Source organism: Glaesserella sp. (assembly GCF_041817755.1).
GTDB lineage: Bacteria > Pseudomonadota > Gammaproteobacteria > Enterobacterales > Pasteurellaceae > Glaesserella.
Genome location: NZ_JBGYBX010000049.1, coordinates 1 through 90,670 on the forward strand (window position 1 = coordinate 1; position 90,670 = coordinate 90,670).

At 42.9% G+C, this 90,670-nt stretch carries 80 protein-coding genes, 2 pseudogenes and 1 CRISPR repeat array; of the genes and pseudogenes, 37 read left to right on the top strand and 45 right to left on the bottom strand.

Annotation, left to right across the window (positions count from 1 at the left end; genetic code table 11):
- Positions 1-138: 138 nt before the first annotated feature.
- The 3 genes from ACEYKX_RS07150 to ruvC all read left to right on the top strand — a co-directional run bounded on the left by ACEYKX_RS07150 (position 139) and on the right by ruvC (position 2,163).
- On the top strand, positions 139-879 hold the full coding sequence (locus tag ACEYKX_RS07150; protein ID WP_373767725.1) for a YebC/PmpR family DNA-binding transcriptional regulator: 741 nt from the start codon (positions 139-141) through the stop codon (positions 877-879).
- Between the two features lie 113 nt (positions 880-992).
- The gene (locus ACEYKX_RS07155) at positions 993-1,514 is read left to right on the top strand and encodes a Holliday junction resolvase (RefSeq protein WP_373767726.1); all 522 of its coding nucleotides are present in this window, start codon (positions 993-995) and stop codon (positions 1,512-1,514) included.
- 73 nt (positions 1,515-1,587) lie between these two features.
- Positions 1,588-2,163, top strand: coding sequence for a crossover junction endodeoxyribonuclease RuvC (gene ruvC, locus ACEYKX_RS07160; RefSeq protein ID WP_373767727.1), 576 nt, complete (start codon positions 1,588-1,590; stop codon positions 2,161-2,163).
- Positions 2,164-2,194: 31 nt separating this feature from the next.
- Here the strand turns inward: ruvC and ACEYKX_RS07165 are convergent, their stop codons facing one another.
- The 3 genes and pseudogenes from ACEYKX_RS07165 to ACEYKX_RS07175 all read right to left on the bottom strand — a co-directional run.
- Positions 2,195-2,842: a hydrolase gene (locus ACEYKX_RS07165; RefSeq protein WP_373767728.1), complete on the bottom strand. Its 648-nt coding sequence runs from the start codon at positions 2,840-2,842 to the stop codon at positions 2,195-2,197.
- A gap of 52 nt (positions 2,843-2,894) precedes the next feature.
- Entirely contained in the window at positions 2,895-3,239 is a 345-nt protein-coding gene (locus tag ACEYKX_RS07170) for a RidA family protein (protein ID WP_373767914.1), read from the bottom strand.
- An 81-nt stretch (positions 3,240-3,320) separates the two neighbouring features.
- Positions 3,321-4,343 (bottom strand): annotated as a pseudogene (locus ACEYKX_RS07175) (branched-chain amino acid aminotransferase); the annotation flags it as partial.
- A 437-nt stretch (positions 4,344-4,780) separates the two neighbouring features.
- Here ACEYKX_RS07175 and ACEYKX_RS07180 point away from each other — a divergent pair.
- Positions 4,781-5,674 (top strand): transcriptional regulator GcvA, encoded by an 894-nt coding sequence (locus ACEYKX_RS07180; protein WP_373767729.1) that lies wholly within the window; start codon positions 4,781-4,783, stop codon positions 5,672-5,674.
- A 45-nt stretch (positions 5,675-5,719) separates the two neighbouring features.
- On the opposite strand, the gene ACEYKX_RS07185 is transcribed toward ACEYKX_RS07180, so the two are convergent.
- On the bottom strand, positions 5,720-6,979 hold the full coding sequence (locus tag ACEYKX_RS07185; RefSeq protein ID WP_373767730.1) for a hypothetical protein: 1,260 nt from the start codon (positions 6,977-6,979) through the stop codon (positions 5,720-5,722).
- Between the two features lie 184 nt (positions 6,980-7,163).
- The gene (locus tag ACEYKX_RS07190) at positions 7,164-8,213 is read right to left on the bottom strand and encodes a hypothetical protein (RefSeq protein ID WP_373767731.1); all 1,050 of its coding nucleotides are present in this window, start codon (positions 8,211-8,213) and stop codon (positions 7,164-7,166) included.
- 245 nt (positions 8,214-8,458) lie between these two features.
- Between ACEYKX_RS07190 and yjjG the strand changes: the two genes are divergently transcribed.
- The 3 genes from yjjG to ACEYKX_RS07205 are packed head-to-tail and all read left to right on the top strand — an operon-like array spanning position 8,459 to position 10,792.
- Positions 8,459-9,139 (top strand): pyrimidine 5'-nucleotidase, encoded by a 681-nt coding sequence (gene yjjG, locus ACEYKX_RS07195; protein ID WP_373767732.1) that lies wholly within the window; start codon positions 8,459-8,461, stop codon positions 9,137-9,139.
- Positions 9,140-9,167: 28 nt separating this feature from the next.
- On the top strand, positions 9,168-10,151 hold the full coding sequence (cysB, locus tag ACEYKX_RS07200) for an HTH-type transcriptional regulator CysB (protein WP_373767733.1): 984 nt from the start codon (positions 9,168-9,170) through the stop codon (positions 10,149-10,151).
- On the top strand, positions 10,151-10,792 hold the full coding sequence (locus ACEYKX_RS07205) for a hypothetical protein (RefSeq protein ID WP_373767734.1): 642 nt from the start codon (positions 10,151-10,153) through the stop codon (positions 10,790-10,792). The genes cysB and ACEYKX_RS07205 overlap by 1 nt, the downstream gene beginning before the upstream one ends.
- Positions 10,793-10,830: 38 nt before the next feature.
- Here the strand turns inward: ACEYKX_RS07205 and ACEYKX_RS07210 are convergent, their stop codons facing one another.
- The 3 genes from ACEYKX_RS07210 to pyk all read right to left on the bottom strand — a co-directional run bounded on the left by ACEYKX_RS07210 (position 10,831) and on the right by pyk (position 15,957).
- Positions 10,831-12,387, bottom strand: a complete 1,557-nt coding sequence (locus ACEYKX_RS07210) for a SulP family inorganic anion transporter (RefSeq protein ID WP_373767735.1) — start codon at positions 12,385-12,387, stop codon at positions 10,831-10,833.
- 82 nt (positions 12,388-12,469) lie between these two features.
- Positions 12,470-14,434: an exodeoxyribonuclease V subunit alpha gene (gene recD / locus ACEYKX_RS07215; RefSeq protein WP_373767736.1), complete on the bottom strand. Its 1,965-nt coding sequence runs from the start codon at positions 14,432-14,434 to the stop codon at positions 12,470-12,472.
- A gap of 83 nt (positions 14,435-14,517) precedes the next feature.
- Positions 14,518-15,957 (bottom strand): pyruvate kinase, encoded by a 1,440-nt coding sequence (pyk, locus tag ACEYKX_RS07220; RefSeq protein ID WP_373767737.1) that lies wholly within the window; start codon positions 15,955-15,957, stop codon positions 14,518-14,520.
- Positions 15,958-16,082: 125 nt separating this feature from the next.
- On the opposite strand from pyk, the gene sixA reads away from it, so the two are divergent.
- The 3 genes from sixA to ACEYKX_RS07235 all read left to right on the top strand — a co-directional run bounded on the left by sixA (position 16,083) and on the right by ACEYKX_RS07235 (position 19,576).
- Positions 16,083-16,571 carry a phosphohistidine phosphatase SixA gene (sixA, locus tag ACEYKX_RS07225; RefSeq protein WP_373767738.1) on the top strand — a complete coding sequence of 163 codons (489 nt, stop codon included), beginning with the start codon at positions 16,083-16,085 and terminating at the stop codon, positions 16,569-16,571.
- 164 nt (positions 16,572-16,735) lie between these two features.
- On the top strand, positions 16,736-17,641 hold the full coding sequence (locus tag ACEYKX_RS07230) for a pirin family protein (RefSeq protein ID WP_373767739.1): 906 nt from the start codon (positions 16,736-16,738) through the stop codon (positions 17,639-17,641).
- 84 nt (positions 17,642-17,725) lie between these two features.
- Positions 17,726-19,576 (top strand): monovalent cation:proton antiporter-2 (CPA2) family protein, encoded by a 1,851-nt coding sequence (locus ACEYKX_RS07235; RefSeq protein ID WP_373767740.1) that lies wholly within the window; start codon positions 17,726-17,728, stop codon positions 19,574-19,576.
- Positions 19,577-19,698: 122 nt separating this feature from the next.
- On the opposite strand, the gene ACEYKX_RS07240 is transcribed toward ACEYKX_RS07235, so the two are convergent.
- The 4 genes from ACEYKX_RS07240 to ACEYKX_RS07255 all read right to left on the bottom strand — a co-directional run bounded on the left by ACEYKX_RS07240 (position 19,699) and on the right by ACEYKX_RS07255 (position 24,775).
- Positions 19,699-20,496: a hypothetical protein gene (locus tag ACEYKX_RS07240; RefSeq protein WP_373767741.1), complete on the bottom strand. Its 798-nt coding sequence runs from the start codon at positions 20,494-20,496 to the stop codon at positions 19,699-19,701.
- Between the two features lie 231 nt (positions 20,497-20,727).
- A complete protein-coding gene (gene thrB / locus ACEYKX_RS07245) occupies positions 20,728-21,675 on the bottom strand; it encodes a homoserine kinase (protein ID WP_373767742.1) in 948 nt (315 codons plus the stop codon).
- 10 nt (positions 21,676-21,685) lie between these two features.
- Positions 21,686-24,130 (bottom strand): bifunctional aspartate kinase/homoserine dehydrogenase I, encoded by a 2,445-nt coding sequence (gene thrA, locus ACEYKX_RS07250; protein ID WP_373767743.1) that lies wholly within the window; start codon positions 24,128-24,130, stop codon positions 21,686-21,688.
- Between the two features lie 258 nt (positions 24,131-24,388).
- The gene (locus tag ACEYKX_RS07255; RefSeq protein ID WP_373767744.1) at positions 24,389-24,775 is read right to left on the bottom strand and encodes a helix-turn-helix domain-containing protein; all 387 of its coding nucleotides are present in this window, start codon (positions 24,773-24,775) and stop codon (positions 24,389-24,391) included.
- Positions 24,776-24,923: 148 nt separating this feature from the next.
- On the opposite strand from ACEYKX_RS07255, the gene ACEYKX_RS07260 reads away from it, so the two are divergent.
- Positions 24,924-26,228, top strand: coding sequence for a transferrin-binding protein-like solute binding protein (locus ACEYKX_RS07260; RefSeq protein WP_373767745.1), 1,305 nt, complete (start codon positions 24,924-24,926; stop codon positions 26,226-26,228).
- 34 nt (positions 26,229-26,262) lie between these two features.
- Here ACEYKX_RS07260 and ACEYKX_RS07265 read toward each other — a convergent pair whose 3' ends face one another.
- Positions 26,263-26,577 carry a helix-turn-helix domain-containing protein gene (locus ACEYKX_RS07265; RefSeq protein WP_373767746.1) on the bottom strand — a complete coding sequence of 105 codons (315 nt, stop codon included), beginning with the start codon at positions 26,575-26,577 and terminating at the stop codon, positions 26,263-26,265.
- Positions 26,525-26,941, bottom strand: a complete 417-nt coding sequence (locus ACEYKX_RS07270; RefSeq protein WP_075630487.1) for a type II toxin-antitoxin system RelE/ParE family toxin — start codon at positions 26,939-26,941, stop codon at positions 26,525-26,527. The genes ACEYKX_RS07265 and ACEYKX_RS07270 overlap by 53 nt, the downstream gene beginning before the upstream one ends.
- 71 nt (positions 26,942-27,012) lie before the next feature.
- Here ACEYKX_RS07270 and ACEYKX_RS07275 point away from each other — a divergent pair, with 71 nt between their 5' ends.
- Together ACEYKX_RS07275 and sodA are read left to right on the top strand one after the other, a co-directional pair.
- Entirely contained in the window at positions 27,013-28,413 is a 1,401-nt protein-coding gene (locus tag ACEYKX_RS07275; RefSeq protein WP_373767747.1) for a surface lipoprotein assembly modifier, read from the top strand.
- Between the two features lie 125 nt (positions 28,414-28,538).
- On the top strand, positions 28,539-29,180 hold the full coding sequence (gene sodA / locus ACEYKX_RS07280; RefSeq protein WP_373767748.1) for a superoxide dismutase [Mn]: 642 nt from the start codon (positions 28,539-28,541) through the stop codon (positions 29,178-29,180).
- A 92-nt stretch (positions 29,181-29,272) separates the two neighbouring features.
- Here sodA and yacG read toward each other — a convergent pair whose 3' ends face one another.
- Genes yacG through ACEYKX_RS07310 form a run of 6 tightly spaced genes read right to left on the bottom strand, consistent with a single transcriptional unit; the run spans position 29,273 to position 33,895 of the window.
- The gene (yacG, locus tag ACEYKX_RS07285; RefSeq protein ID WP_373767749.1) at positions 29,273-29,449 is read right to left on the bottom strand and encodes a DNA gyrase inhibitor YacG; all 177 of its coding nucleotides are present in this window, start codon (positions 29,447-29,449) and stop codon (positions 29,273-29,275) included.
- Positions 29,446-30,072 carry a dephospho-CoA kinase gene (coaE, locus tag ACEYKX_RS07290; protein WP_373767750.1) on the bottom strand — a complete coding sequence of 209 codons (627 nt, stop codon included), beginning with the start codon at positions 30,070-30,072 and terminating at the stop codon, positions 29,446-29,448. The genes yacG and coaE overlap by 4 nt, the downstream gene beginning before the upstream one ends.
- Positions 30,073-30,120: 48 nt before the next feature.
- Entirely contained in the window at positions 30,121-30,786 is a 666-nt protein-coding gene (locus ACEYKX_RS07295) for a peptidase (protein ID WP_373767751.1), read from the bottom strand.
- Positions 30,786-31,979 carry a type II secretion system F family protein gene (locus ACEYKX_RS07300; protein ID WP_373767752.1) on the bottom strand — a complete coding sequence of 398 codons (1,194 nt, stop codon included), beginning with the start codon at positions 31,977-31,979 and terminating at the stop codon, positions 30,786-30,788. The genes ACEYKX_RS07295 and ACEYKX_RS07300 overlap by 1 nt, the downstream gene beginning before the upstream one ends.
- A 5-nt stretch (positions 31,980-31,984) precedes the next feature.
- Positions 31,985-33,376 (bottom strand): GspE/PulE family protein, encoded by a 1,392-nt coding sequence (locus ACEYKX_RS07305; protein WP_373767753.1) that lies wholly within the window; start codon positions 33,374-33,376, stop codon positions 31,985-31,987.
- 51 nt (positions 33,377-33,427) lie between these two features.
- On the bottom strand, positions 33,428-33,895 hold the full coding sequence (locus ACEYKX_RS07310) for a prepilin-type N-terminal cleavage/methylation domain-containing protein (protein WP_373767754.1): 468 nt from the start codon (positions 33,893-33,895) through the stop codon (positions 33,428-33,430).
- 175 nt (positions 33,896-34,070) lie between these two features.
- Here ACEYKX_RS07310 and radA point away from each other — a divergent pair, with 175 nt between their 5' ends.
- Together radA and ACEYKX_RS07320 are read left to right on the top strand one after the other, a co-directional pair.
- Positions 34,071-35,450 carry a DNA repair protein RadA gene (gene radA, locus ACEYKX_RS07315; protein ID WP_373780675.1) on the top strand — a complete coding sequence of 460 codons (1,380 nt, stop codon included), beginning with the start codon at positions 34,071-34,073 and terminating at the stop codon, positions 35,448-35,450.
- A gap of 346 nt (positions 35,451-35,796) precedes the next feature.
- Positions 35,797-36,540, top strand: a complete 744-nt coding sequence (locus ACEYKX_RS07320) for a hypothetical protein (protein ID WP_373767756.1) — start codon at positions 35,797-35,799, stop codon at positions 36,538-36,540.
- A gap of 104 nt (positions 36,541-36,644) precedes the next feature.
- Here the strand turns inward: ACEYKX_RS07320 and ppc are convergent, their stop codons facing one another.
- Together ppc and prmB are read right to left on the bottom strand one after the other, a co-directional pair.
- Positions 36,645-39,284: a phosphoenolpyruvate carboxylase gene (ppc, locus tag ACEYKX_RS07325; protein WP_373767757.1), complete on the bottom strand. Its 2,640-nt coding sequence runs from the start codon at positions 39,282-39,284 to the stop codon at positions 36,645-36,647.
- 109 nt (positions 39,285-39,393) lie between these two features.
- The gene (prmB, locus tag ACEYKX_RS07330; protein ID WP_373767758.1) at positions 39,394-40,350 is read right to left on the bottom strand and encodes a 50S ribosomal protein L3 N(5)-glutamine methyltransferase; all 957 of its coding nucleotides are present in this window, start codon (positions 40,348-40,350) and stop codon (positions 39,394-39,396) included.
- Between the two features lie 91 nt (positions 40,351-40,441).
- On the opposite strand from prmB, the gene smrB reads away from it, so the two are divergent.
- The 3 genes from smrB (at position 40,442) to ACEYKX_RS07345 (ending at position 44,208) form a co-directional block, all read left to right on the top strand.
- A complete protein-coding gene (gene smrB / locus ACEYKX_RS07335; RefSeq protein WP_373767915.1) occupies positions 40,442-40,972 on the top strand; it encodes an endonuclease SmrB in 531 nt (176 codons plus the stop codon).
- Positions 40,973-41,075: 103 nt separating this feature from the next.
- A complete protein-coding gene (locus ACEYKX_RS07340) occupies positions 41,076-41,939 on the top strand; it encodes an EamA/RhaT family transporter (RefSeq protein ID WP_373767759.1) in 864 nt (287 codons plus the stop codon).
- Between the two features lie 40 nt (positions 41,940-41,979).
- On the top strand, positions 41,980-44,208 hold the full coding sequence (locus tag ACEYKX_RS07345; protein ID WP_373767760.1) for an ATP-binding protein: 2,229 nt from the start codon (positions 41,980-41,982) through the stop codon (positions 44,206-44,208).
- Between the two features lie 15 nt (positions 44,209-44,223).
- Here ACEYKX_RS07345 and ubiH read toward each other — a convergent pair whose 3' ends face one another.
- Both ubiH and selD read right to left on the bottom strand, forming a co-directional pair.
- On the bottom strand, positions 44,224-45,423 hold the full coding sequence (ubiH, locus tag ACEYKX_RS07350) for a 2-octaprenyl-6-methoxyphenyl hydroxylase (RefSeq protein ID WP_373767761.1): 1,200 nt from the start codon (positions 45,421-45,423) through the stop codon (positions 44,224-44,226).
- 52 nt (positions 45,424-45,475) lie between these two features.
- On the bottom strand, positions 45,476-46,519 hold the full coding sequence (gene selD, locus ACEYKX_RS07355) for a selenide, water dikinase SelD (RefSeq protein ID WP_373767762.1): 1,044 nt from the start codon (positions 46,517-46,519) through the stop codon (positions 45,476-45,478).
- A 133-nt stretch (positions 46,520-46,652) separates the two neighbouring features.
- On the opposite strand from selD, the gene ACEYKX_RS07360 reads away from it, so the two are divergent.
- The 3 genes from ACEYKX_RS07360 (at position 46,653) to ACEYKX_RS07370 (ending at position 48,376) form a co-directional block, all read left to right on the top strand.
- Positions 46,653-47,087, top strand: a complete 435-nt coding sequence (locus tag ACEYKX_RS07360) for a type II toxin-antitoxin system RatA family toxin (protein ID WP_373767763.1) — start codon at positions 46,653-46,655, stop codon at positions 47,085-47,087.
- On the top strand, positions 47,077-47,373 hold the full coding sequence (locus tag ACEYKX_RS07365; RefSeq protein WP_373767764.1) for an RnfH family protein: 297 nt from the start codon (positions 47,077-47,079) through the stop codon (positions 47,371-47,373). Before ACEYKX_RS07360 ends, ACEYKX_RS07365 begins: the two co-directional genes overlap by 11 nt.
- 142 nt (positions 47,374-47,515) lie before the next feature.
- Positions 47,516-48,376 (top strand): transferrin-binding protein-like solute binding protein, encoded by an 861-nt coding sequence (locus tag ACEYKX_RS07370; protein WP_373767765.1) that lies wholly within the window; start codon positions 47,516-47,518, stop codon positions 48,374-48,376.
- 278 nt (positions 48,377-48,654) lie between these two features.
- On the opposite strand, the gene prfB is transcribed toward ACEYKX_RS07370, so the two are convergent.
- A protein-coding gene (gene prfB, locus ACEYKX_RS07375) for a peptide chain release factor 2 (protein ID WP_373767766.1) occupies positions 48,655-49,753 on the bottom strand; the annotation gives its coding sequence in 2 pieces (ribosomal slippage) (positions 48,655-49,677 and positions 49,679-49,753; 1,098 coding nt in all).
- Positions 49,754-49,825: 72 nt separating this feature from the next.
- Positions 49,826-50,380 carry a 1,6-anhydro-N-acetylmuramyl-L-alanine amidase AmpD gene (gene ampD, locus ACEYKX_RS07380; RefSeq protein ID WP_373767767.1) on the bottom strand — a complete coding sequence of 185 codons (555 nt, stop codon included), beginning with the start codon at positions 50,378-50,380 and terminating at the stop codon, positions 49,826-49,828.
- 57 nt (positions 50,381-50,437) lie between these two features.
- Between ampD and ACEYKX_RS07385 the strand changes: the two genes are divergently transcribed.
- Positions 50,438-51,277, top strand: a complete 840-nt coding sequence (locus tag ACEYKX_RS07385) for a 23S rRNA (adenine(2030)-N(6))-methyltransferase RlmJ (RefSeq protein WP_373767768.1) — start codon at positions 50,438-50,440, stop codon at positions 51,275-51,277.
- Between the two features lie 102 nt (positions 51,278-51,379).
- Complete coding sequence (pyrE, locus tag ACEYKX_RS07390; protein ID WP_373767769.1) at positions 51,380-52,021, top strand: orotate phosphoribosyltransferase; 642 nt, start codon at positions 51,380-51,382, stop codon at positions 52,019-52,021.
- Positions 52,022-52,077: 56 nt separating this feature from the next.
- On the opposite strand, the gene mnmA is transcribed toward pyrE, so the two are convergent.
- The 9 genes from mnmA to ACEYKX_RS07435 form a co-directional block, all read right to left on the bottom strand.
- Positions 52,078-53,229: a tRNA 2-thiouridine(34) synthase MnmA gene (gene mnmA, locus ACEYKX_RS07395; protein ID WP_373767916.1), complete on the bottom strand. Its 1,152-nt coding sequence runs from the start codon at positions 53,227-53,229 to the stop codon at positions 52,078-52,080.
- Between the two features lie 3 nt (positions 53,230-53,232).
- Positions 53,233-53,487: a (Na+)-NQR maturation NqrM gene (gene nqrM, locus ACEYKX_RS07400; protein ID WP_373767770.1), complete on the bottom strand. Its 255-nt coding sequence runs from the start codon at positions 53,485-53,487 to the stop codon at positions 53,233-53,235.
- A gap of 12 nt (positions 53,488-53,499) precedes the next feature.
- On the bottom strand, positions 53,500-54,549 hold the full coding sequence (locus ACEYKX_RS07405) for an FAD:protein FMN transferase (protein WP_373767917.1): 1,050 nt from the start codon (positions 54,547-54,549) through the stop codon (positions 53,500-53,502).
- A gap of 178 nt (positions 54,550-54,727) precedes the next feature.
- Complete coding sequence (gene nqrF / locus ACEYKX_RS07410; protein ID WP_373767771.1) at positions 54,728-55,954, bottom strand: NADH:ubiquinone reductase (Na(+)-transporting) subunit F; 1,227 nt, start codon at positions 55,952-55,954, stop codon at positions 54,728-54,730.
- A 12-nt stretch (positions 55,955-55,966) separates the two neighbouring features.
- Positions 55,967-56,563 (bottom strand): NADH:ubiquinone reductase (Na(+)-transporting) subunit E, encoded by a 597-nt coding sequence (gene nqrE / locus ACEYKX_RS07415; protein WP_373767772.1) that lies wholly within the window; start codon positions 56,561-56,563, stop codon positions 55,967-55,969.
- A gap of 1 nt (position 56,564) precedes the next feature.
- The gene (locus ACEYKX_RS07420; protein WP_373767773.1) at positions 56,565-57,188 is read right to left on the bottom strand and encodes an NADH:ubiquinone reductase (Na(+)-transporting) subunit D; all 624 of its coding nucleotides are present in this window, start codon (positions 57,186-57,188) and stop codon (positions 56,565-56,567) included.
- Positions 57,188-57,964, bottom strand: coding sequence for a Na(+)-translocating NADH-quinone reductase subunit C (locus tag ACEYKX_RS07425; protein WP_373767774.1), 777 nt, complete (start codon positions 57,962-57,964; stop codon positions 57,188-57,190). The genes ACEYKX_RS07420 and ACEYKX_RS07425 overlap by 1 nt, the downstream gene beginning before the upstream one ends.
- On the bottom strand, positions 57,957-59,195 hold the full coding sequence (locus ACEYKX_RS07430) for an NADH:ubiquinone reductase (Na(+)-transporting) subunit B (protein ID WP_373767775.1): 1,239 nt from the start codon (positions 59,193-59,195) through the stop codon (positions 57,957-57,959). Before ACEYKX_RS07430 ends, ACEYKX_RS07425 begins: the two co-directional genes overlap by 8 nt.
- A 4-nt stretch (positions 59,196-59,199) precedes the next feature.
- Positions 59,200-60,546, bottom strand: coding sequence for a Na(+)-translocating NADH-quinone reductase subunit A (locus ACEYKX_RS07435; protein ID WP_373767776.1), 1,347 nt, complete (start codon positions 60,544-60,546; stop codon positions 59,200-59,202).
- A gap of 436 nt (positions 60,547-60,982) precedes the next feature.
- Here ACEYKX_RS07435 and nfuA point away from each other — a divergent pair, with 436 nt between their 5' ends.
- Both nfuA and dusA read left to right on the top strand, forming a co-directional pair.
- Positions 60,983-61,564, top strand: a complete 582-nt coding sequence (gene nfuA / locus ACEYKX_RS07440; protein ID WP_373767777.1) for a Fe-S biogenesis protein NfuA — start codon at positions 60,983-60,985, stop codon at positions 61,562-61,564.
- An 89-nt stretch (positions 61,565-61,653) separates the two neighbouring features.
- Positions 61,654-62,628, top strand: coding sequence for a tRNA dihydrouridine(20/20a) synthase DusA (gene dusA, locus ACEYKX_RS07445; protein ID WP_373767778.1), 975 nt, complete (start codon positions 61,654-61,656; stop codon positions 62,626-62,628).
- A gap of 103 nt (positions 62,629-62,731) precedes the next feature.
- Here dusA and ACEYKX_RS07450 read toward each other — a convergent pair whose 3' ends face one another.
- From ACEYKX_RS07450 to ACEYKX_RS07475, 6 genes are all read right to left on the bottom strand, one after another.
- Positions 62,732-63,745 (bottom strand): ABC transporter ATP-binding protein, encoded by a 1,014-nt coding sequence (locus ACEYKX_RS07450; RefSeq protein ID WP_373767779.1) that lies wholly within the window; start codon positions 63,743-63,745, stop codon positions 62,732-62,734.
- A gap of 1 nt (position 63,746) precedes the next feature.
- Positions 63,747-65,399, bottom strand: coding sequence for an ABC transporter permease (locus tag ACEYKX_RS07455; protein ID WP_373767780.1), 1,653 nt, complete (start codon positions 65,397-65,399; stop codon positions 63,747-63,749).
- A gap of 91 nt (positions 65,400-65,490) precedes the next feature.
- Positions 65,491-66,513 (bottom strand): Fe(3+) ABC transporter substrate-binding protein, encoded by a 1,023-nt coding sequence (locus ACEYKX_RS07460; RefSeq protein WP_373767781.1) that lies wholly within the window; start codon positions 66,511-66,513, stop codon positions 65,491-65,493.
- Between the two features lie 153 nt (positions 66,514-66,666).
- Positions 66,667-67,305, bottom strand: coding sequence for a cation diffusion facilitator family transporter (locus tag ACEYKX_RS07465; RefSeq protein ID WP_373767782.1), 639 nt, complete (start codon positions 67,303-67,305; stop codon positions 66,667-66,669).
- Between the two features lie 87 nt (positions 67,306-67,392).
- Positions 67,393-68,373, bottom strand: coding sequence for an o-succinylbenzoate synthase (gene menC / locus ACEYKX_RS07470; protein ID WP_373767783.1), 981 nt, complete (start codon positions 68,371-68,373; stop codon positions 67,393-67,395).
- Positions 68,374-68,380: 7 nt separating this feature from the next.
- Positions 68,381-70,294, bottom strand: coding sequence for an ABC transporter ATP-binding protein (locus ACEYKX_RS07475; protein WP_373767784.1), 1,914 nt, complete (start codon positions 70,292-70,294; stop codon positions 68,381-68,383).
- Between the two features lie 80 nt (positions 70,295-70,374).
- Between ACEYKX_RS07475 and ACEYKX_RS07480 the strand changes: the two genes are divergently transcribed.
- The 3 genes from ACEYKX_RS07480 to moeB all read left to right on the top strand — a co-directional run bounded on the left by ACEYKX_RS07480 (position 70,375) and on the right by moeB (position 73,147).
- Positions 70,375-70,998: a MarC family protein gene (locus ACEYKX_RS07480; RefSeq protein ID WP_373767785.1), complete on the top strand. Its 624-nt coding sequence runs from the start codon at positions 70,375-70,377 to the stop codon at positions 70,996-70,998.
- Between the two features lie 159 nt (positions 70,999-71,157).
- A complete protein-coding gene (gene moeA / locus ACEYKX_RS07485; protein ID WP_373767786.1) occupies positions 71,158-72,390 on the top strand; it encodes a molybdopterin molybdotransferase MoeA in 1,233 nt (410 codons plus the stop codon).
- A 1-nt stretch (position 72,391) separates the two neighbouring features.
- The gene (moeB, locus tag ACEYKX_RS07490; RefSeq protein ID WP_373767787.1) at positions 72,392-73,147 is read left to right on the top strand and encodes a molybdopterin-synthase adenylyltransferase MoeB; all 756 of its coding nucleotides are present in this window, start codon (positions 72,392-72,394) and stop codon (positions 73,145-73,147) included.
- A 363-nt stretch (positions 73,148-73,510) separates the two neighbouring features.
- Here the strand turns inward: moeB and argE are convergent, their stop codons facing one another.
- Positions 73,511-74,650: an acetylornithine deacetylase gene (gene argE, locus ACEYKX_RS07495; RefSeq protein ID WP_373767788.1), complete on the bottom strand. Its 1,140-nt coding sequence runs from the start codon at positions 74,648-74,650 to the stop codon at positions 73,511-73,513.
- Between the two features lie 42 nt (positions 74,651-74,692).
- Positions 74,693-75,604, bottom strand: a complete 912-nt coding sequence (locus tag ACEYKX_RS07500; RefSeq protein ID WP_373767789.1) for a DUF5672 family protein — start codon at positions 75,602-75,604, stop codon at positions 74,693-74,695.
- A 222-nt stretch (positions 75,605-75,826) separates the two neighbouring features.
- Here ACEYKX_RS07500 and metK point away from each other — a divergent pair, with 222 nt between their 5' ends.
- Complete coding sequence (gene metK, locus ACEYKX_RS07505; protein WP_373780676.1) at positions 75,827-76,975, top strand: methionine adenosyltransferase; 1,149 nt, start codon at positions 75,827-75,829, stop codon at positions 76,973-76,975.
- A 47-nt stretch (positions 76,976-77,022) separates the two neighbouring features.
- A pseudogene (locus ACEYKX_RS07510) lies at positions 77,023-77,409 on the top strand (TatD family hydrolase); the annotation flags it as partial.
- A 45-nt stretch (positions 77,410-77,454) separates the two neighbouring features.
- Here ACEYKX_RS07510 and pntB read toward each other — a convergent pair.
- Positions 77,455-78,828: a Re/Si-specific NAD(P)(+) transhydrogenase subunit beta gene (gene pntB / locus ACEYKX_RS07515; protein WP_373767791.1), complete on the bottom strand. Its 1,374-nt coding sequence runs from the start codon at positions 78,826-78,828 to the stop codon at positions 77,455-77,457.
- Positions 78,829-78,838: 10 nt separating this feature from the next.
- Positions 78,839-80,371: a Re/Si-specific NAD(P)(+) transhydrogenase subunit alpha gene (gene pntA / locus ACEYKX_RS07520; RefSeq protein ID WP_373767792.1), complete on the bottom strand. Its 1,533-nt coding sequence runs from the start codon at positions 80,369-80,371 to the stop codon at positions 78,839-78,841.
- Positions 80,372-80,643: 272 nt separating this feature from the next.
- Between pntA and ACEYKX_RS07525 the strand changes: the two genes are divergently transcribed.
- From ACEYKX_RS07525 to cas2, 7 genes are all read left to right on the top strand, one after another.
- On the top strand, positions 80,644-81,696 hold the full coding sequence (locus ACEYKX_RS07525; RefSeq protein WP_373767793.1) for a rod shape-determining protein: 1,053 nt from the start codon (positions 80,644-80,646) through the stop codon (positions 81,694-81,696).
- A 96-nt stretch (positions 81,697-81,792) separates the two neighbouring features.
- Positions 81,793-82,845 (top strand): rod shape-determining protein MreC, encoded by a 1,053-nt coding sequence (mreC, locus tag ACEYKX_RS07530; RefSeq protein ID WP_373767794.1) that lies wholly within the window; start codon positions 81,793-81,795, stop codon positions 82,843-82,845.
- A complete protein-coding gene (gene mreD / locus ACEYKX_RS07535; RefSeq protein WP_373767795.1) occupies positions 82,845-83,333 on the top strand; it encodes a rod shape-determining protein MreD in 489 nt (162 codons plus the stop codon). The genes mreC and mreD overlap by 1 nt, the downstream gene beginning before the upstream one ends.
- Entirely contained in the window at positions 83,333-84,670 is a 1,338-nt protein-coding gene (locus ACEYKX_RS07540; RefSeq protein ID WP_373767796.1) for a replication-associated recombination protein A, read from the top strand. Before mreD ends, ACEYKX_RS07540 begins: the two co-directional genes overlap by 1 nt.
- Before the next feature lie 301 nt (positions 84,671-84,971).
- Positions 84,972-88,145 (top strand): type II CRISPR RNA-guided endonuclease Cas9, encoded by a 3,174-nt coding sequence (cas9, locus tag ACEYKX_RS07545; RefSeq protein WP_373767797.1) that lies wholly within the window; start codon positions 84,972-84,974, stop codon positions 88,143-88,145.
- Between the two features lie 57 nt (positions 88,146-88,202).
- The gene (gene cas1, locus ACEYKX_RS07550) at positions 88,203-89,117 is read left to right on the top strand and encodes a type II CRISPR-associated endonuclease Cas1 (RefSeq protein WP_373767798.1); all 915 of its coding nucleotides are present in this window, start codon (positions 88,203-88,205) and stop codon (positions 89,115-89,117) included.
- A complete protein-coding gene (gene cas2, locus ACEYKX_RS07555; protein WP_373767799.1) occupies positions 89,110-89,436 on the top strand; it encodes a CRISPR-associated endonuclease Cas2 in 327 nt (108 codons plus the stop codon). Before cas1 ends, cas2 begins: the two co-directional genes overlap by 8 nt.
- A 267-nt stretch (positions 89,437-89,703) precedes the next feature.
- A CRISPR array of direct repeats spans positions 89,704-90,663; the repeat unit is 36 nt; unit sequence ATTGTAGCACTGCGAAATGAGAAAGGGAGCTACAAC.
- The last annotated feature ends 7 nt before the right edge of the window (positions 90,664-90,670 follow it).

The window sequence follows — 90,670 nt, forward strand, 5'->3', positions numbered from 1 at the left end:
AAAAGAGGGGTAGGGGGAGATTTGATAGCAATGTCAAATTCTCTTATGAGCGAGAAGCAGTTCTGCCAAATCTCCCCTAACTCCTCTTTGCTAAAGAGGGGGATTTTTTCAAAACATAATAAAGAAGGAAACAAGAGAATGGCAGGTCATAGTAAGTGGGCTAACATTAAACACCGCAAAGCAGCACAAGATGCACAACGCGGTAAGATTTTTACCAAATTAATTCGTGAATTAGTGACTGCAGCAAAATTAGGCGGTGGTGACGTCAGTTCAAATCCGCGCTTGCGTGCTGCTGTAGATAAAGCATTATCTAGCAATATGACTCGTGACACTATCAACCGTGCAATCGATCGTGGTGTAGGTGGTGGTGACGATACCAATATGGAAACCAAAATTTATGAAGGTTACGGTCCGGGTGGTACAGCGGTCATGGTTGAATGTTTAAGTGATAACGCAAACCGCACAATCTCACAAGTACGTCCAAGTTTTACTAAATGTGGTGGTAACTTAGGGACTGAAGGCTCGGTCGGCTATTTGTTTAGCAAAAAAGGGTTAATTTTAATCGCAAGTGCGGATGAAGACGCATTAACTGAAGCAGCGATTGAAGCGGGTGCCGATGACATTCAACCGCAAGAAGACGGTTCATTCGAGATCTATACGGCATGGGAAGATTTAGGCACGGTTCGTGACGGTATTGAAGCCGCCGGTTTCAACGTTGAAAATGCAGAAGTGACGATGATCCCATCAACAACGGTAGATTTAGATGCAGAAACCGCACCGAAATTGTTAAAATTAATCGATATGCTTGAGGATTGCGATGACGTACAAAACGTTTATCACAACGGTGAAATCAGCGATGAGGTTGCTGCATTGCTTTAGTTAAATGAATAAAAAATAATCTCAAGTATTTTGCTTGAGATTATTTTTTTGAACTTTCCTGTTTTTTTTCTTTTCTAAAGAGTAGATTTTTTTAATCAACAAAAGGAAAAACAATGAAATTAATTAAATTACTTCCAACATTTGCAGCGGCTACTGTGCTTGCAGCTTGTTCAACGGTTTCTGATGTTGCATCTTCAACAGCAAATGCTGTGGGTAATGCGGGTAGTGTGGTTGTTGATGGCGCAAAAGCGGCTGGCGGAGCGGTTGCTGATGGTGCTTCAGCGGTCGGAACAGCCGTATCTAATGGTGCGACAGCAGCAAAGGATATGGTAACAGGTTCAAAAACTATCGCTTATACTTGTAGTGTAAACGGCAAAACAAACCAACCTGTTTCAGCAGTTTATACTTTTAACAACGGTGAAGCTTCAACGGCAACTGTAACGATCAATAAAAAAGTCGTTGGTAAAAATCTGAAAGTAGATGCTACCTATAAAGACGGTGTGAAATTTATTTCAGGTACAAATGTATGGAGTTTAGATACCGGCTTTAATGCTAAAACAGCAGAAACAACCGTACCTGTAATGTTTACCGCAAATAATCAGATTCTTGCTAAAAACTGTACTGTTGCAAAATAATTTGATTATCTGATTAAGATTGACTATAAAGTGGGTTTGTGAATGGCAAATCCACTTTCTTTTTGGACATAAAATGGCAATTATCTTAGGCATTGACCCCGGTTCTCGTGTCACCGGCTATGGCGTTATTCGTCAAACCGGGCGACAGCTGGAATATCTTGGCAGCGGCGCTATTCGGACTGCCGTGGAGGATCTGCCGACCCGTTTAAAACGTATTTATGCGGGTATTACTGAAATCATTACTCAATTTCAGCCTGACATGTTTGCGATTGAGCAGGTGTTTATGGCAAAAAATGCGGATTCGGCGTTAAAACTGGGGCAGGCAAGGGGAACGGCGATTGTTGCGGCGGTGAATCACGATTTGCCCGTATTTGAATATGCGGCACGTTTAGTGAAACAAACGGTGGTCGGTATTGGCTCGGCGGATAAAGTTCAAGTACAAGAGATGGTAACCCGTATTTTACAGCTTTCGGACAAGCCGCAAGCCGATGCGGCGGATGCTTTAGCCATTGCGATTACCCACGCCCATTCCGTTCAGCATTCGTTAACCGTAGCAAAACAGAGCAGCCAAGCAGTATCGAGTGAAAAAGAGCAGATTCTTGCCTTGATGAAAACCCGCTACAGCCGAGGGCGGTTCAGATTGAAATAAAGGCACGGGTTACGCTGATCGGCTTCTTATATTATGCGCTGACAAGCGGTAAGTTTTGCTTTAAATTTTGCAAAATATAATCCATGGCAGATAATCCCGTCGAAAGCTTCTGGCGAAACAGATGTAACGCATTGGCATGGGCGGTGTAAATGACCTCATTAAGGTCGGGACCTTGTTTGATCGTCCATTGTTGTCCTGCGCGGGCGACGACATCCGAAATCGTCAGACGTTTGATTTCCGCACGAATATTGATCCAAAAATCAGCGTGGGGTTCCGATTGCGGATGGCGATGAATATTGGAGCCGAGCCAAACCAATGTGCCTTCGCCGACCGGATCTAACGTCACTAATATTCTCACCCGAAAGCCGTTATCGCGCAGTATGCGGGATAGATGTGCCGCATTCCAACCGCCCAAGCTGTGTCCGATGAGATAAATGTAATCTGTCGGTTTGAGTTTGGCGATGACATTTTTTTCAATATCTTCCGGTCGATAAATTCGGTTATAGCCGTAAGTATGGATAAAAATCCGCTCGGTAGAACCGAATTCTTTTTGTAGCGACAGCAAAAATTTCTGGCGGGCAAGATTGATATGGCGGAGCGGACCGATCAGGTAATAAGGTTCTTGGTCAGCGGCTCCGCCAATAAAAAAAATGTGGGCGTTCGGGGAAGTGAGAGACATATATCCTCCTCAATCAGGGGCGTCAACGCCCCGTTACCAACTTGGTTACAGGTTAAATGGCTGCGGTGACGACAATTTCCACTTTCCAATTCGGGTTAGCCAGTTTGGCTTCAATTGCCGCCCGTGGCGGTGAATTACCTACGGCAACCCATTCATCCCAAGCCCGATTCATTTCGTCAAATTCGATCATATTCGCCACGAACACTTGTGCCATGAGAATTCGGCTTTTGTCCGTTCCCGCCTCCGCCAGCCATTTGTCTATTTCGGCAAGCACTTGTTTGGTTTGCCCGTACATATCTTGTGAATCGTCTTCGGGGACTTGCCCGGCTAAGTAAGCGATACCGTTGTAAACCGCCATTTCAGACAGACGTTTACCGACTTGAAAGCGTTGAATCATCATATTCTCCTCTTAACAAGCGGTCGGTTATATCGGGAATTTTGCAAATTTCACCGCAAAACGGACCGCTTGTATGGTCGTTTAGTCTACTTTTACAATCCATCCGGCCGGTGCTTCAATATCACCGAACTGGATGCCGATCAATTCGTTATATAAGCGTTTGGTGATCGGACCGACTTCCGTTTCCGAATAGAAAACGTGGAAGTCGTCGCCGTTCTGAATTCCGCCGATTGGGGTAATCACCGCGGCCGTTCCGCATGCTCCCGCTTCGGCAAATTGAGCAAGTTGGTCAATATAAACATCACCTTCAATCGCTTCCATCCCTAAGCGCTCTTTCGCCAAATGGAGCAATGAATACTTGGTGATACTCGGTAGAATAGAAGGAGATGCCGGGGTAATGAATTTATTGTCTTTGGTAATACCGAAGAAGTTTGCTGCCCCCACTTCCTCAATTTTACTGTGGGTTTTCGGATCAAGATAAATGGCGTCGGCGAATTTACGCTCAACGGCTAATTCATGAGGTAGCAAGCTTGCCGCATAGTTTCCGCCGACCTTCACGCCGCCGGTGCCGTTTGGTGCGGCACGATCGTATTCTGAGACTAAAAAGTTCGCCGGCGATAAACCGCCTTTAAAGTAAGCTCCCACCGGTACGCAGAAGACGGAGAAAATATATTCGGGTGCAGGGCGGACTCCGATATTTTCACCTACGCCAATGACAAACGGACGTAAATAAAGTGTTGCGCCCGTACCGTAAGGGGCAAGCCATTCTTCATTCGCTTTAACCACCTCTTTACAGGCGCGGATAAACAATTCGGTCGGTACTTGTGGCATTAATAGACGGGAACAAGTCGTTTGCATGCGCTGTGCATTTTGATCCGGGCGGAATAAATTAATGGAACCGTCTTTACAGCGGTAAGCTTTTAGCCCCTCAAAACATTGCTGACCATAATGGAGTGCGGTGGAACCTTCGTTAATATGAAGGGTGTTGTCTGTCGTTAATTCACCGTTATCCCAAGCACCGTTTTTCCAGCGGGCAATAAAGCGGTAGTCGGTTTTTATGTAGGAAAATCCAAGATTTTGCCAATCGATATTTTTTGTCATTGTTGTGTTCCTTTTATAAAGCTTAAGGGATGATGTGCTTCTATTCTAAAGGAAATTGAGCGTGTTCGGCGGAAAAAATCATAATTTTTTAGAAAAAGCAGGCTTTTGGTAGGCAGGATTTTCAGATTCTGTTAGAATAGTGTGAATTTTAGAAATAAAAAAACCGCCCAAATCGGGCGGCAATTAAACCAAGATGGTTCAAAATATACAGGAAGTGAAACGAGTAACTTTCGTTACTCCAGCCTAGTTTCCTAGACCAATATGCAAACACAACATCATACTTAAAATTCAAAATAGCGTTAGACACTATTACTATCCATCTAAGTATGCGAAAATTTTAAAGATGTTAGACCAGTTAAGCAAACGAGATTTTTTTATTTTATTTATAAAAAAAAGTAATTAAATTACATTTTGCGCTTTATAACTCATTGTAAAATAAGATGAATAACAAGAAACTTCCCCCGCTAAATGCGCTGAAAGCGTTTGAATCAGCCGCTCGCCACTTAAATTTTACAAAAGCGGCGGATGAACTATTTGTGACTCAAGCGGCAGTCAGTCACCAAATTAAATTGCTTGAAGATTTTTTAGGCATTCAGTTATTCCACCGGCGTAATCGTCTTTTGGAATTAACGGAACTGGGTTTGCAGTATTTTGACGACATTCACCCGCTTTTAGCGCAAATTGTTAAAGCAACGGATAAAATTCGAGCGAAAAACAGCCGTCAAATTCTAACGATCAGCGTACCGCAAACCTTTGGTATGCATTGGCTTGTGCCGCGTTTAAATGATTTCCATGAAAAGTTTCCGGATATTGAAGTGCGGATTAAAGGTGTTGATCAAGATGAAGGGCAGCTGGGTAAAGAAATCGATGTTGCCATTTATTATGGTTCCGGCAAGTGGGAAAACGTAGAGTTCATTCGGTTGGTTGACGCGCCGTTAGTAGTGTTGGCTTCCCCGCGCTTTTTGGAAATAAACCCGCTCAATAGTTCGGAGGATCTAATCGGAAAAACGTTGTTACATGTGTTTAGCCGTAATAAATGGAGCAGAACGATTGAACATTTCGGCTTAAGTGACGCAATTAATGTTGAGGAAGGCGGGGTCATGTTTAGCCATACGTTTATGGCATTGCAGGCGGCGATGCATCATCAAGGCATTGCCATTGCCAATAAAACGTTAGCACAGCATGAACTGGAACAAGGTAATTTAATTGAACCCTTCCCGACGGGATTAAATGACGAAAAAGCATTTTATGTCGTCTTCCCGCCTCAAATGGCAGAAGTGGAAAAAGTGCGGCATTTTGTGGATTGGATTATTAAAGAAATTCGTTCCGTATAATATGAAAACGGCGTTTAAATATCTTTTAAACGCCGTTTTTTTAGATTATTTTTCTAGCGCTTTGGCGCCTATAACTCCTTTCCACTCTTCTTCTTTGTTATTTTCATTTTCAAATTTGGTTTTTCCTGTGAGGACTTCGCCGTTTCTTCCGTATAATCCGCCGTCAAATTCACCGGCAGGAACCTTACCGTTAAATAGTTTACCGAAGACTTTACCGTCCCAACCGACCGCGGTCGGGGCAAGCTCCCAATGTTTTCCTCTCTCTTTGCCATCGGCAGAAATCTGTAGGGACAGTGTTTTGTTTGTGTTGCTATAGATGCCTGAAACATCGGCAGTCAGCGCTTCCGTCGGAGTGGTTAAATAGAAATAGTGCATTTGCCCGGCATACTGCATATCCGCGGATGGCCGCCCTTTCTCATTTGGATCCATTTCATACGGCAATACGTGATAATCTTTAGCCTCTTTCCGATCATGGACTACGGCATAACCGTAATGGCCGAGTAATTGTCCTCTTTGATCTACCAAGGTATGAATCATGTGATCGTTTATCTTAACGTTACTATTAGCCGGTATCAGCTGTATTTCTTTTCCGTCGAGTTGAATATTCACCAAGTATGATGATGCACTACTATCCGCCCTAAAGGTTTCGGTAAACTTACCAAAAATTTCTTCATGTGATTTAATGCGGATGGGCTCGGAAGGTGCCGGTCCGTCGATCAGATAATAATCGTCAAAATCAGGCGGGAAGGAATCCGTTTGATCAATCACATTCGTCACAATCTCATCGGGCTTTTTCGGTGTTGTATCTTCAGTTAATGGTGGAGCGGTTTCTACCGGATTTGACGTTGGTTGAGGTTCATTTTCGCTCGGTTTAGGCGTGTTGTTTTCTTCTTTAGCGGTGGCGTTTTTTTCCGACTCGGACTGGCTTTGAGGCTTATCTTCACTTGGTTTAGGTGTGTTGTTCTCTTCCTTAAGGGCTTTGTTTTCGCTTAAGTCTGACGTGTTGTTTTGTTCTTCAGAGGTAGAGGCTTTTTCCGACTCGGGTTGACTTTGAGGCTTATCTTCGCTTGGTTTAGGCGTATTATCTTCTTCTTTGGCGGTGTCTTCCGATTGGTTCTGAGTGTTGTTTTCACCGGCTTTAGACGTATTGTCTTCTTTGGGTGTGGTTGAATTATCTTCGGTTTTCGGTGATTCTGTAACCTGGCTTGAATTAACCGGTGTAGATGCCGGTGCATCGCCACCACCGCAAGCGGTTAGAAAAACGGCTGAAAGTAAAGTTAAGCTCAATTTTGTAGGCATTCGCATTGTTGTTCTCCTATAAATGTGTATGGCGTGAGTGATTTGTTTACAAAATGTATAACAATGTATATTTTACAATAAGAAGTTTAAATCAATGAACAAATTTACATTATGGCAGTGTTTGTTTCGTTATTTGTACATTATTAAAGCGACTTCGGATGAACTTTTCTTCCAAAATCGCTTCAATACACTACTGCTTTTCAGCCGCTAGCACGCCGGACCACATATCGCTACGTGCGGTACCGATCAGATACTTTTGATCGTCGGCTCCCGTAGCAGAATCGATAAAGGTGATATCCATTGCAGCCTTTTCAAAGCCTTTTTGGAATTTCTGCTGATTATGATGCAAGTGAGCCTGGATAATGGCATTGCTTTCGGTCGGTTCGAGAATCAGCTGTTTGGTATCGCCACTAATTTCAAAGACAGTTTCATTTTCACCGAAATCCAAGTCAACGATACTGCCGGTCGCTTTGCCGTTTTCGAAGCGAATATCGACATTGCCTCTTTTGGTAATGCGTGCGGCAAAGTCTTGTACGTGGTAATTGGAACCGTAAAGGAATCCGTTTTCTTTTCGATAGGTAGCGGTTAAGTCGAGCGGAACGGACTTCGTTATCCGACTGTCGTCGATGACGGCAAAGTATTCGTTAAAGCGATCGCCGGCTTCAACGGTGAAATCACGCTGTGCATTGGCGTAATAGCCATAGAATACATTATCCGTCAGCAAATGAATCTGATAATCGGATTTCCCCTCCGTTCCGACACCTGTCAGTGTAATACTGCTGAGCGGAATTTCTTTTGCGGTTTTACGTTGAATAATGGGTTTCCCTCTGGTTTTGTCAAAGGCATCTTCAACCGTGGTAAATTCATTGACCGTCACACTTGGTACTTGTTGATTAAAGACGATATTGCCGAAGACGGTATAGTGTTTGGCATTGTCTTCCGCAATCTCGGGGTGCTTTTCGTCCTTCGGTGGCGTTGGGATAACTTCGTCGGTGTGAGGCGGTGTCGGGATTACCTCTTTTTCGTTGGGCGTCGAAGAGATCTCCGGCGTACTCGGTAACGCAGGCTGCGGAGATTCCGTTGCCTGCGGGCTTTGAGGGGCGGGCACAGGGGAAACCGATTCGGTCGGTACTTTCTGTGAAATTGGTTGGGCTGTCGGTGAGGAACCGCTTCCGCCGCCACAGGCACTTAATACAAATGTCGCTACTATGCTCATACTGAATTTGGTTGAAATCTTCATTTCAATACTCCTTAAAAAAACACACAACAAATAAAAAAAGAAAGGCATAAGCCATAAAATTTAAAAGGGTATTTTAGACTTTCTCACGAAAAACATGAGAAAATTTACATAAAAACGAGATGACTGACTATTTTTTATATCAAAAAGAATAAAAAAGTGAAAAAATCAGCTAAAATGGAATAATACAAGCGGTCGGAATATTGAAATATTTTGCAATATTGCTACGTATTGTGATGAGGAAAATAATGAAATACCAATGGATGCTTTTTGATGCCGATGAAACGCTATATTCGTTCAATTCTTATTTAGGGTTGAGTTCGATGTTAAAACGTTACGGTATTCACTTTACGGAACAGGATTATGAGGAGTTCCAAGCGGTGAATAAGCCGTTGTGGGTTGCCTATCAAAATAAAGAAATCAGTGCGGAAGAATTAAAATTTACCCGTTTTGCCAAGTTATCGGCACAAACGGGGCAGTGTGCGAATGTATTAAACCATCAATTAATGGAAGAAATGGCATTGGTCAGTTTACCGCTTATCGGTGTCGAATCGATGTTAAATCACCTGTACGGTAAGGTAAAGATGGGGATTATCACCAATGGGTTTAATGCACTGCAACAAAAACGTTTGGTCAATACGAAAACCGAGCGTTTTTTCGACATTGTGGTCACGTCCGAACATGTCGGCGAGGCGAAACCGGCTGCGAAAATTTTTGACTATGCCTTTGCCCGAATGGGCGAATTTGACAAATCAAAAGTATTGATGGTCGGTGATACATTGGCTTCGGACGTCTTGGGCGGTAATCAGGCGGGCGTCGATACCTGTTGGTTCAATCCGCACCGTCAACGTAATGAAACGGCTATTCGTCCGACCTATGAAATTCATGACATTTTACAGCTTGTTGATATTGCAAGCGGTAAGATTTAACCCGAAATTTGCAAAAAGTGGAGTCGCTATGAAATTACAACAATTGCGTTATATCGTTGAAATCGTTAATCAAAATTTGAATATTACGGAAGCGGCGGAAAGTCTCTATACTTCCCAACCGGGCATCAGTAAGCAAGTCCGTTTGTTAGAAAGCGAGTTGGGGGTAAATATTTTTGAACGGAACGGTAAGCACATTAAAGGGTTGACGCCGGCAGGAGAAAAAATCATTTCGATTGCCCGAGAATTGTTGGTTAAAGCACAGAGCATTAAATCGGTTGCAGAGGAGCAAACCCGACCGAATAAAGGGGTATTACGTATCGCAACGACCAATACTCAAGCGCGTTATATGCTGCCGGAGGTGATTAATAAATTTAAAGCCAAGTATCCGGAGGTAAGTTTACATCTTCATCAAGGCTCTCCGAATCAAATTTATGATGCGTTAATGGCAGGCGAAGTGGATTTGGCGATTACGACTGAAGCGCAGTATCTCTTTGAAAGTGCCGTACTGTTGCCGTGCTATATGTGGAACCGCTCGGTCATTGTGAAACCGGATCATCCGCTGGCGGCATTAGCGAAACAAAACCGCCGTTTAACTGTCGAAGAACTCGGGCAATATGATTTAATTACGTATACCTTTGGGTTTACCGGACGTTCCGATTTAGATCACGCATTTAATCGAGTGGGCATTTTGCCGAATATCGTCTTTACGGCGACGGATGCGGATGTGATTAAAACCTACGTGCGTTTAGGATTGGGGGTCGGTATTATGGCAACCATGGCGCATACCAAAGAAGATAAAGATTTAGTGGCAATCGATGCGAGCCATTTATTCCAATCGAGTATGACGCAAATTGCGTTTAAACGTGGTATGTTCTTACGTAATTATATGTATGATTTTATTCACTATTTTTCTCCGCATTTAACCAAAATGCAGGTTGAAAAAGCAGAGCAGATACGGGATAACAACGCCATTTTACGTTTGTTTGAAAACACGAAATTAGAGGAAAAATAATGAAATTGTTAGCAAAATTAGCATTAGTCGCAAGTGTTTCATGGGCAGGAATAACCGGCGCCATGGCTGCGGATTTTAATATCAAATACAGTTCGAATTATTTAATGCCGGCATACGTGCATTTCAAAAATGACGGCAAACAATATTCGATTGTATCTAAAATCAACGTACCGCTGTATAACATTGTGTTTACGTCAAAAGGCTATGAACGGAATAACCAATTTCACTTATTGAGTTATAAGGATATTCGTAATGATAAAAGCTATGCGATAGCGGAATTGGATTCCAGTACCATTCAATACGGAAAAGTCAAAGACCCCTTGAAAAAACAGCCGTTAACGTTGCCGACATTTGACTTGTTCACCTTAGCGTTTCAGCTCAGTTATTACGATAAATTACCGGACAGTTTCCAAACAACTAACGGTAAAAAGTTGTATCCGGCGGAAAACGTGGTGTTAAATAAAAGTCAAAAAAACGTCAAGGTGAAAGGAACGACTTATGAAGAAATTACTTACAAATTTAAAACCGGTGATAAATATATCACGGTGAAAAAATTTGTCGGCGAACAATTTCCACGCTACATCTCGTATAGCCGTGACGGTGATAATTACGAGCTGACATTCGACAGTTTTGTGAAATGAGCTCAAAAAAACCACAGCAAAGGCTGTGGTTTTTTTGTCTAAATCCGACTACGGTGTTCTACCCGAACATGAGTATGCTCAACCCCTTCTTGGTGTTCATAATCGTATTTAAATCCCCTTAATTTGACCTGAATGTTATTTTCTTGAGCGTAAACATTAGTGAAATCTTCTAATAACTCAAGAACGTCACTGGCAATGTAAAGCGCTCTTTCGGCATTAATCGTAATTTTAGAATTCGGTTGAATGTTTTTTAAGGTTTTCTTAATTGCCGCTTTGTTTAAGAAGGAAACTTCTTCGCCTAGTTCTAAAACGATTTCATCCGCTTCAGCCAACTCTTCACGGCTGAGATAGTAAGCGCGTTTCATGTTGCCGTGCAGAATAAACAGGATGCTGATCACCAAACCGAGTCCAACCCCCTTGAGCAAATCAAAAAATACGACGGCAATCATCGTGGCAACGAACGGAATGAATTGGTAAATCCCTTTATGCCAAAAATGGATATAGGTTTTAGGTTGAGTCAATTTGTAACCGACCAACACTAGTACGGCAGCCAAACTGGCGAGTGGAATTTGGTTTAATAATGTCGGAATGGAAAGGACGCAAACCAATAATAACAAACCGTGAATAATTGCCGACAGTTTGCTGGTTGCCCCGGCATTGGCATTGGCAGAGGAACGCACGATCACCGAGGTCATCGGTAAACCGCCGATAGAGGCTGCAATCATATTGCCAATGCCTTGTGCTCTTAATTCATGGTTGGTATCGGTAATCCGCCGACGCACATCAAGACGATCTGCCGCTTCAATCGACAGTAACGTTTCAATGGAAGCGACGACGGCAATAGTCAAGCCCGTTACCCATACAATACTATTGGTAAAGCCGCTGAAGTCCGGAAAACGGATTAGCCCTTCCGCCTCTTCCAACGAATGCGGTACGGGCAGCTGTACAAGTTGGCTGTTCGGAATAGCAAGCGAGCTGTTAAAGAAGATAAAAATATTATTTAACACAATCCCGACGGCGACGGCAATGAGTGCAGACGGGAGTAATTTCATTTTTTTCAAACGGGGAACGCTGTCCCAACTGATAATAATCGCCAAGGAAATAATAGCGACAATAAGCGATCCGAAATGGATGTTATCCAACGAACTTAAGGTCTCCTGTAATGACAAACTGCTACCGAAGGCATAAGGGAGCTCTTTGAAAATAATGATGACCCCGATCCCGGCAAGCATCCCTTCAATAACGGAAACCGGAATATAATTTGTGATACTGCCTGCACGTAAAAAGCCCAAAATTAATTGAATCAATCCGGCAATCAACCCTGCACACAGGAAAAGCTCAAAAGAGCCGAGTTGGGTAACGGCACTTAAAATAATTGCAGTTAATCCGGCGGCGGGACCGGATACGCTGATATGAGATGTACTGAGAAAACCGATAACCAAGCCGCCGACAATACCGGACAGAATACCGGAGAGCGGCGGTGCGCCGGAGGCTAAAGCAATACCGAGGCAAAGCGGTAACGCGACGAGAAAGACCACCAATCCGGAAGAAAAGTTTTGTTTCAGCAATTGTCCCTTGCTTTGTATACTGTTCATAATTACGCTCATTAAAAATAAATAAGAGAAGCTATTTTAGCCCGTTTCGAGACGGAAAAATTTGGTTTAAATCATGCTTTTTTCATTCAAGGATATTTTCCGCCTGCCGTAATTGTTCCCGTAACCCGCTTTGACGTTGGATGCTTGTTTTTACGGCATGTTTCCAGGTTTGTTCATCGCCGAATAAGGTGAACTTCTGTTTTGCACGGGTCACGGCGGTATAGAGTAACTCTTTGGTCAATACCGGGGATGTGGTCAGCGGCATGACCATCAGCGTGTGTTGAAATTCCGACCCTTGCGATTTATGTACGGTCATCACATAAGCCGGTTCATAACTCGGGACACGGCTCGGTGAGAGATGACGGTGCTCGTTGTCTTGCTGTTGCTCAAAATAAACACGTAGTTGCCCGTTTTCATCCGGTAGCATTAGTCCGATATCACCGCTGAATACGTGATTTTGCGGTGCGTTTTCCGTGATCAGGATGGGTTTACCGATATAACTCTCCCGACTCTGTTTAAAATGAATCAAACGCGCTCGCTGTAAGGCTTCGGCAATCGATTGATTTAGCTGTTCAACGCCCAATTCACTGACGCGTAAAGCCGACAGAAAACGCACTTGCTGAAAGGCGGCAAATATCGCTGAAACCGACACGTGTTGCGGCGATTTTTCCCGTTGTTTTACCAATGTTAAATAGTGCCGATAATGTTCGACGGCTTGCTGAACCACCAAATTGACGCAGTGTTGAACCCATTGGCGTTTTTCGGCAAATTCCGCCGTAGACGGATAAGTAATCCGTTGCAGATCGTGAAAATCGGTATTTGCAAAAATCTGCCAAGATCCGACCGCTTGTCTGGCATTAATTTCCGCCGCTAAGCGCCCGATACCGGATTGATCACTAAAACGATAACTGTGACGTAAATGGCACAAAGAATCGCATATCGCCGATACGTTCGGAGCAGTCGGATAAATCGGATAACCGGTGGTTTCCGTCAAATAGGTGCAGTGTTCGGCACGGTATCCCAATGTAATGAGCTCGCCCAATTCACCCATCATGTTACCCGCTTCAACGGAGGCAAGCTGATCTTTATCGCCCAATAAAATCAGGCGGGTAGCAGGTTTCAGTGCCGCCAATAATTTATCCATCACGAATAAGTCGATCATGGATGCCTCATCGACAACCAACACATCCAAATGTAGTGGGTTTTTGGCATGATGACGGGGTGTGTCGCTGTGTGCATGCATGCCGATTAAGCGGTGAATCGTTGAGGCGTTTGTCGGCACGACCTGCTTTAATGTCTCCGGTAAATCAAGGCTGAGCAGGCTTGCCGAAATGGATTCTTTTAAACGGGCGGCGGCTTTTCCCGTCGGTGCGGCAAGGGCGATATTGAGCGGCGGGCGCTCCTGTTCCGACTGTTTCAATTGCAAGGCTGCCAGCAACATGGCTACGGTGCGGGTTTTTCCGGTACCCGGTCCGCCCGAAATTAAGCAGAAACGTTTTTTCAATGCGGTCGCCACGGCAACCTGTTGCCAATCGGTTTGCGGTTGAGGTTGAAATAATGTGGATAAGATACGACGATTCAATTCAATATTTGTATTTTTTGACTCGGAACCGACCGCTTGTATCAAATAGCGGGCAAGACGGTTTTCCGCTTGCCAATAGCGATAGAAATAGAGGCGGTTATGTTGAAACAGCAAAGGGGCTACTCGATCGGGTGAGTCGCTGAAAGCAATATGATTTTGCAACGCCTCTTGCCATGCAAGCGGTGTGATTCCGTCAATTTTTTGCAATATTTCCGCCGAGAAATGTCGATCGGAGGCAGGGGCATTTAAGCGGAAAAGCTCATCGATATTGAGCGTGTCTAAACGTACGCAGCTGTTTCCCTGCATAGAGTAATAAGAGACCAGCGCACTTAAGAGAACGGCTAAGTTTCGTTGTTGACGGGTATAGCCGTAAGGTTGCTGTTTGTTGTCAATGAATCGGGCAAACTGATAATTCAGTTCTGAAATCAAATTTGCGTTTTTGAGATTGTGCAGGAGTTGTAGCATAACGAAAATCAGGCATATCGGAGCGCAGTAACAGAAAGAGAAAAATCCACGCAAAGGCGTGGATTTTTTTATATCATTTAAGCTTATTCAACACTTAAAATACGGCAAGTATTGGTACCGCCTTCTCTTAATTCGCTACCGTGAGTTAACAGAACGAGATCACCGGTCATCAAATAGCCTTGTTCTTTTAATAACGCGATCGCGGTTTTCGCACCGTCAATCGTACGGCTGTCTTGATCGTAATAAACCGGTGTCACGCCGCGGTATAATGCGCAGCGGTTTAGTGCACGTTCGTTACGGGAGAGAGCATAAATCGGTAACCCCGAGCTGATACGGCTCATTAATTTTGCCGTTTCGCCTGAGTTGGTTAAGGCAACAATCGCCGCCACGCCTTCTAAGTGGTTTGCGGTATACATTGCCGACATGGCGACCGCTTCATCAATGGTTTCGAATTTGCCTTCCATACGATGGCGTGACACGTTGATGCTCGGCATGGTTTCCGCCCCTAAGCAGACTTCCGCCATAGATTTCACTGTCTCAACCGGGTAATCCCCGTTTGCCGTTTCGCCTGAAAGCATGACCGCATCAGTACCGTCTAGCACTGCGTTCGCAACGTCCATGACTTCCGCACGGGTCGGCATTGGTTTTTTGATCATGGATTCCATCATTTGTGTTGCAGTAATTACAACACGGTTCAATTTACGTGAACGACGAATTAATTTTTTCTGAACGCCGACTAACGCAGCATCACCGATTTCAACACCTAAGTCACCACGGGCAACCATGATAACGTCTGCACCTAAGATAATGTCGTTCATCGCTTCTTCGGTCGCAACGGTTTCGGCACGTTCTACTTTTGCCACGATTTTGGTTTCTAAACCCGCTTCTTTCGCCAATTGGCGTGCGTAGTTTAAGTCGGCGCTGGATTGCGGGAAGGAAACCGCTAAGTAATCTACGCCGATTTTTGCCGCAAGTTTGATATCTTCTTTATCTTTGTCGGTTAATGCCGGTGCAGACAAGCCGCCGCCTAATTTATTGATTCCTTTGTTGTTGGATAACGGGCCGCCGACAGTGACTTCGGTGAAGACTTTCGCGCCGTCAATCGAAAGGACTTTTAATTGCACGTTACCGTCGTCTAATAATAAAATATCGCCCGGTACGACATCGTTTGGTAGGTTTTTATAGTCAAGCCCTACGGATTCTTGTGTACCTTCACCTTTCGGAAGGTTGGCGTCTAAGGTAAACTTATCACCGATATTTAAGAAAATTTTGCCGTCTTTAAACGTAGACACACGGATTTTCGGACCTTGTAAGTCACCTAAGATGGCAACGGTTTTGCCTAAACGTTTGGCAATTTCGCGGACTTTTTCCGCACGACCGATATGATCTTCAGGTACACCGTGAGAGAAGTTCATACGAACCATGTTTGCACCGGCGGCGATGACTTTTTCAAGCGTATTGCCACGGTCTGTTGCAGGACCCATTGTACAAACAATCTTGGTTCTTCTGAGTTTACGAGACATTATTAATTTACTCCAAATTGATTATGAAAATAGAAATCTTTGATTGTGTTGCTTGCAACTACAAAAAACGGCGTGCATTATACGCCCAATTTTGATGAGTTTAAACAACTGATATGAGGTAGAGGATGAATATTTGGATAATGCGTCATGGGGAAGCGGGGTTTAATGCAAAAACTGACAATGAAAGAACATTAACCGACTTCGGAAAAGCGATGGCGTTTAAGCAAGGAGAGTGGTTGGAGGAACGATTTATAAATCAGGGAATTAGTTTGGATAAAATATTAATCAGCCCTTATTTACGTACCCAACAAACGGCGGACTACCTGTTTAAGGGAATGCAAGCGGTCGGATCTGTGCAAAGTTTTGCAAATATTAGTGAAACGTGGGATGGCATTACGCCGACCGGTGATTTGGATAATGTCTTAAATTATTTGCATTTTTTACGGGATGAAGGGGCGAGGAACGTTCTGATTATTTCGCATTTGCCGTTGGTATTCGATTTGGTTCAGGAGCTGACGAATTATCGGGAACGGGTGCACTTTTATCCGGCGGTGATTGCGGAAATGGCGTGGGAAACGAAATATGCCGAACTGACGGATGTCTCCATGCCGTAAGCGTTTAATAATAGGAATTTTTCGCCGTTGGGGGAGGGGAAGTGTGAGAACACAGTCCGAAGTGTACTTGAGTCGCGCGAGTTCGGATATTGATGAACGTACCGCCGGTTTTTTAGCGAAATTTGCCGATTCGTTTTTCCAATGGGCGAAATAAGGATTCACTCATGAGTGTCGATAAAATTTTAGCCAAGACGAAAGATGTGGGCGGGATTCCCGTGGCACGTCTATTACCGCAACCACAACGTAAAACCGTCGGAGCGTGGTGTTTTCTCGATCACGCAGGCCCTGCGGAATTTGAAGACGATTCATTAGGACTGCAAGTCGGTTTGCATCCGCATACGAATTTGCAAACATTTACTTGGATGTTAAAAGGCGAAGTGTGGCATCAGGATAGCTTGGGGAGCCGCCAGCTGATTAAGCCGAAACAAGTCAATTTAATGACGGCGGGAACCGGTTCTAAATACGGGATTAGCCATACGGAGCAAACACCAGAAGGTATTCATGATTTACATGCGGTACAACTTTGGATTGCGTTGCCGATGAATCAAGAGATTAAACCGAACTTTGAACACTATCCCGAGCTGCCGGAATGGTGCGAAAACGGCATTCGCTATATTCTCACGACGGGCAGCTATTCAGGGCGAAAAGCCCCGACCACGCAATTCAGCCCGCTGGTCGGTGTGGATATGCAATTTAAGCAGACTCAGCCGTTTGAAATAGAGACGATTCCGACCTTTGAATACGGTATCTTAGTCTTAAAAGGTGAGATCAAGGTAAATGGTGTGAGTTATCAAACCGATGAACTTGCGGTCTTATTCGATTGCCAACATGCTACCGGTGAATTAGACCTTTGGGCGGCGGAAGGCACACATATTATGTTACTTGGCGGTGAGCCGCTTCCGCATCCGACGGTCATTTGGTGGAACTTCGTGGCGGATAGTGTACAAGCCTTGGAAGAGGCGGTGAATGACTGGAATAACGGTCATGCGCGCTTTGGCGATATTAATTTGGACGGTACGGTATTACAACGTTTACCTGCACCCAACGTGCCAAGATCGCTGAAAGTATAGGCTTGTTTTTTTTCGCGAATCGGAAAGATAATTTCAATCGTTGAGTACCGGGGCGTAAGCCCCTTATTTTTTTGAGGTAAAAATATGGCTGCAGAAGGTGCAAGTCAATTAGTCAGTGTGGTTACACTTTTAGGCGCGGCAATTATTGCCGTTCCGCTTTTTAAACGTTTGGGGTTAGGCTCGGTGTTAGGATATTTAGCCGCAGGATTAGCGATCGGTCCTTTCGGTTTAAAACTTTTTTCTGATCCGCAGGCGATCATTCACGTTGCCGAATTAGGTGTCGTGATGTTTCTGTTTATCATCGGTTTGGAGATGAAACCTTCTCATTTATGGGGACTGCGTCGTCAGATTTTCGGTTTAGGCAGTATGCAAGTGGTCGTTTGTGCGATTCTGCTGACCTTTGTCGGTATGAGTTTTGGTTACTCTTGGCAAATCTCTTTTATCGGTGGGGCGGGGTTTGTATTGACGTCTACGGCGATTGTGATGCAAGTCTTGAGCGAAAGGGGCGATATTGCCAGTCCTCGTGGTCAGCGAATGGTTTCCATCTTACTTTTTGAAGATCTGATCATTGTGCCGTTATTAGCTATTGTGACTTTTTTAGCGCCAACGGATCCGAATCATATTGCCGATACGCAGCCGATTTGGCAGAAAATCGGTATTGCTGGGCTGTCGGTGACGGCATTAGTCGTAGTGGGAATTTGGGTACTCAATCCGATTTTCCGTATGTTAGCTAAAACCAGAATTCGTGAGTTAATGACGGCAGCGGCACTTTTTGTTGTGTTGGGTTCGGCATTATTGATGGAAGAGGGCGGATTATCCACGGCAATGGGCGCTTTCGTGGCCGGGGTGCTACTTTCCGAGTCAAGTTTCCGTCATCAATTGGAAGCGGATATCGAACCGTTCAGAGGATTATTACTTGGTTTGTTTTTCCTCGGGGTGGGCATGGCATTGGATTTGAACGTGGTTTTTGATAACTGGGTGCTCATTTTGTCAGCCGTTCTTGCCATGATGACGGTAAAATCACTCTGCATTTTAATCATTGCCAAATTAGCCAAAAGCAGCACCGGTGATGCGATGGATAGAGCGGTCGTGATGGCACAGGGCGGCGAGTTTGCTTTTGTGTTATATGCGGCTGCGGCGACACAAGGGGTGATTTCTGCAGAAATTCAGGCAAATCTGACCGCTATTGTCGTGCTTTCAATGATTTTTGCTCCGATTACGATCATTTTACATAATAAATTCGTGGCGCCACGTTTTGCGAATAAAGCGGGAGAACGTGCTGATGATCATATTGAAGAACAACATCCGATTATCTTAGTGGGTATCGGTCGTTACGGTCAAATCGTCAATCATATTCTAACGATGTCCGGTTATCATCCGACGATTATCGATCTCAACGAATCTCAAATCGAAGGGGCGAAAAAGTATGGTATTAAAAGCTATTACGGCAATGCAACCCGCCCCGAACTACTGCACAATGCAGGGATTGAAACGGCGGAATTATTGATTGTCGCCGTAGACGATAAACATCAAGCGACGCATATTGTCGAGCTGGCTCGTTCAATGAACCCGAATATCAAAATTATCGCCAGGGCATACGACCGCGTTCACGTCTTCGAACTTTATAAAGCGGGAGCCGACAAACAAGTACGTGAAACCTTTGATTCTGCCTTACGCAGTGGGCGTGCCGCATTAAAAATGCTCGGTATTGAGGAAGAGGTGGCGGATGAAATTTGCGATTATTACTTCGAGCGTGATCGTCATCGAGTGAAATTAATGGCGGAAGTCTATGATCCAAAATTGGAACTCTTTAAGAATGAAGAAATGCGAAAAATTGCATTAGCCGAAGATCAGGAAACGATGCTTGAAATTCAAAATATCTTGGAAAGAGCAAGAGAAAATAAAGAATCGGGCTTCTTCGGTTCTTCGCAATAACCAAACAAGCGGTGCTTTTCCATGAAAATTTTGCAAATTTTCGGCATAGTAGACAAAATTGAGTCTATTTTCCTACTCAACCGGCCATAGTAGACATTTTTGAGTCTGCTATGGCTTTTTTATTAACAGTGTCGATGGATAAAATCCTTTAAAAACATCATCTTATTGCTATCTGAAAGCCCTGCATGAGCAGATAATTTACTCTTCATTTCCTTAAAAAATGACTCTAAACGATTCGTTGTCTTTGGTATGTTTAATGTAGCATATTCTTGGTAAATAAAGAGATATTCCATATTCCGTTTTAAACTCCAATATGCACTTCGTAACGTGCGATGTTTAAAGCGTTTGGGATTGACATCGGAGCGTTCGTTAAAGAACTCGCTGTAAGCCTTCAGCCACTGCTTTAATGCCTCACGAAATGTTTCTTTTGTATGTGATTTTAAGCGGTAACAGAGTTTCAATAAGGCTTGACCCGCTTCTGATTTAGGCTTTTTCGTCAAATAGAAAATCGCTCTTCCAATTTGATGAAAATGGCACATTTGTGTGGGTATTTGAGGATAAGCGTTCAATAAACCTCGACGACCATTACAAGTAATAGATTGAATTTTAATGCCTTTTTTAATAAGTTCATCAATCGCTTCAACATAATAAATATTTTTCTCAGCCGGAATAAAACGAGAATAAATGGGCTGTTTAGAGAGGGAATCCATCAGGATAAGTACAGCAAATCGACGTTTAAAATGTGTCGTATCCATAATGATATTAACCACGGCAGGTAGCGGTTTAGGCTCTGCTTTTCGCGCTTTTTGAATATGGCGTTGGATAGTACGAACGAAGCAACCAAACTCCTCGGCAAGTTCTTGATAGGTTTGCTTTTTAGAGGAATATTTAAACCAAATATTTTCTGAGTTTAGTCGCATAGATGCAACAAAATTGCGCTGACAATCAAGGCATTTATAACGTTGAATACCATTGATTTTGCCATACTTCTTGAGATGATTTGATGAGCAGAAAATGCAATTTTTTTGTCATTTTTATAAAAAGTGGGTTAAAGCCTTATAGTACAAGGTTTCAACCCACTTTGCAGACTCAATTTTGTCTACTATGCCAAATTTTCCAACGAAAAGCACCGCTTGTCTTTGCTTGAAAGGTTATTTCAACTCCCTTGCCCCTTGATTATCCACCTTACAAATATGAATAAAGCCTTCATTGTTTTGCAGATAATCTTTTTCAAGGTAAGCGACCAGTTTTTGAGCGTGCTCTAAGTCTGGTGCAACGGCGAACATCGTTGGGCCTGAACCCGAAATACCCACCGCTAACGCCCCCAAATCTTTACAACCTTGGCGGACTTCGGCAAAGTTTGGCAGTAACGACTCACGATACGGCTCAGCAATAAGATCTTTCATCATAATTGCGGCAAGTACATCTTGACGAGTGTGGCAAGCGTGAACGAAAGAGCCTAAATAGCGAGCTTGTGAGATCATCTCTTGGCGTGTATAGCTTTTTGGCAAGATCGCACGGGCTTCTGCGGTGGAAACTTCAATCCCTGGATACGCCAGCACCCAATACCATTCGTCAAAGAACGGGATAGGTTGGCAGATATTGCCGAGAGATTGAGTCATCAGTTGCAAACCGCCTAAATAGCAAGGTGCAACGTTGTCGTAATGGATTGAGCCAGAAATTCTACCCTCTAGCTCGCCCATCATTTCCAACAATTCCATTTTTGAAAACGGTTCATCGTGGAATTTATTCAGTGCTACGAGTGCAGCCACAATTGAGCAAGCACTTGAGCCTAAGCCTGAGCCAATCGGCATATTTTTCTCAAGGGTCAAGCGTAGATTTTTCACCACACCACCACGCAATTTCAAGCGCTCGCTAAACAGCACATAGGCTTGATAGACGATATTTTTTTGCGGTTCTTTCGGCAGTTTACGCACAAAATAACCGACACTTTCCAACTCAAACGGTTGATCACACTCTTCGATTTGTACTACGTCACCGAGTAATGAACCGTCTATCGGCGAAATGGCGGTGCCGAGTGAGTCAAATCCGACACTTAAATTCGCACTTGAGGCAGGGGCATAAATTCGTAATGTCATCGCCTTTTCCTTATTTCAGTGTACGCAAAATATCCGCAAAAATACCTGCTGCAGTCACATCATTACCTGCACCGTAGCCACGCAGTAACAGTGGAATCGGGCTGTAATAACGGGTGTAGAAGGCAAGGGCGTTTTCACCGTTTTTTACTTTATACAGCGGATCGTCGCCGTTCACTTCTTTGATTGCGACACGGCATTTGCCGTTTTCAATCACACCGACATAGCGTAACACATTGCCACAAGCGGTCGCTTTTTCCACGCGTTTTGCAAATTCAGCATCAAGTTCTGGCAACATCGCTAAAAATTCCGCTGCAGTTTTACCTTCAGAGAAACCTTTTGGTAAAACACCTTCCACTTCAATATCTTCCAGCTCTAATGGGTAGCCACACTCACGTGCTAAAATTAACAGTTTACGAGCCACATCTTGTCCTGATAAATCATCACGAGGATCAGGCTCAGTAAAGCCTTTCTCTTTAGCAATGGTGGTTGCTTCAGACAAACTTGAACCTTCTTCTAATTTACCGAAAATGAAAGAGAGCGAGCCGGATAAAATGCCTTCAAATTTTTCTACTTCATCACCTGCTGCAAGCAAATTTTGCAAGTTTTCAATCACAGGCAAACCTGCACCCACATTAGTTTCATATAGGAATTTATGTTGGCTCTGACGAGCATTTTCACGCATTTCTTGATAGTACGCATAGCTTGAGGTATTCGCTTTCTTATTTGGTGTAATCACGTGGAAGCCTTCTTTTAATGCACGAGCGTAAAGGTTTGCTACCGATTGTGCGGTGGTGCAATCGACAAATACGGGATTCACAACGTGATGTAATTTGATAAACGACAGTAACACATCAAAGTCAGATGGTTGAGTTGCCGACTCTAAATCCGCACGCCAGTTATCAAGACTTAAACCGTTTTCATTGAGTAACATTTTGTTCGAGTTGGCCAACGCACACACACGGATTTCAATATCCTTCTTTGCGAGGTACTCCTTTTGTGTTTTGAACTGTTCGATCAATTCGCCGCCGACACCGCCAACACCGACTAAAAAGACATCAACCACTTTTTTGTTATTGAATAACGCTTTATGCGTTGCTTTAACCGCTTCAATCGCTTTATTTAACGGCACGACGGCAGAAATTGAACGCTCGGACGAACCTTGTGCAATCGCCACAATGCTGATATTTGCTTGAGCAAGAGCAGAGAAGAAGCGAGCCGCAATCCCTTTCGCTGTACGCATACCGTCACCAACGACGGATACGATAGAAAGGTCTTTAATCACTTCCACAGGATCTAATAAACCTTCTTTGAGCTCTTGGGCAAAAGTATTGTTTAACGCACAGAGTGCTTTTTCTACGGCTTTTACCGGCACACAGAAGCTAATACTATATTCAGAAGAAGATTGTGTAATTAAGTTCACGGAAATACCCGCTTGTGACATTGCGGTAAACACACGGGCTGCCATACCGACCATACCTTGCATACCTGAGCCTGATACGTTGAACATTGCAACATTATCTAGGTTCGTGATCCCTTTTACTTTTAAGTTATCGTTGACCACGTTACCGTCAATGATTGTGCCCGGCGCATCCGGATTATGGGTATTTTTGATTAAGCACGGAATATTTAACGGGACTAACGGACCAATGGTGCGAGGGTGGATGACTTTTGCCCCGAAGTAAGAAAGTTCCATCGCTTCTTGATAGCTCATTGACTCTAAGCAGATCGCATCCGGCACTAAACGCGGATCGCAAGTGTAAACACCGTCTACGTCCGTCCAAATTTCGCACACGTTCGCTTTTAAGCAAGCCGCTAAACACGCCGCAGAGTAGTCGGAACCGTTACGACCAAGTAACACTAATTCGCCTTGTTCGTTACCTGCGGTAAATCCCGCCATTAACACTACGTTTTTCTTTGGAATAGAAAGGGCTTCAATGCGTTTGGTGGATTCGGCAATATCCACAGAGGATTCTAAATAGCTCCCGTGTGCTAATAATTTTTCGACAGGATCAATGCGAGTGACTTCATAGCCTTTCGCCTCAAACCACGCTTTCATCATAGCAATCGACAATTTTTCCCCACGGCTGTGAACTGTTGCGCTGACATTGTCCGGGCAGAATTTATTTTTAGCCGCTTCGGCAGCGATGTTACAGATGTCGTCTAATTCCGCTTTGATAAAGGCACTTAATCCTTCACGGTCAAAATTATTATTGACGGCATATAATCCGTTGATGATGTTGTTGAAAATGTCGGTGGCTTCGGTGAGATGAGATTCGTAGGGTTCGCCGGCTTGGGCTTTATCGACAATGGCGACAAGATGGTTAGTGATTTTAGCGGGGGCGGATAGTACGCCTGCGGCTTGATCTGCCAAATGTGCCTTTTCGATGATGTCGGCAGCTTGTAAAAAGCGTTCCGGATTGGCTAAAGATGTGCCTCCAAATTTTAGAACTCGCATAGTTTCTCCTGAAGATAATTGTTTAATGTTTGCAAATTTTGTTACAAAAAAACCCGCTTGTTAAAGCGGGTTTCGGTGAATTTTGTTCCGTTTTCTAGCCACGAACACCCGCACTATGTTGGCACATAATGGTAATCATCGTGGTAATGGTTGTCATAGAAAAACGGTTCATGGTTAATCTCTAAAAATTAAGCGTGAAAAACGGGTGGAAGAATCGTCGAAAACGTTTGCTTTGTCAAATGGTTTTTTATCGAAAGTTCACTCTTTTCCTTTTAACAAGGCAATAATCTCTTTTAGTGCGATAATTTCCTCATTCTTTTGAGCTAACATCTCATCTTTATGGGCAATAGTGAGTTTTAATTTTTCGATTTCGGTAGTGAGATTTTCGTTGTTTCCATAATAGTTTGTATTGTTGCCATTTTCATTCATTAAAAGGAAAACACCTTTCCCTTCACTATTCATCAGTTCCAATACATCAATATTAAAAATTTGAGCGATTTGTTCAAGTTTATGCAAATTGAGCTTGGTTTCACCACGTTCAATTTTGGCGTAACCGTTTGTGGACATATTCATTTTTGCCGCCATTTCTTCTTGTGACCATTGCTTCATTTCTCGCACCATACGGATTTTCTCATTGACACTCACAAATCATTCCTCTCTCTATTTTTCTACCCACAAATTGAGTAGGTTTGCCACACAGTTTGTTGTTAGTACAACATCAAGACTACTCTTAAAATAGTTCGCATTTTACACATATTTTAATTAAATAACACATTAATATTAAGGACTTCCTATGCATTTATCAGTTAAAACAGCAGCAATTGCAATTTTAGTTTCATTAGGTGTAACGGCTTGTGGCTCGGGCGGTGGTGGCGGTGGCTCATCTGCACCGGCTAATAATCTAGAGCAAGCAAAGCAAATTGATGCTTTAAAAAAACAGGTTGAAGCTGAGCAACAAGCGGTACAATCTGCGCAAAACAATGCAAATGATGCAACCGAAAAAGTAAAAGCAATAGAAGCAGCTAAAACTAAGGCTGAAGCTGACTTGGCGAAAGCTCAAGAAGCATTAAAAAATGCGGAAAATACAACGGCTACAGAAAAAGCGAAAGCTCAAGCGGCAGTAGAGCAAGCAGCTAAAGATTTAGCAAAAGCTCAAGAAGATATAGCTAAATTGGAAGCTGAACTATCTCCTTATCTTGAAGAGGCTAAACGTAAAGCACAAGAAGAAGCAGAACGTCTTGCAGAAGAACAACGTAGATTAGAAGAAGCTCAAAAAACATTTACCGCGGAAAGTTCGACTTGGCGATATACTGGTGAAAATAATAATGCTCGTTCAAGATATTTTTTACCTAACGGTGATTATTTTGAATGGTTAGGAAATGATAATCAGAGTGGATTTGATAGAGTTGTAGCAGACAAAATTAATTTCTATGAAGCCCCTACTGATGATGAAGTTCATGTTTCAAAGATTACTGCTAAGGGAATTAGCCAACGTTTGCAAAATGGTAACATGGAAGATGTTGCTACAAATTTAGGTGAAAAAGGAACTATCTATTTTGTAAATCAACCTTATTCTACCTATGCTAGTTGGGTTGGAAATGGCGGCACAATTCATAATTCTAATTTCGGGCTAGATTATGAGTTATCATACACTACGGGAGAAATAAAAAGTAAATCAGGTTTTGTGGCGCTACAAACTGAAAATACTGCAGAATTTATTACACAAGGAAATTCTGCAATATATAAAGGAAAGGCAATTGAAACAGGCTATACAGAGAAATATGATAATGCAGGTATGAAAACTTATACTCCATATCAATCTGTCGGTGATCTTACTCTTGATGCTAATTTTAAAACTGGAGTTGTTTCAGGAAATATTCAAAATTTACAGTCAGGAAATTATGATTTAAACAGTAGTAACATCGTATCGTCAAATGATGCTGTTGTATTTAGCGGTACGGTTAGTCAGCAAAATTCTACTTTAAATGAATATAGCTATATAGGATATTTTGCAGGACCAAATGCAGAAGAGGCTGTAGGCATTGTAACTTATACGCCAAATACACATACGATTAGCTTCGGAGGCAAACGCCAATAATCAATCGTAGGCGGGGTTATCCCCCGCCTAAAATCTAAGCTATTGCAGAAATGCCTTTATGTTGTACTAAAGAAAGCAGTTTCAGTGCGGCACCGCTTGGTTTTTTGACACCACGTTCCCATTCTGAAACCAGGTTGCTACTTACATTTAAGTAGTGAGCAAAAACAGCTTGAGAAAAATTTTCTTTCTCGCGGATTTCTCGGATCTCATTGGGAGCAAGCATTTTGACTGGCGTTAAACAACGTTTGTCAAAACTCTGCATTGTTGTTTTATCAACCAAACCAATATCGTGTAAATCACTCATCAATTCGTGGATCGCTGCATTTGCCGGGCTGTTGTATTGGCTCATTGGATACCTCTATAAATGCTTTGCCATCAAGGGCTTGTTGAATTTGTTCAGGGCTAAATGCCAAAATGGTTTTGGCTGCTGCTTTAAAGTTTTCTTCTTCATCAGCGGTAATATTGGCTCGATCATTCTTATCAAATCCATAAACAAATAAGCTAAATTCTGCAAATTTGTACACAATGATAGAACGATAACCTTTAGATTTACCTCTGCCTTGTTTGGGTAAACGCTGTTTGATAACACCAGAACCTAAATCGGCATCAATCAAACCATTTTCAATGTCGTTAATGGCATTTCTTAATGTGTCGTCTGAAATACGTTCTTTACGGGCAAATTTATCAAAATGTTTAGATTTAAAAATTCGCATTAAATATATACCGCTATCATCTTTAGTGTGATAGTAAAAAAATAGGCAGGAAAAGTCAATAAATCTATTTTATGAAGAAACACTTACCCCTTACACTTTTTATCCCCCTAGCAGCAAAAGCAACTCCCGAATTGGAAATCAAATCCGCCGAACCCACATTGCCAACACAAGCGGTTATTTTTTCAGAGAAATCTGCAAATAATGGGGAAATCACTTTAACCCAAGAGCTTATTAGTAAGCCTGAACTTACTCGTCAAATGTTAAATCGGGCGATTGATAGCCGACAATTTCATTTATTGCCTGAACTGGTGCGGATTTATCAACAAACGCCTAACCCCGATTTGGTGCTGATTGATTATGTTAACGGCATTATTTTGGCAAGTCAGGGGGAGTATAAGGCGGCAATCGATCTCTATCGTGGCATTATTGCGAAGCACCCTAATTTTCAGCCTGTGCGTTTTCGTTTAGCACAAATGTTGTTTGAAGATCGGCAAAATGAAGCCGCACTTTCACAATTTCGTAAGCTACAAGCGGACGGATTGCCGCCTCAAATTGCAAATGGAGTTGAACAATATATTGCCGCTATTCAAAAACGTTCGGATTGGGCATTTAACTTTGGCATTAATTATTTGCACGAAAGCAATGTCAATAATGCTTCAAACTCGCCTTATGTTCGAGTTGGGAATGTACCATTTAAGAAAACGGAAGAGTCGTTACCACAATCAGCAAATGGGCTAAGTTATCATCTCAATTTGTCTAAAAATTGGAATGTCAGCGGCTCGCACTATCTACATTTTGAGAACCAATTTAGCGGAAAATCCTATTGGGATAATCATCAATTTGACGATCAACAAAACCGTTCAAGTCTTGGCTACCAGTATCAAAATGCCCAAAGTCGTCTTTCCTTTTTGCCTTATTACGAAATGCGTTGGTATGGTAATCATCGCTACAATCACGGCTATGGAGTTCGAGTTGAAGCCGAACATTGGCTTACCTCTCAATGGCAACTTTCTACCGCAGGGGAAATGGGCAAGCTCAAACATCGGGGCGAAAATCAGCTTGCAGATAGCACGACCTTATTTGGTTCTGCTACGTTACTTTATGCCTTTAATGCGAAAAGTTATCTCTATGGCGGTGTAGATTTGTTGCGAGATCGGACGTTAGAGCGTTCTTTAGCTTCCAAACGTTATACAGGGCGAATCGGTTGGGGGCAAGAATGGTGGGACGGCATTTCCAGCCGTGTTCAGCTCAGTTATGGCAAACGTGAATTTGACCAAGCTCACCGTATTTTTAATCAAATTCGTCAAGATAGGGAACTGGGTTTGAATGTCACACTTTGGCATCGCAACCTGCATTTTTGGGAAATTACGCCGAAAATCAACTATCAATATCAGCGTGTGAATTCAAATTTAGTGGATCTTTATTCGTATAAACGAAATCGGGTTTATTTGAGTTTTGAGAAGACGTTTTAGTGTCATGAAAATACAGCTAATTTTGCGTTAGATCAAAAAAATCTATATTCCCCCTTAAGTTTTTGTTACCATAAGCGGTGAGTTTACACTCAAATTTTACCAATTATTTTTTGAGGAACAGAAAAATGGCATACACATTACCTGAATTAGGTTACGCTTACGATGCGTTAGAACCGCATTTCGATGCGAAAACCATGGAAATCCATCACTCTAAACACCATCAAGCATACATCAACAATGCAAATGCGGTGTTAGAAGCTTATCCTGAATTACTTGATCAATGCCCGGGGAAATTAATTACGAATCTTGAGCAAGTGCCGGCGGAAAAACGTGTAGCAGTACGTAATAACGTAGGCGGTCATGTCAATCACACGTTATTTTGGAAAGGTTTAAAAACCGGTACCATATTACAAGGTGCATTAAAAGAGGCGATCGTACGTGATTTCGGTTCTGTTGAAGCATTTCAAGCACAATTTGAACAAGCGGCGGCAACCCGCTTCGGCTCAGGTTGGGCATGGTTAGTGTTAGAAGACGGTAAACTGGCGGTGGTTTCAACGGCTAACCAAGATTCGCCGTTAATGGGTAAAGACGTTGCGGGCGTATCGGGGTATCCGATTTTAGGTTTGGATGTGTGGGAACACGCTTACTATTTACACTATCAAAACCGTCGTCCGGACTATATTAAAGCCTTCTGGAACGTGGTGAACTGGGACGAAGCCGCCCGTCGTTTTGAAGATAAAGTGAAAACTTGCGGTTGCGCGAAATAAATTCGAGTAATCTCTTTTGTGACAAGCGGTCGGATTTTATGAAAATTTTGCAAAATAATCTTCAAATCAGACCGCTTGTATTGATGATATATCTATTGCTCTAAATCGGCGCTCATTACATCATCTTCATTTCCGGCAATAACCTTTTTTTCATCCGCCCATTCACCTAAATCAATCAGTTGGCAGCGTTTGCTGCAAAACGGTCGGAATTCGCTTTTGGGTGACCAAATTACTTCTTTGCCGCATGTCGGGCAGTTTACTACAGTCATGGTTGATGTCCTTTTTGTTCGGCTAGCGCCAGATAGCGTTGATGAAGCCGGCTGACCTGCGCTTTTAAATGGGCAAGATTTTCCGCTAGCGGAGCGTTATTTTCAATAACATCATCGGCATAGCGTAAACGCGTCGGGCGATCGACTTGAGCCGCCATGATATTTTTGATGGTCTCGAGCTGACTTTTATCCCGCTGCAATGCCCGTTCCAGTTGGATTTCCGGCAGAACGTCGACAACCAGTATCCGATCACAATAGTCCGTCAGTCGGTTTTCAATTAATAACGGCACAACCCACAGCACATAAGGTGCCTGAATTTGATGAAGTTGATTAAGCATGGCTTCACGAATGGCGGGGTGCAGTAGATTATTCAACCAGTTTTTCTCCTCTTCGGCATGAAAAATAATTTGGCGTAATGCACTACGGTTCAGTTCCCCTGCCTCATTGAGAATCCGTTCGCCGAAGTGCGCAACGATTTGTGCTAAACAGGGCGAATCTTTTTCTACCACTTGGCGGGCAATGAGATCCGCATCTACGATCGGAACATGATGTTCGGCAAACAGTTTTTCAATGGTACTTTTACCGCTACCGATTCCGCCGGTTAAGCCGACAACATAGGGCATGTGCTTTTCCTTTCTAATAACGATCGCCGAAAGGCGGTGACGATGTCGTCAGATTCTATCAATAAACAGCATAAAAGTCGAAAAGGTGATAAACGGAATAAACGGCAGTTTTTCAATCCGGCGGCGCTTGAGACAGAAATAGCCGCAGGCAAAGGCTAAGCCGGCTAAATTTGCGTATAGTAGCAATAATATCATTTGTTCGGGGGCAAAAAGCGGTGAAAGAGCGATAAACAGTAACATATCTCCCGTGCCTAACATTTCTGTCGTCAACCAATACTTCATGAGCACGGTTAAAAGGATGAAAAAAAGTGAAGTAAGAAATAAGCTCAATAAGTGGACGGATAAAAGCCACGGTTCATAAAAAAGCAATTGAGCAATTGCGGAGATAAAAAGCATGCCGAGATAACGAACGTCGGTTAAATAATAGAAATAGTCCAACATACTCAAATAAATCAGCAAGATACCGATGAATATCAACGTCGGTGAGGAGTTGTCGAAATAAAACACCACACTGGGAAACAAGATGAAAAAGCAATAAGCGGACTGATTGGGTTTGGGTTGTAATTTGGATGAATGAATAAAATCATTCAACGGTATATCGGTTGAATAGACTTGTCGATAATCATCATAAATTTGAGTATTGAGGCGAATCGGAAAATGGTGTAATTCCGATTTAAACCAATAGGCGCAGAATAAACTCAGTAAAAAAAGCATTACACCATGCCTCCCATATCGAAAATCGGCAGATATAAACCGATGATAATTGTGCCGACGATAACGCCCATAATCAGCATGAGCATGGGTTCCAGCAATTGGGAAAGCATATCGATTTGGTAATCCAATTTTTGCTGATAAATCTGGCTGACATGTTCCAACATCTGCGCCAGTTGTCCGCTTCGTTCACCGGTGGCGACCATTTGGATGACATCGGTATTAAATACCGACGGATTCAGTCCTTCGGAAAAGCGGTAGCCTTGTTTTAACAGTGTCAGTACAAAGCGCAGCTCTTGGGTCAGAACCGGATCGGTTTGTTTGGCGGATAAAAACGCCTGCAAAATGCTGTCTAACCGAATATGGGCGTTGAGCATGAGAGCACAGTTTTGGCAGAAAAAAATAATCCGCGCTTGATGAATAATTCGGTTAAAAATCGGCAATCGGCTTAAGACGGCAAATTTTATTCGGGTAAAGACATCCGTCTTTTTAGCCAGCAGTAATGATCCGAGCATACCGAACGCACCGAATAACAATAACGGATAAATATGTTGGCGCAGCACGGTTGAAAGGGAAAACAGCAACTCGGTAATCCACGGTAATGCCGCCGATTTGGCACTATAAAGATCCGCGAATTTCGGTACGATAAATATCAGCAGCAAAAGTGAAAGCGTCAAGGAAATGACCAAAATGATCAGCGGATAAAACAGGATTTTTTTCACTTTTTTCAGCATTTTGTCACTTTTTTCACGAGTATCGGCAATATTACGCAATATCGTGCCTAAATTGCCGCTATGTTCCCCCATTTTGATTAATTGTATTTCTTGTGCCGGCAAATAGGCGGTTTGCTTTTCAAGGGCATGAGAAAAAGAGAATCCGCTTTCAAGCAAATGAATCGTACCTTGCAGCCATGCATAGAGTTTGATGTTTTGGCAATTTTCCGACAACATGGACAAGCTCTGTTTCAGCGGAACGGCGGCATTTAACAATAATGCCAATTGGCGGATGAATTGGGTTATTTCACCAGTGTTCGGCGCTTTCGGTAAAATGAAATTACGTTGAATGCGAATATGTTGGTAGCCTTTTTGCAGTAATTGCTTTTCAAGCTGTTCTCGACTTTCGGCAAGGCATTTCCCTTGCTGCTTTTGTTGAAAACGGTTTACGGCTTTCCAATGAAATTCATGGATTCGCAGCATGGTTGTTATCCTCCCAACACCCGTTCGATTTCCGTCATATCGGTGATGCCTTGGACGAGTTTTTCTTTTGCACTGTCGAGTAATGTCGGATAGTCCAAACAAGCGGTCTGTTTATCGAAATTTTTTGCAGATCGGCTAAGACATTGATAAACACCGACACGGCCTTTATAACCTTGATAGCAATCCTCACAACCTTTACCGAGGCACTGCGGGCAGAGTTTGCGCACTAACCGCTGGGCGACGACTAACAACAAGGCACTTTTAATCTCGTAGTCGTGAATACCGAGTTGGTTTAAGCGTTCAATTGCCGAAGGTGCGTCATTGGTGTGTAACGTGGAAAGTACCAAATGTCCGGTCTGTGCCGCGCGCAGTGCGATTTGCGCACTCTCTTCATCACGAATTTCACCGAGCATGATAATGTCCGGATCTTGACGCAAAAACGCCCGCAGCAATTGGCTGAAATCCAGTTGAATACCTCGGTTGACTTGGGTTTGAATTAACCCGTCAATGTCGATTTCAATCGGATCTTCGGCGGTCAGAATATGTTTATCGGTTTGATTTAAATGGCTTAACGCACTGTATAAGGTAATACTTTTACCGCTGCCGGTCGGACCCGTCACCAAAATTAACCCTTGCGGTTGTTTGAGCGCAGTATGCAGCAGTTCTTTTTGAGACGGCGTAAAGCCGAGCGACAAAAAATCAAGTTGTGTCGGTTTGTTTTTCTGTAAACGCAACACGATTTTTTCACCGTGATTGGTCGGCAATGTCGATACGCGGAAATCCAAGGTCTCGGCAAGGATGGTGGTAAAGCTGAATTGACCGTCTTGCGGCAGGCGGGATTCGCTGATATCCAGTTTTGCCAACAGTTTAATTCGGGAAATAATGCGGTCGGCAAATTGGATGGAAAGCGTCTTATAAATATGCAATACACCGTCGATTCGCAACCGAATAAGCAGTTTATCGGGTTGTGGCTCAATATGAATGTCGGAGGCATTTTGACTCAAACAAAATTTAAACAGATTATCCAGCAGTCGGATAATCGGATCGTTTAGATTCAGTTGCTCCGACGGCGTTTCTGCAGAGGCATAATGGATTTCATCCGTTTCATAAAATGTTTGTTGTTCGGGGGAAAGCTCGTTTAACAAGAATTTCAATTCGTCTGATGCAACGAGTACCGGCTCGATTCGTTTGTGCGTCATAAATGCAAAAATTTCACATGCCGTAAGATTTTTATCATCATCAACCGCCAACCATAACGTTTGATCCGTTTCTGTTAGCGGCACGGCTAAGTAGCGCAGTAAAAGTTGTTTTTCTTCGCGGTTTTTTTGCCAACGTTCCTCCGTGATTTCAAACAGACGATCGCTGTGGCGCTCATAAATGGCATATTTACTCTGCATGGGTACCTCTTTCATACGGAAAACGGCACGGTGAACCGTGCCGTAAGACGGTTAATTCAATTTTGGCTGAGCGGCGGCCGTACAGAAACCCGCCGGGAACAGGCTAACATCCGCCCCTTTACATGACGTTGACCACGTAATGGTGTTGTTAGCGAATTTCGGGGTCATGGTATAACCGTAACCGTCCAAATTGCCTTTACCGTCTACACTGATGATACCGGCGGAGACGGATACGGATTTCAGGTATTTCGTATCATCGCTACCGGTTTTATTTGCCTGAATGCCGTTTGAACCGCCGCTACAGTTCGTTAATGCGCCGGTATTGTAGATACAAATTTCCACATCGGATTTGTAGGAGGCGGAGGCTCTTAACAGCTCCGAAAGTGCTGCCTTTTGGGTGTAGTTGGTATAAGACGGAATTGCAACGGTCGCCAAAATCGCAATGATGGCAACGACGATCATCAATTCAATCAGGGTAAATGCCCGCTGTATCGGGCGGAATAACAGCTTGTTTTTCATGATGTTTCCTTAAGATCTTGCGCGGAATTTGCGCGTAATAAGTTTGCGTTTTCCTCGTAAAAAATCGATAAGCAAACTCCATTTTGTCGATCTGCGTCGAAAAAATAATATTGGACTGTTTATTTACACAGTGTTTTTTGCTACCATTCGACTGATTTAACTTTTTGAGGTAAGTATGGCTAAAGCAGCAAAAACCGCTTATGTCTGTAATGATTGCGGCGCGGAATATTCCCGTTGGATGGGGCAGTGCCGCGCTTGTATGGCATGGAATACCATCAGTGAAGTGCGTTTGATTTCGGCAAAGCAAGAGAGTAAAGGTGATCGTTTTAGCGGTTATGCCGGCACGACAACGGGTAAAGTTCAAACGCTGGCTGAAATTGATTTGCAGGAAGTGCCGCGTTTTTCCAGTGGATTTAACGAATTAGACCGTGTATTGGGCGGTGGCATTGTACCGGGCAGCGCCATTTTGATCGGCGGCCATCCCGGTGCGGGAAAAAGTACGCTATTGTTACAGGTCATGTGCGGGTTATCGCCTCATTTACCGACACTGTATGTAACAGGTGAAGAATCGTTACAACAGGTAGCCATGCGGGCGAACCGTTTAGGGTTGCCGACCGCCCATTTAAAAATGTTGTCCGAAACTTCCGTGGAACACATTTGTAATATTGCCGATCAAGAAAAACCGAAGCTGATGGTGATCGACTCCATTCAAGTCATGCATCTTGCCGATATTCAATCTTCTCCGGGTAGTGTGGCGCAAGTACGCGAATGTGCCGCTTTTCTGACCCGCTATGCCAAAACTCGACAAGTCGCGATCATTATGGTCGGTCATGTGACGAAAGACGGCACGTTAGCCGGACCGAAAGTATTGGAACATGCCATTGATGCTTCTTTGTTGCTTGAAGGGGAAGCGGATTCTCGCTTTCGTACGCTGCGCAGCCATAAAAACCGTTTCGGTGCCGTGAATGAGCTGGGCGTTTTTGCTATGACGGAGCAAGGCTTACGGGAAGTGAAAAACCCATCGGCAATTTTTCTTAGCCGTAGTGACGAACAAACATCAGGCAGCTCCGTGATGGTCGTGTGGGAGGGAACCCGTCCGTTACTGGTTGAAATTCAAGCGCTGGTCGACCATTCCATGTTGGCAAATCCGCGACGGGTTGCGGTAGGGTTGGAGCAAAACCGCTTATCGGTATTACTTGCCGTTTTACACCGGCACGGCGGGTTGCAAATGTCCGATCAAGACGTATTCGTCAATGTTGTCGGTGGTGTAAAAGTCACTGAAACCAGTGCGGATCTTGCCTTATTGCTGGCATTAATTTCCAGTTTTCGTAATCGCCCGTTGCCGCAAGATTTGGTGGTATTCGGTGAAGTCGGGCTCGCCGGCGAAATCCGCCCGGTTCCGAGCGGGCAAGAGCGTATCAGTGAAGCAGCAAAACACGGTTTTAAGCGGGCAATCGTACCGTTCGGTAATATGCCGAAAAAACCGATTAAAGAGATGACTGTTTTCACGGTAAAAAAATTAAGTGACGCATTGGATATCCTTAGCGGATTATAACGACAGCTCAATCTTGCCCCACCAATCATTTTTGTAAATTTCTTATCAAAACGGACCGCTTGTAACCCTAACACGCGGTCCGTTTTATATGGAAATTTGCAATATATCGCGTAATCAGTGAAATGTTTGATTGAATCTGACTGTTTGTTCAACTTTTTGATGTAATTGATATTTGTACATTTTGTGCAAAATAGCTATAAAATGATTTTTTATGTATAAAAATGAAAATAAAGTGAATATAATTAACTCAATGTAAATTAAGTGTACAGATCCTTTGTCAGATTATCTATGAACGAGATGGTTACGCCTTTGAGATACTTAAGATGAAATCAACTGGGGGAACCAAATGAAAAACATATTCAGAAAAAAACGTTATTATTTTATTAGCTTATTTATGCTGTTATTCGGCGTTGTTTATTACTGTTTGGATGACTATGTCAGTTTAGTACGCGCCGGTTATTGCCCGAAAACCCGAACCATTCTGGCAAAAGAAGAACTCTATCGCAATGCCATGCGGGATTATCTCCAAGTTATGATAGAAATAAAACAGGAGTTGGCAGAAGAGTTTGAATCTAACCGAGAATTCCCTTATTACAATATTTGGCTGGGTAAACCAATAAACGGTTATGAGTTAAAAAATATGATAAAACCTATTTTAGGATCAAGTGTTTTATATTCTGATAAGTTTTATAAAAAATATAAAGATAAAATGAAGGTTTTCGAGGATGTCGATAGTATTTTAGATAATGAGTTATTTCCTAAAAATAATTCATTTAATATTTACGATAATGTAATTATGAATTTTATTTATGCTTATGATTGTTGTACTGTTTATACGCGAGAAGAGGCTATTGAACGAGTTGCTTTTTTGGAAAAAGGAATGGAAATGTATAAAGATGCACTTAAAACGGATTCTTTTAAAATAAAAAGGACGCCAACGGCATTCCGTTATTTAAATGTGAATTTTATGTTTACGGGGTTTGATGATGAAGTTATTGAAAATAATGCATTCGATATTCTTAGTTATTTTATACCGATTAACACCTGTGGCAATATTACGGTAAATATAAGATACAATGAAGATAAATAATGAGGAGGATTTATGACTACACTGACTCAAAATACAATGATACTAAAAATAAAACCGCTTATAAATATATTACAAGCGGTCCGTTTTGTTTAAAATTTTGCAAATTAGCCTGTATTGCGCATACCGGCGGCAATGCCGGTGATGGTGATCATCAATGCCTGTTCCAGCTCCGGATTTGGATTGTCACTTTGCGTGCGTAGGCGGTGTAACAACTCGACTTGGAGCAAGTTAAGCGGATCGGTATAGATGTTACGCAATGCGATAGAATCTGCGATCCAAGGCAAATCACCCATCAGTTGATCATCATGGGAGAGTGATAATACGGTTTGAATGTCCGCTTGTAATTGGCTGCGTAACTCTTTTCCTAGACGGTGTAAATGTTGTGGTACAAGACGTTGGTCATAATGTTCCGCAAGCCATAAGTCGGTTTTACTGAACACCATCTCTAACATCCCGATGCGGGTGGAAAAGAAAGGCCATTCCTCACACATCTCTTTCAATAACGCTTCGTTACCTTGTTCAATTAATTGGCGTAATGCTGCGCCCGCACCTAACCAAGCCGGTAGCATCAAACGATTTTGCATCCAAGCGAAAATCCATGGAATCGCACGTAGGCTTTCTACGCCGCCGTTCGGATTACGTTTTGCCGGACGGGAACCGAGAGGTAGTTTGGATAGCTCTTGTTCCGGTGTTGCGGCACGGAAGTAAGGAACGAAATCCGGTTCGCCGCGAACGATGCCGCGATAGATTTCACAAGAAATTTCCGCGCCTTTATTCATCGCCTCACGCCATGCTTGTTTCGGCTCCGGCGGCGGACAAAGGTTGGCTTCTAAAATTGCACTGGCGTAGAGATCTAAACTTTCTACCGCTACGGCGGGTAAACCAAGTTTGAAGCGAATCATTTCGCCTTGTTCGGTGACGCGTAAGCCGTTTTTGAGTGAACGAGGCGGCTGTGAAAGCAAGGCGGCATGTGCCGGTGCGCCGCCACGTCCGATTGTACCGCCGCGACCGTGGAATAAGGTGAGTTCGATGTTATATTTTTCACATAAATTCACTAATGCTTCTTGTGCTCGATATTGCGCCCAAGAAGCGGCTAACATGCCGGCATCTTTGGCTGAGTCGGAGTAACCGATCATCACCATTTGTTTGTTGTTAATCACACCACGATACCAGCCGATATTAAATAAGTCGTTCATGACTTTTTCACAGCGATCCAAGTCATCCAATGTTTCAAATAATGGTGCGACCGGAACGGTTTGCCGGCAACCCGCTTCTTTTAATAATAAGTGGACGGCGAGTACGTCGGAGGCTTCGCGCGCCATAGAAATGACATAGGCGGAAATGACACCTGCCGGCTGTTCGGCAACCACTTTACAGGTATCCAGTACTTCTTGGGTTTCCGGGCTTGGCGTCCAGTTAGTCGGGACCAACGGGCGACGAGAACTTAATTCACGTACTAAGAAAGCCTGTTTGTCATCTTCCGTCCATTGCGAATAATCACCCAAGCCGATATAACGGGTAATTTCAGCAATTGCCATTTCATGACGCGTACTTTCTTGGCGAATATCCAAGCGGGATAGACCTAAGCCGAAGCAACGGATGCGACGTAAGCAGTCCAATAAGGCGCCGTTAGCGATAATGCGCATCCCGCAAGCGTGTAAAGACTGGTAGCAGTCATATAACGGTTCCCACAGTTGGTCATCGCAGGTGAGGATTTCGCTTTCGGTGATGGTAAGCGGTTTTTCTTCTAAGAGTTCGGCGTAGTAAGCGACGGTCTTAATTAATTTGGTACGCAGATCTTTGACGACAACACGGTATGGCTCCAAGTGATCGCCGTATTTGGCTCGGAATTCAGGTGTACAATGCACAACGGACAATTCGTCGGAAAGGACTTTGATGTCTTCTAAGAAAAGCTCTGCCGCTTTCCAGCGGTTCATGCGCAGGACTTGACGGGTGGTTTTTGACGTCACGAACGGGTTGCCGTCACGGTCACCGCCCATCCAAGAAGAAAAGCGAACAGGTGCAAGACCGACCGGGTGCTGCACACCGAAATTTTTCTCTAGATGAAAATTCAGCTGGCGACAAAATTCAGGTACGGCTTTCCATAAGCTGTTTTCAATCACTGCCATTCCCCATTTGGCTTCATCCACCGGCGTCGGTCTCTGAGTGCGGATTTCATTGGTATGCCATGCAAGGGCAATCAGCTGCATTAAGCGGCGTTTTAATTTGGTCGTTTCGGTTTCGGTTAAATCATCGTGTTCCAAGCGGCTTAAACAGCGGTTGATTTCAACGTGTTTATGCACTAACGAACGTCGGGTAACTTCCGTCGGGTGTGCGGTGAGAACAAGATCGATTAATAATTTTTCAACGGTATCGATGACTTTTTGCGCCGGTACGTTTTGTTCTTTCAAACGGGCGAATAAGGCACCCATAGAACGTTCGCCGAGGGAGGCGTGTTTGCTGTGGCGGGAAATGGTATGGTATTGTTCGGCGATATTGGTTAAGTTTAGAAATTGGCTGAACGCACGGGCAACCGGAATGACGTTTTCGGTCGAAATATTGGCGAGCATATCCAACAGCTGTTCGCGCGCTTTTTCATCCCCCGAACGGGAACGGCGGGAAAGAAGTCGGATACTTTCAATCAACTCCAAAATCTCATTGCCCTGAGCATCACGAATGGTTTCCCCCAAGAAATCCCCTAACATATGAATATTATTACGCATAGATTCATAAAGTTGGCTCATAAAAAAATAATCCTCTTTTTAGGTCAAAATGTATGGTGCATAGATATACCTAAAAAGAGGATAAATGGCAATATGATTTAATTTTTTTGATGAAATAAATAAGAAAAACTTATCCCTGTTCAAATAAATGTTTGTTAGCGGCAAGTTGTTCACGGGTTAAACTGAATACGCCCAGCCCGCCGTTTTTGAATTCCAGCCAGTTAAACGGTACGTTCGGAAACTGTTCGACTAAGTGCACCATGCTGTTACCGACTTCACACACCAATACACCGTTATCCGTTAAAAAGCGATCTGCGGTCGCTAAAATACGTTTGGTCAAATCTAAGCCGTCCACCCCGGAGCCTAATGCCATTTCAGGTTCATGGTGAAATTCTTCGGGCATATCGTTTAAATCTTCTTGGTCAACATAAGGTGGGTTGGTAACAATCAAATCATAACGATCTTGAGGCAATTGATTAAATAAATCGGATTGCAAAGGGAACACGCGATGTGCAAGTTGATGACGCTCAATATTGATTTCCGCTACGTTTAGCGCGTCAACGGACAAATCAACCGCATCAATTTCGGCATTCGGAAAACGTTGGGCGCAGGCAATGGCAATGCAACCGCTGCCGGTACACATATCCAAAATGCGTTTCGGTTCTGCCCGTAAAATGCCGGTAAAGCCTTGTTGGATTAATTCCGCAATCGGTGAACGGGGAATGATGACTCGTTCGTCCACATAAAATTCTAAACCGCAAAACCAAGCGGAGCCGGTTAAATAGGCGACGGGTTTGCGTAAGCCGAGGCGTTGCCGCACCATTTCCACAATGCGTGTTTTCTCAATTCGGGTTAAGCGGGAAGCATAGAGGCTTTCCGGTACGTCCACGGGTAACGCAAGGGCATTCAATACCAACTGGTTCGCTTCATCCCACGGATTGTCGTGTCCGTGTCCGTAATAGAGATCGGAAGCATTGAAGTAACTGTAGCTCCAGCGCATCATATCCAAAATCGTTGAAAGGTCTTCGGTGACATCGTGCGACGCGATTTCATCCAATAGACCATGATTATAATGAGGTTCAAACATAGTAGGCTCTTTCGTCAGTGGTGAGAGGGAGGTGTTATACCATATTTCGCTTTGTGTTAGAATGCGCAAGATGAAATTAAAAGGAGCCGAGATGTTGGAAGACGATGATTTAGCCTTGTTTCGTGAGGCAACTAAAGGCACAAAAAAGATAAAACAAGATACCTTCGTACCAAAAGTTGAACTGCGAAAAAAGATCAATGAGCGACGTGAATTAAAAGAACAAGCGGATACGCTGTTTTATTTTTCGGATGAATACGAGCCGTTGCTCACCGAAGAAAACGAAAAAGTAAAATATCGCCGTGAAGATGTGGATCCGTATATTCTCAAACAGCTTCGACGCGGTGACTTTGAACCGGAACTGTTTTTGGATTTACACGGCTTAACCAAAGAACAAGCGAAAAAAGAACTGGCGAGTTTGATTCTTGCCTGCGAACGGGAAGGCGTTTATTGCGCCAGTATCATGACCGGCTACGGTACGCGCACCTTGAAAGACCAAATCCCCCGTTGGTTGGTACAACATCCGAAAGTCATCGCATTACATCAAGCGCCCAAAACGTGGGGCGGCGATGCGGCGATTTTGATTTTGGTCGAACAGCCGGAAAAAGCCGACTACAAGCGGTGAGATCCGCACGATTTTTTGCAAATAACGTTTTTATCGATAGATATGAGAGAAAATATCGGTAAAATGCGCCACGTTGTTATTCGAGAAACAAAAAGGAAATTGAATGTTAGAACTGATTATTGCCATTTTATGCAGCGTCTCTGTCGGCGTGTTAATCAAAATTGCCCGCGGTAAAGGTATTGCGATTGATCAAAGTATTGCGGTGAATTATATCGTCGCAACCACGCTCTGCTATTTTTTACTGAAACCGGATTTTAAAGGGCAGACAATCGTGGAGATTGTCGAAGCACATCCGTCTTCCTATCTGTTCTTTGCCTTGGGAATATTGTTGCCGAGCGTCTTTTTAATTCAAGCCAAAGCCTTGGAATTTGCCGGTATTATTCGTACCGATGCTGCGCAGCGCTTGTCGCTTTTTTTACCTATTTTGGCAGCGTTTACTTTATTCGGCGAAGCGGTTACCACCAATAAACTGATTGCCCTGTTGTTGGCATTCAGTGCCTTGGGGTGTTTGTTATGGAAAAGCCATGAGGGCATGGGAAAGGGCGGGAAAACCGCAATCATCAGCTTGGTCTTAGTGTGGGTCGGCTTCGGTGTCATTGATATTCTGTTCAAACAAATGGCAAAATCAGGCTCGGCTTTTCCGTTAACCTTGCTGATTTCATTTATCGGCGCAGGCTGTGTGATGTTTATTTATTTGTTGCTTAAACGCACCCAATGGCGCATCCCGAGCGTCGGTGTCGGCTTAATTCTCGGGGGGTTGAATTTCGGTAATATTTTGTTTTACATTAAAGCGCATCAGGTGATGAAAGATGATCCGACCTTGGTGTTTACCGGCATGAATTTGGGCGTGATTTGTTTAGGAACACTCATCGGCGCGCTTTTCTTTAAAGAAAAAATCAACCGAATCAACTACCTCGGCGTTGCTGTGGCAATCATTGCCATTATCTGTTTGTTCTATTGGCGATAAGTAAAAGGCGGATATCCGCCTTTTACTTTTTGGGAACGTTATGAAAAATTTAAAACAATACGGGCAAAATTACGTTAACTGGGTGCTACGCTTGGGTAAAGGGCGTTCCGCCCTGTTTGGCTTTTTTGTTCTGTCGTTTTGTGCGATTGTCATTCAATGCATTTTAAGTTTACTGTTTACCGGCGAAATTGACGGAAATGATATTTTTCGTTCAATTATTTTCGGTTTGATTTCCGTTCCGTTTGTGATCTATTTCTTCAATCTTGTCGTTGAAAAGTTGGAACGTTCGAGAATGCGCTTGGAACAGTCTTTGTCCGACTTGTCGTTACTGCGTGAGCAAGATGCGCGTTTAAATGTCGAGCTTGAACAGCAAGCGGCATTTTTACGATCGTTTTTTGATTCGTCTCCCGATTTGGTGTTTTATCGGGACGATAAAGGGCGTTATTTAGGCTGTAACCGGGCGATGGAAATTTTGACCGGGAAATCGGAAAAAGAAATCATCACCTTGACACCGCATGATATTTATCCGGCGGAAACGGCAAAAATGATCATGGATACGGATCGGGATACCTTAATCAGTAATACCGGTGTGACGGTGGAGCAGTGGATTCGTCACCCGAATAACAAATTGTCGTGTTTTGAGATTCGTAAAGTGCCTTATTATGATCGTATTCAAAACCGCTACTGTATTATCGGTTTCGGACGAGACATTACGGAGCGCAAGCGCTATCAGGAACTGATTGAAAAAAACAGCCGCGATAAATCGAAATTGATGGCGACCATCAGTCATGAGTTGCGTACACCGCTAAACGGCATTATCGGCTTAAGCCGTATTCTGTTGGAAGGAGAGTTGTCGGCACAGCAACGGGAATACCTCAAGACGATTAATATCAGTGCGGTGTCTCTCGGGCATATTTTCAGCGATATTATTGATTTGGAAAAAATCGATAGCCGTCGCATTGAGCTTTTCCGTACGGAAGTGGAGTTCTCCCAAATCATCAGTAATATCAGCCATTTCGCCAACTTAATGGCAGAGCAGAAGCAGATTAAATTCCACATAAAATACGACGATAATCTGCCGGATTTTATCTATGTCGATAACGCCCGCTTGAGCCAAGTGCTGTGGAACTTGGTCAATAATGCCGTGAAATTCACACCGTCCGGCGGCAGTATCTCGCTGAATATTGTGCGTTATGATGCGGATCATTTCGGGTTTATTTTGAAAGACACCGGTATCGGTATTAAGAAAAGCGAGCAACGTAAAATTTTCGCCATGTTCTATCAAGCGCAAACGGTAAAAGGGAAAAAAGCACCGGGCAGCGGTATCGGCTTAGCTATTTCAAAACGTATTGCCAAATTGATGGGCGGAGATTTAACCGTCGAAAGCGAATTGAATCAAGGTTCGACCTTCACGTTGACTATTCAAGCCGATGAAGTAAAAAGCCATAAAGAAATCGCCTTCAATGCCCATGCGTTAAAAGTCTTGTTAGTAGAAGATATTGAAGTCAATGTGGTGGTTGCCAAAGCTATGTTGAACAAATTCGGCTGTGACGTGGATGTGGCGATGAGCGGTAGCGAAGCATTCGAGCTGTTTGCTAAGAACAGCTACGACTTGATTTTACTGGATATTCAATTGCCGGATATTACCGGTTTTGAGATCGCCTCTCAGTTACGTCGGCTCTATCAAAACGGCGAAGTCGATTATTTACCGCTATTGGTGGCATTAACCGCCAATATTATTCAAACCAAAGAAGAGTATCGGCAGCAAGGCATGGATGATGTGTTACGAAAACCCCTTTCGTTGGAGGCGTTGGCGGAATGTTTGAACCGTCATTTTGATGAGGGCTTTTTGGAAAATTCGGTTGAAAACGCACCGCTTGTCAATGTGCCGCAGCCTGACGAGCAGCCTTTTGATCGCAAAATGTTGCAAGAGTTGGTTGATGTGATGGGGAAAACGGCGCTTTTGGCGAATTTCGAATTATTCGCCAAGCTGATGCCGGAATATGTGGCAAATCTGAGGCAGTACCTTTCGGCATGGCAAAAATCCCACGATTCTGAAAAACGTAAATTAACGGTAGAGGAAGCACATAAAATAAAAGGGGCATTAGCATCGGTCGGTTTATTGAAATTACAACGTGTGGCACAATTTGCTCAAACCGATGACGGTGAAGCTTGGGAACGCGGTATCGAAAATTGGGCGGCGCAGATACAAGCCGATTGGCAAACGGATTTAGCCAACGCCACCGAATGGGTGAGCGCATTGAAATAGCTCGTATCGGGCTTTTTACCAGCCGAGCGCCCGGTGGGCAAGTGCATGTCGGGCAAACGGGATATGCGCTAAGCCGATTAGCGCTAAATTTCTAGCAATTTGAACCGGTAAATATTCGCAAGAAAATAGCGAAATCAGACCGCTTGTGCTTTGCATAATTCGGGCTTGGTCGGCTTGGCGGTGTTGTTCAAACTGTTGTAACCATTTTGCTTCGCCAAAATCTTCGCCTTGAGCAAAGGCTTGACCGACAAGGGTTGCCAGTTCAAACAGATCTCGTATTCCGAGATTGAACCCTTGCCCTGCCACAGGGTGGAGCAACTGGGACGCATTGCCGACAATGGCTAAACGGTGGTGAATATGGCTTTCGCTTTTTTGCGAAGAAAGGGGGTAAACAAACCGCTTGCTGACTTGTAAAAATTTGCCGAGTTTCCAGCCGAATTGTTGTTGCAAGGCGTGTAAAAAGGCAGTGTCTGACATTGCCATTGCGTCTGTCGGATCTTCCATACACCAAACCAGCGACATCATTTTTTCATTGAGTGGCAATAAGGCAAAAGGCCCTTGTTTCGTGAAACGTTCAAAGGCGTGGTTTTGGTGTGGTTCAGACAGGATAACATTGGCAATAATGGCGGATTGTTGATAATCCTTGATAAATTGGGTGGTTACGCCACATTGTTGGGCAACTTGAGATTGAATGCCGTCACAGGCAACTAACAATTTAGACGTTAATTGTGTTCCGCTATTTAGGGTAATCTGGCATTGCTGTTCTGTGCGTTCGATATGGCTGACGGTATCAGGGCAGAATAGCTGAATGTTGGGTTGCTTGGCGATTAATGCGGTCAGTTGCTCGCCCAGTTTGGCGAGTTCCACCACCACACCTAATTCGGATAAGCGTAATTCGTCGGCTTTTAAAGTCGTTTTGCCGAAATGTCCTTGATCTGAAACGTGAATTTGTTTGATGGGGGTAGCAATACGGTAAACCGGCTGAGCTAAATTTTGTTCCGTAGCAAGCGGTCGAATTTGAGCTAATTTTTGCAAACTGCCGTAAGCAAGGGCGATTGAACGTGCGTCAAAACCGCCTTGCTCAGTATAGTTTGGCGTATTTTTTTCTACGATTGCAATTTGCAGTTGGTGTCTGCTTACTGAACTTAACGCTAAGGCAAGTACAGAACCCGTCACCGCACCGCCGACAATCACCACATCAATGTTTTGTTTCATATCTTATTTATTCTCAAAATTTAATGTAGGGACGCCAAGCGTGGCGTCCCTACTATTTCACGTCGATTAAGACCTTACCACTTTCCGCTGTTAATAATCTGCCGACAGGGTAAAGGGCGACATTGGCATTGTTTGCAATTTGTTTCACACTTTCGACCGCTTGTGGCTTAACGGCGATCAATAAACCACCTGACGTTTGCGGATCACACAAAATCGCTTTTTGTTCATCACTTAACGGCGAAATCAGATGTCCGTAGCTGTCGAAATTACGGGTTGTGCCGCCCGGGACAGCCCCTTGTGCGATATACTCTTTGACACTGTCTAAGGTTTGGATTTGATCGAAATAGACTTCGGCACGCAAGTTTGAACCTTGACAGATTTCCGTTAAGTGTCCGAGTAATCCGAAACCTGTGACATCGGTCATTGCCGTGATTTCATCGACTTTGGCAAATTCAGCGCCGACCAAATTCATCTGACACATCACATCTCGAGCTAAATTTTGATGTTCAGGTTTTAATTTACCCTGTTTTTCCGCCGTAGTGAGTACGCCGATCCCAAGCGGTTTCGTGAGATATAAATCGCAGTCTGCTTGTGCTGAAGCGTTCTTTTTCACTTGTTCGGTGGAAATAATGCCTGTGACCGCTAAACCAAAAATAGGTTCAGGGGAGTCAATCGAGTGTCCGCCTGCTAAAGCAATGCCTGCTTGTTGGCACGCAAAACGACCGCCATCAACAATTTTTTGTGCAACTTCGGCAGGTAACTTATTGATTGGAAAGCCTAAAATTGCAATCGCCATAATCGGTTTACCGCCCATTGCAAAAATATCACTGATTGCGTTAGTCGCAGCAATTCGCCCGAAATCAAAAGGATCATCTACAATCGGCATAAAGAAATCCGTGGTGCTGACAATACCGACACCGTTACCAATGTCATAGACAGCCGCGTCATCTTTGGTTTCATTACCGACTAACAAATTCGGGTCGATAAATTTTGCCTGTTCTGTGTGCAGAATTTGTTCAAGGACTTTTGGGGAAATTTTACAGCCACAGCCTGCACCATGACTATACTGTGTTAAGCGAATGGGTTCGTTTTGCATGGTTGCCTCTTTTTTCTTATTTAGCCTAAATAAAGATGGCGGGATTGTACTCTCATTTGCAAAAAATTGACAGTAACCGACCGCTTGTAACTGTGGTAAACTGCCACTAATTTTTCACTTTGTTTTAATGATTATGCCGACAATCAATCAATCCGCCCTTGTGCCTTATAGTGCCGAACAGATGTATCGTCTTGTTAATGACTATGAAAAATATCCGCAGTTTTTATCAGGATGTGTAGGGGCAACGACCTTAAGTTTAGGCGACAATGAACTCAATGCAGAATTGGGGATTCAAAAATTGGGGATTAGCCAACGTTTTAGTACACATAATACGATGATTCCCAATGAAAAAATTACCATGGAATTATTAAATGGACCATTCAAATATTTACACGGAGCTTGGACTTTTCAGCCGTTTGATGAACAGAGTTGCAAAATCAGCCTAAATTTAGAATTTGAATTTTCAAGCCCGATGATTGGTATGGTGTTTGGCAAAATTTTCAATGAATTAACGCTTAAAATGGTGAATGCGTTTAAACAGCGAGCAAAAGAGGTATATGGTGTCTGATACGCAAAAAATCGTGGTGGAAGTGATTTACGCTTATCCTGATAAATATTTTTATAAGAAGATGGAATTAGATAATCCGCTCTCGATTCAAAATGTGATTTTGCAATCAGGCGTATTGCAAAAATATACGGAAATTGACTTGCGAGAAAATAAAGTCGGTATTTTCAGCCGTCCAGCGAAATTGATAGATATGGTGGAAAATGGTGATCGCATTGAAATCTACCGCCCGTTGATTGCCGACCCGAAAGAAATCCGACGCAAGAGAGCGGAAGAGCAGAGAAAATAGTCGGACATTCTGTAATCAACCTTTTAATTATAAAGTTAACTAAAATTGAGTTTTAACTAACTTTACTATAAGTATATTGAATTTTTAATATCCTTAAGTAGAATATTGAGGGTTTTATATTATCCTACACGAGGAGGTTTCTATGGGAAAATTAAATATATCATTGCTCGCTATAATTACTATTAGCTTATCAGCTTGTTCAAATAATAATTCTAATAACAGTTTTTCTGACTCTCCTGCTAATACATCATCTAGCAGCAGTTCTTCAAATTCAAGTAATTCGAATGTTGGCACTATTAATAACGTCATAAATGGAGATTTGAATGGATTTGCCTATAAATTTAAATCAACAGAATCTAAAGATAACATAACAGCTCCAATATCTTTAGATTTGACAACCGATAATAAAAATATTTTATATGTGGATAATCAGAGAATAGAAATGGCTCCGGAAGGTTTAATGCCGGCTTATACAATTGATTATGTGAAAGATAATTACATAAAATTAAGCTCGGGTACTTATGCTGAAGGAGGAAATTACCTTTCTGATATGCAGCATGGAATATATAAAAATTTATCTGACGGTAATACTTATCCCTATGTTCAAGGGAAATTTACACCGTCGGAAAATATACCTAAAACAGGCATAGTGAACTATTATGGTTTTGCTTATCATATTAATGGAAAATTAGATAACACTTATCAATTTCCAAGTGGTAAAACTAAAACGGAGACACTGCCATCCAATTGGAGTATTCAGGGAGTTTCTATAACGGCTGACTTTGATAAAAAGAATATAGAGGGTAGTATTTTACATACATCATCACTCAATAATATAACAACTGAGTTATCGGCATCTATTACAGGTAATACGTTTGAAGGTGAAAAAAATGGAACTCGAGTTAAAGGTGCATTTTTTGGAGAGAATGCAAAAGAAATTGGTGGTATTTATGTAAATACAGAACAAGAATATTCTGGTTCTTTTGGTGCTAAAAATTGGTAAACTTATTTTAATACACTAGTGCTTACTTTAATATAAAGTGAATAAATGGATATTTTTTAAAGGGCTGACATATAAATTCAGCCCTTTAATTTCAATTTATTCAAATGGAAAAATTGTAGTTGAAGGAGCTAGTGATTATCCTGAAAAGTCTTTTTAAAGAAGACTGGTTTGGATTGTTCGCATTCTATTCAAAACGTGATTTTGCAAATTTTTAGGCGAAAATGACCGCTTGTTTTAGCTTGACAGGGGATTTCCTACCTAAGGACATCCCCTTGAACTTACAACCCCGCCTTCAAACTCGCTTCAATAAATTTATCTAGATCGCCGTCTAACACCGCTTGGGTATTACGGTTTTCAACGCCTGTACGTAAATCTTTGATACGGGAATCATCAAGCACATAAGAGCGGATTTGGCTGCCCCAACCGATATCCGATTTACTCTCTTCCAGTGCTTGTTTTTCTGCATTTTTTTTCATCATCTCCATTTCATAGAGTTTTGCTTTGAGCTGTTTCATCGCTTGATCTTTATTTTGATGTTGCGAACGCCCGTTTTGGCATTGCACCACAATGCCCGACGGCATATGCGTAATACGCACCGCCGATTCGGTTTTATTGACGTGCTGACCACCTGCACCCGATGCACGATACACATCAATACGCAGATCCGCAGGATTAATTTCAATATCAAAATCATCATCCACTTCAGGATAGACAAATGCCGCTGCAAAAGAAGTATGGCGACGGTTATTGGAGTCAAACGGACTTTTACGCACTAAACGGTGAATCCCTGTTTCCGTTCTCAGCCAACCGAAAGCGTATTCTCCTGAAACACGAATCGTCGCCGATTTTAAGCCTGCTACATCGCCGTCGGACACTTCGATCAACTCGGTTTTAAAGCCTTTACTTTCTGCCCAACGTAAATACATACGCAGTAGCATTTCCGTCCAGTCTTGCGCTTCCGTGCCGCCTGAGCCTGCTTGTAAATCCACATAACAGTCAGCAGAATCATGCTGACCGCTAAACATACGGCGAAACTCTAACAAGGCTAATTTTTCTTCAAGTTGGTTCGCTTCTTGTTGAGCTTCGTTAAAAGTTTCTTCATCTTCCGCTTCAACGGCAAGTTCAATTAAGCCTTCGACATCTTCAATCCCTTGATCAAGTGCTTTAATCGTATTCACAATGGTTTCAAGGGCAACACGCTCTTTACCTAAGGCTTGGGCTTTTTCGGCATTATTCCATACGTCAGGTTGTTCTAATTCAGCATTGACTTCTTCTAAGCGTTCGACTTTCAGATCGAAGTCAAAGATACCCCCGAAGTGTATTGGTTCGTTCTGCTAAATCGGCTAATTGAGTTTTAATCGGATTAAGTTCAAACATAATGGTTTCCTTGAGATGTAAAATGCGAAATTATAGCGGACATTCTAAACGCAGAAAACAGCCTTATTGCCGTCAGTGAAGTAATGAACGGTAATAGTCCCAATCAAAATACTGCCCCGGGTCGATTTTTCGTTCCGGGGCAATTTGATTGTGACCGGCGATACGCTCAGGCGTGATTTGCGGATAAGCTTGCATAATCACTTGCGTAAGGTTAGCTAAGGTTTGATATTGCGCTTCGGTAAAAGGTTGATTGTTACTGCCTTCCAGCTCAATCCCGATAGAAAACTCATTGCATTTTTCACGTCCTTCAAAGCAAGAGACACCGGCGTGCCAAGCCATATCGTTAAAATTAACATATTGGGTAATCTGACCTTCTCGAGTAATTAAACAATGGGCGGAAACCCGTAAATCTTTAATCTCTTCAAAATAGGGGTGAAGGGTTGGATCTAACGTGCCTTCAAAAAAACGGTCAATAAAATCACCGCCAAATTCATCGGGTGGAAGACTAATATAATGAATCACCAAAAGGGAAATATCCTCTTGATAAGGTCTTGGATTAAAGTGTGGAGAGAGTACTTGCTTGGTATTTAACAACCAACCTTTTTCAATCTTTAACGTTTTCTGCATAGTTTAAAACGGCTAAATAAGCTAAAATGCCGTCATTTTACAAGAAAGAGAATCAAAATGCTGAGTTATCGTCACAGTTTTCACGCCGGCAACCACGCCGATGTCCTTAAACATATCGTTTTAACCCTCATCTTGCACGCCTTAAAACAGAAAGAAAAAGGCTTTTTCTACCTTGATACCCATTCGGGTGTAGGGCGTTATAGCTTGCAAAGTAGCGAAGCGGAAAAAACAGGGGAATATATTGAAGGTATTGCTCGCCTTTGGGAGAGAACCGATCTACCCGAAGAAGTGGCGTTGTATTTGAATGAAATCAAAAAAATTAACAAAGATAAGCTACGTTTTTACGCAGGATCGCCGTTGCTTGCCGTGCAACAATTACGTCCGCAAGACAGGGCTTTACTCACAGAGTTACACCCTAACGACTTCCCACTACTTCGCAATGAATTTGCGAAAACGCCTAATGTGGTAACAAAACGGGAAAACGGTTTCCAACAGCTAAAAGCCGCATTACCACCAAAAGAAAAGCGTGGTTTGGTACTGATCGACCCGCCTTATGAACTCAAAGAAGATTATGAACTGGTGGTGAAAGCGATTGAAGAAGGCTATAAACGCTTTGCCACCGGTGTTTATGCGATTTGGTATCCGGTGGTGCTTCGCCAACACACCAAACGTATCGTACGAGGCTTAGTTGAAACGGGGATCCGCAAAATTTTACAGATTGAATTAGCCGTTCGCCCCGATTCAGACCAACGAGGTATGACCGCAAGCGGTATGATTGTGATTAACCCACCGTGGCAGTTAGAAAGCCAAATGAAAAAGATTTTACCCTATTTAACCGATGTGCTTGTGCCGGAAGGAACGGGTAGTTGGACGGTGGAGTGGATTACGCCGGAATAACACGAAGGTAATTAGCAATACAAGCGGTCGGTTTTAACCATTATTTTGCAAATTTCGGCATAAAACTCACCGCTTGTATCCTCAAATAAAAAAGGAAATGTTATGCAACAATACAAACACGACTTTATCGAATTTGCCTTAAGCCGAAATGTACTGAAATTCGGCGAATTTACCCTAAAATCAGGCAGACAAAGCCCTTACTTCTTTAATGCAGGATTATTTAATACCGGCAGAGATCTCGCCAAATTAGGCGAATATTACGCCAAAGCGATCCAAGCCAGCCAAATTGACTATGATGTACTATTCGGACCTGCTTACAAAGGTATTCCGATTGCCACGACCGTTGCTGTGGCGTTAGCGAATCAGTTTGATGTCGATAAGCCTTGTTGCTTTAACCGTAAAGAAGTGAAAGATCACGGCGAAGGCGGAAATCTTATCGGTAGCCCGTTAAAAGGCAGAATTTTATTGGTGGACGATGTGATTACCGCAGGCACGGCAATTCGTGAATCGATGGAAATCATTCAAGCCAATCATGCAACCTTAGCGGGCGTGATGATTGCGTTAAACCGTAAAGAAAAAGGCAAAGGCGAACTTTCGGCGATTCAAGAAGTAGAACGTGATTACGGCTGTCAGGTTTTTTCGATTATTGATTTTGATGATTTACTGCAATTTATTGAGCAATCGGAACAATATGCGCCTTATTTGGCGAAGATGAGAGCATATCGAGAGCAATATGGTGTGTGAATTTGTAAAATAGATATCAAAACGACCCGCTTGTATGCGGGTCGTTTGGTATGCAATTATTTTAATTGTGCTTCAATTATACCACCGCCTAAGCAGACTTCTCCAAGGTAAAACACAGCAGATTGCCCCGGTGTGACGGCGATCTGCGGTGTATCAAAAATAACACGAACGGTTTCGTCATCAATCGGTTCAATAACACAATCGATATCCGCCTGACGATAGCGGGTTTTCACGGTGCAACGTAGTTTTTCACGGATCGGTTGGCGATCTACCCAGTGAAGTTGGCTTGCTATCAGACCGCTTGAAAGCAGGGCTGAATTATCCTGACCCTGAGCCACAATTAACACATTGTTTACCAAATCTTTTTCCACCACATACCACGCATTCTCACTTGCCCCTTTGACACCGCCAATGCCTAAGCCTTTGCGTTGTCCTAGGGTGTGGTACATTAAACCATCGTGACGACCAATCACTTGCCCATCGACAGTTTTAATGTCCCCAGCTTGTGCAGGTAAATAACGAGCAAGGAAATCTTTGAATTTACGTTCGCCGATAAAGCAGATGCCCGTCGAATCTTTTTTCTTCGCCGTCGCTAAACCTAAGTCTTCTGCAATGGCTCGCACAATCGGTTTTTCAATATCCCCCACAGGGAAAAGGCTTTGTGCGACTTGTTGCTCACTTAGAGTGTAGAGGAAATAACTTTGATCTTTGTTGCTATCAAGCCCACGCAATAATTTTGGCTGTTGGTCAAGCGGTGGGCGACGGACATAATGCCCTGTGGCAATAAAATCTGCCCCTAAGTCTTCTGCTGCATATTCTAAAAAGGCTTTGAATTTAATCTCTTTGTTACACAAAATATCAGGGTTTGGTGTGCGTCCGGCTTTATATTCTGCAAGGAAATGTTCAAACACGTTATCCCAATATTCCGCCGCAAAATTGATTTTATGCAGTTTTATACCAAGCTTATCACAAACCGCTTGCGCATCGGCTAAATCGGCGGCTGCGGTGCAGTAATCGGTATCGTCATCTTCTTCCCAGTTCTTCATAAACAAGCCTTCCACTTGGTAGCCTTGTTGTTGAAGAATAAAGGCAGAAACCGAAGAATCCACGCCTCCTGACATGCCGCAAATGACTTTCTTTTTGCCGTTTTCGGCCAACTGTTCTGCGGTTAATTGAGGAAAATGTTGTTGATAGGTTTTTGACTTCATCATCTATTTCACTTCGTAAAATTGCGTTGCTTTTTTCGCAAATTTTTCTTCATATTCCGCTTTTGCGGCTTCATCACCGGCATCGAGTTTTTTCTGTAAGTTGTCGCAAGGTTCTTCGCAATCGCACATTTTTTTCATACCTAACGCCGTAATGCCGCCGCAGCTACCTTTGATGGTTTTACCTTTGATAATAAAACCGATCGACATCATAAAGATGATAGCCACAAAAAAACCGAAAGTCAGTAAGAGGGTTTCCATTTGTTTTCTAACCTATTTTTGATTGATTAATTTTTCAAAGGCTGTCGACATTTTGGTTTCGTAGCCTTCGCCTTTTTTGATAATTAAGAATATTGCTAAGTTCTCACGTTCCGCTACCTCGAGGGCTTTTTCGGCTCCGAGTACGAATAAGCCGGTAGACAGCCCGTCGGCGGTCATGGTGGTTGGTGCAAACACGGTGATCGACGCTAAATTATGGCTGATCGGTCGCAATGTTTTGGGATCGATAATGTGAGAAAGGCGGTTGCCTTGCTCGTCTTCGAAATAGTTACGATAGTTGCCGGACGTTGCCATACCCAAATTATGCAGCGGTACAGTAATTTGGCTGCTCGTTCCTTGGGTAAATTCAGGTTTTTCAATCGCGATACGCCAAGGTACGCCTTTTAAATTATGTCCTTTTCCGCGTAATTCACCACCGATTTCCACTAAATAGTTTTCAATGCCGAGCATTTCAAGGTGCCGGGCTAATTTATCAACACCAAACCCCTTTGCAATGGAGGATAAATCCAAGTAAAGATTCGGCTCTTTTTTAATCAGTAAACCCTTACCGTTTTGACGGTCATTATCACTGAATCGGACTTCAATTTTATCAATTCCGACGGATTTGGCTCTTTCAAGAATTTGTTCGTTAGTCGGGACTTTATTTAAACGTTTATCCGGTCCGAATCCCCATAAATTCACTAGTGGACCGACCGTCACATCCAATGCTCCTTCGGTCATTTTATTCAGGCGAACCGCTTCTTCAACGACAGTGGCAAAATCATTTGAGACGCTAAACACTTGATTCACTTGATTAAATTGATTAAACGAAGAAATTTGAGAGTCTTTTTGGTAAGTCGACATCTCGTTATTCACGGTTTTAAGTAGCATATCTAATTGTGCTTGGACTTTTTCCGGCTGAGGTAAATGCTCGGTTTTACCGTCATCAATATATTTTACATGGTACGTCGTTCCCATCGTTTTACCTTCCAAAACGATTTGCGTAGGGGTTTTATTATCACAAGCTGCCAGCAATAGTGCGCCGGTAACGGAGAGTAGCCAAATAAATGATGTTTTGAATTTCACAAAAATTCCTCTGGTTTTTTTATAAGTAATTAATAGGGGAGAAGAGACAAGTTTAATATTTGGTCATTATCTGTTGTCCGCTAGTAACTAATAATACAAGCGGTCAGATTTGCAAAATATTTTGCAAATCCGACCGCTTGTTCATCTTGATGTGAGATTAACCACCGAAATCATCTAATAAGATGTTTTCATCTTCTACACCAAGATCTTTTAACATCTTGATGACGGAAGCGTTCATGATTGGCGGACCGCACATGTAGTATTCACAATCTTCAGGCGCTTCATGATCTTTTAAGTAGTTTTCATAAAGCACGTTGTGAATAAAGCCGGTATAACCGTCCCAGTTATCGCCCGGTTGTGGATCAGAGAGTGCCACATACCATTTGAAGTTATCGTTCTCTGCTTGTAAGCCGTCGAAATCTTCCACATAGAACATTTCTCGTTTAGAACGGGCACCGTACCAGAAGGTCATTTTACGTTTGGATTTCAACCGTTTTAACTGGTCGAAAATGTGTGAACGCATTGGCGCCATACCCGCACCACCACCGACGAAGACCATTTCCGCATCGGTATCTTTTGCGAAGAATTCGCCGAATGGACCGGAGATGATCACCTTATCACCCGGTTTTAATGACCAAATATAAGAGGACATTTGACCCGGTGGTACGTTCGGATTATTTGGCGGCGGTGTCGCAATACGCACGTTCAACATAATGATGCCTTTTTCTTCAGGATAGGAAGCCATAGAGTATGCACGTACAATCGGCTCATCCACTTTAGACACATAACGCCATAAGTCATATTTATCCCAGTCTTCATGATATTCTTTCGGAATATCGAAGTCTTTGTAATTGACTGTATGAGGCTCCGCTTCAATTTGAATGTAACCGCCGGCACGGAACGGAACTTCTTCACCTTCCGGAATTTGAAGTTTAAGTTCTTTGATGAATGTAGCTTTGTTATCGTTAGAAATAACGGTACATTCCCATTTTTTCACACCGAAGATCTCTTCCGGTAATTCCACATCCATAGAACTTTTCACATTCACTTGACAAGCAAGGCGATAACCTTCTTTTGCTTCACGTTTGGTAATGTGAGAAAGTTCGGTTGGGAGGATTTCCCCGCCACCGCTTTTCACTTTAACCACGCATTGACCACAAGAGCCACCGCCACCGCACGCAGATGAAACGAAGATGCCTTTGCTCGCCAATGCACCGAGTAATTTACCGCCAGCCGGTAAAGTAATGGCTTTTTCCGGATCATCATTAATGGAAATGGTAATATCACCGGAATCCACCAATTTTGATTTAGCCACAAGGATAAGTACCGCAAGCACTAATACAAGGGCAGTAAACGCCACGATACCGAAAATAAAATTATCCATTCGATACGCTCCTTATAATTGAATGCCTGAGAAAGACATAAAGCCAAGTGCCATTAAGCCTGCGGTGATAAAGGTGATACCTAAACCTTTTAAACCTGCCGGGACATCGGAATATTTCATTTTTTCCGTGATACCGGCTAACGCTACAATCGCTAGCATCCAGCCTGTACCTGCACCGATACCGTACACTACGGACTCGCCGAAGTTATATTCACGCTGAACCATGAATGATACCGCACCGAAGATTGCACAGTTTACCGTGATAAGCGGTAAGAAAATACCAAGTGCGCTGTAAAGTGCTGGGAAAAACTTATCCAAAATCATTTCAAGAATTTGCACTAGTGCAGCAATAACACCGATAAAGGTGATAAAGTTAAGGAAAGTTAAATCAACTCCCTCAATTAATGCACCATCTTTTAAAACATTCTCGTAAACAATTTGATTAGCCGGAACCGCAATACCTAGTACAACGATTACTGCAATCCCTAAGCCAAATGCAGTCGAAACTTTCTTGGACACCGCAAGGAATGTACACATACCAAGGAAGAAAGAAAGTGCCATATTTTCAATGAATACGGACTTAACAAATAGACTTAAATAATGTTCCATCTTATTTCTCCGCTTGTTCCGGTTTCCACGTTCTTAAGCCCCAAATTAAGAAGCCGATAATAAAGAACGCACTCGGTGCTAATAAGAATAAACCATTTGCTTGATACCAACCTCCGTCTTGAATCGTTTGGAATACGGTCATACCAAAGAGTTTACCTGAACCGATTAATTCACGAATAAACGCTACAATCACAAGGATCGCACCATAACCTAAACCGTTACCGATACCGTCGACAAAACTCTCTACAGGACCTGATTTCATTGCAAAGGCTTCTGCTCGTCCCATTACGATACAGTTGGTAATAATCAAGCCAACGAATACCGAAAGCTGTTTTGATAAATCGTAAGCGTATGCGCGTAAGATTTGGTCAACAAGAATTACCAGAGACGCAATAATCGCCATTTGTACGATGATACGGATACTATTCGGAATATAGTTACGGATCATTGCAATAAACATACTGGAAAAGCCTGTTACAAAGCTTACCGCAATCCCCATAACCACCGCCGTTTCTAGCTTGGTTGTTACTGCAAGAGCAGAACAGATCCCTAAGATTTGTAATGCGATAGGGTTGTTATCCACCACGGGTGATAACAATAACTTTTTAAGATTGTTGCTCGCCATTAGTTAGTCCCCGCTTTTAATTTAGTTAAATATGGACCGAAGCCGTTTGCACCGAACCAATATTTAAATGAGCCATCAACACCGTTGGAGGTTAAAGTTGCACCGGATAAACCATCAATACCGTGATCTTTATCAGCTGAAGCACCTTTTGCAATACGAATTGCAGATTCACCCTGAGCATTTTGTAATTTTTTGCCCACGAAGTTTTGTTGCCAACGTTTGTTTTCAATTTCACCACCAAGTCCCGGTGTTTCACCGTGTTCGTAGTAAGTGATACCTTTGATTGTATTGCCATCTGGTTCAACAGATACAAAACCATACATTACAGACCATAAACCGGTTCCGTAGAATGGAAGCACGATTTGATTTACTTGTCCGTTTGCATCTTTTACAAGGTAAATTTCCGCATATTTTGCACGAACTTTGATACCTGCTTTATCATCTGCTGGGTTGATAGCGATACTTTGAGCTGGATCTTTTGCAGCTGCTTTTGCATCAAAATTCGCTACACCTTCAACATAATCACCCGTAGCAAGATCAACGATTTTAGATTCGATGTTTTTCACATAAATATCTTTAATTTCGCTTTTCTTCGTGCCTTCAGGTAATAAACCAGCAACACTTAAAATATTTTTCTGTTTATCAAGGGCTTTTTGTTCTTCCTGTGCCGATTTTAACAACACCGCAGAACCTGCCACGATAAGAGAACAGATTAAACTTAATAAAACCACGACGGTAAGTGTTCCGCCAATGCTATCTTTATTAAACTTAGCCATTGCGTGCCTTCCTACGTTTGATGTTACCTTGAACCACGAAGTAGTCGAAAATCGGCGCAAACAAGTTAGCAAATAAGATCGCTAACATCATACCTTCCGGATATGCCGGGTTTGCCACACGAATAATCACACACATCACCCCGATTAAGATACCGTACCACCATTTACCTTTATTGGTAAAGGCTGCGGATACCGGGTCAGTTGCCATAAAGAACATACCGATCGCAAAACCACCTAACACTAAGTGCCAGTGCCACGGCATTGCAAATAATGGGTTTGTGTCTGAGCCGATAAGATTAAATAAGGTTGCTGTTGCAGCCATACCAATCATAACACCCGCGATAATTCGCCAAGATGCAATGCGAGCAAATACAATAATTGCAGCACCGATCATTAATGCGACAGTTGATACTTCACCGATAGAGCCTGGAATATTCCCTAAGAATGCGTCCATCCAAGTAATTGTTTCGCCTGTTGCAACGTGTTTAAGCGCAGCTTGCCCACCGACTGCCCATTGAGAAAGCGCTGTTGCACCTGAGAAGCCATCTGCGGCAGTCCAAACCAAATCACCCGAAATTTGTGCCGGGTAGGCGAAGAATAAGAATGCACGCCCCGCCAATGCCGGGTTCATGAAGTTTTTACCTACGCCACCAAACACTTCTTTCGCTACCACAACACCAAAGGTGGTTGCTAACGCCGCTTGCCATAATGGTAAGGTCGGCGGAACGATTAATGCTAAAAGGATAGACGTAACAAAGAAACCTTCATTGATTTCGTGTTTACGCACCATTGCAAATAATACTTCCCAGAAACCACCTACTGCAAAAATAGTTAAGTAGATCGGAAGGAAGAAAATCGCACCGATTAACATTTTGCCAAATACACCAGCGTCTTGTGATAACACACCGAATGCATTCGCTAATGCAAAGTGCCAATCGTTCGCAACGTTTTGAGCCACGTTTTGTGTAAAGTCACCCACACCTAATGCAAGGATTGATTGTGCCCCCACGTTATACATACCGTAGAACATTGCAGGGAACAATGCTAACCATACGATTAACATCATACGTTTAGAATCAATCGCGTCACGCACGTGAGCATCTTTTTGAGTTACTGTACCTGGACTATAGAAAATCGTATAAGCTGCTTCAAACAGGATATACCATTTCTCATACTTTCCACCCTTCTGGAAAGCAGGTTCCATTTTATGAAAAAGATCTTTTAAAGCCATTTGATTAACCTTCCTTCTCGATCTTATCTAACGCAGCACGCAACATCGGTGCATAGTTATTTTTCCCTGGGCAGACAAACGTACATAACGCTAAATCTTCTTCATCTAACTCCAAGCAACCTAATGCTTGAGCAGAATCGGTATCACCCGACGCTAAATCGCGTAACAATAATGTTGGTAAAATATCTAACGGCATCACACGCTCATAAGAGCCGATTGGCACCATTGCACGCTCACTACCATTAACAGCTGTGGTAAAGTTAAACAATTTCTTACTAAACGCACCTAATACAGTACGCGTAATAGAGAATTTGTGTGAATATGGTGCAATCATACCTAAGAACTCTTGCTCACGACCTTCTGCAATCACAGAAACCTGTAATGCGTAGCGACCTAAATAATCGTGAACACCCACCGCTTTTGCACCGCTTAACACAGAACCTGAAATCACACGATTTTCACCGTCGGCTAGTTCATTTGCGGTTAATTGTGAAAGATTAGCGCCAAGTTGAGTACGTACAAGACGTGGTTTTTTCACTTGCGGACCCGCTAACGAAACAACACGCTCTACATAAAGCTCACCTGTTGTAAATAATTTACCAATAGCAATCACATCTTGATAGTTTAAGTACCATACACTTTTCGTCGCAGAAACAGGATCGATAAAGTGAATATGTGTGCCGCTTAAACCTGCCGGGTGTGGACCGGCAAAAGAGGTGACTTTTACATTTGCCACTTCAGCTGTTGGGATATTGCTGTCCGGTGCACGACATAAATGAATCGTTTTTTTGCCTTCAAATAAGCGACTTAACACCGTTAAACCATCAATGAAATCCTGTTTGTGCTCGTTTAAGATCACTTCAGGATCAGCCGCTAACGGATTCGTATCCATCGCATTGACAAAAATCGAAGAAGGCACGGCATCTAACGCTGGAACTTTACTGAAAGGACGAGTACGGAACGCAGTCCATAACCCTGAATTCACTAAATTTTGCTTAACTTGCTCAGCCGTCAATGATGTTAGCGCTGAAGCTTCAAAACGAGCAAAAGTTTCTTGCTCATTACCTTCAACTTTAATCACGACGGATTGAAGAACACGCTTCTCGCCACGGTTGATTGCTACAATCGTACCGCTTGCCGGAGCAGTGAAAACAACACCGGGATTCTTTTTGTCTTCAAAAAGAACTTGGCCTTTCTTCACTACATCACCTTCGCGCACCCTCATAGAAGGGCGCATACCCACATATTCTTCGCCAAGCACAGCAACTTCATTAACGGTATTGCCGTTATGGATTACTTGCTCAGGTTTTCCTGCAATAGGAAGATCTAAGCCTTGTTTAATTGTAATCATATTGTTTGCACTACTTTTAGTTGGGTTAAAAATATGATTGCAGATTCCCCGCAACCGCTTTATTGAGCCGCAGTCTCCGTTCAAAAATAAACGTTGGTTCCCCCACTTATTTTTGAAGACCACATTAAGTTCTCAAATCGGATGATTATCTCGCTTTGTAAGAGATAAAAGAAATATGCCATTCTACCCGAAAAAGCCGATTCATTTCCACTTTAACCACAATTTTTTAACATTTAGACTTTGAAAAGTTGAAGTAAATCAATATTTGGAGGGCATTTGTTCTTTGTGTTGCATTAATCATCACTTATTAGCATCGACAAGCGGTCAGATCTTTTTACAACTTTGCAAAAAGTACGTAACAAAATTTGATACTAGTCAAAAAATCGGGATAAGGCTACAATAGCTGATAATCTTTCTCAAATATTATGGATACCAAATGAATATTACGATTTCAGATGTGGCACAAAGTCACTTTCGTCGCTTACTTGATCAACAAGAAGAAGGAACAAATATCCGTATTTTTGTCGTTAACCCCGGTACGCCGAATGCGGAATGCGGTGTTTCCTATTGCCCTCCGAATGCAGTGGAAGCAACGGATACCGAACTGACTTTTACCGGTTTTTCCGCCTTTATTGACGAGATCAGTCTGCCTTTTTTGGATGAGGCTGAAATCGATTATGTGACCGATCCGATGGGATCGCAACTGACCTTAAAGGCTCCGAATGCGAAAATGAAAAAAGTGGCGGATGACGCACCGTTTATCGAGCGCTTGGATTACGTTATTCAAACCCAAGTCAATCCGCAACTGGCAAGCCACGGCGGACGTGTGACCTTAATTGAAGTGACGGACGATAAATATGCCGTTCTTCAATTCGGTGGTGGTTGTAACGGCTGTTCCATGGTAGACGTGACGCTAAAAGAAGGGATTGAAAAGCAATTGCTGGCACAGTTCCCGACTGAATTGGTCGGCGTGAAAGACGTGACGGAACACCGGCACGGCGAACATTCTTACTATTAAACGTTATTTACAAGCGGTCGGTTTCATCGGTTTTTTTGCAAAATTCGGAGGGGAACAGACCGCTTGTATTTTATTTAAGTGTGTATTTTATGTCAGATAATGATTACCGCGGGCGTTTTTCCGTTGCCCCAATGCTCGACTGGACAACCCGTCACTGCCGTTATTTTCACCGTCAATTTACCCGACACAGTTTGCTGTATAGCGAGATGATCACTGCTCCCGCTATTTTACATGCCAAATACGATTTGCTTGCCTATGATCCGGCGGAAAACCCCGTAGCGCTGCAATTGGGCGGAAGCGAACCGCAGCAATTGGCAACATGTGCCAAATTGGTTGAAGAACGTGGCTATGCGGAGATTAATTTGAATGTCGGCTGCCCGTCCGACCGTGTACAAAACGGGATGTTCGGCGCCTGTTTAATGGGAAAAGCCGATTTGGTCGCCCGTTGTGTTGAGGCGATGCGACAGGAGGTGAAGATTCCCGTAACGGTGAAACACCGCATCGGTATTGACGATCTCGACAGCTATGACTTTCTCTGTGATTTTATCGACAAGATTCAACCTTATTGTGATGATTTTATCGTCCATGCCCGCAAAGCGTGGCTATCAGGCTTAAGCCCGAAAGAAAACCGCGAAATCCCACCGTTGGACTACGAGCGGGTGTATCAGCTCAAACGTGATTTTCCGCATCTTAAAATCAGCATTAACGGCGGGATCAAAACGATTGAAGAGATCAAACATCATTTGCAATTTGTCGATGGGGTGATGGTCGGGCGTGAAGCCTATCAAAATCCGTCATTACTCGGCTATATCGACCGTGAGCTGTTCGATTCGACAGCGGAAATCGTGGCACCAAGACAAGCTGTTGAAAACATGCTGCCTTATATTGAGCAACAACTTGCTCAAGGCGTTTATCTCAATCATATTGTCCGCCATATGCTTGGCGCATTTCAACATTGCAAAGGGGCAAGACAATGGCGCCGCCATTTAAGCGAAAATGCCTGTAAGCCGGGGGCGGGCGTGGAAGTTGTGACGCAAGCACTACACTTTGTTGAAGCGGAATGAAAATAGAGCAGCAAGGTTGATTCTTCGCGAAGACAAGCGGTGAGTTATGCTCGATATTTTGCAAATTTCCAGGTAAAACTGACCGCTTGTAGGTGATAAAGGACTAACGGTTAAACAGCACTAATTCTCTCACTTGGAAACTGACTTCCACTTTTGCTTCCAGGGGCAAATCCGCCGTTTGGTAAGCGGTGACATTTGTGCCGTTTATTGCGATTTGATAACGGTAGAATTGCCCTAAGAATAGTTTTTCAATCACCACACCTTGTCCGTTATCATCAGTTTTCAGGGTAATCTGCTCAGGGCGGAGCAACCAATGATAATCGCCAAGCGGATACTCGATTTCAGGGAATTGATAAGTACCAATCGGGCTTTCAAGGAAGTGATTTTCTAACACTTTGCACGGCAGGTAGTTTGTGCCACCTAAAAAGTCGGCAACGAAAGCATTCACAGGAGAGTGGTAAAGTTCGGTTGGCGTACCGAATTGTACGATCTTACCCTGATCCATCACTGCAATTTTATCTGCAAAGGCAAAGGCTTCTTCTTTACTGTGGGTAACAAAAATCGCAGGGACTTTTTGGCTTTTTAAGATCTGTTTAATCTCTTGGATCATCGCATAACGGGTTTGGCTGTCGATGTTGGAAAAGGGTTCATCAAGCAGTAATAATTCAGGTTCACAAGCTAAAGCTCGGGCAATGGCGACACGCTGTTGTTGTCCGCCAGAGAGTTCGTGTGGGAAGCGTCCTTCAAAGCCTTGTAGTTTCACCACCGATAACATCTGTTGGGTGCAACAATGTTGGTCGGATTTACACATTTTGCATAAGCCGAATTGAATATTTTGTGCCACCGTTAAATGCGGAAAGAGGGCGTAATCTTGGAAAATCAGCCCGATTTGACGTTGTTCAATCGGTTTTTTCTGTAAATCTTCCCCGGCAAGAAAAATGTTGCCTTCGCTAATCGGAAGCAAACCTGCAATCGCTTTGAGTAGCGTCGTTTTGCCACAACCGCTTGCCCCCAACAGACAGACGATTTCATTTTCGCCAACGGCAAGATCGAGGGATTTTAGTACCACATTGTCGTCAAATTGACAGCTCAAATTTTGAATATCAAGTAATTTCATATTAACGTTCTTTTTGCGATTGAGAGATTAACGAACGGGTCAGCCAAATAACAGGGATTAATCCGACTAACACCAACACAATGGCTGGCAAGGCGGCACGCTCTAATTGTTCGTCCGAAGTAAAGGTGAAAACGTGGGTCGCTAGAGTATCAAAGTTGAACGGTCGCAATAACAGTGACGCATTTAACTCTTTCATACTTTCAATAAAGACCATTAAGCCTGCGGTAATAATTCCTTTGGTTATCAACGGGATATGCACGCTTCTAAACATTGATAAGCCTGTTTTTCCCATGGTTTGACTTGCCATATCCAACGACGGTGAAATTTTGCCGAGTGAGGTTTCAAGACTGCCGATTGCCATTGCAGAGAAGCGGATCACATAGGCAAGCACTAAAGCAAATAGTGAACCGGAAAAAATTAAACCGACAGGGGATAGTTCTAAGGATTTCAGTAGGGCGTGTAGTTGATGATCGGCAAAGGTTAATGGCGACAATAAGCCGATTGCCAGTACAGTCCCAGGAATGGCATAGCCCAATGAAGAAAATTGTAACGACAAGCGGGTCGATTTCGCCCAAAATCTGCGATTGACAGACAGACGATGAGCAAAATGCAGTAACAGAGCAAGGGCAACGGTAATGATCGAGGCAATAATAGATACCTTCAAGCTATTCAAAGCAAACTGCACAAAATCTAAATTCCACGATTGTTCAAAATAGTGGAAAGACCAATAGATTAATCGCCCAAATGGAATAAAGAACGCCAACGCCAACAACCCCCAGCACCAGCCTTGTGCGAGCCACAGTTTCCAGCCTGTGAGCTGTTTGAACGAGGTTTTCTTTTCATAGCCACGCTGATAGCTTTTTTGTTTGCGACGGCTGTATTGCTCAAGGCTGATAAACAGAAAAATCATCAGCAACATAAAAATAGAAATACGGCTTGCCGTGCCGAGATCTTGAAAGCCGAGCCACGAGTCGTAGATTGCTGTTGTCAAAGTTGGCACTGCAAAATAGGACACCGTGCCGAAATCGCCTAAGGTTTCCATTGCGACTAACGCCATACCGACAGCAATTGCAGGACGAATTAAAGGGAAGGTGATTTTACGGAAAATATCCGCTGGCGATGAACCTAACATTCTGGCACTGTGAGTGAGGTTTTCGGATTGTTCTAATAATGCCACTCGAGCCAGTAAGAAAATATAAGGGTAGAGTACAAGGGCAAGCACAAAGCAAGCACCGTAAAGGGTGCGGATTTTCGGAAACCAATAATCGTGTGGAGTTTGCCAACCGAAAATACCACGCAACATTTCCTGAAATGCCCCGGAATAGTCGAGCAAATCGGTATAAAGATAAGCGATTAAATAAGCAGGCATTGCTAACGGCAAGCAAAGCAACCATTGAAGCGTTTTTTGCCCACAGAATTGATAATTTGCAACGATCCAAGCGGACGGTAATGCAAAAAAAAGTGCAAGGACGACAGTGCCTAAGACTAACAGGCTTGAGTTAAGCAGATAAGTGCCTAGCATTGTATCCCAAAGATGAACGAGATTTTCCATTTCACCTTCAAAAGCGTGATAGCCAATGGCAAGCAACGGAAGAAGGATTAACAGCGTAGTTGCAAGGGCGGAAAGTTGCCAAGGTAAATAGGAGTTTTTCATTGAGATCTCTATAAACGTTGTAGGGGCGAAATACTTTCGCCCCTGTATAATTTGAGGCAAATGTCACTTGCCTCTACGACTATGTTATCAATTATTTTGTAAAGTCATCAAATTTGACTTCATCAACTAATTTCAATGCTTTTTCATAATTTTTAGCAATGTCTTCTAGTTTGATTGTATCCGCGGTGTAATCGCCCCAACCTTTCACTAAGGCAGAACGCTCAACACCCGGTTTCACTGGGTATTCATGATTAAGTTCGGCATATAAACGTTGTGCTTTATCGCTACTTAAGAATTCAATTAATTTAACGGCATTTGCTTTATTCGGTGAATGTTTGGCAAGAGCTACCGCACTAATATTCACATGTGTGCCGAATTGACCGCTCGGGAAGTTGATGACGGCAGATTCAGCCCACGGTTTTTGTTTTTCATCTTCTAGCATTTTACCGTAGTAGTAGCTGTTTCCTAAAGCGTAATCACAAATCCCTTCTTTGATTGCTTTTACTTGGTCACGGTCGCCACCTTGTGGTTTTTGTGCAAGATTTGCTTTTAATCCTTCTAAGAACGCTTTAGTTTTCTCTACACCATAATGTTCAATCATTGCTGCGAAGAGAGATACATTGTATGAGTTTTTGCCTGAACGTACGCATACTTTGCCTTTATATTCAGGTTTCGCTAAATCTAAGTAGTCAAAGCCCGCAGGTAATTTGCCGACACGATCTTTTGAGGTATAAATCACTCGTGCACGCGATGTTAAGCCGAACCATTCATCGTTTGAATCGCGGAACTGTGCCGGAATATGACTTTCTAAGGTTTTTGAGTCTACTTTTTGTGCAAGCCCTGCGTTCACAATCTCCATCACACGACTAATATCAACGGTCAAAAGCACATCAGCAGGGCTTAATTCGCCTTCTTTTTTTACACGCTCGACCAAGCCTTTATCGGCAAAAATCACATTCACTTTAATGCCGGTATCTTTTTCAAAATCTTTAAGCATTGGTTCGATAAGATAAGGCTGGCGATAGGAATAGACATTGACCTCGTTTGCCGCAAATGCGTTGGACGTGATCAGGGCGGAAAGAGCTAAGGCGAGAGTAGAAAGAGATTTTTTCATGACATTTCCTCAAAATGATGAATGAGTAACTCGCTAAACGGCAGCAAGCGGTTTAATAAAACGGAGGAAGTTTAAAAGGTTCATAAAACCATGTCAATAAGAACTATTCCTATTTCCATGGGGCGATTGTCTTCGATGGCATTGATTGGCATTTTATCTTCCGAGTGTTTGAACCGCTTTGGCGGTGACTTGCCAGCCGCTACGTAAGATTATCAGGCTTAATAACAAACTAGCGACAGGATCCACCCATTGCCAGGCAAGAAAATACGCAGTCAAGCCGGAAATAATTGCTACCACGGAGCCGAATAAATCCGCGAGAACGTGTAAATAGGCAGCGCGCACGTTAAGATTGTCATGATTAGCTTTTAGCATTAAGCGGGCAATAAATAGGTTTACGATTAGCCCTAAAGTGGCTACGACAATCATCGGTAATGCCTGCATGGTTTGTGGTATTTGAAGCCGTTCAACGGCTTCCCAAATAATATAACCGGCAATCAACAACAATGAACTGCCGTTTATTACCGCCAGCCATTGTGAAATCCGCGGTTTTTTCGTTGCAAACCACAACGCAACTATCGCAAGCCCAAGCGATAAACTATCGTTTGCCATATGTCCGGCGTCAGCCATCAATGCCAAGCTGTTGAACAGATAACCACCGATAAATTCAACCAGCATAAATACGCTGATAATAGCAAAACTGAGCAATAAAATGCGTCGATCTTGCGGAATATGGCTGTGATCATGTTCTGAATGAGAACAATGTTCCGAATGTTTGTGTGAATGTGAGTGCATAAATTCTAATTCCGAAAAATTAAACAGTTAGGTCAGAATAAAGTCTGTAGTGACTACAAGGTCAAGCAGGTTTTATCTATTGTGCTTTTATACATACAATTTTGCTATATATGGGTTGTCGATTCCGAGAATAGGATGCAGAGAGCCTTTCCAAGCGCGTAACAGTTGGTGTTGCATCAAATTCAAGGTATCCAATCCCGGAGTAGTGTTCGGTGTATATTGTTGAGCCAAGCGTGCCAATTGCGTCAGTCCGAGACTCGATTCAATACTTGAGCTAATGACTGCTATTAAACCTTGCTGATGTGCCTGTTCAATTAATGAAATACATTTTTCAATCGAACCAACAAGCGTTGGCTTAATTACAATAGCGGTCAGATTCGGTGCTTTTTTTACCAAAAAATCGGGCTCTCGTACTGTTTCGTCCCAAGCAATATTTATTCCTGTTTGCTCAGCAAATTGACGTGAAAGTTCGGGGGTTTTACAGGGCTCTTCTAAAAATTGAATGCGAGATTTGCGTTCAGGGGCAATTTTGCTTGCAAAAAGCAACGCTTTTTCCAATGTCCACGAGCGATTAGCATCAAGCCGCAATTTTAAATCGGGAATGGCTTCTAAAAACATATCCGCAATAAGTCCATCTCGATTAGCTTCATACAGACCGACCTTAATTTTTGCGATTTTTTCCCCTTGCATTTGGTTCAGTTCCGCATAAAGCTCATCAGGATCACCATAACACAGCGGAACAGTTTGGAAATTAGCTTTTTCCCCTAATGTGCCCTTTAGCTCTGCTAAGGCACAGCTCACCCCAAAGGCAACGGACGGTGGATAAGATGATAAAGATTCGTCTTGATGATTTAGCCATTTTTCAATCCATTGACGAACAGCGGTTTCTGCTTCGGCTAAGGTTTCTTGGCTAAATTCAGGTAATGGGGCGATTTCGCCCCACCCTTCTTTGTCATCTTGTTGCAAACGAATAATCAGCCCATCTCGTTGCTTTAAACGGCGGTTACGTAAGATAATGCCTGTTTCAACAGGTAAGGCGTAACGATATAAAGAGACATTTTTTTTCATGTTTCGATCATCCATTCATCAATACTTCCAACTGCTCCTGCACTTCAAGCCATTCTATTTCGACTTCTTCCAACTGTTTTTGGGTTGTCACTTGCTTTGCCAAGGTATCGGTCAATTTAGCTTTATTTTCTGCGTCATAAATTTCAGGGGAAGCCAAGGTTTCTTCTAGGGTTGTTAAACTAGCGGTAAGTTTCTCTAACTCTTTTTCCAACTGCGTCAGCTTTTTACGCAGTGGGGCGGCTTGTTGGCGTAATTCGGCTTCTTGGCGTTTCTGCTCTTTGCGGTTTACCGCACTGTTTTCATTGTGACAAGCGGTCGAATTGTCCGCTTTTTTTGCAGATTCCAACTGAGCATTCAGCTCGTTTAGCCATTTTTGGTAGTCTTCCAAATCGCCGTTAAATTCTTCCACTTTGCCGTCGTGAACTAAATAAAATTCATTGACGGTACTGCGTAATAAATGGCGGTCGTGGGAGACGATCACCAGCGATCCTTCATATTGCGTCAGGGCTTCCGTCAAGGCTTGACGCATATCGAGATCTAAGTGGTTGGTCGGTTCGTCGAGCAACAGTAAATTCGGGCGTTGCCATACGATAAGCGCAAGCACAAGGCGAGCTTTTTCACCGCCAGAGAAAGAATTGACCGCTTGTTTGACTTTATCGCCGTGAAACGCAAAACCGCCTAAATAGTTGCGTAGTTCCTGTTCGGTTTTTTCAGGGGCAAGGCGAGCTAAATGCCACAAGGCATTTTCATCTGCTCTTAAGGTGTCTAATTGATGTTGAGCGAAGTAGCCAAGTTGAACACCTTTTGCCAGTTGCGTATGCCCTGATTGTGCTTGAATTTCCCCTGCCAGTAGCTTAATCAAGGTGGATTTTCCTGCACCGTTTCGCCCTAATAAACCAATGCGAGAACCAGGTACTAGGTTGAGTTTGACTGATTGCAATACGGTTCTTTCGCCATAGCCTGCACTGACTTTTTCCATCATTAATAAAGGGTTGGGCAGTGAAAGTGGCTCTCTAAATTCAAATGAAAATGGGCTATCCGCATAAGCTGGGGCAATCAGTTCCATTTTTTCAAGGGCTTTGACACGGCTTTGAGCCTGTTTTGCTTTGGTGGCTTTGGCTTTAAAACGGTCGATAAATTTCTGTAAATGGGCGATTTTTTGCTGCTGTTGTTGGTAAGCCGCATTTTGTTGAGCGAGTTTCGTTGCTCGCTGGATTTCAAACGAACTGTAATTGCCTGTGTAATCAAATAGTTTTTGCTGTTCGATATGTAAGATACGGTCGATGATCGGATCGAGAAAATCTCGGTCGTGGGAAATCAGCAACAACGTACCACGATAGTTACTTAACCAGCGTTCAAGCCAAATCACCGCGTCTAAATCTAAGTGGTTGGTTGGCTCGTCAAGTAGCAACAAATCGGAACGGCAAATTAAGGCTTGAGCCAAATTTAACCGCATTCGCCAACCGCCCGAAAAGGATTTTACCGGCAGTTGAAGCTGTTCGGTGCTAAAACCTAAGCCATTAAGTAGAGTTGAAGCTCTGGATTGAATTGTCCAAGCGTCAATGGTATCCAGTTGGGCGTGTAAGGTGGCAATCAAATTACCGTTATTCTCAAGGTTGGCTTGCTCAAGTTGAGCTGTGAGTTGGGTATATTCCCGATCACCTTGGATTACATAATCCAACGCAGAAATATCCAATGCAGGGGTTTCTTGGTTTACCCACGCAATCGACCAGTTTTTAGGATAGCTTGCATCACCACCTTCTGCCTGTAATTCATTTTTTAATAGGGCAAAAAGCGACGATTTACCACAGCCGTTTTTGCCGATTAAGCCGACTTTTTGCCCGGTATAAATAGTGGCATTCGCTTGTTCAAGTAAAATCGTTTGACCACGTTTTAATGTTAAGTTTGTAAAAAAGATCATTGAAATTTAAATAAGTTATTTGGTTTTAGGGAGAATTTGTTGCACAATAACGCCATGTTTTATTTTAGTCGAGAAAATCAATGTTTGATTCGTTAGTTGTCCAGTTTGTTGTACTTTGGGCGGTTATTGACCCAATCGGTTCTATTCCGGTTTATTTGGCAAAAACCGTGGGTTTATCACCGGAAGATCGCCGTAAGATTGCCCGTAATGCGATTTTAATTGCGGCGGGGATTTTACTCTTTTTCTTGGTATTAGGACAATGGCTGCTTGATGCGATGCAGATTCCTTTATCGGCATTCCAAATTGCCGGGGGGTTAGTTTTATTACTTTTTGCGTTGACGATGATTTTTGGCGAAAGTAAGCCGGATCAGGAGATCAAAATGAAAAGTAATTTACACGAATTAGCGGTTTATCCGTTGGCGGTACCGTCGATTGCATCTCCGGGAGCGATGATGGCAGTGGTATTATTGACGGATAACCATCGTTATAGCTTTAGTGATCAAGTGATTACCACCGGTATTATGTTATCCGTATTGCTGATTACTTATCTTTTATTCTTAATTGCAAACCGTATTCAGCATTTTATCGGAAATGCCGGTGCGGCCATTATCAGCCGTGTCATGGGCTTAATTCTTTCTGCAGTAGCGATTAATAATATCTTGCTGGGGTTGAAAGATTTTATTACACAGGCACAGATGGGGTAATATACATTGCATAACCGAAATGTAGGGGCGGGGTTTATCCCCGCCCGTTTGGTTTAATTTGGATGCGGGCGGGGATAAACCTGCCCCTACGAACAAATAATACACAATCCTTTTCACATATTTTATGTATCAACAATTGTATTTATCAGGGAACACCCAATGTCTTTACTTCCACTTTCTCAAGCGCTCGACACGATGCTAAACCAACTGTCACGTCCAACATCACAAGAGATCATTCCGCTTGATCAAGCGGTAAACCGAATTTGTGCTGATGATATTTTCTCACCGATTAACGTGCCGAATTTTGATAACTCTGCAATGGACGGCTATGCGGTACGAATGGCAGATCTTGAACATTCCACTACGCTACAAATCGCCGGTAAAGCCTTTGCTGGTAATCCGTTTCTGGCTGAAATGCCACAAGGAAGCTGTGTACGGATTATGACGGGGGCAAAAGTGCCAGTGGAAGCCGACGTTGTGGTGATGCAGGAAGATACAACACTGAATGCAGATGGCACTGTCACCATTAATCGCCTACCGAAGAAATTGGGGGATAATATCCGCCGTATTGGTGAAGATGTGAAGCAAGGGGCATTGGTGCTGGCAAAAGGCAGTCTATTAAATGTGGCAAGCCTACCGCTATTGGCTTCGCTGGGGATTGATAAAGTTGCCGTTTATCCACGTTTGAAAGTCGCTATTCTTTCAACGGGTGATGAATTAGTCTCTGTTGGAAATCCGTTGCAAGAAGGACAAATTTACGACACTAACCGTTTTACCGTCCGTCTTTTGCTAGAAAAAATGGATTGTGAAATTGTCGATTACGGCATTTTGCCGGATGATCCTAGTCTGTTTGAAAAGACCTTTACCGAAGCACAACAAACCGCCGATGTGTTAATTACAAGTGGCGGTGTGTCCGTTGGGGAAGCGGATTTCACCAAAGGTGTATTGGAAAAACTGGGGCAAATCGGCTTTTGGAAAATTGCGATGAAGCCTGGCAAACCTTTTGCATTTGGTAAATTGGAAAACGCGTGGTTCTTTGGTTTACCGGGTAATCCTGTGTCTGCTTTAGTCACTTTCTATCAACTTGTTCAGCCTGCATTATTGAAACTCGCGGGCAGATCCGATGAACATATTGCAAACTTTTCGCCTAATCTGACCGCTTGTAGCGCTGTTCCACTCAAGAAGGCTGTTGGTCGCCAAGATTTCCAACGGGGCTTTTTCTATGCGAATGAAAATGGACAACTTGAAGTAAAAACCGTTGGAACACAAGGATCGCATATTTTTAGTGCGTTTAATGAAAGCAACTGTTTTATTGTACTTGAACAAGAACGTGCCAATGTTGCCGTGGGTGAACAAGTGACTATTCAGCCGTTTAACCATTTATTAAGATAGTATGCAGCTTACTGATCACGAAATGTTACGTTATAACCGCCAAATCATACTAAGAAGTGTCGATTTTGACGGGCAAGAGAAATTGAAAGCCAGTCGCGTATTGATTGTCGGCTTGGGTGGGCTTGGTTGTTCTGCAAGTCAGTACCTTGCCACTGCGGGTATCGGACATTTAACCTTAGTCGATTTTGATACGGTTTCACTCTCGAATTTACAACGTCAGGTGTTACATACTGATGCGACTATCGGAGTGCCGAAAGTGATTTCGGCAAAAGCCCGTTTAGCCGAATTGAATCCGAATATTGATATTTTCACTATTGACGAAAAATTGACAAAAGAAGAGTGGGATCGGTTGATTCCGCAATATGATATTGTGCTTGATTGTACGGATAACGTCGATAGCCGTAATGTATTGAATCAAGTATGTTTTAAATATAAAAAAGCATTCGTTTCAGGTTCCGCAATCCGTTTTGAAGGGCAAATCAGCGTATTCCGTTATGGAGAAAACGAACCGTGTTACCAATGCTTAAGTCAGCTTTTCGGACAAAATGTATTGAGTTGTGTTGAAGCCGGCGTCATTGCCCCGATTGTCGGTGTCGTGGGCAGTCTTCAAGCTTTAGAAGTTATGAAGGTATTGTTGAATATCGGGAATACCTTATCGGGTAAGCTGTTGATGATCGACGGATTACATTTTTCCATCAGAGAAATGCAACTACCGAAACAAGCGGGCTGTTCGGTATGCGATGAAAAAAATGAATAAAGTAATTATTTTCAAGAAGTGCAAAGTTTGGTCTAGTTATTTGACCCCTAAAACGGTTTAGCATACTATTTAGCTAGTGATGTTCCTGAGCTGAATTTTGTGTAAAAAATCAAAATTGTAGCAGAAATAGGAATTAACGATTTCCTCCTTTAGTTTTTTACTTTTGATCTTGTTTTATTTGTCTCCTTTTATAAAACAGTGATTCATACCTCCTAGAATTAGATCAAAAGTGTTGCTCTCAGAATTCTGAGGGCTTTTTTTTTGCCCGTTTCTTATCCGGCTATGTCATGTTATTGATAAAACAGTGTGTGAAAACACACTGTTGTCATTTGTAAGTTTTCCTCAACAACCGACCACTTGTTATTAACAAAAATGATGAATCAGTTTTTTCAACAAATCGCGGGTCGGCTCAATAAAGTCCGTCGCTAAAAATTCATCCGGCTGATGTGCTTGTTCAATAGAGCCCGGACCGAGTATCAGTGTCGGGCAAAGCTGTTGAATAAAAGGCGCTTCAGTACAGTAATTAACCGCATCACATTTTTCGCCCAACAGTTTCTCGACAACCTGAACCACTTGAGCGGAATGCTCGCATTCATAGCCCGGGATGCCGTCATGGAGCGCTCGGATCTGAATTCTGTCTCCCCATTGTTCAATCAACGGAGCAAGATGTTGGCGTAAGATATCTTCCAAATCTTGTACCGCCAGATTAGGAAGCGGTCGCATATCCAATTGCAATTCACAACAGGCACAGATACGATTGATGGCATCGCCGCCGTGAATGTTGCCGAAATTCATGGTCGGGTATGGCACTTGAAACAGCGGATTGTGATATTTCTGTTTAAGTTGATTGCGTAATTGAATTAACTGCCCGGTGACGTCGTGCATGATTTCAATGGCATTGATGCCTTTTGACGGATCACTGGAATGCCCAGACTGCCCGATGATACGTACGGCTTGCCCCATATGACCTTTGTGCGCTCGGATCGGTTTGAGTGAAGTCGGTTCGCCGATAATCGCACAATCGGGACGAATATGAGTATGTCGGGCGAAGGTTCTTGCGCCAAGCATTGTGGTTTCTTCATCCGCCGTGGCTAAAATGCGTAACGGTTTGGTCAGTTTGGTGAGATCGATTTGGCTGACGGCATCAACGACAAAAGCAAAAAAGCCTTTCATATCGGCGGTACCCAAACCATAAAGTTTGCCGTCTTTTTCGGTCAGTTTGAACGGATCTACGCTCCAGCGGTCTTGATCAAACGGAACGGTATCGGTATGTCCCGCCAATAGTAAGCCGCCTTCGCCTTCCCCGTAGGTGGCGAGTAAATTGTATTTTTGCCGACTGCCTTCTACGGCGATGATGTCCGTTTTAAAACCATAGTCGCTCAACCAATCCGCCAACCGTTCAATCAACACTTGATTGGATTGATCGTACTCGGCCTCCAAACTACTGATTGTCGGGATTTCGATGAGCTGTTTGTAACGTTCGATAAAAGTCAATGTTGTCATGCTTTATCTCTTTAAAAATAATATAAAAAAGTATTGTAACCATTATACCGGCTCGATTTTATTGCATTCGGGCGGGATTTCAAATGTATGGTGCGTTTCAGCAAGTGTACGGAGAAAAATATTATTAGTTAAATCCTCTAATGAATATACTATTGCATTTATTTGGACTTTTTTTATACCGATAAGCGTACAGCGTGAAGTAAAATGGGCACCTAATACGGCATTAAGCGGAATATTCTCTAGTTGTTGAATCGGAACGAATTCCACACTGAAATAGGCGGCGAGATGTCGGGGCGCAAATTTCATACCGTGTTGTTCAAGTAAGCTTCGTTTAATGGCAGAAAAATAAAGATCTTCCGCGTGTTGAATATGTTGTTGGGAAAAATCCCATTGTAATGTGAGCGGATGGGATTGAAACGGATTACATGCAGCAACTTCAATAGTAAGTCCCAATTCTCTCGGTGCATTTAACAGTTTACGGCTACGTAAACTAAAGCCACCGTTTTGCCATTCGTAGAAATATTCCGGGGCATTATCTTTATGAGCCAACCAAACATCGGGATTAAAATGACGAATAAATTGGTTGTCTCGAATTTCGGCTAAGTCCGGCAAAGGCGCCCCGATGTAATCATATTCAAAAAATTCATCACGCCAGTTATTACCGTTGATCACCCAACCGTCATGTTGTACGACAAGGCAAAAATCTGTTTCAATCAGTTGCCCTAATCCGTAAATCATAAATAAGTTATATTCAAAATAACTGAACGGTTGGCAGGGAATATGTTGAATGTGATCAGGTAAAACGTCGGGACGTTCAGGGCTAATCAATAAACATTTTATGTGAGGAATCCTTCCTTGTAATTCTTGAAAACTGGTTTCAATAGCATAGACTGAACCTTGAGCATATCCTTGGTGTCCGGTGACGCTAGCAATAGTTAAGGTCGGCGATGACATATCGTCTCCACAATAAATGAAATGAGAGTGTTAATTTATCATAACACCTCGTCGAAATTAAAAATTATTTGTCATCGTTGGGTGAAAAATGTATTATGGACGTCTAGACGGAAATACTTCCAAAAAGAATTCGTGACAAGCGGTCGGAAATTGCAAAATTTTTGCAAAAACAGACCGCTTGTTTATTACAGATAATTAATATAAATCAATAGGATAAAGTCAATGTCAATCAACTTATTTACCTCGGAATCGGTATCCGAAGGGCATCCGGATAAAATCGCAGACCAAATCTCAGATGCAGTATTAGACGAAATTCTCAAACAAGACCCGAAAGCACGTGTGGCGTGTGAAACCTACGTAAAAACAGGTATGGCACTTGTAGGCGGTGAAATCACCACTTCTGCTTGGGTGGATATTGAAAACTTAACTCGCCAAGTGATTTGCGACATCGGCTATACCCATTCAGATATGGGCTTTGATGCTCACTCTTGTGCAGTATTAAATGCTATCGGTAAACAATCACCGGACATCAATCAAGGAGTGGATCGTGCTAACCCGTTAGAGCAAGGTGCAGGCGACCAAGGGATTATGTTTGGTTATGCGACAAATGAAACGGAAGTGTTAATGCCGGCTCCAATCACTTACGCTCACCGCTTAATGGAACAACAAGCGAAAGTGCGTAAGTCAGGCAAATTAGATTGGTTACGCCCTGATGCAAAAAGCCAATTAACCTTTATTTACGAAGATAACAAAATCAAAGGTATTGATGCTGTGGTGCTTTCAACCCAACACGCAGAACACGTTGATCAGAAAACGGTGTTTGAAGGTGTGATGGAAGAGATCATCAAGCCTGTATTACCAAGCGAATGGTTAAGCCAAAATACTAAATACTTTATCAACCCGACAGGTCGTTTCGTGATCGGCGGTCCAATGGGCGACTGTGGTTTAACGGGTCGTAAAATTCTCGTTGATACCTACGGCGGTGCAGCTCGTCACGGTGGCGGAGCTTTCTCGGGTAAAGATCCGTCAAAAGTGGATAGATCAGCTGCCTATGCTGCACGTTATGTCGCAAAAAACATTGTCGCTGCAGGTTTAGCAGATCGTTGTGAAATTCAGCTTTCTTATGCGATCGGTATTGCAGAGCCGACATCAATTATGGTGGAAACCTTTGGCACAGGCAAAGTAAGCAATGAAGTATTAGTGCGTTTAGTGCGTGAACATTTCGATTTACGCCCATACGGCTTAATCAAAATGTTAGATTTAATCCGTCCGATTTATCGTGAAACTGCCGCTTACGGACACTTCGGTCGTGAGCATTTCCCTTGGGAAAAAACGGATAAAGCGGAAGCATTAAGAGCGGATGCGAAATAGGTCAACATCATCAATGGGCGAACAGTGTTCGCCCTTTTCTTACGCGTATGTTCGACAGTCATATTCATTTGGATCAATATGCGGAATCTCAGATTCGTAACATCATCCAAAACCCAAAACTGGCAGGTGTGCTTGCGGTCGCAACAGATTTAGCCAGTAGCCAACGTTTATTGGCACTTAAACAGCAATTCCCACATATTTATATCGCAGCAGGTTTTCATCCCGAACAGCCTTTACCTTCATTCGTAGAACAAGAACAACTGTTTGAATGGATTGCAAAAAATCATCAAGAACTGACCGCTTGCGGTGAAGTCGGTTTGCCCTATTATCTAAAACGTGAGCAGCCGAATTTGGATTATCAGCCTTATATTGAACTTTTAGAACGGTTTATCGTGCTCTGCAAGCGGTACGATTTGCCGATAAATTTGCAAATAAAAAAAGAGAATGGTTGCCCATTCTCTTTTTAATATAGATAAGAATTAAAGTGCTTTTAAGATATCATCCACACGTTCTTTTGCATCACCAAATAACATTTGGGTATTTTCTTTAAAGAACAGCGGGTTTTGAACACCGGCATAACCTACCGCCATTGAGCGTTTGAACACGATGACGTTTTGTGCTTTCCACACTTCTAATACCGGCATACCGGCAATCGGGCTGTTCGGATCATCCATTGCCGCAGGGTTAACGGTATCATTCGCCCCGATAACCAAGACAACATCGGTATCCGGGAAATCTTCGTTAATTTCGTCCATTTCCAACACCACATCGTAAGGAACTTTTGCTTCAGCGAGCAAGACGTTCATGTGACCCGGTAAACGACCTGCAACAGGGTGGATACCGAAACGGACATTGATGCCTTTTTCACGTAATTTCGCTGTAATTTCGGCAACCGGATATTGTGCTTGCGCTACCGCCATGCCGTATCCCGGTGTGATGATCACGGAGCTTGCATTTTTAAGCATTTCAGCCACTTCTTCCGCCGTCGTTTCACGGTGTTCGCCGTATTCTTGATCATTGCTGACTTGAACATCGTTACCGAAGCCGCCGGCGATAACGCTGATGAACGAACGGTTCATCGCTTTACACATGATGTAAGAAAGAATCGCACCGGAAGAACCGACTAATGCACCTGTGACGATTAACAGGTCATTGCTGAGCATGAAACCTGCCGCCGCTGCCGCCCAACCGGAATAAGAGTTCAGCATGGAAACGACCACCGGCATGTCCGCACCGCCGATAGAGGCAACCAAGTGCCAACCGAATGCTAGGGCAATTGCCGTCATGATTAATACCGGAAAGATATTATGCGGATTATTGACGAAAACGACCATAAGTAACGCCGATACAACTAATGCGGCTAAATTCATTTTATGGCGGTGCGGTAATGTTAATGCTTTTGAGCTGATAATGCCGCGAAGCTTACCGAATGCCACCACGGAACCGGTAAAGGTAACCGCACCGATGAAGATACCTAAGAAGACTTCAACGTTGTGGATATTTTGTAATACCGGATCAGTTTCATGCGCCAAGCCGTAGCTGTTAAAGCCGACAAGTACGGCAGCCAAACCGACGAAGCTGTGAAGAATCGCCACCAATTCGGGCATTTCGGTCATTTCGACTTTTAACGCTTGGCGGATACCGATGACCGCACCGATCGCCATGGCAATCAGGATCCAAACGGTACCTTTCGATTCCGGTCCGAAAATCGTGGCGATAAGCGCAATTGTCATGCCGACAATGCCGTACCAACAACCGGCTTTTGCCGTTTCATGTTTTGACAGTCCCGCAAGACTCATAATGAAGAGGAGGGCTGCAACGATATATGCAGCTTGTACTAAACCTTCAGACATTGCTTTCTCCTTAACCTTTTCTAAACATAGCAAGCATACGTTGGGTTACTTTGAAGCCACCGAAGATATTAATACTTGCAACTAAAATTGCGATAAATGCGAGGATACTGATGAAGAATCCGCCTTGTGAGATTTGCAGTAATGCACCGACAATAATGATGCCGGAAATCGCATTGGTTACCGCCATTAACGGTGTGTGTAGAGCATGGCTGACATTCCAAACTACATAGTAACCGACAACGCACGAGAGGACGAATACGGTAAAGTGAGAAAGGAACGCTGCCGGGGCAACGGAAGCCAACCATAAGAAGGCAAGACCGGCTAATGCCATTAAACCGTATTTGATACGTGGATCCGCCGGTTTTTCTTCTTTTTTTTCTGCCGGTTTAACGGCTGCTTTTTGTTGCGGTTGAGCAGAAACTTGAATCGGCGGAGCCGGCCAAGTCACCTCACCGTCACGAATAACCGTGACACCGCGTAACACTACATCTTCAAAATTGATGTCGATTTGACCGTCTTTATTTGGTGCAAGCAGTTTGAGTAAGTTGACGAGGTTAGTCCCGTAGAGTTGAGACGATTGAGTCGGTAAACGGCTAGGAAGATCGGTATAACCAATGATTTTAACTTGGTTATCGGTGACAACGACTTCACTGGCTTTAGTATATTCGCAGTTACCGCCGGTTGCAGCCGCTAAGTCCACAATCACGCTGCCCGGTTTCATCGAGTCGACCATCTCTTTAGTGATGAGGCGAGGTGCTGGTTTACCCGGAATTAATGCCGTAGTAATGATAATATCGACTTCTTTCGCTTGTTCGGCGTATAGCGCCAATGCACGACGATTAAATTCTTCCGACATCACTTTGGCATAGCCGTCACCACTGCCGCCTTCTTCTTTGAAATCAATTTCAAGGAAGCTTGCACCCATGGATTCAACCTGCTCTTTGACTTCAGGGCGAGAGTCAAATGCACGAACGATAGCTCCTAAGCTGTTTGCAGCCCCGATGGCAGCCAAACCGGCGACACCGGCACCGATAACCAACACTTTTGCCGGCGGGACTTTACCTGCTGCGGTAATTTGACCGGTAAAGAAACTACCGAATTCATGTGCTGCCTCAACGACCGCACGATAACCGGCGATGTTTGCCATAGAACTTAACGCATCTAAGGATTGCGCGCGTGAAATACGCGGTACGGCATCCATTGCTAATACGTTAATTTTCTTTGCAGAAAGTTTAGCCATTAATTCCGGATTTTGGGCCGGCCAAATAAAGCTGACTAAGGTTGCACCTGATTTCATCAGTGCAATTTCAGCATCGGTCGGCGCATTCACCTTGAAGATAATGTCTGCGTTCCAAACTTCTTTTTGCGTGCCGACTTTCGCACCTGCTTCCACAAATGCGTTGTCTTCGAAACTTGCTTTAAAACCTGCATCGTGTTCAACGAGCACATCAAAGCCTAGTTTGAGAATTTGTTGGACTGTCTTTGGCGTTGCCGCCACACGACTTTCATTGTCCAACAGCTCTCTTGGTACACCAATAAGCATAAAGACTCCTGTATGATTTTTAGTTTAAGAATGAAATTGTTTCGTTAAGATAAAACGGCTGTAAATGTAACATTTATTTTTATCCTTCGCCAAAAAATTTCTAATAAACGGTTGAGATAGATAAAATTTAAGGGGGATCGCGTAATTCTTTTAAAAAAATGTATTAAATATTGGAGTTATGGCACTTTTTTGCTATATTTAGCACAATTTTTGCCCCTTGCGGGGCTTTTGTTTTTTGATTCAAACATCATTATCAATAATGGAACACCCTTATGTTTAAAAAATTTCTTGGACTCTTCTCAAACGATCTTTCTATCGATTTAGGTACGGCAAATACACTGATTTATGTTAAAGGACAAGGTATCGTTTTAGATGAACCTTCCGTTGTTGCAGTTCGCCAAGACAGAATTGGTTCGTTAAAAAGTATTGCGGCAGTAGGAACGGATGCCAAATCCATGTTGGGTCGTACCCCGAAAAGTATTTTAGCGATTCGTCCGATGAAAGACGGTGTGATCGCGGATTTCTATGTGACTGAAAAAATGTTACAGCACTTTATCAAACAAGTACACAGCAATAATTTTATGAAGCCAAGCCCACGTGTATTGGTTTGTGTACCAGCGGGGGCGACGCAAGTAGAACGTAAAGCCATCAAAGAATCGGCAATCGGGGCAGGTGCTCGTGAAGTTTATTTAATTGAGGAACCGATGGCTGCGGCGATAGGTGCAGGTTTACCTGTTGCAGAAGCCGCAGGATCGATGGTTATCGATATTGGCGGTGGTACGACCGAAGTGGCGGTACTTTCATTGAACGGTATCGTTCATTCTTCTTCCGTGCGTATCGGTGGTGACAAATTTGATGAGGCGATTGTTGCTTATGTTCGTCGTCACTACGGTTCGGCAATCGGTGAAACTACGGCTGAGCGCATTAAGAAAGAAATTGCGACGGCATATATCCAAAATGAGGATGAAATTCGATCAATTGAAGTACATGGTCATAATCTTGCTGAAGGTGCTCCAAGAACGTTTTTATTAACATCTAAAGAGGTGTTGGAAGCCATTGAACAACCGCTAAACGGAATTGTAGAAGCGGTAAAAGCTGTATTAGAACAATGTCCTCCTGAATTAGCAGCAGATATTTTTGAACGTGGTATGGTCTTAACCGGTGGCGGTGCGTTATTACAAAATATTGATGTATTGCTTGCAAATGCAACAGGTGTACCGGTTATCGTGGCGGAAGATCCGTTAACCTGTGTGGCGCGCGGTGGTGGTAAAGCACTTGAAATGATCGATATGCACGGTGGTGATTTGTTCAGTGACGATAACTGATTCACCCTACTAAAATGAAATTGAGAATGGACAATATAGATTGATTGTCCATTTTCCTTTTAATCCGCATTTCCCTTTCGATATCCATGTAAATATATGAAACCGATTTTCGCTAAAGCCCCCTCTCTTGGTGCCCGACTGTTTTTTGCCGTGGCGATCTCTGTGAGTCTGATTTTTTTAGACGGGCGTAGCAGTATGATGATTCAAATGCGCAATGTGTTGGAAACGGCGGTAAGCGGTCTGTATTATTTTGCGAATACGCCGAGAACAGTATTGGACGGTGTCAGTAATAATTTTATTGACAGCCAAAAGCTGCAGTTGGAAAACCGAGTATTAAAAGAGCAGCTTCGTGAAAAAAATGCCGATTTGCTGCTACTTGATCAATTGAAGGTTGAAAATCAGCGTTTGCGATTATTACTCAGTTCTCCGTTACGCCAAGATGAATATAAGAAAATCGCCGAGGTATTAACAGCGGAGATGGATGCTTATCGCCAACAAGTCGTGATTAACCAAGGTGCTAATGACGGTGCATTTGTCGGACAGCCGATTATTGATGAGCGTGGTGTTGTCGGACAAGTGATTTCCGTTGGAGAAAGAAGCAGCCGGGTATTGTTGATTACGGATGTTACGCATGCAATCCCTATTCAGGTTTTACGGAGTGATGTTCGTGCCATTGCGAACGGAACGGGGCATAATGATGAGCTTATTCTCGATAACTTACCTCGTACCGTTGATATTGCGGAAGGCGATGTTCTCGTGACGTCCGGATTAGGCGGGCATTTCCCTGAAGGCTATCCGGTTGCGGTAGTCGAAAATATCATTAATGACGGTTCAAGCCATTTTGCCCGTGCAACGGCGCGTCCTTTAGCTTCACTGGATCGATTGCGTTATTTATTGTTACTTTGGCCGACCAGTGAAGAAATCCGCAAAGCACAAAGTCTTTCTCCGCAGGATGTGCGCGATGCAGTTGAAGAACGACGTCGTACGCTAAATCCGTTAGATCGACTCAATAACAGTAAAAAAATGCAGGTGAATAATGACGAGTCTAAAGAGGAGCCTGCGCTTTTAGAGGATCTTTCAGAGAATCCGGCATCACAACCTGATGTAGAAAACGGCATAGATAACAATACAGAACAAGGAGCGGAATAATGAGAGAAAATGCACTGTTTCAGCTACTCGTTTTAATTTTAATTTTTGTGGTTGCCTTTGTCTTGGAAATTATGCCTTGGCCGGTGGGCTTTCAGGGATTACGCCCAAGTTGGGTCATTCTGGTGCTGATTTATTGGGCATTGGCTTTACCGGATAAAATCAGTGTTGGTACTGCATTTTTAGCCGGTATCGTATGGGATTTGGTATTGGGCTCTATTTTGGGAATCCATGCGCTGGTTTTATCTATTGCTATTTACATTATCGCGAAGTATCACCTGATTTTAAGAAACCTTTCACTGTGGTTACAAAGCTTATTGGTGATAGTCTATGTGGCGCTAATCCGTTTTGTCATTTTCTTTGTTGAGTTGGTGCTACACAGTGCGGAATTTAATTCACAAGAATTATTCGGTGCAATATTGAGCGGTATCTTGTGGCCGTGGATTTTCTTACTGATGCGACACATACGTCGAGGACTGCATTTACGCTAATGAACAGTTTATCTTTCGATTTTTCTGCGGATTTTCGTCCCCTTTCCGCTCGAATGCGACCACGCACTTTAGCTGAATATGTCGGACAATCACACCTGATCGGCGAAGGCAAGCCCCTACGCCGAGCTATTGAAGCCGGACATAGCCACTCAATGATTTTCTGGGGTCCCCCGGGCACAGGCAAAACCACCCTTGCTGAAATTATCGCAAACGAACTTGATGCCGAAGTTGAACGCCTATCCGCCGTCACCAGCGGTATCAAAGAGATCCGAGAAGCCATCGAAAAAGCCAAACTCAACCGACAATCCGGCAGACGTACTTTACTCTTTGTTGATGAAGTCCACCGTTTTAACAAAAGCCAACAAGATGCCTTTTTACCCCACATTGAAGACGGCACCATTATTTTTATCGGTGCAACCACTGAAAATCCGTCCTTTGAACTGAATAACGCCTTGCTGTCACGGGCAAGAATTTACATTCTCAAGCCACTACAAGCGGTCGATATTCTAAAAATTTTGCAAAATGCCATTGCAGACAAAGAGCGTGGACTAGGCAATGAAAAACTCATTATTCAAGATGATGTGCTTCAACTGCTGGCGGATTACGTCAATGGTGATGGGCGTTTTTCTCTTAACTGCCTTGAATTAATGTGCGACATGGCAGAGCAATTACCACAAGGAAAATTACTGGATAAAGCCTTACTCACCGAAGTTTTAGGTGAACGTCAAGCTCGTTTTGACAAAGGTGGCGACCGCTATTACGATCTGATTTCCGCTTTACATAAATCCATTCGAGGCTCTTCCCCTGACGGTGCATTGTACTGGTACGCTCGTATTTTAACCGCTGGCGGCGATCCACTGTATGTTGCTCGCCGACTACTTGCGATAGCTTCAGAAGATGTAGGCAATGCCGATCCAAGGGCAATGCAAGTCGCCCTTGCAGCGTGGGATTGTTATACCAGAGTAGGGGCTTACGAAGGCGAACGAGCCATCGCCCAAGCGGTGATTTACCTTGCCGTTGCCCCAAAAAGCAATGCCGTTTACACCGCATTCAAACAAGCCAAACGCTTAGCCCAAGAAGGCAAAGATTACGACGTTCCCGAACATCTGCGTAATGCACCGACTAGCTTAATGAAATCCCTTGGCTATGGCGAAGAATACCGCTACGCTCATGATGAACTTAACGCCTACGCTGCTGGGGAAAACTACTTCCCTTTTGAACTGAAAGACACTCAATTATACTTCCCGACCGAACGCGGAATGGAAAAGCAAATCAAAGAAAAATTAGCGTGGCTGAGAGGGCTGGATTTGCAGAGTGATATGCAGCGTTATAAGTAGATTTTTCCTTTCACTGTTTAAGCCCCAAAATACATATTGCCAAATGTTTTCTATTCAATTCATAGGAGTATGAGACATCGTGAATAGAAAAAAATGATGCCCCTTGTAACCGAAATTACAAGGGGCAGAGCATTGCGGTCAATTCTTTTCAGAAAAGCCTTATTGTAGCAACGTTTCTCATTTCGCAGTGCAACAATATGTGAGCAATTCTACAAATTTAAATAAAACTTGTCAACAATGTGTCAGAATTATGATAATAATAACAAACGTAAACTTACATTAATTTAAAAGGAGAGTTTCAATGGAACAGAAATTATTAAATTATGTTTTAGGTCTTGATTTAGGTATTGCCTCTGTAGGATGGGCGGTTGTTGAAATTGATCAAAATGAACACCCGATTCGTTTAATTGATTTAGGGGTAAGAACCTTTGAACGAGCGGAAGTGCCTAAAACAGGGGATTCTCTCGCCCTTGCTCGCCGTTTGGCAAGAAGTAGCAGACGTTTAGTCAGACGTAGAGCCGTTCGTTTGCTCAAAGCCAAGCGTTTATTAAAACAAGAAGGGATTTTGCAAGCAGATGATGTTAAGCCATTGCCGAATAACCCTTGGGAGTTGCGTGTTAAGGGCTTGAACTACTTATTAGATCGTACGGAATGGGCGGCGGTGTTATTACATTTGTTAAAACATCGTGGCTATTTATCACAGCGTAAAAACGAAAGTAAAACCGACAATAAAGAGCTGGGGACATTGTTAAAAGGAGTGAGTGAAAACCACCAGTTATTACAAACTAAAGCATTTTCTACCCCAGCTGAAATTGCGATTAAAAAGTTCCAACAGGAAGAAGGTCATATCCGCAATCAGCGAGGAGCTTACAGCCATACCTTTGATCGTAATGACTTACTGGCAGAACTTCGTTTACTTTTCCAAAAACAACGTGAATTTCACAATCCTTATACTTCTCAATCCCTTGAGCAAGCCATTGCAGGATTATTAATGTGGCAAAAACCTGCATTATCTGGCGAAGCTATCTTAAAAATGTTAGGGAAATGTACCTTTGAACCCACCGAATATAAAGCTGCTAAAAATAGTTATAGTGCAGAATATTTTGTGTGGCTTACTAGGCTCAATAATTTACGCATTTTAGAAAACGGTTCAGATCGTGGGCTAACGGCTGAAGAACGTCAATTACTGATACATCAACCTTTTGAAAAAGCGAAATTTACTTATGCTCAAGCACGGAAACTGCTGGAATTATCGGATTTAGCGATTTTTAAAGGCGTACGTTACGGCAAAGATAATGCGGAAAGTGCAACCTTAATGGAAATGAAGGCTTGGCATGCCATTCGCAAAGCCTTAGAAAATAATGGGTTGAAAACCGAATGGAACGGCTTAAAAACCAAACCAGCGTTGTTGGATAAAATCGGTACGGCTTTTTCGATTTATAAAACTGATGAAGATATTAGCCAATATCTCAATGGCGAGTTACCGACTGCGGTATTAAATGCCCTATTAGAAAATCTGAGTTTTGATAAATTTATTCAACTCTCTTTGCAAAGTTTAGCCAAAATCCTACCGCTTATGGAACAAGGTTTGCGTTACGATGAGGCGTGTAAACAGGTTTATGGCGATCACTATGGTAAAAAAGAGCAACTCGAATTGCGTTTCTTACCAAAAGTTCCCGAGGAAGACATTCGTAATCCTGTGGTGCTACGTACCTTATCTCAAGCTCGAAAAGTGATTAACGGTGTGGTTCGTTTATACGGTTCACCAGCTCGTATTCATATTGAAACAGGGCGAGAAGTGGGTAAATCTTTTAGTGAACGCCGAGATATTACCAAGCGTCAGGAAGAAAATCGCAATGAGCGACAAAGAGCGGTAGAAAAATTTAAAGAATTTTTCCCTGCTTTTGTGGGTGAGCCAAAAGCGAAAGATATTCTAAAAATGCGTCTTTATGAGCAACAACACGGTAAATGTTTATATTCAGGCAAAGAGTTAGATTTAAACCGCTTGCTTGAAAAAGGCTATGTAGAAATTGATCACGCATTACCGTTCTCTCGTACTTGGGATGACAGTTTTAATAATAAAGTGTTAGTGCTTGCCGGTGAAAATCAGAACAAAGGTAATCAAACACCTTATGAGTGGTTAAATGGTAAAGACAACTCAGAGCGTTGGAAACTATTTCAGGCGTTGGTTAATGGTAGCCGTTTCCCTTATAGCAAAAAACAACGGGTCTTAACGCTGCAGCTTGATGAAGAAGGATTTAAAAAACGTAACTTGAATGATACTCGCTATGTAGCACGTTTTCTATGCCATTTTATTGAAGACAATATGCAATTAGTCGGGCGAGGCGAAAGACGTGTATTTGCCTCAAATGGTCAAATTACCGCTCTACTTCGTAGAAGTTGGGGCATTAAAAAAGTGCGTGAAGAGAATGACCGCCATCACGCAGTCGATGCAATTGTCGTCGCTTGTTCTACTCGTGCATTACAAAAGAAAATTACCGATTATGTGCGTGATAAAGAGATGAATGTGTTTAAGGGGGAAAAAATTGATCAGGAAACGGGAGAAATCATCCGTTTCCATTTCCCTGAACCTTGGAAATTCTTCCGTCAAGAAGTGGAAATTCGCGTATTTAGCGAAAACCCGGCAGAAGATGTCGTTATCGCCTTGCCGGATCGACCGCAAGCAAATCACGAGTTTATTCAACCGCTCTTTGTTTCACGAGCTCCAACACGCAAAATGACGGGGCAAGGGCATAAAGAAACTATTAGATCAGCAAAACCATTAAAAACTGGGTTTATTTTATCCAAAATTTCTCTTTCAGACCTCACATTAGATAGTTTAAAAAATATGGTTAATCCAGAAAGAGATAAGGACTTATATAACGATCTGATGAAACGTTTACTAGAATATGGCAACGATCCTAAGAAAGCATTTGAAGAACCCTTCTATAAAAAAGGCGGAGTATTAGTAAAATCTATTAAAGTAAAAATGCCAGATACCAAAGAAATTAATAAATTGAAATCTGGTATAAATGTTAGGGGTGGTATTGCTACTAATCCTGAAATGGTGCGAGTAGATGTCTTTATTAAAGGCGGAAAATATTTCCTTGTTCCGATTTATACTTGGCAAGTCGCAAAAGGGATTTTGCCGAATAGGGCTGTGGTTGCGAATAAAGATGAAGCTGAATGGGAAGAAATGGATAAAAATGCTACCTTCCAGTTTGCACTTTATCCAAATGATTTAGTGGAAGTGGTAACGAAGAAAGAAAAATTCTTTGGATATTATATCGGTTTAGATAGATCAAATGGTCGTATTAAGCTAAGAGAACACGATCTAGATAAACAAAAAGGTGAAGAAGGAGAATATCGTTTGGGAACAAAAACGGCTATTTCTATCCAAAAATACCAAGTTGATGAACTCGGTAAAAACATTCGACCTTGTCGTTTAATGAAAAAACGTCCACCTGTTCGTTAATTTTAAATCCCTGTTTTCAATGAAAGCAGGGATTTTTTTCAATTCAAGGAGAAGGTTATGAGCTGGCGAAGTATTTTAATCAGTAACGGAGGAAAGTTATCCTTAAAACATAAACAGATGTTAATCCAACAAGAAGAGCAGGAATTTACTGTTCCCCTTGAAGATATTGCCATTGTCGTGGTGGAAAGTCGGGAAACGGTAATCACCATTCCGCTACTTTCGGCTTTCGCTCAACAAGGTATCACACTACTTAGCTGTGATGAGCAATTTTTACCTTGTGGGCAGTGGTTGCCTTTCGCTCAATATCATCGCCAATTAAAAACACTTAAACTACAACTTGAAGCAAGCCAACCGCAGAAAAAGCAACTTTGGCAACGGATTGTGCAGCAGAAAATCCGCAATCAAGCCTTTGCGCTTACCCAATCCCATCACCCTAAAGAAGCGAAAAGATTGTGTGCAATGGCGACGCAAGTGAAATCAGGTGATAAAGAAAATATAGAGGCACAAGCTGCTCAACTCTATTTTCAAACGGCATTTGGTAAGGATTTTCGTCGCTGGCAAGAAAATCACATTAACGCTCATCTGAACTATGCTTATACGATATTACGATCCGCAGTGGCAAGGGCGTTAGTACAATATGGTTGGCTACCTGCATTAGGGCTGTTTCATCATAATGAACAAAACCCCTTTAACCTTGCTGATGATTTTATTGAACCATTTCGCCCCTTGGTCGATTTAATGGTATGGCATCTTTGGAAAGAAAATAAGCTCGATAACGGCTTAACCCCAGCGACTAAACAACAGCTTATTCGTTTATTGCATTATCAAATGAGCATTAATCAACAGACGTTTAGTGTATTAGCTACCATAGACAGAGCTATTGCGTCCTTTCAAAATGCGTTAATGAGTAAAGATGCGGATTTGTTAAAACTTCCCGAAATCTTACCGCTTGAGGAACATCGTTATGAGTGAGGCAAAATTTATGCGAATGATCGTCTTTTTTGACTTACCCGTCACCACCGTGGCGAAACGCAAAGCCGCCAATCAGTTTCGCCAATTTTTATTAAAAGATGGCTACCAAATGTTACAGCTTTCAGTGTATGCCCGCATTGTTCGGGGACGAGATGCATTAGATAAGCATCATAAAAGACTTTGTGAACATCTGCCTGAAGAAGGTTCAATCCGTTGCTTAGAAGTTACAGAAAAACAGTTTGCTAGTATGCAGATTTTATTAGGAGAGTTGAAGGTTCAAGAGAAAAAAGTTAATGCAAACCAAATGCTACTTTTTTAATAAAAAATATTGAAATACTGAAAATCATATAACAGTCTGATTGCTTTTATTTTGAACAAAAATATTGTTTAAACGCTTGTTTAATGAACAGTGTTTTTTCTAAATTTATGCCTAAAAATCACTTTGGTATAAATTATGGATGATTTTTTACCACAGTTTTTTGCAAAAAATTTCACTAAACCAACCGCTTGTTGAGAGAAAATTACTTGTTTTTTATATAAATAAAATGCCCCAAACCCTTACTGGATAAGACTTTGGAGCATAGGTATTGTAGCACTGCGAAATGAGAAAGGGAGCTACAACTGCAAGCGATCTGCACTCATTCTTAGAAGTATTGTAGCACTGCGAAATGAGAAAGGGAGCTACAACTCTCGACCCGATCATAACTGATCTTCTAAAATTGTAGCACTGCGAAATGAGAAAGGGAGCTACAACTGCGGTGGTGAGTTTAAAAGAACTTAACGTATTGTAGCACTGCGAAATGAGAAAGGGAGCTACAACTCTTTTTGGATTTCTTCGATCAATTCTTTTATTGTAGCACTGCGAAATGAGAAAGGGAGCTACAACAAGGTCTGCGGTATGGTAATACTGTGCCAAATTGTAGCACTGCGAAATGAGAAAGGGAGCTACAACTTTTATTAGTAAACTTACGAGAACCTTCAAATTGTAGCACTGCGAAATGAGAAAGGGAGCTACAACGGGTTGGGGTTTTCATAATATACAAGGCTCATTGTAGCACTGCGAAATGAGAAAGGGAGCTACAACGTAACAAACAGCCGGACATCCGGCTGTTTTATTGTAGCACTGCGAAATGAGAAAGGGAGCTACAACCGGTTGCCCTCGTATGTAGTAGTGCAATCAATTGTAGCACTGCGAAATGAGAAAGGGAGCTACAACCATTTCTTCACCTCATTCATTTCAGCTAAAATTGTAGCACTGCGAAATGAGAAAGGGAGCTACAACATGTTTGTCGTGGCAATCACTTAGCAATATATTGTAGCACTGCGAAATGAGAAAGGGAGCTACAACCATTGCGAAAGAGATTAACGCAGTGGCGGAATTGTAGCACTGCGAAATGAGAAAGGGAGCTACAACACGACAAACTACGCATGGAAGGCAGCATAGATTGTAGCACTGCGAAATGAGAAAGGGAGCTACAACTTTACGATATTTGCTATGTAAGCTGAATAAATTGTAGCACTGCGAAATGAGAAAGGGAGCTACAACGGTTAGC

What these genes read in the sequence shown, in the direction of transcription:
- ACEYKX_RS07275 (WP_373767747.1), top strand. Translation starts at nt 27,013, where the DNA reads ATGAAGAAACACTTACCCCTTACACTTTTTATCCCCCTAGCAGCAAAA.
- ACEYKX_RS07230 (WP_373767739.1), top strand. Translation starts at nt 16,736, where the DNA reads ATGAGTGTCGATAAAATTTTAGCCAAGACGAAAGATGTGGGCGGGATT.
- nqrM (WP_373767770.1), bottom strand. Translation starts at nt 53,487, where the DNA reads ATGGAAACCCTCTTACTGACTTTCGGTTTTTTTGTGGCTATCATCTTT.
- pyk (WP_373767737.1), bottom strand. Translation starts at nt 15,957, where the DNA reads ATGTCTCGTAAACTCAGAAGAACCAAGATTGTTTGTACAATGGGTCCT.
- argE (WP_373767788.1), bottom strand. Translation starts at nt 74,650, where the DNA reads ATGACAACATTGACTTTTATCGAACGTTACAAACAGCTCATCGAAATC.
- cas1 (WP_373767798.1), top strand. Translation starts at nt 88,203, where the DNA reads ATGAGCTGGCGAAGTATTTTAATCAGTAACGGAGGAAAGTTATCCTTA.
- ACEYKX_RS07320 (WP_373767756.1), top strand. Translation starts at nt 35,797, where the DNA reads ATGAAAAACATATTCAGAAAAAAACGTTATTATTTTATTAGCTTATTT.
- ACEYKX_RS07310 (WP_373767754.1), bottom strand. Translation starts at nt 33,895, where the DNA reads ATGAAAAACAAGCTGTTATTCCGCCCGATACAGCGGGCATTTACCCTG.
- ACEYKX_RS07455 (WP_373767780.1), bottom strand. Translation starts at nt 65,399, where the DNA reads ATGAAAAACTCCTATTTACCTTGGCAACTTTCCGCCCTTGCAACTACG.
- ACEYKX_RS07385 (WP_373767768.1), top strand. Translation starts at nt 50,438, where the DNA reads ATGCTGAGTTATCGTCACAGTTTTCACGCCGGCAACCACGCCGATGTC.
- ACEYKX_RS07235 (WP_373767740.1), top strand. Translation starts at nt 17,726, where the DNA reads ATGGCTGCAGAAGGTGCAAGTCAATTAGTCAGTGTGGTTACACTTTTA.
- ACEYKX_RS07365 (WP_373767764.1), top strand. Translation starts at nt 47,077, where the DNA reads ATGGTGTCTGATACGCAAAAAATCGTGGTGGAAGTGATTTACGCTTAT.
- pyrE (WP_373767769.1), top strand. Translation starts at nt 51,380, where the DNA reads ATGCAACAATACAAACACGACTTTATCGAATTTGCCTTAAGCCGAAAT.
- smrB (WP_373767915.1), top strand. Translation starts at nt 40,442, where the DNA reads ATGTTGGAAGACGATGATTTAGCCTTGTTTCGTGAGGCAACTAAAGGC.
- sixA (WP_373767738.1), top strand. Translation starts at nt 16,083, where the DNA reads ATGAATATTTGGATAATGCGTCATGGGGAAGCGGGGTTTAATGCAAAA.
- ACEYKX_RS07420 (WP_373767773.1), bottom strand. Translation starts at nt 57,188, where the DNA reads ATGGCGAGCAACAATCTTAAAAAGTTATTGTTATCACCCGTGGTGGAT.
- ACEYKX_RS07305 (WP_373767753.1), bottom strand. Translation starts at nt 33,376, where the DNA reads ATGCAGAGTAAATATGCCATTTATGAGCGCCACAGCGATCGTCTGTTT.
- ACEYKX_RS07360 (WP_373767763.1), top strand. Translation starts at nt 46,653, where the DNA reads ATGCCGACAATCAATCAATCCGCCCTTGTGCCTTATAGTGCCGAACAG.
- ACEYKX_RS07460 (WP_373767781.1), bottom strand. Translation starts at nt 66,513, where the DNA reads ATGAAAAAATCTCTTTCTACTCTCGCCTTAGCTCTTTCCGCCCTGATC.
- ACEYKX_RS07340 (WP_373767759.1), top strand. Translation starts at nt 41,076, where the DNA reads ATGTTAGAACTGATTATTGCCATTTTATGCAGCGTCTCTGTCGGCGTG.
- ACEYKX_RS07475 (WP_373767784.1), bottom strand. Translation starts at nt 70,294, where the DNA reads ATGATCTTTTTTACAAACTTAACATTAAAACGTGGTCAAACGATTTTA.
- ACEYKX_RS07185 (WP_373767730.1), bottom strand. Translation starts at nt 6,979, where the DNA reads ATGCGAATGCCTACAAAATTGAGCTTAACTTTACTTTCAGCCGTTTTT.
- ACEYKX_RS07435 (WP_373767776.1), bottom strand. Translation starts at nt 60,546, where the DNA reads ATGATTACAATTAAACAAGGCTTAGATCTTCCTATTGCAGGAAAACCT.
- ACEYKX_RS07425 (WP_373767774.1), bottom strand. Translation starts at nt 57,964, where the DNA reads ATGGCTAAGTTTAATAAAGATAGCATTGGCGGAACACTTACCGTCGTG.
- ubiH (WP_373767761.1), bottom strand. Translation starts at nt 45,423, where the DNA reads ATGAAACAAAACATTGATGTGGTGATTGTCGGCGGTGCGGTGACGGGT.
- ACEYKX_RS07345 (WP_373767760.1), top strand. Translation starts at nt 41,980, where the DNA reads ATGAAAAATTTAAAACAATACGGGCAAAATTACGTTAACTGGGTGCTA.
- ACEYKX_RS07450 (WP_373767779.1), bottom strand. Translation starts at nt 63,745, where the DNA reads ATGAAATTACTTGATATTCAAAATTTGAGCTGTCAATTTGACGACAAT.
- yjjG (WP_373767732.1), top strand. Translation starts at nt 8,459, where the DNA reads ATGAAATACCAATGGATGCTTTTTGATGCCGATGAAACGCTATATTCG.
- radA (WP_373780675.1), top strand. Translation starts at nt 34,071, where the DNA reads ATGGCTAAAGCAGCAAAAACCGCTTATGTCTGTAATGATTGCGGCGCG.
- ruvC (WP_373767727.1), top strand. Translation starts at nt 1,588, where the DNA reads ATGGCAATTATCTTAGGCATTGACCCCGGTTCTCGTGTCACCGGCTAT.
- menC (WP_373767783.1), bottom strand. Translation starts at nt 68,373, where the DNA reads ATGAAAAAAAATGTCTCTTTATATCGTTACGCCTTACCTGTTGAAACA.
- ACEYKX_RS07210 (WP_373767735.1), bottom strand. Translation starts at nt 12,387, where the DNA reads ATGAACAGTATACAAAGCAAGGGACAATTGCTGAAACAAAACTTTTCT.
- ACEYKX_RS07270 (WP_075630487.1), bottom strand. Translation starts at nt 26,941, where the DNA reads ATGCGAATTTTTAAATCTAAACATTTTGATAAATTTGCCCGTAAAGAA.
- thrA (WP_373767743.1), bottom strand. Translation starts at nt 24,130, where the DNA reads ATGCGAGTTCTAAAATTTGGAGGCACATCTTTAGCCAATCCGGAACGC.
- yacG (WP_373767749.1), bottom strand. Translation starts at nt 29,449, where the DNA reads ATGACTGTAGTAAACTGCCCGACATGCGGCAAAGAAGTAATTTGGTCA.
- ACEYKX_RS07295 (WP_373767751.1), bottom strand. Translation starts at nt 30,786, where the DNA reads ATGCTTTTTTTACTGAGTTTATTCTGCGCCTATTGGTTTAAATCGGAA.
- metK (WP_373780676.1), top strand. Translation starts at nt 75,827, where the DNA reads ATGTCAATCAACTTATTTACCTCGGAATCGGTATCCGAAGGGCATCCG.
- selD (WP_373767762.1), bottom strand. Translation starts at nt 46,519, where the DNA reads ATGCAAAACGAACCCATTCGCTTAACACAGTATAGTCATGGTGCAGGC.
- coaE (WP_373767750.1), bottom strand. Translation starts at nt 30,072, where the DNA reads ATGCCCTATGTTGTCGGCTTAACCGGCGGAATCGGTAGCGGTAAAAGT.
- ACEYKX_RS07155 (WP_373767726.1), top strand. Translation starts at nt 993, where the DNA reads ATGAAATTAATTAAATTACTTCCAACATTTGCAGCGGCTACTGTGCTT.
- ACEYKX_RS07170 (WP_373767914.1), bottom strand. Translation starts at nt 3,239, where the DNA reads ATGATTCAACGCTTTCAAGTCGGTAAACGTCTGTCTGAAATGGCGGTT.
- mnmA (WP_373767916.1), bottom strand. Translation starts at nt 53,229, where the DNA reads ATGAAGTCAAAAACCTATCAACAACATTTTCCTCAATTAACCGCAGAA.
- ACEYKX_RS07430 (WP_373767775.1), bottom strand. Translation starts at nt 59,195, where the DNA reads ATGGCTTTAAAAGATCTTTTTCATAAAATGGAACCTGCTTTCCAGAAG.
- ACEYKX_RS07240 (WP_373767741.1), bottom strand. Translation starts at nt 20,496, where the DNA reads ATGCGACTAAACTCAGAAAATATTTGGTTTAAATATTCCTCTAAAAAG.
- moeA (WP_373767786.1), top strand. Translation starts at nt 71,158, where the DNA reads ATGTCTTTACTTCCACTTTCTCAAGCGCTCGACACGATGCTAAACCAA.
- cas2 (WP_373767799.1), top strand. Translation starts at nt 89,110, where the DNA reads ATGAGTGAGGCAAAATTTATGCGAATGATCGTCTTTTTTGACTTACCC.
- ACEYKX_RS07190 (WP_373767731.1), bottom strand. Translation starts at nt 8,213, where the DNA reads ATGAAGATTTCAACCAAATTCAGTATGAGCATAGTAGCGACATTTGTA.
- ampD (WP_373767767.1), bottom strand. Translation starts at nt 50,380, where the DNA reads ATGCAGAAAACGTTAAAGATTGAAAAAGGTTGGTTGTTAAATACCAAG.
- mreD (WP_373767795.1), top strand. Translation starts at nt 82,845, where the DNA reads ATGAGAGAAAATGCACTGTTTCAGCTACTCGTTTTAATTTTAATTTTT.
- ACEYKX_RS07300 (WP_373767752.1), bottom strand. Translation starts at nt 31,979, where the DNA reads ATGCTGCGAATCCATGAATTTCATTGGAAAGCCGTAAACCGTTTTCAA.
- ACEYKX_RS07480 (WP_373767785.1), top strand. Translation starts at nt 70,375, where the DNA reads ATGTTTGATTCGTTAGTTGTCCAGTTTGTTGTACTTTGGGCGGTTATT.
- ACEYKX_RS07500 (WP_373767789.1), bottom strand. Translation starts at nt 75,604, where the DNA reads ATGTCATCGCCGACCTTAACTATTGCTAGCGTCACCGGACACCAAGGA.
- moeB (WP_373767787.1), top strand. Translation starts at nt 72,392, where the DNA reads ATGCAGCTTACTGATCACGAAATGTTACGTTATAACCGCCAAATCATA.
- nqrF (WP_373767771.1), bottom strand. Translation starts at nt 55,954, where the DNA reads ATGGATAATTTTATTTTCGGTATCGTGGCGTTTACTGCCCTTGTATTA.
- sodA (WP_373767748.1), top strand. Translation starts at nt 28,539, where the DNA reads ATGGCATACACATTACCTGAATTAGGTTACGCTTACGATGCGTTAGAA.
- ACEYKX_RS07540 (WP_373767796.1), top strand. Translation starts at nt 83,333, where the DNA reads ATGAACAGTTTATCTTTCGATTTTTCTGCGGATTTTCGTCCCCTTTCC.
- nfuA (WP_373767777.1), top strand. Translation starts at nt 60,983, where the DNA reads ATGAATATTACGATTTCAGATGTGGCACAAAGTCACTTTCGTCGCTTA.
- mreC (WP_373767794.1), top strand. Translation starts at nt 81,793, where the DNA reads ATGAAACCGATTTTCGCTAAAGCCCCCTCTCTTGGTGCCCGACTGTTT.
- pntB (WP_373767791.1), bottom strand. Translation starts at nt 78,828, where the DNA reads ATGTCTGAAGGTTTAGTACAAGCTGCATATATCGTTGCAGCCCTCCTC.
- ACEYKX_RS07370 (WP_373767765.1), top strand. Translation starts at nt 47,516, where the DNA reads ATGGGAAAATTAAATATATCATTGCTCGCTATAATTACTATTAGCTTA.
- ACEYKX_RS07205 (WP_373767734.1), top strand. Translation starts at nt 10,151, where the DNA reads ATGAAATTGTTAGCAAAATTAGCATTAGTCGCAAGTGTTTCATGGGCA.
- thrB (WP_373767742.1), bottom strand. Translation starts at nt 21,675, where the DNA reads ATGACATTACGAATTTATGCCCCTGCCTCAAGTGCGAATTTAAGTGTC.
- ACEYKX_RS07260 (WP_373767745.1), top strand. Translation starts at nt 24,924, where the DNA reads ATGCATTTATCAGTTAAAACAGCAGCAATTGCAATTTTAGTTTCATTA.
- ACEYKX_RS07150 (WP_373767725.1), top strand. Translation starts at nt 139, where the DNA reads ATGGCAGGTCATAGTAAGTGGGCTAACATTAAACACCGCAAAGCAGCA.
- ppc (WP_373767757.1), bottom strand. Translation starts at nt 39,284, where the DNA reads ATGAGCCAACTTTATGAATCTATGCGTAATAATATTCATATGTTAGGG.
- cas9 (WP_373767797.1), top strand. Translation starts at nt 84,972, where the DNA reads ATGGAACAGAAATTATTAAATTATGTTTTAGGTCTTGATTTAGGTATT.
- ACEYKX_RS07525 (WP_373767793.1), top strand. Translation starts at nt 80,644, where the DNA reads ATGTTTAAAAAATTTCTTGGACTCTTCTCAAACGATCTTTCTATCGAT.
- ACEYKX_RS07165 (WP_373767728.1), bottom strand. Translation starts at nt 2,842, where the DNA reads ATGTCTCTCACTTCCCCGAACGCCCACATTTTTTTTATTGGCGGAGCC.
- dusA (WP_373767778.1), top strand. Translation starts at nt 61,654, where the DNA reads ATGTCAGATAATGATTACCGCGGGCGTTTTTCCGTTGCCCCAATGCTC.
- pntA (WP_373767792.1), bottom strand. Translation starts at nt 80,371, where the DNA reads ATGCTTATTGGTGTACCAAGAGAGCTGTTGGACAATGAAAGTCGTGTG.
- cysB (WP_373767733.1), top strand. Translation starts at nt 9,168, where the DNA reads ATGAAATTACAACAATTGCGTTATATCGTTGAAATCGTTAATCAAAAT.
- ACEYKX_RS07180 (WP_373767729.1), top strand. Translation starts at nt 4,781, where the DNA reads ATGAATAACAAGAAACTTCCCCCGCTAAATGCGCTGAAAGCGTTTGAA.
- recD (WP_373767736.1), bottom strand. Translation starts at nt 14,434, where the DNA reads ATGCTACAACTCCTGCACAATCTCAAAAACGCAAATTTGATTTCAGAA.
- nqrE (WP_373767772.1), bottom strand. Translation starts at nt 56,563, where the DNA reads ATGGAACATTATTTAAGTCTATTTGTTAAGTCCGTATTCATTGAAAAT.
- prmB (WP_373767758.1), bottom strand. Translation starts at nt 40,350, where the DNA reads ATGTTTGAACCTCATTATAATCATGGTCTATTGGATGAAATCGCGTCG.
- ACEYKX_RS07465 (WP_373767782.1), bottom strand. Translation starts at nt 67,305, where the DNA reads ATGCACTCACATTCACACAAACATTCGGAACATTGTTCTCATTCAGAA.
- ACEYKX_RS07265 (WP_373767746.1), bottom strand. Translation starts at nt 26,577, where the DNA reads ATGAGCCAATACAACAGCCCGGCAAATGCAGCGATCCACGAATTGATG.